Origin of the sequence: Paraburkholderia sp. IMGN_8 (assembly GCF_038050405.1) — a bacterium.
Lineage (GTDB): Bacteria > Pseudomonadota > Gammaproteobacteria > Burkholderiales > Burkholderiaceae > Paraburkholderia.
Map to the genome: position 1 here is coordinate 1,841,545 of NZ_CP150901.1, position 115,343 is coordinate 1,956,887.

Genomic DNA, 115,343 nt, shown 5'->3' on the forward strand with positions numbered 1-115,343 from the left:
CCGTCTGACGCGTTGACCGTGCTGGCAGGCGTGTTCGACGGCAATCCGGCAGGCAGCGATGTTGGCGATCCGCAGCAGCTGAATAATCACGGGACGAACTTCAATCTGCACAACGGCGCGCTATTCATCGGCGAGGTGCAGTATGCGATCAACCAGCCGCCGGCCGATGCATCGGCCGCGCAACCGGCCGGTCTGCCCGGAACCTACAAGCTGGGCTTCTGGTACAACACGCAGCGTTTTGCGGACCCGCGGTTCGATACCGCCGGGCAATCGCTTGCGAGTCCGGCGAGCACAGGCGTGGCGGCGAGCCACCGGGGCAACTATAGCTTTTATGCCGTTGCCGACCAGATGGTCTGGCGGCCGAGCGCGGACAGCCCGCAATCGGTGGGCGTCTTCGCACGGATCATGGGCGCACCGGGCGATCGCAATCTGGTCGACCTGGGTGTGAATGCGGGCGTCACGCTAAAAGCGCCTTTCAAAGGACGCGACAACGATGTGGTTGGGCTTGCCGTGGGCTACGCGAAGATCGGCTCTCACGCGCAAGGGCTCGCCGGCGATACGGCGTCGCTGACGACGCCGGGCTATCCGTCGCGCAGTTCCGAAACCATTGTCGAGGCGACCTATCAGTATCAGGTCACCCCGTGGTGGCAGTTGCAAGCGGACTTCCAGTACGCGTTCCGGCCGGCAGGCGGCATTCCGAATCCGGAGAATCCGTCGCAACGGGTCGGCAATGAATTGGTGCTGGGTGTGCGCACCAACATCGTGTTCTGATTCGTGTTCTGATTCGTGGTTTGATTCGTGGTTTGATTCGCGTTCTGACAGGCCGCGCTCGGGGCCTGCACCCGCGCCAGCGATGGACAGAATTGCACCATCGCTGGCGCCGTAGCGTCAGAGGTTAATCTGACCACCCATCTCCACAACGCGATTCGCAGGCAGGCTGTAATACTCCGCCGCCTGCGCTGCGTTCCGCGCAAGAAATGCGAACAGCTTCTCGCGCCATAGCGGCATTGCCTTGCTTGCACCCGTGGCTACGATCGTATCGCGCGCGAGGAAAAACGACGTGTCCGCCGGCTCATACTGCCAGTTCGGCATCTGTTTTTGCGCCAGTTCAAGAATGGCGGGGACGTTGGGAATCTCCATGAAACCATGGTGGACCGTGACGGCATAACATCCGTGCCCCAGGTCGGTCACGGCGACTTTTTTGTCGTCCGGCACATGAGGAACGTTGTCCGTCGTACCGGCCAGGAAGATGTTGGTCTGATGCATGACCCCGTTGTGCTTCAGGTTGTGCAGAAAAGCGCTCGGCGCCATGTCGACCACACCGCCGGGAAACACCGCCGTGCCGTTGACGCGAGGCGGCGGGTGTCCGCCATCGCACAGGGAGTGAATCAGTCCAACCAGGGGCAGGTTGTCGCTTTTCATACGATCGACCACCGTTCTGCGCCCCTGATGCCAGGTGGTCATCACGGTGAAAAGCACGCCGCCTGCGAGCAGCGGAAACCATCCGCCTTCAAGAACCTTGCTGATATTGCTCGAGACGAACACCGCGTCGACCAGCGCCAGCGGCCCGATCACAGCTGCCGTAACAAGCGGGTGCCATTTCCACAGGCTGTGGGTGATGAAGTACATCAGTAAAGTCGTCAGCAGCATCGTCGATGCGACTGCGATGCCGTATGCGGCTGCCAGATTGTCGGATGATTTGAAGAACACGACGAGAAACACCACCGCCGCGTAAAGCGAAACGTTGATGAACGGTACGTAGACCTGTCCTATTTCATGCGTCGACGTATGGACCACGGGGATGCGCGGCAGAAAGCCGAGCTGGACAGCTTGCTTGGTCATCGAGAAGGCGCCGGAAATCACCGCTTGCGACGCGATGATGGTGGCTGCCGTCGCGAGCAGCACGAGGGGAATGAGCGCCCAGTCTGGCGCCGACTGAAAAAACGGCTGCGCCACTGCGGAAGGTTTCTCGAGTACGAGCGCCGCCTGACCGAAGTAATTCAAAACAAGACTGGGCAGCACGAGCAACAGCCACGCGAGCCGGATTGGTTTTTTCCCAAAGTGGCCCATGTCCGCATAAAGCGCTTCGCCGCCAGTCAGCGCAAGAAACACGGAGCCGAGCACGACAAACGCCGTCACCGGCGCTTTCGCCACAAAGGCCATTGCGTAGAACGGCGACGCGGCTCGCACGATACCGGTATGCGTTGCAATATGCGATATGCCGAGCGCTGCCAACGTCACAAACCATACGATCATCACCGGCCCGAACACTTGTCCGACTGCACCGGTGCCGCGTTTCTGCAGCTTGAACAGACACGTGAGAATGACCAGCGAGATGGGAACGATCCATTCGGTGAGGTGGGGGTCGACTAGTGTCACGCCTTCAACCGCGGAGATGACCGAAATGGCGGGTGTAATCATTGAATCGCCATAAAACATGGCCGCACCGAATACGCCGAGAACCAGGAGCAACTCGCGCAATCGTGCAGGTGCGACGCCGGATGCGAGGGCAGTGAGCGCCAGTATGCCGCCTTCTCCATCATTGCCCGCGCGCATGACAAAACTGACGTACTTCAATGTAACGACGATGATGATGGACCAGAGTATCAGCGACACGATGCCGAACACATTGGTCTGGCTGACACCGCCGGCAGCCTTCAGACATTCCCGTAGCGTATAGAGCGGACTTGTACCGATGTCCCCAAATACGACGCCGATCGCGCCCAGCACAAGTCCTGGCGCTGCTTTGGTCGTTTGGGAAACGGTGCTAACGGCAGTAGAGGACATAGGGTTTCGTAAGTCGAATGTATGTTGGGCCGCCACCTGTTCGAGAGGTTTGCCAACGTCCATGCTGAGTGCGGGCATCGTGCAAATGGCGGACCTGCGCACTTGCTCGAATACCCGATGAAAAACTGGATGGAGCGCCGGCTTGCTAATCGACGCTCGTCCAGACTTGGGGATTTCTTAACATACGGCCTGGCACTTGCGTGTGACGCGATGTCGGAAGGCAGGGTAGGGTTTTCCCCGCGAGATGGCAGGCGATCAGTGTTCGTCTGCCACGCCTGCTTGCGAACTGGTTGAATGCGGACATCTGTTGAGCCAGCACGCTTGCCGCAGCTTCGCAATGACCGGCCGTTGAGGTTACCTCAAGCGCCAGATGCCCCAGATGGCGATGAGTAAAGCCACACCGAAGCCGCCGCCCAGAAGGATATAGGTACTCATTCGAACGAAACCTCGGAAATGCGCGATTGAGCGAGAGTGCACAAGATGCAGCAACTTTGTGCCTGAATGAGGCAGGGGGTGCGATGACAGATGCCGTCTCCGGCTGTGCCGCACTCGCCGCCTTCGCACGTATGCTACCTCGCCTTCCTTTCAGAACGCCTGGTGAATTCACAGCAGCGTGTGGGCATGGGGTCGACGGCGCGCGGTATGACGCGCTGCCCGGCGTCGACCCAGGCGATACCGGGATTGCTCGCTCGTCATTTGCGGATAGTCAGGCGCACTGGTCAACGACTGCTTTGTCGGCAATTTCCGCGTAGGCTGATCGAACGCCGGATTGTTGTTCGCACGCAACCTGATCGCTGCCGCGCCATCGTCCGAGGGTGCCGAAAGCGCCGCGTAAAAGCGTGCCGCATCTCGATTGCTGCACATTGATGAACGATTGTTCTCCGATCTATAAAGGACTGCTCCAAATGCCGGATACCCGTTCTTGGGGGCCGCGTTTTTATACTCCCGTCGCTGTTCAACACCAAACTTCAGCTACGCAGGAGCGTTCACGTGAAAAAGATTTCCGCCGCAGTCGCGGCGTTTGCAGGACTTGCCGCTACGGTGGCGCATGCACAAACTTCGGTCACGCTGTATGGCCTCATCGACGCAGGCATTGCATACACCAACAACGTCAAGAAAGGAGGCTCGCAAGGCGCGCTGGTACAGGCGACGAGCGGCAACATCAACGGCAGCCGCTTCGGCTTGCGCGGCAACGAGGATCTGGGCGGTGGCCTCAAGGCGTTGTTCGTACTCGAAAATGGCTACAACGTGCAGAACGGCAAGCTCGGCCAGAACGGCCGGATGTTCGGCCGTCAGGCCTTCGTCGGCTTGAGCAGCAACCAGTTCGGCACGTTGACGCTCGGACGTCAATACGACTCGCTCGTCGACTTCGTCGCGCCGCTGTCCGGCACGGCCGGCACCTTCGGCGATACCGGCTTCGCCCATCCGTTCGACAACGACAATCTGAATCACTCGGTGCGGATGAGCAACGCCGTCAAATACACGAGCGCCAACTATGGCGGTCTGAAGTTCGGCGGCCTCTACGCGTTTTCGAACAGCACGGATTTCGCTGTCAACCGCGCGTACAGCGCGGGCGTGAGTTATAGCATGGGTTCGTTGAAAGCGGCCGCGGGGTATCTGCAGATCAACGGTTCGAACTCGACCTCGAACACCGGCGGTTCGGTCGATCTCGCCGAATCGACGGCGAACGGCACGGGCGGCTTCCAGCTCGGCGCCGATGTTCAGCGCACTGCCGGCGCCGCGTTGAGCTACGGTTTCGGCCCGGTGACGGCGGGGTTCGTCTACACCCATAGCCAGTTTCAGAACACCGCTTCGTTCGGCGCGACGCACGGTTCGATGCGTTTCGACAACTACGAAGTGAACGGCAAGTACGCGATGACGCCTGCGCTGAGCCTTGGCGCGGCCTATACGTACACGAACGCGCACGTGAACGGCACGTCGAGTTTCGGCGCCGATCCGAAATGGAATCAGGTCAACCTGCAGGCTGTCTACGCGCTGTCGCTGCGCACGGACGTGTACGCCGAAGCGATGTACCAGCACGTCAGCGGCCACGGCTACGTGGCGTTCATCAATACGGCGGGCGGTGCGTCTTCGACTGGCAATCAGGTGGTCGGCACCGTGGGCCTGCGCACGCGCTTCTGACCGGGGCACTGGCAGCGCGCCGCGCACTGCCGACCCGGCGCGGTGCGCGGCGAAGCGATTTCCCCAGATCCAACAACAATCCCTTCGATGCGCGCCCGTTATTCCGCGAGGAGAGGACGCCTAGACTAGGTTCAGCGGTCGCGGACAGAGTCGTCGACGCGCCGCACCACACCAGTCATTGGAGGTCGTCTTACCATGAAGTCTTTGATTCAGGCCGTTGTTATTGCTGCTTCGCTTGCCGCTTCGGCCACTGCTTTCGCACAATCGAATTCACCGATCACGCGCGCACAGGTGCGTGCGGAACTGATTCAACTTGAGAAGGCAGGCTATCACGTCGGCGACGGTGACCAGGCGCATTATCCCGACGCGATTCAGGCTGCGCAAGCCCGCGTTGCTGCGCAGAACGGCAACACGAGCGGTTACGGCGGCAGCGCCGCGGGCTCATCGCAAACCGGCCGGCCCGCGGTGTCCACCGCCGACTGGAACGCGATGTACAGCCGTTGAAGCGGCGTTGCGCGTGGCCGCGAGTAATGGAAAGGACTCTTCCAGCGCGGCATATATATCCGCACAATCGACGCAGGTACAGTACTTATGCACGCACGGTACTTGGTGTGCGAGCGAGAGAGTTGGCCCCGACCGGAAACGGTCGGGGTTTTTTTCGCGTGGGACGAAAGAAGAACGACAACCAGCAACAGTTTCGGAAGTACCGCTGCGGCGCGCGCAGCGCCGCCGGAAGAATGACTGCCTTGTCAGAAGCGCGGAGTGTGCGAGAGCACCGATTCCAGATGCACCACTACCGCGATTGCGCGAGGGACCCGCTTAGCATTAGCGGTGTAAAGCCGCTTTCTTTTGCCTACTTTTCTTTGCGGCCGGCGCCCCGAAGGAAGTCCACTTGGTGGACAAAGAAAAGTAGGTGCCGCCCCGCACAGGGGCAACGCTAATAAACCAATAACAAATCAAGGAAAGGCCAACGCCGTAGGCATACAGAACAGAAACCCAACCCCTCCAATCCGCACTAGACTAGAAGCCCCAACCGCACAACCCACCCCATGCCCCCGCACACATTCACGCACCGAGGCTACGAGATCACAATCCACCCGGAGCAAAACAAATTCGGCGCGTGGCGCGCAAAAGTAACCGTGCGCCAGGCCGCGGAAAGAATCGCCGAATTCCGCCCCGAAACGGTCCAGCCAGAATGGCTGACACAGGAAGAAGCGGTGCGTGATGGATTGGAGTGGGCCACACGCCTGATCGACCACAAGCTTGCGGCCCCGCCTGACGAGGCATAGATGATTTTCGACAAGTGCATGACATTGGGGGAGCGCCATGCCATCGGCTTCGGCTTCGGATTCGGGCCCAAAAACACGCGCACAAGTGCGAGCGGAGATAACGCGTGCCCGCACGGACGGCAGCCTTCCACGGTTTGGCAACCCGGATCCTGCCGGGCCGGGTGGCGCACCGAGTCTCACGGCTGCTCCCCGGCCTTGAGGTTGGTCCACGGGCGGTGGCACACGCACAACGACCTATCGCCGCTCAGTGCCCGAACGACTCCGTCTTCGAGGCTGGCACCGCCGGCGTGTGCGGCCGTGCAGCCTGCTTGAGCAGCAAGGCGATGCAAGAAATGACACCCGCCGCCGCTACCGTCGCGAAGATCCCGGCGAACGTGAAGTGGCGCCGCGTCAGTTCGGCGACCAGGAACGACCCCGCGATGCCGCCAAAGCGTCCAATCCCCAGCATCCACGCGACGCCCGTGCCGCGCCCTTGCGTCGGATAAAACGCAGCGGCCAGCGCCGGCATCGACGACTGCGCGGTATTCATCAGCACACCCGCGACGAACACGATGAACACCAGCGCCCCCACGTTGCCGACCGCCTGGCCGATAAAGTAGACGCTCACGGCGGTCAGCGCATAGCAGGCCGCGATGATGCGGTTCGCGTTGAAGCGGTCCATCAGCACGCCGCACAGCACCGCGCCCACGCCGCCGAGCGGGAACAAAGCCGAGATCAGCGTTGCGCGCTGCGGCGTGAGGCCGGCGTCCTTCAGCAGGATCGGCATCCAGTTGATCGACGCGTAGAAAATCACGAGGCCCATGAAGTACGCGATCCACAGCATCACGGAGCCAATGATGTACGAGCGCGACAGCACCACGCCGAGGCCCTTGCCGCCGGTTTGCGGCGTACTTTCGGTCATCACGAAGGTAACGGCCTGAGACGCTTCGGCGGAAATCCGCGTCAGCGCCGCGCGAATCCGCTCGACTGGCTTGTTGTTCGCGACCATGTAGCGCACGGATTCCGGCATTTTCAGCAGCAGCACGACCAACAGCAGCAGCGGCGTAGTCCCGCCGAGCACCAGCACGCTGCGCCAGCCGAAATGCGGAATCATCCATGCGGCAAGAAAGCCGCCGAACGCCGCGCCCAGCGGAAAGCCGCAGAACATCAGATTGATCACCGTGGCGCGGCGGCGGTCCGGGCAGTACTCGCCCATCATCGTGACGGCGTTGGGCATGGCGGCGCCGAGACCGACGCCGGTGATGAAGCGCAGCGTCGTCAGTTGCCCGATGCTGGTGGAGAACGCCGAGCCGAGGCATGCCACGCCAAACAGCAGGACCGAACCGAGCAGCAACGAGCGCCGGCCGAGCCGGTCGGACAGCGGCCCCGAGCCAAGCGCACCGCACGCCAGACCGAACAGCGCCGCGCTGAGCACGGGGGCGAGCGCCGGTTTGGTGATGCCCCATTCCGCGATCAGCGACGGCGCAATGAAGCCAATCGCGGCCGTGTCAAAACCGTCCAGCAGGACGACGATGAAACACATGAAAAAAACGAGCCACTGGAACGGCGAAAAAGGGTGCTCGTTGATGAAGGTTTGAACGTTGACGGCAGCGTTGCGGCTCATGAATTGTCTCCTGGACTGCAGGCGGCTCGTCGTAACGAGCCGCTTTTTCTACGATCTTCGCCGGTTAGAACCGGTGCACGATGCCGACACCTGCCGCGAACTGGCTACGCGACGATGACGGCGCGCTCTGGAAGCCGTCGCCGATCGTTGCGGTGGCGGTGATGATATGCCCCGAGCCTGCCGTGCCAAGCGTGTTGCCGTTCGTGCGCTGGAACGCCTGCAACGCGTAGAGCCCGGTGCGCTTCGACAATGCATAGTACTCGGACAGGTTGACCTGCTGGTACTGCGCCGAGCTCGTGATGCCGTTCGCTTTCGTGGCGCGCGTGTAGCTGTAGCCGGTTGCGAAGTCCCATGCGACCGACGGCTTCCAGTGCAGCACGACGCCGCCCGTGTTGAAGATCGCCGTATCGTGGAAGCTCGAGCCTACCCCCGGAATGTACTGCACATTCGAGTACGCAGCCGACACGTCCCAGCCGTTACCGAAGTTGTAGCCGCCGGTGACCGCGAAGCGCTGCTGCGCCTGGGCCGTCTGGTAGCCGTTGGTGACGGCCGAGACGCCCGCTTGCGCGCCGTTGTTCGATACGGTCGAGTCTGCGCCGAAGGCGCCGCCGCCTACCGTCGAATTGTTGATCCGCATGAAGCCGACCGCTACGCCGACCGGGCCGTTGAGGTACTGGACCGCGCCGCTCCACGTCGAGCCGCGGTTCAGGCTGCCCGGCACGCCGCCGAGCGAGTACGAGCCGCTGAACGTGAAGCCGTACAGCTTCGGCGAGGTATAGACCAGCGAATTGTTTGCGCGGTAGATCGTGTCGAGCGCATCGACGTCACCCGCGTGCGCGCCGTAGAAGCCGGTGAGCCAGGTGGTCGGGCTATACGGCGAGAGCAGCGAGTAGTACGCGGTGTATTGACGGCCGGCGGTGAACGTACCGTAGGTCGGGTTCGTCAAGCCGACGAACGCCAGACGGCCGAACATCGCGTTCGTGTACTGCTGTGCGCCGGTCGCCGAATTGAAGCCGGATTCCAACTGGAAGATCGTCTTGGTGCCGCCGCCGAGATCTTCCGCTCCCTTCAGGCCGAAACGGCTGCCTGCCCACACACCCTGAGCCATCTTGAAGTTCGATTTACCACCCGTTGTCGAGCCGAGCGACGTCTGGCTGCTCTGATACGCGAAACCCGTATCGACGATGCCGTACAGCGTGACGCTGCTTTGCGCGAATGCGGGCGCACCGGCGAGTGCGGCGATCGCGCAGGCGACCCGAGTCAAGGTGGTGGTGTGCTTCATATCGGTGGTTTCTCCCGTGTCGAGCTGTGACGAAAGTCTGGTGATTCGGTCGTCGTATTTATTGTCCGGATTGTTCGCATATAGAACTACGATTCAATATGCGAACAGGCGGAACTGTAAATACTTTGTTATGGAAACGTCAACGCGGGATAACCCGCTCCTGCGCGTGGCTTGAATTTCAGGCGCGAGTGTGCGGTTGGGGCGTATGGACGCGTGCCACCGGCAGGCAAATGTCCAATTTGTCTATTCAAGACTGATTTCTCGACGGTTTGCACCGCCCGCGCAGCGCCACGTCCGCTTTGCCCTGCACACGCTGGAGCGTTTCAGGAGGGATGCGAGCTACCGCCTGTACGGCTTCTCTCCTGATGCGATTACGGCGCTTCACAACTATGAGTGGCCCGGCAATGTGCGGGAGTTGATCAACCGGGTTCGACGCGCCATCGTCATGTCGGAAGGGCGCACTAGCAGCGCTGGTGATCTCGAGCTTTCGCAGCATGTCGCGGTTGTTCCCGTGACGCTCGCGCAGGCACGCGAAACAGCCGAGCGGCAGGCACTCGAACTTGCTCTGCTGCGTCATCGCGGACGCGCCGGCGACGCCGCGCGGGACCTCAGTATTTCCCGTACGACGCTGTACCGCTTGCTCAGCACCCATGGCATGCGGTACGGCGATGACAGCAATCCTGACGGCTAGGACGCATATCGGTTTCGAAGCGACGAGCTTCGGTCTCGATCAGGCCAACGATGTGGGTATTCCTGAGGGCTTGGACGGGATAGTGGAGCATCTGGAATCGGTGCCCTCGCACATTCGGCGTGAGTGACAAAGCAGTCATACTTCCGGCGGCGCTGCGCGCGCCGTAGCGGTACTTCATCAAACCGCCTGCCATGTTTGGCGCCCTGCGGTACTGCATGGAACCGTTAGCCATCTCTAGCGTGCTGGCGGCACTTCCAAACCATAAGGCATTCGGCGCCTAGCCGAGGCGAAGCCGATGGCACCCACCGCGCGCAAACGAAGCCCATGGTTCCCCTTGCAGACCGTTCCGGCGAGCACGCAGTGCGAGGCGGGAAGGATGACAGCCTTGTCACTCACGCGGAGTGTGCGAGGGCACCGATTCCAGATGCTCAACTACCTCCTCCAAGCCAGGGGACCCGCTTCAAAGCTAGCGGTTTGAGCCGCTTTCTTTTGCCTACTTGTATATTCCCTCCTGTGGCGCCGATCCGATCAGTTGTCGCCACATGGACAGTCAGCTCGTCTGCCTAAAGTGCTTCGAGCCCGCAGAAAAGCCTGAGCGACTGTCCTTTTCATCCTCTTAACCCGAACAGTTGACTGAGCCCCGAGCTCGTATTTTCCTGCAAGTATGGGTACCGTGATGAACCAGCCTTCTTCTTCCGTTTATATCGGCATCGACGTCAGCGGCAGCACCCTCGATGTCGCCATCCACGACACCACCGAACATTTCAGTGTCGACAATGAAACCGTCGCCATCGACCAGCTGGTCCAGCGCCTTGGCGCGCTCAATCCCACACTGATCGTCATGGAGGCCACCGGCAAGCTCGAGCTCGCCGTACTCAGGGCGCTCTGTCAGGCCGGACTGCCCGCTGTCGCGGTCAATCCCCGACAGGTGCGCGACTTCGCCAGGGCCACCGGCACGCGCGCCAAGACCGATCGCATCGACGCGTTTGTCATTGCTCAATTCGCCGCTGCCATCAAGCCCGTCGTGCGCCCCCTGAACGATGTACAGACCGAGCAGTTGCAGGCCCTGCTGCTGCGCCGGGCCCAGCTCATGGACATGCTGGTCGCCGAGAAAGCACGCCTGGAGCGCGCCCATGCCGCAGCCCGCGGGAGCCTGAACGATCACATCAAGTGGCTCAAACAGCAGCTCAGGCTCGCGGATCATGACATCGATTCGTTCCTGCGTTCTTCACCTGCCTGGCGCCAGAAGGAAGACCTGCTGCGCTCCGTGCCCGGCATCGGCCCCGGCGCTGCCGCGACGCTGATCGCCTTCATGCCCCAGCTCGGCTCGCTGAACCGCCGCGAGATCGCCGCACTCACCGGCGTCGCACCTTTCAATTGCGACAGCGGCAAGCATGTCGGCAAGCGTCGCATCCAGGGCGGCCGCGCCATCGTGCGGCGCGCGCTGTACATGGCCTGCGTGCCTGCGCTGCGCTTTAACCCCACCATCAGGGCGTTCTATGACCGTCTGCGCAACGCCGGCAAGCCGTTCAAGGTTGCCATGACGGCCTGCATCCGCAAACTCATCGTCACGCTCAACGCCATGGTCCACAACTCGACACCCTGGAGACCATCGGCTGACTGACTTCCGGCAGGGTTGCGTCCGGCTGTTGCGCTTTTAACGCAAGCATTCACGCCGCCCATGCCCACCTTCTGCAGGTTGCTCAATCGTGCGGGTCGCGAGGATTACGCGCGCCCACAAAATGCTCTCCACGACCGACAATTCGCACCTTGAGGGACAGCTCGCCGCTTGACTTCCAATACGGTTGCTTTTCTTTGCGGCTGCAAAGAAAAGTAGGTGCCCCCCGCACAGGGGGAACGCTAATAAACCGAAAACAAAGCAAGGAAAGGCCAACGTCGCAGGCACACAGAAAAAAGCGCCGTGCAGACAATGGGGAATAAGCAAACCAGTCCGAAGGTTTACCTATGCAGAGCGTCACGACTGCAAAGTCAAGCCGACTTCGAACATCGCGTGCTCGCTCTCCATGGAGATGAGACATGAAACTCAATTCGCTGAATCAGCTTATCGGAAAGTCCGTACCAGGTACGCTAATCATGAGCGTGGCGCTATTGACGACCTCAACCGGTACATACGCGCAAACTGCGCCGGAATCCGGCGCGCATCAACTCACCCGTGCGGAAGTCATGCATGAACTCGAAGAGTTGGAGGCGGCCGGTTATAACCCGTCCCAGGGCGACGACGGTGCCTACCCCGACGACATTCAGGCAGCGCAACAAAGGGTTGCCGCCAAGCATCTGGCGCAAAAGAACGAACTGATGGGGGCAAGTCCGGCAACACCGGCGAAGTCCATTCCTTGAGTCTGCAATCGTTCGCGACACGGCGACGCCAGATGACGGCAGCAGAAAGACATTCATGAAATCCGCATCCCTGCATGCACCCGCTGCGCGTCGTCACGTCGCCACCCTTCTATGAGCAGTAAGTTGTCAAGGCCTCTCGACGGACTGACTCACAAAGCATCGATCAGCGCCTTCTGCTCAGTGCCCGTAATCAGGGTCAAGGGCAGGCGAAGCCTGGCGCCAGCGGACCCTTGACCCAGGAAGGGATCGATATGCTGACGTACGCCTGGCGAGCGCACGCTCGCCGGGCATACAGGCGCATTGTGCATCAATATTTGCTGTGATCCGATGTACGTCGCTCCTACTGGTCTGAAGCCGATCATTGCGCGCGTCAGACGTGACGTCCGACCACCTTCTATCCGCTGGCGACTCGCCAGCCTTATCCTGCATGCGCATTGCGTCGTGGGACTAGTGTCCGAAACATGCCCCATCTAACAGATCGGTTGCGCTAGCAACCCGGGTGGCGAACGGGCATGTTCACTTCAGACGTTGTATATATCGGGCTCACTCTTTGGGTGCTCGCCATCCTTTCGCCTCAGGCCGCCTTCATCTGTGCCCCTTCCGGAATGGTGCCGTCCTTCAGATAGCGCCACAGCGCAATCGCGAGGCGACGTGCGACCGCGACGATCGCGATCCGTCGCGCCCGGCGGTTCGGCCCCGTGCCCTGCGTGCGCCGGTTGAACCACTGCGTCAACGCGCTGCCGGGCTGGTAGCGCAGCCAGGTCCACGCCATCTCGACCAGTAATGCGCGCACCCGCCGGTCGCCCTGTTTGCTGATGCCCTGATCGACCTGGCTCTCGCCGCTGTCGTACGGCTGCGGCACCAGCCCGACGCACGCACCCACCTGGCGCCGGTTGCTGAACTCCCGCCAGAACAGCTCGAGCGCGAGGCGCGACGCACCGACTTCGCCAATCCCCTTCAGACGCGTCAGGTCGTGGCTTCGCTTGCGCGCGGGTGCCGGCACGTTTGCCTGCCGCGTCTTCTCCAGCGCCACGAGTTGCTGCTCGGCGAGCGCCAGCCGTTCGCACTCGCGCAGCAGCCGCTCACGCAGCTCGGGTGGCAGCGGCGCACCGTCGTGGCATTTCACCTCGTTACGCGCGAGCCGGCCAGCGAAGGCCTTGCAGTTGACGTCGTCCCAGCAGCCCAGCGTGGCCAGCAGTTTGCGCGTCCGGTCGTGGTGCTGCCGCACTTCCTTTTGCAGTTGCCCACGATCGCGCATCAGCTGGCGGGACGCTTCATCCTGCGGCGATGGCACATGCACCACGTGCATGCGGTCGCGCTCGCCGCGCAGCCATGCACGCAGGTTAATCACCAGCTTGATGACATCGAGCCGGTCGGTCTTGGCGCGTCGCTTGTGGCGTTCGACCGGAATGCTCGCCGGATCGACGACATGGCACTCGATGCCGCGCGCCTGCAGCGCACGACAGATCCAGAAGGCGTCCTGACCGGCCTCGTAGCTCACGACGACCCGCACGCCCGCGGGCAGCAACCACTTCTCTTTGTGCCGTTCGATCAGGTCCAGCACTGCCTGCACGCGGGCGGCGGCCTGTGGCTGCGCGACCGCGTGCACGGCGGGCGTCTCGCGCCGGCCGTCGTGCAGCGCGACCTTCCACTTCGCCGCAGCCAGCTCGAGCGACACGGTAAGTACTGCTTCTTCACCATGGGTGGTGAACGTCTGATCCGTGCGCATGATGTTCTCCTTTGAACAAGACTCGACACGCTGATTCTACGTATCAGTTCGTCGACGCCTCCTGCTCATAGGATCTAACGGTTGCGGCCATGAAACTGGCGCACGCCCACTCCTATCCGGACTGTCAGGTGCCTGCCTCTGGATCCACCGTGTCGACCTCGCAACAGGAGGTTGCGTTCGATTCCAGCGAGCCGTGAGCGACGCGGCACTCAAGTGTGTTGGCAACCCGGTCGGCTGCGAGATGTTCGACGCATCGCCCGGAATCAGACATTGACTGACGTTTTGCGCGACCTTCGACGCTCCAGCCAACTGCGCAACTGACCAGCCAGGAAGGCGCTGACAAGCAGCGAAAGATACAGGGTGACGAGATCGTGACGCCACGCGCCGAGCGCGAGTTGATGCGTGACCAGTTTCGGATCGGGCGCGGGAAGGATCGCATGCATTGCCACGACGGCCCGCTTCATCCGGACAAAGCCCGCTGCGGATAGCAGCGGCAGGAGTACGAGCAGAACAAGCAGCGCGGGCTTCACGCGACGCACGATCGCGTGGTGGCGCAGACGAAGCCACAAGCCGAGGCAGCCGTGCAGCCAGCCTGGCGCGAGCAGTGCAAGTTGCAAACCCTGCGTGCCGCTCGTGATCAGCGATATCACGATCCGCTCGTAGTTCGGTTCGAAGCCATAGAGCGAGGTCGCGAGGCGCGTCGCTACCGCATGGCGGATGAGCAGCAGAGGCAGGCTGAGCCCTGCCCAAAGCCGTATCCATTCGGTGGCAGGCAGCGCCCAATGATTACGTCCGTAGATCGTGCGCAAGGCCAGCGCAAAATGCAGTAGAGCCGAACCGTACAGCAAGATCGTTCCGGGCACGCTATGCCAGACGCGCAAAGCCAAAGCGAGACCGTGTCCGGCGAGATCGAGCGACCAGACTCCGAGCGCATGATTGATCAGGTGGAGAAAGAGATAGATCAGCAGTACCACGCCCGATCCGAGTTGCAAGCGGCGCCAAACGGGTCGCACTTCAACCTCCGTTGATGTTGTCCATGCAAACAAGCCTGTTTAACGCTGTGGCCGAAGGGCCAGGAACGGCATGTGGTCCTTTCCGCTTGCACACAAATCCTGGCGTGGCTTCGGCAGACGCGCCGGCGGCGCGAAACATTCAGTTGGCGGTGTTAGCCGATGCGCCGCTTGCGGCGGCGTTGTGGGCCGCATTTTGTTGGGCGAGGTGTGCCTGTTTCATGCGGTCAACTTGTGCGGCGAAAATCGGATTGACTTCGGGGTATGAGGTGTCGGTGACATAGTTCAGGCCGTTTTGCTGCGCTTCGATCAGTTCCTGATAGACCTCGGCGCGCGTCTTGGCTTGCGCGAATGCGCCCGACGACGTGAGAACGGCCAGCGAAATAGCTGCCATGGCGAGCTTTTTCATTTCAGACTCCTATGAGTGTTGCACGGTGTGCGATTAGTAGACGCCGCTTCATCCCCGGATATTCCCGGGCCTTGAGCAAAGTGGGCGGGCCTGACTGTTCACGCCGGCTTGCCGTCGGCGATGAATCTCGGACGGCGCTGGGCAATGACGTACCGCATCGGCAAATCGCTGCAACGCTGAGAGCGAACCGCATACGCTCTGGTATTCCTCGCGGCCGATTCTGCCGTCGAGGATGACTGTCATGCCCGAGACACGGGCCATGTCGATGATGTCCATTTTGACTACTCCTTTCGTGTTCTCTGATCTGCATGACCGTCGGCTCGGTGCGCCTATTCCCACGTTCACGCCGAGTGCGGGGAGCCAGTCGCGCGGCCGGATTAAAAAAACGCGGCAGATTGGTCGAAGCGGGAATAAAACGGATGGCGCGGCAGTCTTCATTCACGAACCGAGTCGAGAGGCCCGCCGGACGATCCCGCGGTCTACCTCCGAATCTTTATCGTGAGGTCAATATGTCGTCAGATCATTCGTTCGATCCGTCGCGTCGCGGCGCGCTGAAATGTCTCGCGTTCGGCGGCGTGGGCACGGTGTTTATGCTGGCCGGCGGTATTTTCACGCCGGTGGAACTGGCGCTTGCCGCCGGCGCGAAGGATTCCTCGGCGGCCGGAGGTGTCCCCCTTTTCCTGCAGATCAGCGACTCGCACATCGGTTTCAATAAGGAAGCCAATCCGGATGTCGCGGGCACGCTCAAGCAAACGATCGACTTAGTCAATGCCATGCCGGTCAAACCGGCGCTGACAATCCATACGGGCGATATCACGCACCTTTCCAAGCCGGCCGAGTTCGACCTCGCATCCCAGCTGCTGTCGCGTCTGAATATCACGGAGTTGCACACCGTGCCGGGCGAACACGATGTGACGGATGGGCCCGGGGCTGAATACTTCAGCCGTTTCGGTCAAGCCTCGGACAATAAGGGTTACTACAGCTTTGACCACAACGGGGTGCACTTTGTCGGTCTCGTCAACGTCATGCATTTCAAGCCGAACGGTTTGGGGGGCTTGGGCGACGAGCAGCTCGCCTGGCTCGAAAGCGACCTGAAGGGCCGCTCGGCCAGCACACCGATCGTTGTGTTCGCGCACATGCCGATGTGGACGATCTACGAACCGTGGGGGTGGGGCACTGGCGATGCCGGTCAGGCAATGAGCTATCTGAAGCGCTTCGGTTCGGTGACCGTTCTGAACGGCCATATTCACCAGATCGTCACGAAGGTCGAGGGCAATATCACGTTCCATACAGCGCGCTCGACAGCTTATCCGCAACCGACTGCGGGTAACGGCCCTGGTCCCGGGCCGCTGACGGTGGCGAGCGATCAGCTTCCCAAGATGCTTGGCTTGACCAGCATCAAGATCGTGCGTCATCCGCTCAAGGCGACGCTCGCCGATACGACGCTTGTTTGATTGCCTGACACCATTCAGCTACAGGAGATAAGTTATGCCAACGATTCGCATTCGGCGCGGTGTTTTTGCGTTTCTCGGGAGTGGGGTGGTTGTGGCGGCATTGGCCGGGTTCTCTGTCGCGCAAGCTGAAGGCCCGAATGCCTCTAACGCGGTTGTTATCAAGAACTTCATGTTCTCGCCGATGGCGCTCACGGTCAAAGCCGGCTCGACGGTGACCTGGAAGAATCTCGATGGCGAACCGCATACGGTTGTTAATGATGCTGGCATGTTTCGTTCTGCGGCGCTTGATCAGAATGATACGTATCAGTTCAAGTTTGATAAGCCGGGGGTCTATAAGGTGTTTTGCGGTATACATCCGAATATGAGGGAGACGATTACTGTTCAATAAGTACCTCCGGTAGGGTTGTTTCTTTGCCTTTGCAGTTTTTTTCTGTGTGCCTGCGGCGTTGGCCTTTCCTTGCTTTGTTTTTGGTTTATTAGCGTTCCCCCGCACAGGGGGAACGCTAATAAACCAACAAGAGAAAACCACCACCGCAAGCACACAGACAGAAAGCGCCGCGTAGGCAAAAAAGCAAGAAAAACCGCTATGACCTCACAACACTCCCACTTCCAGCCGGATTCGCCTCAGCAGACCCCATCGACGCCTCGAGCGCAGTATCATGATTTAACAAAAGCACAGCCGCTACGCCGATAAGCCCCGCCCCCGCGAGACACAGCAGCCCCGCACCAAACCCACCGGTGTTGTCCTTGATCCAGCCCATCGCATAGGGCCCAAAGAACCCCGCCAGATTGCCGAGCGAATTGATGGCCGCAATACCGCCCGCCGCCGCCGCGCCGGACAGAAACGAGGCGGGCAACGTCCAGATCACCGGCAAGCAGCCGAATATGCCAAACCCGGCAATCGAAAGGGCAATCATCTTCATGACCGGATTGTCGAGGCCAGCTGATGCGGCAATGCCGCCAGCCGCGACCAGCAACGCAATGGCAATGTGCCATTTGCGCTCGAGCTTGCGGTCCGAATGACGTCCCCAGAGCACCATGCTGATGACGCCGACGACGTAGGGCAACGAGGTAACGAAACCAGTCTGCACGTTGCTGAGGCCGAAAGCCTTGACGATCTGCGGCAGGAAAAAACTCAGGCCATAGTTGGTTGCGTTCGCACCGAAGTAAATGAGCGCAATCGCGAGGACTCGCGGATTGAACAGTGCTTCTTTCACACTGAACTTATGCACAGCCTCACGCTGCTCGCGTTCCTGCGCCTGGCGAGCGATCAGCCAGTCGCGTTCGTCGGCCGCAAGCCAGGTGGCGTCCGCCGGCTTGTCCGTCAGGTAAAAAAGCACGGCAAAGGACAGCAGCAGCGCGGGCAACGCTTCGATCAGATACAGCCACTGCCAGCCGGCTAGCCCCGCGATTCCGTCCATCTGCAACAGTGAGCCGGAGATGGGGCCACCTATCACGGTGGAAAGCGGAATGGCCGCCATGAAATACCCGACCACACGGGCGCGATAGGCGGTGGGAAACCAGAGCGTCAGCAAGAAGATGATGCCGGGGAAGAAACCCGCCTCGGCAACGCCCAGCAAAATTCGCAGACCGTAAAAAACATGAGCAGCAGACATGCCGGTATATCGGGCGATGTCGGGGATGTACGCCATCGCGCCGGCCAGAACGCCCCACGTGAACATAATTCGCGCGATCCATCGTCGTGCGCCAAATCTCTCGAGCAGGAGATTGGACGGGACTTCAAAGAAGAAGTACGCAATGAAGAAGATCCCTGCACCGAAGCCGAATGCGCTGGCAGAAAACCCGAGCGCCTTGTTCATCTGCAGCGCGGCAAAGCCGACGTTGACGCGGTCGAGATAAGCGACGAAATAGCAGACAATCAGGAATGGAATGAGCCGAACCGTGACGCGCGCCATGGTGCGTGTTTCGATCTTCATCGATGTCTCCTCCGGCTCAGCGTCCGGTCAGTTTGATAGGTGCCTAAAGACTACTCGCTGGAAGACGATTCTGAAAGAGTGTTTTGCTGGATTTCATTGCCGTAAGACGCGCCATGCGGAGCGTGCCAAATAGCGGGATTTGCGGTTTCTTTCCGTATCTTCGTTGCCGTCTGTTCCGATTCCTAATCTAGCTTCTTATCCTGCTGCAAGCTCGCACAGCGCAGGAAATCGAAATCGACGCCCTGATCGGCCTGCGTCACTGTTTGCAGAAAGAGCTTGCGATAGCCGCGCTCGGCAGTCGGCCGTTTCACGGGATTGTCGAGTGCGCGTTTGTGCAACTCTTCGTCGGAAATCAGCAACGCTATCTCGCGCCGCGCTACGCTCAGCCGAATGCGGTCCCCATTGCGCACATGCGCAAGCGGTCCGCCGATCGCGGACTCAGGCGTTACATGCAGGACGATCGTGCCGAACGCCGTACCGCTCATCCGTCCATCGGAAATCCGCACCATATCCTTGACGCCCGCACGTGCGAGCTTGCGAGGAATCGGGATGTAGCCAGCTTCGGGCATGCCGGGCGCACCAAGCGGCCCGATGTTCTTGAGCACCAGAATGTCCTGCGCGGTGACGTCGAGTGCGTCGTCGTCAATCCGTTTGACCAGGTCTTCGAGGTTTTCGAACACCACTGCACGGCCTTCGTGCTCCATCAGCGCCGGGTCAGCCGCGGACTGCTTGATAATCGCGCCGCCCGGCGCGAGGTTGCCCCGCAGAACTGCAAGACCACCCTGCGGATAAACTGGATTGCTGAACGGACGCACGACGTCCTGTGCAAAACCTGGACCACTCGCGTCGATCTCTTCGCCGAGCGTGCGGCCGGTCACGGTGAGCGCATCCAGATGCAGCAGCGGCCTGAGTTCTCGCAGCAAAGTTGCTACGCCACCAGCCTGATGAAAGTCTTCCATGTAGTGCTGCCCCGTGGGCTTCAAATCGAGCAGCACCGGCGTTTCCTTGCCCATGCGATCCAGCATGTCGAGATCGATCTCATGGCCGAGCCGTCCTGCGATCGCACTTAGATGCACGATTGCGTTGGTCGATCCACCAATCGAGAGCAGCACGCGCATTGCGTTCTCGAAAGCCTTTGGCGTGAGAACCCTGTCGATGGTTAAGCCTTCGAGGGCCATCTTGACGCTAATGTGCCAGTATCTTCCGCGACACGGATCCGGTCGGCGGTGACGGCCGGCGGTGCTGCGCCACCTGGGACGGTCATCCCGAGCGCTTCGGCGAGGCAAGCCATCGTACTCGCCGTACCCATGACGGAGCACGTGCCGACGCTTGCCACCAGTTGATTGTTGACGTCGGCGACTTCGGTTTCGTCGATATCGTTGGCGCGAAACCTTGCCCAGTAGCGTCGGCAGTCGGTGCAGGCGCCAACTCGCTCGCCGCGGTGCGAGCCGGTCAGCATCGAGCCGGTGATGAGCTGAATAGCCGGCATTCCGGCAGATGCCGCGCCCATCAATTGCGCGGGGACGGTCTTGTCGCATCCGCCGATCAGAACAACCGCGTCCATTGGCTGAGCCCGGATCATCTCCTCTGTGTCCATCGACATGAGATTGCGCAGATACATCGATGTCGGCGCGGCAAAACTCTCGTGAATCGAGATCGTCGGAAAATCCATTGGCAATCCGCCCGCGAGCATCACGCCGCGCTTCACGGCCTCGATGAGTTGAGGCATGTTGCCGTGACACGGGTTGTAGGCGCTGCCGGTATTTACGATGCCAATGACGGGCCGCTCGAGTGCCTGATCCGTGTATCCAGTGCCCTTGATAAATGCCTTGCGAAGAAAGAGCGAAAACGCCTGATCTCCGTAAGACGTCAATCCCCGTTTCATGCCGGTCGCGGCGACAGCGGGTTTTTGAGCATCTGATTTGTCGGCCATGGCGATTTCCCGTTCGGTAGTGACTGGTGATTTGTGAGGTGAAAACGAGCGTAGATGCCCTATATCTTTGAAGCAGTATCGCGCGATTTCGAGCCAGATCGCTCGTTCCGGCAGAGGCAGAAAAGGCGTCGGATCGGAAGCTGTTAGACAGGGACCTTAGTATTGCAGGGTGCCAGCCCCGCGAAAAGCGCGTGCTTCTCCGTGCACCACGCAACGATTTGCGCTTCTGTGCGGCGAACACGACCGACCCTGGAAGCGACCTCGACTATTGCCGGTCTGTTCTCCGCGGACCTCCCAGTGAACCTCTCAGTGGGCCTGTTTGTTGCATGACGGATAGCCGTAGCGCATGTTGTCATCAATCACGCCCGCGTCGACGGGAAGAGGCGGGCTACCCGGTTTCGCTGCCTGCACATCGCTACGCACTGCGTGGAATTTATTACCTGTTCGGATCAATGCAGATCCAGTTCGCAATTTGACCGTTCCGGCGCTGTGGCGAATGTTGTCGCTGACCGGTGAGCGGGGTACATTCTTCCAGCGGCTTTGCATCGGCCAAATGCAAGTCGTGGGAACACAGTCTGTCGATAAGTCAGACGTAAGAGTTCGGAGAGTGTTGCGATGTTCAACGATACCGACTTGCCCAAAGAGGCTGTAGACGGCCCGGATACCGGTTTCAATCCTGACTTTGAGTCGATGCCAGCCGCGCCGCCGGGGCGCTTCGGACGTCTTGCGCTTTGCGTGGCGACGGCCAGTGCGTTGGCCCTCGGAGTAGTGGGTACGGTTGCGTATGGCGTCTGGTTCAACCACGATCAGCGCGCCTACGTCGAAGCAATGACGGGCGCGCGAGAGGCGCTGGGCATTACCGCTTCGACGGCATCGGTGAGGCCGACAACCCCGGTGTTATCGACAGCATCGGCGCGGCCGACGGCACCGGTAGAATCGATGGCATCGGCAGCATCGGCGAAACCGACAACACCGTCAGAATCGACAGCGTTGGAAACAGAAGACGATCCTCCATCGGGACATGCGGTTTGGGCCGGTCAGGTGACGCGACCTTCGTCGCCACCTTCGCGGGAAACAGCCGTTGCCGCCGCGGATCCCGTCGCGCCCACGCCGCCCGTCCGGCCCGCTCGCCGCGCAGCTCCTTCCCCAGATTCCGCTGCGCCGCAGCTGGCCGACGCGCGCTCTGGGCGGGAAAGCCGGATCGCTCCGCAGGACCGGCGCACGCAAGTATCGGCCCGGAAGGCCAAACCGAGCATCTTCGCGCGCGTGAAGCAGTTTTTTCGCCGTGTGAGTTACCGTCAGCATGGCACCGGAAGCAAACAAGACAACTACTCCCATCCCTGAGCGGTTTCGTTCGAGGCGGGCCGACGGCTGGCGCGTCCTCGCGATGCGTTTCAGGCTGGGCCCGGCTACGATGGCCGGCGCTTCGTTGCTTTGTCTGCTGATCGGCGTTTTATATCTTGCCCTGCAAATCAGGACGATCTTTTCGGACCAGTTGAGGCAGGAATATATCGGGCTCGTTATCGAAGCGGTCGAACGCGCGGAAAGCGCCCGCAACGTGGTCGGCGTCTGGCAACACCTGCCCGAAGCTAACGGCGCCCGATCGGAAGGCTATCGACATGCGCGTCAAGAGCTCGCAGGCCGCCTCGCGTCACTCGCGGCGCTGGTGAATGCGAGCCCATCCGAGGCGCCGCAAGTGCCTCCGTCCACGCTATCGCCTGACGCAAATCTCGACAGTACGGACGCGTTGCTCGGCTCGGCGTCGGCGTATTGGCATGCACAGCGCGATCTCGACAGCGCCGACGTGCGCGTGCGCATTTCCCATGTCGCCGATACGCTGATTGCTTTGGGGGCGATTCTTTTCGGCATGCTGATTATTGCGCTGGCGATGTACACAAGGCGTGCTCGCCAACTCGCAGGCCGGTCGCGCAAGTTCGAACACGCGGCGCTGCACGATCCTATGACCGGGCTGCCAAACAGACGGAAACTGTTTGCCTCGCTCCAGGAGACCGCAACAAGGCCGTCTGCCGGCTCGACGCGCCAAAGAATTGCTGTCCTTTATATCGATCTGGACGGGTTCAAGCGAGTCAATGACTCGCTGGGCCATCGAATCGGCGATGAATTTCTGATCGCTGTTTCCAGACGCTTTCGTGAGTCTGTGCGTCAAGCGGACGTCGTTGCCCGGATCGGCGGCGACGAGTTCGCGGTGCTGGTTCGCGACTTTTCGACGGATGCGGAACTAGGCGAAATTGCCCAGCGCCTCATCAGCTGTGTGATCCAGACAGACGCACTGATGGGAACCGGCCTTGTCCGTGCCAGCATTGGTATTGCCAGCTTTCCCGATTCCGTCAAGGACTACCGTCGTCTCGTCGCCGCGGCCGACGAAACGATGTATCAGGTAAAGCGCAACGGCAAGAACGGTTACGCGTTCGCGGCGCGGGCGGATTGATCGGGGCGGGCTCGATACGTGTGCAGTTTCTGATCGAGAAGCCAAGATGGCAAGCTTGAAACGGTCCACGGACGACGTTCGTGAAATTACAGTCGCCAATGAGCTCTCCGCTTTCGAATCGGTACACCAGCAGATGGAGGGCGCTTCCCGCGGCATTGTGCCGTTCCATCAAGCGAAGTCGATGGGCTATCGCGTCTAGTTCGAAGAACCCGTCGGGTCGCAACGGTTCCCACTGTTGAAGATGCGCGCGATTTTCGCTGTAATAGATCTGCAGGTCGCCGGCATGGCGCTCGCTCGCAGGCCGCAGCACCAGGCGCGAGGTCCGGATTTCGCCGACCGGGATGTCTGGCATCGGAACTGTCATGCGTTCAGGTATCAAGAGCGTTTTCGGGCCGCAGTATAGCTGGAGATAATCACCGCCTCCACCAGCGCGGCTAGAACCCGCTCATTCCAGCAAACAACGGGCAGCTTCAGACTCGTTGAGGAGGCATCAATCGTCCCCGTTGCGCCAGTCAGTGAGCCGCTCTCGTGCATTCACCTCGACGAACGACGGCAAAGCGCGCAGCCGGTGGATGTAGCGCGCGAGATGCGGCCAACCGGTCGCCGGGCGAGGCATATTGCGCGTCCAGCGCATCAGTATCACCGCGAGGAAATCAGCCGTACTGAGCTTGCCGCCGACGAGGTACTCGTGTCCGCCGGCGAGGTGGGCGTCGAGCCGGTCCCAGGCTTCTTCGATGCGGCGCCGCGCGAGTGCACGCACCGCTTCGGCGCCGAGCGGATCGCCATCGACGTCGGCGTAAAACCAGTCGCGCATGGCGGGCAGAAGCGTGTTGGCGAGATAGATCATCAGTTCCAGCCATGTGGCGCGATCGGCGGAGCCCGGCTTCGGCGCGAGGGCGGCTTCGGGATGCCGTTCGGCGAGCAGCATGAGCAACGCGGCCGACTCGCCGCGCGGCATACCGTCGACCACTAGCGTGGGAACACGGCCTGCGGGATTCAGCCGTAGATATTCAGGGTTTCGCTGGTCGCCGACATCGATGTCGACGAGACGGGCCTCAATGCAATGCCCATTTCAATCAACATCCAGTGAACCGCCATGCTTGCCGCGCCCGGCGAATAGTAAAGAAGATAAGTCATTCATCCGCTCCGCATACTCGTTCGTTCAAATTCAATCGCTTTCGATCTGGGCGTAGTCTATCGTCATTCATGATGACCACGCCCATAGCAGGCTCGGGCCAGTCGTATGGCTAGCGGGCATTTCCCCGCGACAGGCGAGGCCATAAAAAAGACCGATCATCCCGTCACTTTGTGAAGGTGAGACAACCCCATGTGCGCACTCGACCGGCGGACTTTGCTCAAAGGAGCGCTTGCCGCTCCATTACTGGACTCAGTGTTGCGAACACCGATGCTCGCGGAAGGGGCATCGACCGCGCTCGCGGAGCCGTCGACGCCGACGCTGCGCCGTTCGCGGCCGGGCGACCCGTCATGGCCTTCGGCGCAAGCCTGGCAGGACCTGAACCGCGCGGTGGGCGGCCGCATGAGTCCGGTCACGTCGCCGTTGGCAACCTGCGCCGAGTCGCCCGCGAGTGCCGCCTGCCTCGACGTCTTCAAGCATTTGAAGAACCCGTATTACATCGGCGACACGCCCGCGCTGACGCAGACATCCGGATGGCTCGACGCCTGGACATCGGCCGCGAGTGCCTACGTCGTCGCTGCGGCCAATGCGCAAGACGTGGCGCGGACCGTCGACTTCGCTCGCGAACATCGCCTGCGCCTGGTGGTGAAGGGCGGCGGCCACAGCTACCAGGGCACGTCAAACGCGCCGGACTCGCTGATGATCTGGACGAGGCCCATGCGCGAGATCACGGTGCACGAGGCCTTTGTGCCTGACGGCTGCGCAGGACGGCTGACGCCGCAACCGGCGGTGACGGTAGGCGCCGGCGCGCTGTGGGCGCATGTGTACGATGCCGTCAGCGCGCGGGCCGACCGCTATGTGCAAGGCGGCGGCTGCCTGACTGTGGGCGTGGCCGGCCTGGTGCAGAGCGGAGGCTTCGGCAACTTTTCAAAAAAGTTCGGCACGGCCGCTGCGGGATTGCTGCAAGCCGAAGTCGTAACGGCCGATGGCGTGGTGCGAATTGCGAATGCGTGTACCCATCCCGATCTTTTCTGGGGATTGAAAGGCGGAGGCGGCGGCAGTCTGGGCGTCGTCACACGAGTGACGCTGCGGACTCACGAACTGCCTGACCAGTTCGGCACAATGCATGCGACGGTCAAGGCATCGTCGAGTGCGGCGTTCAAGGCATTGATCGGCGAATTCATCGCGTTCTACGCCGACAATCTGCTCAACGAGCATTGGGGCGAAACGGTGGCCTTCCATGCTGACAACACGCTAAAGATCTCGATGCTGTACCAGGGGCTGAATCGGGACGACGCTATACGAATCTGGCAACCATTCTTCGATTGGATCATGGACACCGTCAACGGCTGCACGACGTCCGAGCCGCAAGTGCTCGCCGTCCCGGCGCGGCGCTTCTGGGATGCCACATTCGTGATGCAGCACGCGCCCGGCGTGCTTATCGCCGACGACCGCCCAGGCGCGTCTGCGGCAGACGTCTTCTGGGCCGACAATGTCGGTGAAGCAGGCCAGTTTCTTTACGGATATAGCTCGACATGGCTGCCTGCTGCGCTGCTGAAGCGAGCGCAGCGGGGGCGCCTTGTCGATGCGCTATTCGAGAGCAGCCGACAATGGGCGGTGTCGTTGCACTTCAACAAAGGACTGGCGGGCGCACCCGCCGACGCCTTGAGCGCGACGCGGGACACGGCGACGAATCCAGCGGTACTCGACGCTTTTGCGCTGGCGATCATCGCGGGCGAGGGCCCGCCTGCGTTTCCCGGTATGACAGGTCACGAACCGGACCAACCGAAGGCGCGGCGTGCCGCATCGAGAATTGCGCAGGCCATGGAGACGCTACGCACGATCGTACCCAAGCCGGGCGCATACGTATCGGAGAGCAATTACTTCGAGAGCGACTGGCAACAGGCGTACTGGGGCTCCAACTATGCACGGCTGCTCGCCGTGAAGCGCAAGTACGATCCAGATGGATTGTTCTTCGTGCACCACGGCGTGGACTCTGAAGAGTGGAGCGCAGACGGCTTCACGAGGATGGGGAAAGGGGCAGGGTGAAGACTCTGCCTGCGCGGCGCTTTTTGGTTGTTTGCCTACGGCGTTGCCTTTCCTTGCTTTCTTTTTGGTTTATTAGCGTTCCCCCTGTGCGGGGGGAACGCTAATAAACCAATATCAAATCAAGGAAAGGCCACCGCCGCAGGCACACAGAAGAATGCCGCCGCCAAAGGCAAAAGCAAAAGCAAAAACAAAAACCCACCGCCGCAGGCAACCAGCTATTGCACAGCCGCAGGCGTCCGCTCCACCACATTCGACTGCGTCACCGCACTAACAACCGCAAAAACAATCACATTAACGGTCAACGCAAGGAACCCAACATTCACGTCCTTCAAAGCATCAGGCAAAAACGGCATCAACTGCGCGACGCTAAGGTGCATGGTGGTCGTCACGGCCACCACCATCACGCCAGCGAGAATGCCGCAAAACGCCCCCTGTTTAGTCGCCCGATTGCGCGGCGCCAAGCTGCAAATCACAGCAGGAAACAGCTGCGTCACAAAGCTATAACCCATCAGCAGCAACGCCACGATCGTCTCCCCGCCATGCAGCGTAAAACCCACCGCCACCAGCGCAACGACGGGCACCAGAAAGCGAGCCAGATTCGCCACCTTCGCGTCCGAAGCGCCGCGGTTCACCATACCGCGGTAAACATCGTTGGCAAGCAGCGTCGATGCGGACGTCAAAATCATCGAGCCCGGCACCAGCGCGGTCAGCACGCCCGCCGCGCCGATCACGCCGATGAACCACGGGTCGAACGTCTGCAACGACAAACGAAACAACGACAGGTCGATGTCGCCGCCCTTCAGCCCCGGCACCTTCAGCGTCGCCGCAAAACCGACGAAGAACACGAACAGCAGGATCAACTGGTACAGCGGCAACACCATCGCGTTGCGCCGGAAAATGCGCGCGTCTTTTGCCGTGAATACCGAGCCGAACGTGTGCGGCCACATAAAGAATCCCAGCGCAGTGAGCAGCACGGTCGACTGGAACCATGTCACGCTCGAACCCTTGGCCGGGAATGTCAGGAAGCCGGGGCGGGCGGCATCGATCGCGCGGAACATGTCGCCGAGACCGCCGTAGTAATGAAGCGGCAGATAAATGCCGAGGAACAGCACGATCGCCAGAATCAGCAGATCCTTTACCACCGAATTCCAGGCCGAGCCGCGCACGCCGGAGGCGATCACGTAAGACGTCACCACCGCGGCGCCGATCCATACGGCCGCCGTCGACGAAATCGCGCCGTACGACGCGGTCGCCACAATGATGCCAAGCCCCTTCAGTTGCAACACCAGATACGGAATCAACGCGGCCACGCCGACCAGCGCCACCAGCGTGCCGAGGGCCGGGCTGTCGTATTTGCGCGCAAAGAAGTGCGGCTGCGAGACGAGATGGTGGTTTTTCGCGTAACGCCAGATCGGCGGCAGCATCCAGTACGAAAGGATGTACGCGAGCGTGCCGTACGCGAGGATGTAGTAGACCGGTGCGCCCTTGCCGTAAGCAAAGCCGCTGCCGCCAAGGAAGGTGAAGGTCGTGTAGATCTCACCGGCCATCAGCAGGAACACGAACGCGGTGCCGAAGCTGCGGCCGCCTACGGTCCATTGTTCGAGACTCATGTCGTGGCCGCGCCGCGCGCGCACACCGAGGTACAGCGCAAACAGCGTAATGCCCGCGATGATGACGAGTGCGCTCATGAGCGGGCCTCCTCGCCCTCGACGGCGATCTCACGATTGCTGGAATCCAGACGGTAGACGACCGCCATGATGATCGAACTCAACACCACCCACATGACGATCCAGGCCAGCACGAACGGCATGCCGAGCACCAGCGGCTCGACACGATTGACAAACGCGATGCCGAGCAGCATGCCGATGAATGGCAACGCGGCGAGTACACGAAGCAACATGGGGCAACTCCTCGAACCGGTGAGTACGTCTCGTTGAAAGTCTGGCTTCGCTGGCGACTTTATGCCTGATGCTTCAGCTACGTAAAGCAAGTCAAAAAAGTGTAGGCTTTTCGAAAGTTGTGCAAACATCCTTCGGCGCGAACTTGCTGCGTTGCAAGGTCAGTCGCGCGGGGCGGCGGCACGGTTCGCTGCGGTTTACGTGCGGCGCCGCGATATCATCTGGCCAGGCAACCCGAGCAATCGAAGCTGGATGGTAGAAGTGCGTCCAGCCCCCTCAACACAGCGCGGCGTCCCCGGTGCGGAGTCAGTCCGCCCGAACCGCTGCCCGATACGGATCGCACATGGTCGAAAGTCTGATCTCGGACATTCTGTTTGGCTTTACCGGGCTGATCAGCATCATCAACCCAATCGGCATTGCTTTCATCTTCCTTGACCGGACTGCCTCGTTGACCACTGAGGAGCGCACCGCGCTCGCCAGGAAGATCGCCATCAACGTACTGTGCGTGCTGCTGGTGGCGCTTTTCCTCGGTACGCCGATCCTGCACTTCTTCGGTATTTCGATGCAGGCGCTGCGCATCGGCGGCGGCCTCGCGGTGGCGGTGGGCGGCTGGCAGATGCTCAATGCGCCCGACACGCAACCCGCCGAACAGCCCGTCAAGCGCGTCGATGCGGATAACGCGATGTCGAAGGCGTTCTTCCCGTTGACCATTCCGCTGACCACCGGGCCCGGCTCGATCGCCACCGCCATCGCGCTGACCGCGAACCGCACGCATAAGCTGTCTGCCTTCGTGTTGTCGAGTATCGCGTCCGTAGTGATCTCGATCGTCGTGGCCGCCACCGTCTATCTGATCTATAGCCGCGCGGCGATTTTCGCCAGGTATCTCGGCGTGGAAGGCACCAAGGTCGCGATGCGTGTATCGTCGTTCCTGCTGTTGTGCATCGGCGTGCAGATCATGCTGACCGGCTTCTCCGAATTCCTGATTCCGATTGCGCAGATGCAGCCCGTCGTCAAATAGAGAGCAGTACACGCCAGGCCGCGCGAAGTCCGTCGAGCGTGGCGAGACAGGAGAGAAACTCATGTGCCGCTGGCTCGCTTATACCGGCAACCCGATTTACCTCGAAACGGTGCTGTTCCGTGCCAAACACTCGCTGATCGACCAGAGCATGCATTCGCGGCTCGGTCACACGACCACTAACGGCGACGGCTTCGGCATCGGCTGGTACGGTCATCCGGGCGATATTCCGTTTCGCTACCGCTGCATTCAACCGGCATGGAGCGACCGCAATCTGCGCGAGGCGGCGCGCGCAATCCGGGCGCCGCTGTTCGTCGCGCATGTGCGCGCGGCGACCGACACACCGTCGCAGGAAACCAACTGTCATCCGTTCCGCCACGGCCGCTGGCTGTTCGCGCACAACGGCCTGGTGCGCGACTATCCCGCGGTGCGCCGCGATCTGATGCTGGCGGTCGCCCCCGATCTGTTCCCGTCGATCGAAGGTTCGACCGATTCCGAAGTGATGTTTTACCTGGCGCTGACTTTCGGTCTGGAACTGACGCCTGTCACCGCGATCGAGCGCATGGTGGGTTTCGTCGAGGAAACCGGGCGCAAACATGGCGTCGAGCAGCCGTTGAACATGACGGTCTGCGCGACCGACGGCGAGCAGATCGTCGCGGTGCGTTATTCGAGCGAAGGGCAGTCGCGTTCGCTCTTTCACAGCGCGTCGTTTCGCCATCTGCACGATCTGTATCCGGACGATCCGCGCATCATGGCGGCCGGCGAGGATTCGTTTCTCGTGCTGTCGGAGCCGCTGGTGGACCTGCCGGGCTGGTGGGAAGAGATTCCTGAAAGCACGGCGGTGGTCGCGCGCGGGGGCGTGATCGAGCAATACCCGTTCAAGCCTCACGTGGCGTAGCCCGGTTGGGCGAGTGCTTCTTTCAGCACGGCCAGCGCCTGTCTGGTCAGCGCGTCAGCAGCATCGTGCTCAATACCGAGAACACCGTCGCCGGCAATTCGGCGAGGCGGCTCACCACCACGTTGTGCGGATAGAAATCCTCGACTGCATCGGTCAGCACACCGATCCCCACCAGTTCGATACCGCGCTTCTGGATCGCCGCGACGCGTTCACGCAGATCGTGGCGCAATACTTGCGGATTACCGTCGCCGGTCGACGGATAGCCATCGGAGAACACGATCAGGATGCGCCGCCCGGCTTGATGATCGGCGAGCCGTGTCGCCGCCCAGGCCAGTGCCTCGCCATCGGGATTCTCGTGGCCGCAATCGATCTGGGCGATGCCGCTCAGATCGGTCGCGCCAAAGCGTTTGTAGACTTTCAGATCGAGCCGCTCGACGAAGCGGTTATAGCGCCGCAAATCGGCACCGCCCGATAACTGCCGCTCATACAGTTGCTTCATCGGCGCCGATTCGAGCGAGCAATAGCCGAGCACCTCACAGTCGAACGACAACTGCGTGAGCGCATCGCACAGCGCGGTTGCGCAGAGGCGCGCGAGTTCGATCTTGCGTCCGGCCATCGAACCGCTGCGGTCGATCAGCAGGGTCACGGCCACATCGCGCCCTTTGGCCGCCCGTTGCGTGCGAAACGGCGTGCGGTAACCCGGGGAAGTTGCCAGTTTGGCGAGCGACGTGCGGTCGATTTCACCGCGCTCCTGTTCGCGACGCCAACGCGTGCGTTCGTCGGCGCTCAGCGCGCGTTCGAGTTTCTCCTTGAGCGGCGCGGTTTCCGCCCGGGCTTGTGCGCGCAGTTCGCGCCACGCTGCGCTGTCGCCCTGGCCGGTGACATCGGTGATTTCGTCGAATTCGGTGGCGAGCGGGATCGACAGCCGTGCGCGGGCGGCGTCTGCCGGCGTGCCTGCTTCGCCGTCGGAATGTGTCGACGGCTGCTGCGCATCGGCCAACGACTGCCCCATGCCGACCGCGTTTTCCGTCCGCGCGCCACCGCTCTGATCGGATGGCGGCGCGGCGGCCTTGTCCTGATCGGGCAGGGCGGCGGCGTCGTTGAATGGCTCTGACGATGACGCGGCGGTTTCCGTGTCGATGTCTTCAACCGGATCCGCGGTGAACATCATGCTGTTGAGCTCGCCCGCGGACAGCGCTCGCACACGCGCCACGAAGTCTTGCGCCGCCGCGATGCTATGCGCAGTTGAACGGCTCGCGCGCGCCTGTTCGATCAGGTCCTGCGCGGCATGCAGCGCGGCCATCAGCGAATGGGTCGCCTCGGTCAGGCTCGGCGTTTCGTCCCACAGCGCGCGTTCCACCAGCCAGACCAGCCGGTCGCGCCAATGCAGTTTTGGCCAACGCTGCCGCGCCTGCTCCGCGGCATGCGCGCGCAACTTGCCGATGAACCAGTGCGCGCCAGGATATTCGTCGAGCAGTTGCGCGCACACACGGCGGTCTTCGATCACCTGCGCGAGATTCGCCGCGACGCCGGACGGCAGCGCATCGAGTTGCGCAAGCGCCGAATGCCTGGCGCGCGCCACCAGCAGATCCAGATAACCGATCAACACGTCGCGCTCGACACCGCCGCTCAATTCATAGTCGGGAATCACGATGCGGCCGGGTTCGACACGCGGCCCATCCGGACTGAACGCGACCGTCACGCCGTATTGGCCGGTGAGCACGCGCGCCACTTTGCTGAGCGTCGATTCGAACGCGAAGCCCCGCGTGTCGCACGTTGCGTGCATTGCGCTCACGGTCAGGCGGCCGGCGCGATGTGATGGCGAACGATGCCGCGAATCAGCGCGGCATCTTCCGGGCTGACCTTCGCATAGATCGCTGGGCCGGCGGCGCGCTCGGGGTCGCCGGTGCGCAGCATCAACTCGGCCCAGTCGAGCAGGCGGCGCGTCGAGAACGCACTCGACAGATCCTCGCGGGCGAACGCCGCGCGGCAATCGGCGGCAATCGCCGCAAGCGTGGTGGCGAGCGCGCGTGTCATGTGCGGCGCGAGCGTGCGCATCAGCACATCGGCTTCTTCGGCGGGCGTCAGGTAGTCGAGCAGATAGACGCGCCAGCGATCGAGAAACGCCTCGTTCATCAGATTCGCGCCCTGGTACAGATGACGGAACTGGCTCATCGCACCGATCGCATTCGCCGTGGCGAACAGCCGGAAGGCCGGATGCGGCGCGACGATCTCGTTGCCTTTCTCTTTCAGCACAAGCCGCCCATGCGGTTCGAGCACGGCGGTGAGCGCCGCCAGAATCGACGGCTCGGCGAAATCGATTTCGTCGACGATCAGCCAGAGCCCTTCGCGCATCGCCGCGGGCAGCACGCCGTCGACCCAGATCGTTTCGCCGCCCTTGACCGTCCAGAAGCCGACGAAATCGCCGACCGTAGTCTGGCCGTTCATGTTCGAGCGCAACACGCCATGATGCGAGCGCGCCGCGACCTGCTCAATCAGGCTGGTCTTGCCGGCGCCGGTATGGCCGATCAGCATCACGCGCCGGTTCTCGGCAATATCTTCGACGATGTCGTTAAAGCGCTCGGAGAACAGATAGGCGGGATTGATGCGCGGTACGAGCGGGTTGTCGACACCGCACGGCACCTCGACATGGCCGATGCGCACGGTTTCTTCCGGGCCCGCCGCGTGCCGGTGTTTGGCCGCCGACGCCAGCGCTGCCACCCGCTCCAATTCCGGCATGAAGGCCACACGTTCGAGTGCGGTCTGGTCATTAGCTGTATCGGGTGAATCGATCGCAAACCCTTCGCGTCGCCATTTCTTCAGCTTCGCGCGCAGATTCTCCGCGTCGACCACCAGATCGATATCGACCGCCGCGGTGCCGTTACCGGCATCGACGCCGTGTTCCAGCCGATAGTTTTCCGGCCGGTCCGCGACGCTGACGCGCCACCATTCCGCGCCGTGTTCGGTCGCGCGTTGATAGAGGCCAAGGTTTTCGTCTTCGGTCAATTCAGGCGCGTTCATGGCAAATGGCGAATGTTGAAATAACGAATAACGGCAAATTGCGCGTTTTGATTTGGCCGGTGGCCATGGAGCGCCTATCTTATCGTGAGTACCTTTCGATCCGCCGAGGTCGCCATGGATTGCCAATGTCGAGCACATAGCGCGCAAAAGTTTATTGCGTCAAACGAGTAGGCTATGAAGTGCGTATCACCTATAGTGCGAACGCCAGACCTGTAGTTTTACAACACCGCTATTTGCAAACTGGCTAGGATTTGCTCCATTTCGGCGTAGTCCGGTATGCGCAACAGGTCATTGCCAATACCGTTGAACTGCCTGCAACCAGCCCCCGCCGGCGGGCTTTGCGTCAAGATCCGCAGACCGCGCAGTATTGAATCGTGGCACGATGCGTCGAGTAGTTTTGTTTCATCGCGGTCCGCTTTGCCCAACGTCGCGACAGAAAAAATTCACGGCAAAACAATGAAACTGCGTACAAAATTAATGGCCGCCCTGGCGGTGGCAAGTCCGCTGGCTTATGGTCAAACCAGCGTGACGTTATATGGCCGCCTCGACGGTGGCGTTGAATACCTGAATCACATCAACAATGGCGCGGGCGGCAGTTCGAGCCGTTGGAGCGCTGAAGGCGGAGATTGGGGCACCAGCATGCTCGGCCTCAAAGGCTCGGAAGACCTCGGTGGCGGATTGAATGCGATCTTCAACCTGGAAACCGGTTTGCAGGTGATGAACGGCACCACCAGCGGCGGACGGCTCTGGTCGCGGCGCGCGTTCGCGGGTCTCTCCAGCAAGGAGTGGGGCACGTTGCAGGCCGGGCGCAATCTGTTCATCGATAGCGACGGCGTGTGGGAATTCGACCCGTTCGTGCAGCAGGCGTTTGCATCGGCCTCGCTGGTGCGCGGGCGCAACTGGCAGCAAACCAGCAACAACGTTGAATACCACAGCCCGGTGTTCTGGGGCTTCGACGTGCAGGCGCAGTACGCGTTGGGCAATCAGCCGGGCGCGTTCAACAGCGGTGCGGCCGGCGAATTCGGCCGCTCGGACGGCATTATGCTCACGTATCATTCGCCGCTTTTCGACGTGCGCGGCATTTACGACGAACTGCGCGACAGCAACGGCCGGTTCAGCAACATCTTCCAAAGTTCGCGAGAGTATTTTGTCGGGGCTAACGTGCATTTCGATTCGGTGAAGATCCAGGGTGCCTATACGCATTACGCGGCGCCGGACTCGCCGGTGGGCGTGGCCGACAGTGCGAATTACTACTGGCTCGGCGCCACCTATAACTTCCACCCGCGCTGGGCTGTCACAGGCGGCGGCTACTATGTCAAGGTCGGCGACGGCGCTGGCGATGCCGCGCACGATCCGTCCGGCCACGCGATGATGTACGTGCTCGGCACCACCTACAACCTGTCGAAGCGTACCTTCCTGTATGGCACGGTGGCTTACGTGCGTAACAGCGGCAACGCGAGTTTCTCGCTGGAAGCATCGCCGCGCGATGCATCCAACAACACGAGTCCGCTCGCGGGCGAATCGCAAACCGGCGCTTACATCGGCATGCTGCATCAGTTTTAAAGCACGTTCAGCGAGAGATCCGGCAACACGAAAAGCAGCACAGATCACACTGCAGTACGCATTAAACGCCTCACAAGGGATAAACAACAATTGACTCCACAAGACTCTCACGGTGAGTCCTCCAAGGGGACTTCCTTCGGGGCGAGCGGTGAAGCGTCGGGCATGACGCGCCGCCGCTGGCTCCAGGGTGCGCTCGCGTTGGCGGCGGCCGGCCTCACCGGCTCGCTCGCGCTCAAAGCGCTCGCCGACGACACGACGGCCGTGCCGCTCGATTCCTTCATGACCTTGTCGCAATCGCTGACGGCAAAGTCCGGTCTCGATCGCGACGTCGGCACGCGCCTTCTGGCCGCGTTGCGGAAGTCCACGCCCGATCTCGCGCAACAACTGCCGAAGCTGGCCGGCGCGTTGGCCGCCGGTTCCGCCGATGCCGCGCAACAGGCGCTCGCACTGAAGATCATGGAAGCCTGGTATCTCGGCACGGTCGACAACGTCGTCGTGACCTACGAACAGGCGCTGATGTTCGGGGTGGTCTCCGACACGCTGATCATCCGCTCGTACTGCCCCAACAAGCCCGGTTTCTGGGCGGCAAAACCCATCGAAAGGCAAGCTTAAGCAATGGCCGACACACAACAAGCCGATATCGTCGTCGTCGGGTCGGGCGTCGCGGGCGCGATCGTCGCGCATCAAATGGCACTCGCGGGCAAGTCCGTGATCCTGCTCGAAGCAGGGCCACGCATGCCGCGCTGGGAAATCGTCGAACGCTTCCGCAATCAGACGGACAAGATGGATTTCATGGCGCCGTATCCGTCGAGCGCATGGGCGCCGCATCCGGAATACGGCCCGCCGAACAACTATCTGATCCTGAAGGGCGAGCACAAATTCAACTCGCAATACATCCGCGCGGTGGGTGGCACGACGTGGCACTGGGCGGCGTCCGCGTGGCGTTTCATGCCGAACGACTTCAAGATGAAGACGGTGTACGGCGTGGGCCGCGACTGGCCGATGCAATACGAGGAGCTCGAGCCGTACTATCAGCGTGCCGAAGAAGAACTCGGCGTGTGGGGTCCGACTGACGAAGAGCTCGGTTCGCCGCGCAGCCAGCCGTACCCGATGGCGCCGCTGCCGCTGTCGTATAACGAGCAGACCATCAAGGGCAAGCTGAACGCGTTCGACTCGCGTTATCACGTCGTGACCGAGCCGGTCGCGCGTAACAGCCGTCCGTACGACGGCCGGCCAACCTGCTGCGGCAACAACAACTGCATGCCGATCTGCCCGATCGGCGCGATGTACAACGGCATCGTGCACGTCGAAAAGGCGGAGCAGGCCGGCGCGAAGCTGATCGACAACGCGGTGGTCCACAAGCTCGAAGTCGGTCCGCAAAAGCGCATCACCGCGGCTTTGTATAAAGACCCGCAGGGCAACGAGCATCGCGTGGAAGGCAAGTACTTCGTGCTGGCCGCGAACGGTATCGAAACCCCGAAGATCATGCTGATGTCCACCAGCCACGATTTTCCGAACGGCGTGGGCAACAGCTCCGACATGGTGGGCCGCAACCTGATGGATCACCCCGGCACGGGCGTCACGTTCTACGCGGACGAAAAACTGTGGCCGGGCCGCGGCCCGCAGGAAATGACCTCGCTGATCGGCTTTCGCGACGGCGCATTCCGTTCGACCGAAGCGGCCAAGAAGATCCATCTGTCGAATCTGTCGCGCGTCGATCAGGAAACCCAGAAGATTTTCGCGCAAGGCAAGCTGATCAAGCCCGCTGAACTGGACGCGCAGATTCGCGACCGCTCCGCGCGCTTCGTCGAGTTCGACTGCTTCCACGAAATCCTGCCGCAGCCGGAGAACCGCATCGTGCCGAGCAAGACGGAAACCGATGCGATCGGCATTGCGCGCCCCGAGATCACCTATCGCATCGACGACTATGTGAAGCGCGGCGCCGTGCATACCCGCGAGGTCTATGCGAACGCGGCGAAAGTGCTGGGCGGCACGGACATCCAGTATCAGGACGAGTTCGCGCCGAACAACCACATCACGGGCGCGACCATCATGGGCAGCGACCCGCGCGATTCGGTGGTCGACAAGCATTGCCGCACCTTCGATCACCCGAACCTGTTCATTTCCAGCAGCGCGACGATGCCGACCGTCGGCACCGTCAACGTCACGCTGACCATTGCCGCACTTGCACTTCGCATGGCAGACCAGTTGAAGAAGGAAGTTTGAACGTGCTGAAAAAGACTTTTTTCTGGCTGCTGGCCACCGCGCTGACGCTGCCCGCACTGGCGCAAGCCGATGCGAGCGTCAGCAGCAACGACACCGCGTTGATCAAGCGAGGTGAATATCTCGCGACGGCGGGCGATTGCATGGCCTGCCATAGCACCGTCAAGGGCAAGCCGTTCGCCGGCGGCCTGCCGCTGAAAGTGCCGATGCTCGGTACGATCTATTCGAGCAACATCACACCGGATCCGCAAACGGGCATCGGCAGCTGGACGCTCGCCGATTTCGATCGCGCGGTGCGCAAGGGCGTATCGAAGGACGGTCACAACCTGTATCCGGCCATGCCCTATGTGTCGTACGCGAAGGTCAGCGATGACGACGTGAAGGCGCTCTACGCTTACTTCAGGTATGGCGTCGCGCCGGTGAACCAGGCCACGCGCGAAAGCGACATCCCGTGGCCGCTCAACATGCGTTGGCCGTTGATGGTGTGGAACTGGGTGTTCCTGAAAAACGGCCCGTACGAAGCCAGGCCGAACCAGAGCGCCGCATGGAATCGCGGCGCGTACCTCGTGCAAGGCCTCGCGCATTGCAGCACCTGCCATACGCCACGCGGTTTTGCGTTGCAGGAGAAGGCGCTCGACGAAACCGGCAGCGGCTTCCTCGGCGGTTCGGTGCTGGCGGGTTGGGAGGGCTACAACATCACGTCGGCGACCCATAGCGGGATCGGCGGCTGGACGCACGCGCAGTTGGTGCAGTACCTGAAAACCGGCAGCGTGCCGGGCCTCGCACAAGCGGCCGGGCCGATGGGCGAAGCGGTCGAGCATAGCTTCTCGAAGATGACCGACGCTGATATCGACGCGATCGCCACTTACGTCCGCACGGTGCCCGCGGTGAGCGACGGCATTTCGCAATCCCGCAGCACGTGGGGTCATCCTTCGACGGACGTCGTGCGTTTGCGCGGCGTGGCGATGAATGACGGCACGCTCGATCCGGCCCGGCTGTATCTCGGCAACTGCGCGACCTGCCACCAGGCGCAAGGCAAGGGCACGCCCGACGGCTACTATCCGTCGCTGCTGCATAACTCGACGGTAGGTGCGTTTAATCCGGACAACCTGGTGCAGGTGATCCTGCATGGCGTGCAACGCAAGACCGCGGGCAACGACGTCGGTATGCCGGCGTTCGCCACGCAGTTGAGCGATGCGCAGATTGCCGCACTCGCTAACTATGTGACGACGCAGTTCGGCAATCCGGCCGCGACACGTGTGAGCGATAAGGACGTCGCGAAGCTGCGCTAAGCACGCAATAAGCGTGCAATAAGCGGCACGTCGTTCTTTACGACGTATTGGCAGGACCACAAGGCGCGCCGGGGCAACCCGGCGCGCCTTGTTCGTTCTGGCCAGACCGAATGCGTGTATCGCATGGCGGTCATTCGGCCCGCTTTTGTGCGCTGCCAAAACCGCAAGCCGTCTGAAAGTTCACCTTCCGATTACCGATACTGCACGGCGCCTGTATGTAACGCGCCGTGCAGATTTGCGCGCATCGGCGCATCATCGACGAGGTTGGCAGCGGTTCCCCATGAGTTCTTCCCTATGAGCACGGTTCGCCGGGCATGCCGAATGCAGTGCGTCCCGGCGATGTTCTCAACCGCCGAACAAGGAGTGTCCCCATGCAAAACGATCCCGCCCTCGATCAGCTGTGCATCAATACGATTCGCACGCTATCGATGGACGCTGTGCAAAAGGCGAATTCCGGCCACCCCGGCACGCCGATGGCATTGGCGCCGGTTGCCTATCATCTGTGGCAACACCATTTGCGCTACGACCCGCACGAACCGCTGTGGCCGAACCGCGACCGCTTCGTGCTGTCGGTGGGGCATGCGTCGATGCTGCTGTACTCGCTGCTGCATCTGGCCAACGTGAAGGAGGTGGACCACCACGACGGCCAGCTGACCGGTGCGCTCGCCGTCTCGCTCGACGATATCGAGCGTTTCCGCCAGATCGGCAGCAAGACGCCGGGCCACCCTGAGTTTCGCTTGACGGGCGGGGTGGAAACCACCACTGGGCCGCTCGGCCAGGGGCTCGGCAACAGTGTCGGCATGGCCATGGCGGCGCGTTGGTATGAAACCCATTTCAATCAGCCGGATTTACCATTGTTCGATTACCGTATCTATGCGCTATGCGGCGACGGCGACATGATGGAAGGCATTTCGCACGAGGCCGCATCGCTCGCGGGACATTTGCAGCTCTCGAACCTGATCTGGATTTACGACAGCAATCGCGTGACGATCGAAGGCCACACCGACCTCGCGTATAGCGACGACGTGGAAAGCCGCTTTCGTGGCTACAACTGGCACACGCTGCACGTGAGGGATGCGAACGACACCGAGGCGTTCGAAGCCGCCCTTGTCGAAGCTAAAAGCGTCACCGGCAAGCCGACGCTGATCGTGGTCAACAGCATCATCGGCTGGGGCGCGCCGCATAAGCAGGACACGTCGTCTGCGCACGGCGAGCCGCTCGGCGTGGAGGAGGTGGTGCTCGCCAAGCGCGCGTACGGCTGGCCGGAAGACAAATTCTTCTACGTGCCGGACGGCGTGCATGAACGTTTCGCGCAAGGCATCGGCGCGCGCGGCAAGGCGGCGCGCGAGGAATGGCAAGCGAAGTTCAACGCCTACACGAGGAAGTACCCGGAACTGTCGCGCGAATTCGCGCAGATCGAATCGCACGAATTGCCGTCGGATTGGGATAGCGACATTCCGACTTTCGATGCCGACCCGAAAGGCATGGCGTCGCGCGACTCGTCGGGCAAGGTGCTCAACGCGATTGCCGCGCGCGTGCCATGGATGATCGGCGGCGCGGCCGATCTGGCGCCGTCCACCAAGACCAACCTGAAATTCGAAGGCGCCGGCAGCTTCGAGTACGACAACTACGGCGGCCGCAACCTGCACTTCGGGATTCGCGAACATGGAATGGGTGCGGTGGTGAACGGCCTCGCGTTGTCGAATCTGCGGCCGTTCGGCTCGACCTTCCTGATTTTCAGCGACTACATGAAGCCGCCGATCCGCCTCTCCTCGATCATGGAAGTCCCGGCCATCTATGTGTTCACGCACGATTCGATCGGCGTCGGCGAGGACGGTCCGACCCATCAGCCGATCGAGCAACTGGCATCGCTGCGCGCCGTGCCGGGCCTGACCGTGCTGCGTCCGGGCGATGCGAACGAAGTCGCGGAGGCGTGGCGTGTGGCGCTGTCGCATCCACGGCGGCCGTCGTGCATCGTCGTGACACGCCAGGCGTTGCCGACTTTCGACCGCAACCGCTATGCGTCGGCAGAGGGCGTGCAGCAGGGCGCCTATGTACTGGCCGATGCGCCTGACGGGCAGAGACCTCAGGTGCTACTGCTGGCGACCGGCAGTGAAGTGTCGCTGTGCGTCGACGTCTATGAGAAGCTCAAGAGCGAAGGGATTGCGGCGCGCGTGGTGTCGATGCCGTCGTGGGATATCTTCGAACGTCAGGATGACGAGTATCGGGAGTCGGTGCTGCCGCCGGACATCGATGCGCGGGTGGCCGTCGAACAGGCGGCCTCGCTTGGGTGGGATCGTTACGTCGGGCGCCTGGGCGCGCAGGTGGTGATGCATACGTTCGGCGCGTCCGCGCCGTTGAGCGATCTGAAGAAGAAATTCGGCTTCACGCCCGAGCATGTATATGAAGTGGCGAAACAGCAGATCGCGCGGGTTCAGGCGAAGCGGGATCTGGAGTAAGGCAGCCAGGAGACTGAACGCGGCGGTTGAGCTGAGTGCGGTGAAGGAGCCGGCGGCATGATGGCGCCGGCTCCTTTAATTTGCCGATATCACGGCTGTGTCACCGGCTGCGCGAGAACGCCGGCCGCACCATCCAGCGTGCTGCGATAGCCGCGCGACTGCATTTCGGCGAGCCGGCTCAGCGTTCTCGACAGGTCATGCGCACCTTCGAGACCGCTGAGCGCTGCTTCGATCGGGTGATCGGAGGCGATGAACAGCGCGCGCTTGCGATCGTAGAAAATATCGACCAGCCAGATGAGCCGCTGCAACGTATGCGACTTCGCGAGCCATTCGGTGTGCAGATTGTCGAGGATCAGACCTTGCCACTGCTCGGCGAGGTCCAGGTAATCGAGATGCGAGCGGCTCGCCACGCACAGGCCGTCGAAGTCCGCCCACATCAGCGCCGCGCCCGCTGCGCGCGCCGCGAGCGGGCGGCCCGCGGCTGAGAGCGTGACTGGCTCCAGCGTTTCGTCTCCTTCATAGCGCACGAAGATTTGCAGCAGTGCGTCGCGGGTCGGCGCGTCGAGCGGCGCAAAGAAATGCGGCAGTAGCGCTTCTTCGCCATCGAACCGGTAGTCGCGTGCGCCACCGAAGCGAATCACCGTGAAGCAGCGTTTGATCTGCTCGATGGTCGGCATGAAGCGCTCGTGAAACTCCGGGTCCGATAGCAGGGCATCCGGCGCGTAGTTCGAGGTCAGCACGATGCGCGTGCCTAAGGTAATCGCGGTATCGAGAAAACGGCCCATCAGGAAGGCGTCGGCGATATCGTGCACGTGGAATTCGTCGAAGCACAGCAGTTCGACGCCGTTCAGCCATTGTTTCGAAACCGACCCCAGCCGATCGCCGCCGCGCGGCTCGCTCACCAGACGCCGGTTCATCTCGCGCAGAAATTCGTGGAAATGCAGGCGCCGCTTCTGGCAGCTTGCAAGCTCGAACACCGTGTCGACTACGAGGCTCTTGCCGCGTCCGGGCAGACCATGACAATAGACGCCTTGGCGAGCAGGCGCCGCGCCGGACAGGCTGCGCCGGCCGTTGGACGCGAGCAGTTTGACGAGCGCGGCGATCGCTTCACGCTGGCTTGCGTCGGGCACGATGTTGCGCGTGGCAAGGGCGTGCACCACCTGGGCTTCGTCAAGCATGGGCCGGCGATTCCACGCATGCCACGAACGTGTCGCGTGGCGCGGACCCGTCGTTCAGCAAAGAGATGTTCGACGTGACGGATGAGCAGGTTATTGGCGTGAGTGCAGGCATGGGAAGTTGGAAATCTATACGCGTTGGCTTTGGCTCAACACCCGCTGCAATTCGCGTGGATCGACGGGCTTGGTGAAGTGATGGTCGAAGCCGGCCGCCTCGGCGGTTTGCTTGTCCTGCTGCTGGCCCCAGCCGGTGACGGCGATCAGCAGAATGCCGGCGTCACGATGATCGCTGCGAACGCGCCGCGCCACTTCATAACCGTTCAAACGCGGCAAGCCGATATCGAGAATCACCACCTGTGGCACGAATTTGCCGATCAACTCCAGACCGGCAACGCCGTCGCTTGCCGTCGCCACCTGGTGGCCTTCGAGTTCGAGCACCATCGCGAGGCTGTCGGCGGCGTCCGCATTGTCGTCGACGATCGCTATGCGCAGGCCTGCCACGTGCGGTGTCTCGGGCAGCGCATTGTCCGTCGATGCCGTCGCTCTCATGGAGAGCGGCAAGCGGATGACGAACTCGCTGCCATTGCCCGGGCCGCCGCTAAAAGCAGCGACCGTGCCGCCATGCAGTTCGGCGAGGCCGCGCACCAGCGCGAGACCGATGCCGAGGCCGCCTTGCGAGCGCTCCAGCGCCGGGGCGAGTTGCGAGAACATCTCGAACACGCTCGTCAGATGTTCGCTGGGGATGCCGATGCCGGAATCGCGCACGGTGATCACCGCTTCGTCGCCGTCGCGCTCTGCGGCGAGCGAGATGTCGCCGCCTGGCGGCGTGTACTTCGCGGCGTTGTTCAGCAGGTTCAGGATCATCTGCGCGAGGCGCGTGGGATCGGCGTCGAGATAGAGCGGCTCGCGCGGCAGCGTCACACTCAAATGATGCGACGATGCCTGCACGGTGGGCCGCGCCGCTTCCATCGCCGCTTGCATCGCACGCGCCAGTTCGAGCCGCTGCTTGCGCAGTTCGAGCTTGCCCTGCGTGATGCGCGACACCTCCAGCAGATCGTCGACCAGATGCGTCATATGCTGCAATTGCCGGTCGAACACGTCGCGCGACCAGCTCAGCTGCGGATCGGCGAAATCCTTCAAGCGCAGAATCTCGAGCACGTTGCGCATCGGCGCGAGCGGATTGCGCAGCTCGTGCGCGAGCGTGGCGAGGAATTCGTCCTTGCGGCGATCGGCCTTCGAGAGTTCCAGATTCAGATGCTGCAGTTGCTGCTCGGCGCGCCTGCGCTCAGTAATGTCGCGATTCACGCTGACCGCGCCGTAGATATCGCCGCGCGCGTTCGCCAGTGGTTTGACGACCGTTTCGCAGACACCGCGCGTGCCGTCGCGCCGCACGAAGGTCAGTTCGCTGCGCCACGTGCCGTCGGTGGCCAGTGCGGCGAGCGCTTCGCGGCGGATGCGCAGCGCGTCTTCCGGCGGATGGAACATCGCGACCGGGCGGCCGAGAATTTCGTGCGTGCGATAACCGAGCATGCGCTCGCCGCCGACGTTGAAATCGGTGATGTTGCCTTTGAGGTCGGTGATGACGATCGCGTCGCTCAGGTGCTCGAAAATCGCCGCCTGCCGCAGCAGGACAGTTTGCGCTTCCTTGCGCTCGGTGACGTCGATGCCTAGACCGTAGATCATCAGCGGCTCGCCATGGCGGTCGTAGGTGGCGCGACCGCGGCCTTCCATCCAGCACCAGTCGCCGCTCGCGTGCCGGAAGCGGAATTCCGCCACATAGTCGTCGCCGCTTTCCACCGCACGATCGACTGCTTCATTGAGTGCGATCAGGTCGCCCGGATGAATCAGTTCGAAGAAACCGCCGGGCGCGTGAGCAAAGCGACCCTCTGCATAGCCTGCGAGTGCTTCCAGTTCACGGCTCCACCACATCTTGCCCGTCTTCGGCTCATGCGACCACGCGCCCATACGCGCGCCGCGCATCGCGAGGCTGAGCACGTCACGGCTTTCCTGCAACTCCTTTTGCGCGAACTGATGCGCGGCGACCGACGCTTCCGCATTGCGGCGCGCGAGCAGCAGTTCCTGCTCGTACTTGTGGCGATCCGCGACGATCAGTACGGCCACTTCAAGGTAGCTCGCTTCGCCGTGATGGCGGCGCACGGCGTTGAGCAGCATCGGCACCGTGCGGCCGTCGCGATGCATCATGTTCAGCTTGACCTCGGCCACCGAGCCCTGCATTTGCACGAGGGGCGCCCAATGCGTCTGGTAGAACACTTTGCCGCCAGCGGTCAGCAGATCCTGGATGCGTTTTGCGTCGACGAGGTCCGTTGCGTTATAGCCGAGCCAGCCGCAGAAGGTGGCGTTCACGCGCAGGATCTGGCCGTCGGCGTCGGTCACGAGCAGGCCGCAGGCTGCGTGCTCGAACAATGTATCGGAAGACGGCAACGGGCGGTCCACGCTTCGCATTGGTTTTTTACGGGCTCGTCGGCCCGGTTTTGCAGATGGTGGGCGCTGCCGTGATGGCGGAAATTTTTATGTTGTTGCTCATTTTTTGTCCTGATGCTTGCGGGACTTGACGCGATGTACGCGGTTGGTTCGGCGTCTTGCCGGAATGTTACCGTAGTCTTGGTGGGGGACTGGGATGTTGTTATGTTTTTTTGCCTTCGCGGCGCTTTGGTTGTTCGCTTACGGTGTTGGCCTTTCCTTGATTTCTTAGTGGTTTATTGGCGTCGCCCCTGTGCTGTTTGTCTGCTCGGCGCTTTGGTTGTTCGCTTACGGCGTTGGCCTTTCCTTGATTTGATATTGGTCTATTAGCGTCGCCCCTGTGCGGGGCAGGCACTTACTTTCTTTGCCGCCGCAAAGAAAGTAAGCAAAGAAAGCGGCTTCACACCGCTAATTCTTAAGCGGGTCCCCTGGCTTGGAGGAGGTAGTGGAGCATCTGGAATCGGTGTTCTCGCACATTTTGCGTGAGCGACAAGGCAGTCATCCTTCCGGCGGCGCTGCGCGCGCCGTCGCGGTACTTCTCAAAACCGATTGGGCGTGCGCGCCTTCGGCGTCATCCTTCCCGCCTCGCACTGCGTGCTTGGCGGGACGGTCTGCCAGGGAAACCAGTGACTTCGTTCTGGTTTGGTGGGAGCGATCGGCTGCGCCTCGGCGAGGTGCCTAAGTTTGGGTGTGCGACCTACCATGCTGGGCGAGACGTCGGCGCTGACACTAGCGGGGGCGGTATTGCGAAGTAACGCCGAACACCGAAACTGGCGGGCGATATTGTGAAGTAACGCCGAGCGCCGAAACCAACGGGCAGTTTGATGAAGTACCGCCACGGCGCGCGCAGCGCCGCCGGAAGTATGACTGCCTTGTCACCAGCGCGAAATGTGCGAGAACACAGATTCCAGATGCTCCACTGCCTCCTCCAAGCCAGGGGACCCGCTTAAGCGTTAGCGGTGTGAAGCCGCTTTCTTTGCTTACTTTCTTTGCGGCGGCGCCCCGAAGGAAGTCCACTTGGTGGGCAAAGAAAGTAAGTGCCTGCCCCGCACAGGGGCGACGCTAATCGACCACTAAGAAATCAAGGAAAGGCCAACGCCGCAGGCACACAGACAAAAAGCGCCGCGCAGGCAAAAAACGAAACCAAAACCCACCACTGCAGGCAACAGCAATTCACATGCCCGACTTCAAACAACAACCCACAGGTGTTTTCCATATCGTGCCAGGCTAGGGATAACGCCAGAAGTGCGGTAAATTCCAGAAAAAGGGAATAAGCGCACGAACAACCGCCGAAACACCGTGCAGTGCCAACCTTGCCCCGTTTTTTCATGGAGATCATGACCGTGCAACGTGCGGAACGCGCCGCAGTCGATTTCCCGATGCCATCGCGTAACTTCTCGATAGCACGGCGCGTGCTGTTGACCGTGCTTGCCGTTTCGATAGCGTTTCCGCTGGCCTGCCTGGCGGGCTACGGCTATTTCGATTACGAGCGCCGCATCGCCGATTCGAATGACATGATCGACAGGCTCGCGCGCGTGGCCGAAGAACAGGCCGTCAAGGTGCTGGACCTCAATCAGCAGATGGCCTCGCGTATCGTCGAGCTAGTGGGCGACGAGGACGACACGCGCATTCGCGCGCACGAAGCCGCGTTGCATGATCGCTTGCGCGAGATCGGCGGCGATTTTCCACAGGTCGCGTCGATCGCGGTGCTCGGCGCGGCCGGTGATCTGCTTGTGTCGAGCCGCGCCTATCCTGCGCCTGTGCTGTCGGTCGCTCAGCGCGAAGACTTCACCGCAGCCAAAGCAATGCGCCCGAAGCCGTATTTTTCACTGCCGATGTTCGGGCAGCTGTCGCGAACCGATGTGTTCAACACGGCAATCGGCCGCTCGGGGGAAAGCGGGCAATTCCTCGGTGTCGTGTCGGTAGCGCTGCGCAACGAATATTTCTCGCGTTTCTACCGTGATCTGACGAATGGCGATGAGTCGCTGTCGCTAGGCTTATATCGCCAGGACGGTAATCTGCTAGTCCGTTATCCAGTGTGGCCGGCGGGTGCTCAGCCAAAAGCGCAGAGTGCGTTTGCCACTGCGCTGCGTGACAAACAGCTGTTCGGCCACATCCGCCTGACCTCGACGGTGGACGGCGTCGAGCGCTTGCTGGCATTTCGCCGCGTCGGCGACTATCCGCTTTACGTAATGAGCGCTTACGCTACCGCGTCGATCGCCGACGCGTGGCGCCGTCATTTCATGCTGATCGCGGCGATCACGGCCATACCGTGCCTGGCAATCTGGCTGCTGGTGTTTTTCTCGCTGCGTCAGCTAGAAGGGGAACGCCGCGCATGGGAGCGCTGGCAGGGCGAAGTGGCGATGCGTCTTTCCGCCGAGGCGTCGAGCCGGCAGTTGCTGCGCATGGGGGCACTCGGCAATCTGGTCGCCAATGTCGCGCACGATTTCAACAATCTGTTGATGGTGGTGTCGGCGAATATCGAGCTTGCGCGACTGAAGCGCTTCAACAACCTCGAAAAAGAAGTACTCGCGGTGGAGCGTGCAACCGCCACCGCTGAGTCGCTGACGCGGCGTCTATTGAGCGTCGCGAAAAAGCAGCCGCTCAAACAGGAACCCATCGACCTCGCCAGGTGGCTGCCGGCAGCCGTGCCGCTGATCGATGCGGCGCTCGGCGACAACGTGGAAATAGCGTTGAACATGGTCGACAACGTTTGGCAGGTGCTGGCCGATCCGACCGACCTCGAATTTGCGCTCGTGAATCTGGCCGTCAACGCGCGCGATGCGATGCCGCGTGGCGGCCGTTTCGTCATCCGCTGCCAGAACAATCGGCTGGTAGGCAGCGATACGGTGTTGCCGGATGGCGAATACGTGCTGATCGCCTGTTCGGACGACGGCGAGGGCATGCCCGAGACGGTCGCGCGCCGCGCGTTCGAACCGCTGTTCACCACCAAGCTGCGCGGTTCGGGCTCGGGACTCGGCCTCGCCCAGGTTCTCGCGATGTGCGAACAGGCGGGCGGCACGGCTAGGATCGACAGTGTGCCGGGCAGCGGTACCACAGTCAGGCTGTATCTGCCGCGCTATCGCGAGCGTCATAAGGCGGTGGTGTCCGACGCCGAAACGGTGCGTCAGCCGGCCCCTTCGTCGCTCGGCATGGTCTTGCTGGTCGAGGACAACGAGGACGTGGCGGCGGGCGTGGCCGCGGTGCTGGAAACCTTCGGCTGTGAAGTGCGGCATGAACCCACCGCCGACCTTGCACTCGACGTGTTAAGCGGCGGCGCAAAGTTCGAGCTCGTGCTATCCGACATCCAGATGCCGGGCAGGCTCAACGGCATCGACCTCGCGGAAAAAGTGCGCACTGCGTGGCCAGCGCAGAAGATCGCGCTAATGACCGGCTACGCCGACGAACTCGAACGGGCTCGCCGTCTCGGCGTGGCGATTCTCGCCAAGCCATTCAATATTGACGAACTGCACGCATTGGTTGCTTGCGAACCGTAAGCCCGTCAATGTACCGCGTCCCGGCACCTGAAGACCCGCGGCACACTGTTTGCTGATCTCCGCAACTCGCCGGAGACACGGCCCGCCACGACTTCATGTTTTCCGGCATGGCGGACCGTTTGATGCCCCGGCTACTCCTTTTCCTGCGCTGCGTCGTACTGGCCGAGCGCCGCCGCGCTGTTCAGACGCGCGCGCTTGAGCAAGGCCTTTTGCGCTTCTTCGACGTTGCTTGCCTCGCCCTTCCAGGCTTGCAGCGGCGGTTCCTGCAATGCGCGTCCATACGAAAAACTCAGATTCCACGGCAGTGGCCCGAAGCGATTCATTGCGTCGAGATTGGCCGTTGCGTCTTCCGGCGTCTGCCCGCCGGACAGGAACACGATGCCCGGCACCGCCGACGGCACCGTGCGTTTGAGCACCCGCAAGGTTTGCGCGGCGATCTCCGCGACGGTGGATTGTTGAGCGTGATCCGCGCCGGCCAGCACCATGCTCGGCTTCAGCAGGATGTGTTCGAGTACGACACGATGCCGATGGAGCGCATGAAAGACCTCATGCAACACCGCCTCGGTCACTTCGGCGCTGCGCTCGATGGTGTGATCGCCGTCCATCAGCACTTCCGGTTCGACGATCGGCACGATGCCCGCTTCCTGAGAAATTGCCGCGTAACGCGCTAACGAATCGGCATTTGCTTCGATCGCGAGTCGGCTCGGCAGGCTTGCTGTGATGTTGTAGACCGCGCGCCATTTCGCAAAGCGCGCGCCTTGCCGCTTGTAGTCGACGTAGCGCCTGGCGAGGCCGTCGAGGCCCTCGGTGATTTCGTCGCCGGGCGCGAGCGCGAGCGGGACCTTGCCGAGGTCTACCTTGATGCCCGGCACGATGCCGTTTTTGGCGGCGAGTTGGGGAAACGACGTACCGTCGTCTGCTTTCTGACCGAGCGTTTCTTCGTAGAGGATCACGCCGCTGACGAACTCGCCCAGACCGGGCGTGGTCAGCAGCAGATTGCGGTACGCGCGGCGGTTTTCCTCACTGGATTCGAGGCCGATTGTCTTGAAGCGTTTGGCGATGGTCGGGCCGCTTTCGTCGGCGGCGAGAAGACCTTTGCCGGATTGAACCATCGCATCGACGGTGGCCTGCAGTTCGCTATGGGTGCCCATGAGATGTTGCTCCCTCTAAACCGGTTGGCGGATAAAGCAGTGCAGCAAACGCGTTTGCCGACACATGCTGCCGGTGCTTGCTGCCGTAGTTCGACAGTGCCGGCAGCACATCATTCGCCGATCAGGTGCAGCACGATATCGCGCGGCTGCGTGTGACGGCGATGTTCGAACAGATAAAGACCTTGCCACGTGCCGAGCACCATCTGTCCGTGCTCGACGGGTACCGACAATTGCACCTGCGTCAAGGCCGTGCGAAGGTGGGCCGGCATATCGTCCGGTCCTTCCGCATCGTGTTCGTAACGCCCGGCGTCTTCGGGCGCGAGGCTCGCGAAATAGCGTTCCAGATCGCGTTGTACGGAAGGATCGGCGTTTTCCTGGATCAATAACGAGGCCGATGTGTGACGGCAGAACAGCGTTAGCAAGCCGGTGCCGATTGCCTGTTCGGCGACAAAGCGGCGCGCCTCGTCGGTGAACTCGACGAGTCCGCGGGTGCGGGCCTTGATGCTCAAGTGGTGGATGGCTTGTCGCATAACATGTGCTCGGGTTTGCTCGCTTGTGCGGTGTGGTGTTTTGCTTGCGTGCGGGTTAGAGCGATGCGAAGGCTTCGGCGATCTCGGTCGCGCTGGTGGGGCGCACTACGCGTGAGATTTCGGCGCCGTCGCGCATGAAGATCAGCGTTGGCCATAGTTTGACCTTGAAGGAGCGGCCTAGCGGCCGGCCGGGGCCATCTTCGATTTTTAGATGCCGGATGTTGGTGTGTGGCTCCAAGGCCTTGGTGATGGACGCTTGCGCGCCCTGGCAGTAGCCGCACCAGTCAGTGCCGAACTCTAATACCGTGGCGCCAGGGAGGGTGTTTACCTCGGCGCGCGAGGGGGCTTTCTGTGAATATGCTGTTTGTGTGGGCATCGTTACTCTCGATGTTTTTTTGCCTGTACAGGCAGGGGGTTTGTTGCTGATCGCGGTTTTTTTTCGCTGATCGCGGATTTGGTAAGAGTAGCAGTTATGGGTTGGGGCGTCAGTGAGGGTGGCAATTGGGTTTTTTTGCCCTTCCGGCGGGTTTGTCTGTTTGCTTACGGCGTTGGCCTTTCCTTGATTTCTTAGTGGTTTATTAGCGTCGCCCCTGTGCGGGGCAGGCACTTACTTTCTTTGCCCACCAAGTGGACTTCCTTCGGGGCGCCGCCGCAAAGAAAGTAAGCAAAGAAAGCGGCTTCACACCGCTAACCCTTAAGCGGGTCCCCTGGCTTGGAGGAGGCAGTGGAGCATCTGGAGTCTGTGTTCTCGCACATTCGGCGCTGGTGACAAGGCAGTCATACTTCCGGCGGCGCTGCGCGCGCCGACGCGGTACTTCATCAAACAGCCTGGCGGTTTTAGCGCCTGCGCCTGGTTCGGCGCGGTGGCTCGCCCTTGTGTCCCCAATGCCTGGCTAAGGCAATAGCGTCTCACTCGGAGTGGTGAGCGCACTCACACAGCCAGGCACTTCGCCTCGGCGAGGCGCCGAAGTGATTTGCAGCTTGCGGAAAAGTAATGCCCGGCGATTGGTTCGGCGGGACGTAGAATGTTGTTACGGCTTGAAGGGTACCGGGGGCGGTTGCCTTAACGTGGCGCGGAACCGGCCAGATGGTTTTGTGAAGTACCGCTACGGCGCGCGCAGCGCCGCCGGAAGTATGACTGCCTTGTCACTCACGTCGAATGCGCGAGGGCACCGACTCCAGATGCTCCACTACCTCCTCCAAGCCAGGGGACCCGCTTAAGAGCTGGCGGTTTGAGCCGCTTTCTTTTGCCTACTTTTCTTTGCGGCAGGCAAAAAAAAGTAGGTGCCCCCCCGCACAGGGGGAACGCTAATAAACCAATATCAATTCAAGGAAAGGCCAACGCCGCAGGCAAACAGCCAAGAAGCGCCGAGCAGGCAGCAAACCATTGACCTGCCATCGCATTCAGGAAAGAAAATGGGAAAGAGGATCTACCTGCATTACCCCGGCAAGGACGAAACCGTCGCGGTCGCCACCGGCTTCAGCTGGGGCGCATTCCTGCTAGGTTTCGTGTGGGCTTTGTCGAAAAGAATGTGGTTTGCCGCCTTCATCATGTTGTCGGTCAATATCATGTTTTTCTTTACGGACATCTGGGGCAGTGTGGGCGATCTGATCGGACTGGTGCTGTCGATCCTGTTCGGCATCGCTTGCGGCGTCTATGGCAATCTATGGCACCTCCGGACGCTCGAAAAACGCGGTTACGTCGTTGTGCGCTGATGTAAAGGCGAGAGCGGCAAAGCGGGAGCGGATATTGCCAGGTCGTTGCTCATGCCACGCCCGCCGGAGCACGCCCCTTAGCGTTCCCATGCCGTCACGGAGGCATCCAATGCCGATAGCATTCGCTACACCTGCCGCTGCATTCACCGCGCTCCCCGCACTTATCCGACGCAGTCTGCCTGGCGCAGCGCTAATCTCGTCGCTATGCGCTGCGCCGCTTGCCTACAGCGCCGACCCCGCCGCGGCGCCACCACCAGCCGGGGCTGCCGCAATACCTGCCGCGGCGTCAGCAGCGACCGCCGGCGACGACACGTTCCTCCTCACCGTCTTCCTGCGTCACGACGAATCCAGGCCGCTGCCGAAAATCAACGACCAGTTGCGCGCGCAAGGATTCTTCAAGACCTTTCCGCCGCCGGGTATCGAAGTCGTATCGTGGTACGTGATGATGGGCATCGGCCAGGTGGTCACGTTGCGGGTGCCGGCGAGCCGTCTGCGCGAGGTCAACCGGGCGATCGAGACGACCGCGTGGGGCGGCTATCGCACCGAGTTTTATCCGACCTACGATTACAAGGCACAAGCGCAGCAAATGCGTGCAATGGACGGTAAGTAGTCTTCACCGCGTCGTCAGTTCAACAGCAACGGCGTGCATCGCGAATGTGGGACGCGGGGTGTGCGGGTTTACGCACAAGCAAGGTAAGCCGATAATGCCCCGTCGATCCGGCCACGAATTCTTTGGCGCCCATAGCGCCTGGCAGCGGCTCGCTTTCCCTGACCACCGCCACCCGTGTTGAAGACCTCACGTTTTTTCGACCTGCTGCGAATCCCTGGCTTCAAGCCGCTGGCTGCCGCCACACTCATGCTCGGTGTGGCGATGTCGTTTACCGCGCCGTATCTGTCGCTGTTCGGCGTCGAACGCGCCGGCATGACGCCATTCAGGCTCGGCGTATTCATGACGCTGATCGCCGCCAGCGGCGTGCTCGCGAGTACCTTCGCCGGCCGCTGGAGCGACACGAGCGGCCGACATCGGCCATTGTTGCTGGCGTCGTTGGCAGCCGCCGCGCTCGGCTATCTATGTTTATGCGTCGTGCGTGACTACCGGTTGTTGCTGGTGGTCGGCATTGCCTTTATCGGCGCGGGCGGCTCGGCCATCTCGCTGGTGTTCTCGTTCAGCCGCGCCGCGCTGCCGGTGCCGGACCAGGCGCAGCGCGCGTTCGCCAGCGCGACCTTGCGAACCATTTTGTCGGCGGCATGGGTGTTTGGTCCGTCGGTGGGCGCATTGGTGCTCGCGGCGAGTGGTTTCTATGGGCTCTTTCTGTTCGCCGCGGCAAGTTTCGCGGCCTGCGCGACGATCGTCTGGCGCATGCAGGAGCCGCAAGGTCATCTGGGCGATCACACGGTGGAGGACACGGCGTCGGAGCCGTCAGCGTCGATCACGGTGCCGCCGTTGACCGCGCCCGGCGAAGATGCGCACGAAGACTTGCCGGGCGTCGCGTCGCCGAGCGACATCCGTCGCGCGGTGGCCGCGCTCACGCTGCTCGGCCTCGCTGCCAACGCGACCATGATCGTGCTGCCGCTCTACATCGTCCATGGCCTGAACGGCACGCATCTGGACGTGTCGATCATGCTCGGTCTCGGCGCGTTGACGGAAATCCCGATGATGCTCGCGCTCGGCGCGAAATCGTCGACGCTGCACAAGCCGAACTGGCTGGCCGCCTGCGCGGCGGTGCATGCGGTCTATTTCGTCGCAATGTCGCTGGCGGGGCACGTCGACGTGCTGATCCCAATGCAGATGCTCAACGCGTTCGTGGTCGCGGTGACGTCTTGCCTTGGCATGACCTATGTACAAGACCTGATGCCGGACTCGCCTGGCCGCGCCACCGCGCTGTTCTTCAACGCCGCGCGGCTTGGATCGATTCTGTCCGGCATATTGTCGGGGTTGCTGGTGCAGGCGCTCAGCTATCGCGGCACGTTCCTGTTCTGCGGTCTGCTGGCGCTCTCCGCGCTGATGCTGTTCGCGGTGCCGGGCTACCGCTATCCATTGATGTGGCGGGCGGCGCAGCGCTTTGTGCGGTCGCAATATGGGAAGCTTCGGGAGAGGCAGGAGTAGGGGGAGCTGTTGAACTGTATCCCGCCTTTTCTTACATGAATTACATGCTGATGAGCCACGTCAACGTCGTCGCCGCGTACGCGCATCTGATGAGCCGCGATCCGGTGCGCGCCGCCGAACAAGCGACTGTGCCTGCTGAAATTCCGGCCGCCGATCGCGGGATGGAAACTGCTAAATCTGTCCCTCGCACCTGAAGAGCCATGCAGCATTGCGTGATCTGCGTGCTGGCGGGTGCGCGTTTGAAAGCGGCGTTGACGGTGTAAGGCGACAGTCAGCCAATTCGATGCATCCGGCAGAGCGAGGCGCTGGGCATGCGCGCAGCCGGAACGTTGCGCTGCGCAAAGGCTCTTCAACGCGGCGTATCGTCGGTTTGGCGTCGCGAGCGGTGCCGGTTTCGCTGCGCAGACGATCGGAGGCTGATACCGTTTGGCTGGCACAGGCATATAAAGGCATCTACAGTTACCGGAGTGACGGGCAGTCGCTCAGACACATCACGGCCGCAGTGCAACGAACGAAATCAATCAGCGCAACGATGCGCTTCCTGGAGCGGGATATGCAACTAGGCATGATTGGATTGGGACGTATGGGCGCCGACATGGTGCGGCGTCTGACGAAGGGCGGTCAGCAATGTATCGCGTACGACGTGCAGCCGGCAACGGTGGAAAAGCTGAAGCAGGACGGCATCGCGGGTGCTACGTCGCTCGAGGAGCTGGTCGCGCAACTCGCGAGGCCTCGCGCGGTGTGGCTGATGGTGCCCGCGGCGGTGGTCGACGCGACGCTCTCGAAGCTGGTGCCGCTGCTCGAACCCGGCGACATCGTGATCGACGGCGGCAATTCCTATTACCACGACGACATCCGCCGCGGCGCCGAGCTGGCCGGACGCCAGCTTCACTATGTGGACGTCGGCACCAGCGGCGGCGTGGCGGGCCGCGAGCGCGGCTACTGTCTGATGATCGGCGGCGAGACCGCGATCGTGAAACAGCTCGAGCCGATTTTTTCGACGCTCGCGCCGGGCGCGGGCGCCGCGCCTGCCACGCCGGGTCGTACCCCAGGCGACAGCACCGCGGACCAGGGCTTTCTGCATTGCGGTCCGCAGGGCGCGGGGCATTTCGTGAAGATGGTCCACAACGGAATCGAATACGGAATGATGGCCGCGTACGCCGAGGGACTGAACATTCTGCGTCATGCCGACGCCGGCAAGCACGCGCGCGATGTCGACGCCGAAACTTCGCCGCTGCGCCGGCCCGAGTTGTACCAGTACGACCTGAATCTCGCCGATGTGACCGAAGTGTGGCGGCGCGGCAGCGTGATCGGCTCGTGGTTGCTCGATCTGATTGCCGGATCGCTTGTCAGCGATGCGGATCTGGCGAACTACGCAGGACGCGTATCGGATTCGGGCGAGGGCCGCTGGACAGTCGCGGCTGCCATCGACGAAGGCGTGCCTACGCCGGTGCTGAGCGCGGCGCTCTTTGCCCGCTTCAGCTCGCGCGGCGACGCGGATTTTGCGAACCGGGTGTTGTCGGCGATGCGGCATGACTTTGGCGGCCACGTCGAGAAAGTCGCTGCGCCGGCTGACGGGCAGTAGAGCTAATTCAAGGAGCCGGCATGGATGCCACGAAAGCTACGCCGCACGACGTCGTGTTTCTGTTCGATTGCGACAACACTTTGCTGGACAACGATCATGTGCTGGCGGATTTGCGCGCGCACATGATGCGGGAATTCGGCGAGGAGAACAGCACGCGATATTGGGAAATTTTTGAGGAATTGAGAAGGGAGCTTGGCTACGCCGATTATTTGGGGGCATTGCAGCGGTATCGGCGGGAGCATCCGCGGGATACGCGATTGCTGTTGATGTCGTCGTTTCTGATTGAGTATCCGTTTGCGAATCGGCTGTATCCGGGGGCGTTGGATGCGATTCGGCATCTGGCGACGCGCGGGCCTACTGTGATTTTGTCCGACGGGGACGTCGTGTTCCAACCTCGGAAGATTGCCCGTTCGGGGTTATGGGAGGAGGTTGAAGGGCGGGTTCTGATTTATATCCATAAGGAGTTGATGCTCGATCAGGTGATGGAGTGTTATCCGGCTCGACACTATGTGATGGTCGATGACAAGTTGCGGATTCTTACTGCTATGAAGAAGAGCTGGGGGGAGAGGTTGACCACTGTTTTTCCTCGCCAGGGGCATTATGCTTTTGATCCTAAAGAGGTGGCGGGGAATCCGCCCGCGGATGTGACTGTTGAGAGGGTTGGCGAGCTCGCCGGTGTTGATGTTGATATGTTGATGATCAGTGGGACTGTAGGAGGTGCTTAGGGTTTTCTTTTTGCCTTTGGCGGCGGCATTGTCTGTTTGCCTACGGCGTTGCCTTTCCTTGTTTTGTTTTTGGTTTATTAGCGTTCCCCCTGTGCGGGGGCACACCTACTTTTCTTTGCCGGCCGCAAAGAAAAGTAGGCAAAAGAAAGCGGCTCAAACCGCTAGCTTTGAAGCGGGTCCCCTGGCTTGGAGGAGGCAGTGGAGCATCTGGAATCGGTGTTCTCGCGCACTCCGCGCTGGTGACAAGGCAGTCATACTTCCGGCGGCGCTGCGCGCGCCGTGGCGGTACTTCATCAAACCGCCAGGCGGTTTGGGCGCCCGCGGCTGGTTCGGTGCGGTGGCTCGCACTCGCGTCCCCAACGCCTCGCCGCGGCGCTAGCGTCTCACTCGAAATGGTGGCTCAATCTCGCACACTTCGGCGCCTCGCCGAGGCGAAGCCGATGGCTCCCGCCGTGCGGAGAATTACCCATTGGTTTCCCAGGCAGACCCGTCCGCGACGCACGCAATGCGGCGCGGGATAAATGATGCCGGAAGCGCGTGCGCCCAATCGGTTTTGAGAAGTACCGCCACGGCGCGCGTAGCGCCGCCGGAAGTATGACTGCCTTGTCACAAGCGCGGAATGTGCGACAGCACAGATTCCAGATGCTCCACTGCCTCCTCCAAGCCAGGGGACCCGCTTAAAAGCTAGCGGTGTGAAGCCGCTTTCTTTGCTTACTTTCTTTGCGGCGGCAAAGAAAGTAAGTGCCTGCCCCGCACAGGGGCGACGCTAATAAACCAATATCAAATCAAGGAAAGGCCAACGCCGTAAGCGAACAACCAAAGCGCCGCGCAGGCAAAAAAACCTTAATAACCGATGTCCTTCAACCGCGCTTGCGCATCAGCAGCCCCCATCTTGCGAGCCGCTTCAACCGGCGTAACCCCACCCGCATCGCGGGCTCCCGGATCCGCTCCATGCGCGATCAGCAGATCAACAATCGCCGTGCGATTAAACATAGCAGCAATCATAAGCGCCGTGCGTCCATCCGGCGACGCACCCTCAACATCCGCGCCGTGCGCAAGCAAAACCTCAATCACGGCGTCAAAGCCCTTAAAAGCAGCCCCAGCAATGGGCGTCTGCCCATTATCATTGCGCAGGTTCGGATCGGCGCCGCGCTCCAGCAGCACCCGCACCGCATCCACGTGTCCGTGATAACTCGCCAGCATCACAAGACTGTCGCCCTTGTCGTTGCGCAAATTCGGCGGTACGCCTTTCTCGATCACCGAAGCGAGCATCGCAGCATCACCACGTCGTGCGAGTTCAAAGACTTCATGCGCCAACTCGATCAATTCCTGATCGAGCTGCGGCTTGGAAGGAGGGGAAGAATCAGCGTGGTCCGTCAATGGAATCTCCTTGCAGTGCATCAGGCCGCCTCGGCGGCACTCGGAACATCAGTCAGAATACACATGTCGCGCTGCCAACGCCCGCGCAGCGGCACGCTACAGCTTGCCGAGCAGCAACACCAGCAACCCGAACACGCCGATCGTAACGGCGACACCCGCGCACAACACAACGAGCGAGAGAACCAGAATCAAGGGTGTTTTGAGGCGGCTGGGTGTCGACATGATGGCCGTTCAGGTAGAGGGCGAGCAGTTCAGGGCGCGCCAGATGCGGATCGTCGTCGCGCACATAGCCCAGACAGCTTAAACGTATTCAGGTTAATGTGCGCTCGAAGTCATGCGCGAAACTAGCCCCCAGGTGCCCACTGTCCAACAACATACAGACACGCGGCCCAATTGAGCGCATGATCCTTGCACGGTGCCCGGTGTTATCCGCATTCATACGCGCCGATCGAAGCCTGGTTGCCCGCCAGCAATTGCCCGCATCACGTCGTCAGCGATGCACCGCTGCACGCCCGTCACGCGATCCAGCTTTATACGATTGCGTCGAACCATGGCGTTCGCTTCCTGTCACATCCCCTGACGATTGGCGGCCAGATCCCGTCAAGCCTTACGCAACGGACCTTTGCCGCTACACCTTCGCGATGTCAAGCGCGTGACAAGCCGGTCGGCTTCTATCGTTTTTCCCCCGCCGGCCAGGGCGCGAACCATCGCAGCAGCACCCGCTAACCTGCCTGACAGTCCTTTTCGAGGAGTGGCGCCATGGCTGAAGCAATCCCCCGTCCGACCCCGCCCAAAACATTAGAGCCCGACACCTTGCGCAAAATGGATCGCTACTGGCGCGCCTGCAATTACCTGTCGGCCGGCATGATCTATCTGCGCGACAATCCGCTCCTGCGCGAGCCGCTCAAACCCGAACACATCAAGAACCGTCTGCTGGGCCATTGGGGTTCGGATCCGGGGCAGAGCTTCCTGCTGGTGCATCTGAACCGGTTGATCAAGAAGCTCGAGCTGAACGTGATCTACATTGCCGGCCCCGGGCACGGCGCGCCGGCCACGCTGGCCCATTGCTATCTCGAAGGCCATTACTCGGAAATCTATCCGGACCGCAGCGAGGACGAGGCCGGCATGCGGCGCTTCTTCCGCCAGTTCTCGTTTCCCGGCGGTATCGGCTCGCATTGCACGCCCGAAACGCCCGGCTCGATCCATGAGGGCGGCGAACTCGGCTACAGCCTGTCGCACGGCTACGGCGCGGCGTTCGACAACCCCGATCTGATCGTCGCGGTCATGATCGGCGACGGCGAGGCGGAAACCGGGCCGCTGGCCACCTCGTGGCATTCGAACAAATTCCTCAATCCGATTCGCGACGGCGCGGTGCTGCCGGTCCTGCATCTGAACGGCTACAAGATCGCCAATCCGACTATCCTCGCGCGCATTCCCCACGAAGAACTCGAAGCTCTGCTGACCGGCTACGGCCACAAGCCGTATTTCGTCGAAGGGGACGATCCCGACACGATGCATCAGCAAATGGCCGCGACGCTCGAACAATGCGTCGGCGAAATCCGCGCGATCCAGCAGCAGGCGCGCGAATCCGGCGATGCCTCGCGGCCGCGCTGGCCGATGATCGTGCTGCGTTCGCCGAAAGGCTGGACTGGTCCGAGGGAAGTCGACGGTCACAAGGTGGAGGGCTCGTGGCGCGCGCACCAGGTGCCGGTGCTCGACCCCGTCGCCAATAGCAACAGCCTGAAGCTGGTCGAAGGCTGGCTGCGCAGTTATGAGCCGGAGTCGTTATTCGACGAAACAGGGCGTCTGGTCGAAGAACTGCGCGAACTTGCACCGCAAGGCACGCGCCGCATCAGCGCGAATCCGCACGCGAACGGCGGCTTGCTGTGCAAGACGCTCGACATGCCGCCGTTTCGCGACTACGCGGTAACGGTGAAAAAGCCCGGCCGCCCGTACACGTCGCCGACCGAGGTGCTCGGCAAGTTCTTGCGCGATGTCATGCGCAACAACATGACGAACTTCCGCGTGTTCGGCCCCGACGAGACCGCCAGCAACAAACTGACGGCGATCTATGAGGCGTCGGAGAAAACCTGGCTGGCCGGCACGGAGGCGAGCGACGCTGACGGCGGCGAACTCGCTGTAGATGGCCGCGTGATGGAAATGCTGAGCGAGCACACCTTGGAAGGCTGGTTCGAAGGCTATGTGCTGACCGGCCGGCACGGACTGTTCGCGACCTACGAAGCGTTCGTCCACGTGATTGATTCGATGTTCAACCAGCATGCCAAATGGCTGGAAAAGGCCAAGCGCGATCTCGGCTGGCGGCAACCGGTGCCGTCGATCAACCTGCTGATTACGTCGCTGGTGTGGCGCCAGGATCATAACGGCTTCACGCATCAGGACCCGGGCTTTCTCGACGTCGTGACCAACAAGAGCCCGGACGTGGTGCGCATTTATATGCCGCCGGACGCGAACTGTCTGCTCAGCGTCGCCGATCATTGTTTGCGCTCGCGCGATTACGTCAACGTGATCGTCGCCGACAAGCAGCCGCATCTGCAATATCTGGACATGGAGGCGGCCGTCACGCATTGCACCAAGGGCATCGGCATCTGGGATTGGGCGTCGACGGATCAGGGCGCCGAGCCGGATGTGGTGATCGCTTGTGCCGGCGACATCGCGACAATGGAAGCACTTGCCGCCGTGCAGATTCTGAAAGAGCGCTTTCCTGAGCTGAAGATGCGCTTCGTCAACGTGGTCGATCTATTCCGCCTGATGCCTGAGCACGGACATCCGCACGGCCTGTCGGATCGCGACTTCGATTCGTTGTTCACCACCAGCAAGCCGGTGATTTTCAATTTCCATTCTTATGCGTCGCTCGTGCATAAGCTGACGTACAACCGTACCAATCACGGCAACCTGCATGTGCACGGCTATCACGAGAAGGGCAATATCAACACGCCGCTCGAACTGGCGATCATCAACCAGGTCGATCGCTTCTCGCTCGCCATCGACGTGATCGATCGCGTGCCGGCTTTGCGCGGCGTCGGCGATCATGCGAAGGAGTGGCTGCGCGGGCAGGTCATCGAGCATCTTGCGTATGCGCATGCCGAGGGTATCGATAAAGAAGAAATCCGCAACTGGACGTGGAAAGGCTGAGCGAGGCTTCGTATGCAGACCGATGAGCGCACTCAGGAACCGACGATTCTGGTGTTGAACAGCGGTTCATCGTCGCTGAAGTTCGGGTTGTTTACGCACTCGAGCGATGACGAATCATTGTTGCTGGAGGGCAGCGCGGAAGGCATCGGCCGCAACGATGGCCGTTTGCGGATCAAGTCGCCGGATGGTCGCGTGCTGGTGGAGCAGGAGCACATGCTGGAGTCGCAAACCGACGCGTTGCAAAAGCTCTCCAGCGTGCTTGCGGAGCACAAGCATGCCCGGCCCGCGGCAGTGGGACATCGTGTGGTGCACGGCGGGCCGCATCTGCGGGCGCATCAACGTTTGACGCCCGAGGTTCGGCAGCGCCTGCAGGACGCGGTGCATTTCGCGCCATTGCATATTCCGCCGGCGCTGGCCTTGATCGACGAGGCGTCGGCGATTTTCGGCGACGCGCAGCATTTTGCGTGCTTCGATACCGCGTTTCACGCCACGCTGCCGCCGCGCGCGGCGCAGCTTGCGTTGCCGCGCCACTATGTGGACGCCGGGGTGATTCGCTACGGTTTTCATGGGCTATCGTATGAATCGCTGGTGACGCGGCTCGGTGCCGATTTGCCGCCGCGCGCGGTGTTTGCGCATCTGGGGAATGGTTCGAGTTTGTGCGCGTTACAGGACGGTAAATCCGTGGACACGTCGATGGGTTTGACGCCGACCGGCGGCGTGCCGATGGGCACTCGCTGTGGCGATCTCGATCCGGGCGTGCTGCTGTATCTGATGCGCGTGGAGAAGCTCGACGCGGATGCGCTCGAAACGCTGCTGAATCGCCAGAGCGGCCTGGCCGGCTTCGCGGATGGCGAGAGCGATATGCAGGCGCTCGAGCAGCGCTGTGCGGCGCGCGACGTTAATGCGTTGCTGGCGATCGATGCGTTTGCCACCGCTGTGCGGAAAACTATTGGCGCTTATGCGGCTTTGCTGGGAGGGGTTGATTTGCTGGTGTTTACTGGCGGGATCGGCGAACACAGTACAGAGATTCGCAAGCGAGTGTGCGAGGGGCTTTCGTTTCTCGGGCTATCGGAGGGTGACCCTGCGGGGAAAGTGCGTGCGATTCACACTGAGGAGGAAAAGCAGATTGCCAGGCATTGCCGGAGGCTGTTGCAGGCGGGTTGACGCTATTTTGCTTTGATCGTAGTTCGGTCGGAGACGCCAGGGAGAAACTCATCCCTCACTGATCCAGCTCTTTGGCTTCGCTTCCCCGACTACCTGTCAGATCAAGTCCAGGCTAACACAGATGAAGTACCGCCACGGCGCGCGCAGCGCCGCCGGAAGTATGACTGCCTTGTCACCAGCGCCGAATGTGCGAGAACACTGATTCCAGATGCTCCACTGCCTCCTCCAAGCCAGGGGACCCGCTTAAGAATTAGCGGTGTGAAGCCGCTTTCTTTGCTTACTTTCTTTGCGGCGGCAAAGAAAGTAAGTGCCTGCCCCGCACAGGGGCGACGCTAATAAACCACTAAGAAATCAAGGAAAGGCCACCGCCGTAGGCAACCAACCAATGCCGCCGCAAAAGGCAAAAAGACCTCTAGTCAACAACACTAGCAACCGATTGCGCCGTAACCGCGGACAACGTCCACCCAAGATGCCCATGCCCGGTATTATAAAAAACCCCACGCCGCTTCCCGCGGCCCACCTTGGGCAACATGCCAGGCAGCATAGGCCGCAACCCAGCCCATGGAATGACCCGTGAGGTCGAAACCTCAGGAAAATACCGTCGAGTCCACTCGACCAGCGGCGCAATCCGATCCGCCCGAATATCCCGATTGAACCCGTTAATCTCCGCCGTCCCGGCAACTCGAAACCTCTCCGCCCCAAGCCGGCTGGTAACGATCTTCGCGCTATCGTCGAGCAAACTAACCCACGGCGCCCGCTGCTGACTCACTGCATCATCGAGACAAACAGTGATCGAATACCCCTTCACCGGGTACACATTAACGTGATCCCCCAGCATCGCGGCAAAATCCCGGCTCTTCACGCCGGCACACACCACAATCCGCTCAAAAGCAAACCGCTGCTGCTCACCAGCAAGATTGACCAGGAGCGTAAACCGCCCATCGGCCGGCTGCTCGATCGCGGTAATCTCCGCATCGTAATGAAATTCAACCCCATGCCGTACGCAAGCCTGAGCAAGCCCACGAGTGAACTTGTGAATATCGCCGGTGGAATCAGACGGCGTAAAAAACCCGCCGTAAAATTCGCCCTGCAGCGTCGGCTCAATCGCATGCAACTCGCTCGCCGTCACAGGGTTGCGGTCAAGCCCGCCCTCGCGCAGCAGTTCGTTCACCTTGCCGGCGGCATCGAACTCCTTGCGGGTCTTGTAGATGTGCAAAATGCCACGCCGCTCCAGATCGAAGTCGATCCCTTCGCTCTCGGCAATGGCAAACAGATGCTCCCGCGCCGCGATCGCAAGCCGCACGGTTTCGACGGTGTTGGCGCGGTAGTGCGGAATCTGCCGCAGGAATTCGCCCATCCACGAATACTTGTGCCAGGTGGGCATCGGATTGAGCAGCAACGGGGCGTCGCGGGTGAGCATCCAGCGCAAGCCCTTGAGCACAGTGGCCGCGCTGTTCCAGACTTCGGCATTGCTGGCGGACAACTGCCCGCCGTTGGCGAACGACGTTTCCATCGCCGCATAGCGATGGCGTTCGAACACAGTGACGTGATGGCCGCGCTGCGCCAGAGCGTGAGCAGTCGTGACGCCGGTAATCCCGGCGCCGATGATGGCGATTCGTGACATGACATGGTCCAGAGTAAATTGAGCATCACCGGTGTCGATTTCCTGTCGAAACCGGCGTTGATGCCCCATCTGTCCATGTACCTGAGAGTTTCATCCCGTCAGCACGCATGCAGGTTGCAAGCGGTGTGCAGGATTCCCCTTCGGTGGGCGCGCACGGCGCCGCTCTCCAGATGTTCCAGCTGCGCGGTCCTTTTTGCCTGAGAGTTTCCGGGGCGGTTGCTCCGTCGGCGTCGTCACAAACGTCTGACGATCTCTCCCGCGCTGCATTGCAGAACGACACGACAATACCGCCCAAAAATTATCGCCGCAAGTGTTTCCTGCGATGCACCGCGCAATCGGTGTTCTGAAGATTCGTGCTTAAGGCCGTTCTTTGGCGGCCAGCGCTCGTCGCTCGTCGCTCGTCTATCGCGACACGACGCAAACGGAGACCCACGCGTTCGGCGATATGAATGGCATTCAACTGCCGATGCGGATTATTCAAGCCCGGGTCCAAGCGTGGGTCCGTGGCATAAGTTATATTTGGCCGCATTGCCTTCGTACATTTTCCCTGAGGAGTTTGCCGTGCCCGCTGCCACAACGCTGCTTGCCTTCGCCCTGGTTTCGCTCGGCATGGTGCTCACGCCTGGGCCGAACATGATCTATCTGATCTCGCGTTCGCTCTGCCAGGGGCGGCGTGCGGGGCTTGTATCGCTTGGTGGTGTCGCGCTCGGCTTCGTGTTCTACATGTTCTGCGCCGCCTTCGGCATTACCGCGCTGCTGCTGACGGTGCCTTATGCGTATGACGCGTTGCGTTTCTGCGGTGCGCTCTACCTGCTGTATCTGGCGTGGCAGGCGGTCAAACCCGGCGGACGCTCGCCGTTCCAGGTGCGCGATCTGCCGCACGACAGCCGCCGCAAACTGTTCACGATGGGACTCGTGACGAACCTCGCGAATCCGAAGATCGCGGTGATGTATCTGTCGCTGCTGCCGCAATTCATTTCGCCGGGGCACGGCAGCGTGCTGGCGCAGTCGATCGCGCTCGGCTGCGTGCAGATCGTGGTGAGCGTCACCGTCAATGCGTTGATTGCCAGCATGGCCGGTTCGATTGCCGGGTTTCTCGCCGGACGGCCGGTCTGGCTGCTGGTGCAACGCTGGTTGATGGGCACCGTGCTCGCCGGATTGGCGGTACGGATCGCGCTCGATTCGCGCCGTTGAATGCCTAACGGCGATCAGCTGGGAAGGTAAGCCGCGCCCGGCATTCGTCGCATTGAAAAGCAGGGCTTGAACATGTCCGGCTTTCCTATCGACAACCCTTTTCTCGAGATCGCCAGTGCGGAAGGCACTTTCAAATATTCGAAAACGGCCTGAAAGCAAACCGCTGGTGCTTTCTCAAAGCGCTTTGTACATGATCGTGGCCGAATCGAGCCGCTCTTTGATTGTGTCGCGGCAAAAGCCCGGAATCACGCCGACCGTCTGATAACCCAGCGATGCATATAAAGGCTCGGCCTTGTCGCCGGTGCGCGTATCGAGCGTGAGCAGACTGCGCTTCAACTGGCTTGCGCGGGTTTCGAGTTCCGTCAGCAGCGCCTTCGCGATCCCCTGGCGGCGGAACTCGGGATGGACCAGCAGCTTGCGCACTTCGGCACGATGGCGCTGATTCGGCATCGTGTCGTAGTCGAGTTGCACTGTGCCGGCGATGCGGTCTTTGCAGCGTGCCACCAGCAGCACGAGCGAACCGGCTCGCAGCGATGGCAGCACCTTGCCGGTCCAGAACGCCTCGCTTTCCTCGACCGTGCACGGCAGCACGAAACCGATGCTGGCCCCGTCATGAACACAGGCATGCAGTAGTGCGCCGAGTTCGTGGTGATGGCGAACCAGATCGTCGGCGGAGAAGGTCGTTAGGGTGGTTGCAGTCATGCTGGCTCACACGATGAAAAGGATGTAGCGGGCGGCGCTGTGCGCGGGAGTCACGAAAGCGCTGGGGCCGAACAGCTGGTAACGCAGGCAGTCGCCGGCTTGCAGGTCGTGGCTTTGCCCATCGACGGTGATCTGCAATTGCCCTTCGAGCAGGATCAGGTGATGTTCGAGGCCCGGTCTCGGCGACGCGTCGTAGGTGATGCGCGCACCCGCGTCGAGTTCGCACTCGAGCGCTTCGCCGCTTAGCGCTTGCGCCGGCGGCGACACCGAGCGCCGCCGGAAGCCGACGCTGGCGTCGGTCCAAACCGGCTGCGCGTTGCGCGGCACCAACGGCGCGAAATCCTCTTCGACCATGTGCATCAGGCGCGACATGGGCAATCCGTACGCGACGCAGAGCTTGCCCAGCACGCTTGCGGTGGGGCTCACGGCGGCGTTTTCGAGGCGCGATAAGGTTGCGCGGCTGACGTTGCTGAGTTTCGCCAGATCGTCGAGCGACCAGTTGCGCTCGGCACGCAGCGCTCGCAGACGCTGGGCGATGCGACGGTCGATAGCGTTGTCATCGGGGATCGGATTTTCCATATTCGGGAAATTATCTCGAATATGGAAATTCGTCAATGAGACAAAATTCACGGACTCGCGGTCGGAGGGTTGCTCAGGCCGACGGGTTTCTCGGGCCCGGGCACACAGGCATGCCGCTTGTGCCGACAGGCCTCAGCGTACGCGTTGAGCAGATAAGCGCCTCGTCCACAAGGGAGATGGCGCTCGAGCGCGGGGACTGACTGACGGCGGAAACGCCATGGAGAGCGGGTCGCTGTGGTGGTCCGCGTCGTGTCATTCGCAGCGGGCTGCTGCGGAGATTCGTACACAGCGGGCGGCTGGGCCGTTTATCATAGAGCTCACAAACTAAAAACGCCGCCCGGCCATGCGACGGTATGCAAGTCGACCCACGCGAGCCGGCGGCACCTGCCGCGACATCATCTATGAACTCCACGCCTGACGCTTTTTCCCGCCCGTCCATCCGCGCTCTAACGCAACTCGAAGGGCGCGTGCTTGGCGTGCTGGTCGAGAAACAGCACACCGTGCCGGACAGTTATCCGCTTTCGCTCAACGCGCTGACCTTGGGCTGCAACCAGAAAACCGGCCGCGCGCCGGTGATGAGTGCTACTGAAGCTGAAGTGTTGACGGCCATCGACGGCTTGAAACGTCTGAGCCTGGTGCTGGAGGGCAGCAGTAGCCGCGTGCCGCGGTTCGAGCACAACATGAATCGTGTGTTTGGGTTGCCGGGCCAGTCGGCTGCTTTGCTTACCACTTTGCTGTTGCGCGGCCCTCAGACTGCGGCCGAGTTGCGGTTGAATAGCGCGCGCTTGCATGGTTTTGCGGACATCTCATCGGTTGAGGCGTTTCTCGACGAACTCGCTGTCGGTGAACCACCGCGAGTGGTGAAGCTTGCCCGTACGCCGGGCGAGCGGGAGAACCGCTGGATGCATTTGTTGTGCGGCGAGGTCAGCGCTGGTGATCTTGCCCAACCGGGCGGGGATGACGATCTTGTGCCGTTGTCGGCGTTCGAAGCTGTTAGAGCCGAGCAGAAGAGGCTCGCAGAGGAGGTGAGTCGACTTCAGGTAGTGGTTCGGCGGATGGCCGCCGAATTGGGGATTCGGATTGATGATATCGAGGGGTTGGTGTAAATCGCTTGCGGCGGTGGGCTTTGTTTGATTTTTTTTGCCTACGCGGCGCTTATGTCTGTTTGCCCGCGGCGTTGGCCTTTCCTTGATTTGATATTGGTTTATTAGCGTCGCCCCTGTGCGGGGCAGGCACTTACTTTCTTTGCCGCCGCAAAGAAAGTAAGCAAAGAAAGCGGCTTCACACCGCTAATTCTTAAGCGGGTCCCCTGGCTTGGAGGAGATAGTGGAGCATCTGGAATCGGTGTTCTCGCACACTCCGCGCTAGTGACAAGGCAGTCATACTTCCGGCGGCGCAGCGCGCGCCGTAGCGGTACTTCTCAACACCAACTGGGGGGGAGCGCCTCTGGCATCATCCTTCCCGCCCCGCACTGCGTGTTCGCCGGGACGGTCTGCCAGGGAGACCAGGCGCTTCGTTTTCGTTTGTTGGGAGCCATCGGCTGCGCCTCGGCGAGGTGACTAAGTTTGGGTGTGCGGCCTACCATGCTGGGCGAAACGTCGGCGCTGACACTAGGGGGGCGGTGTTTCGACGTAACACCGAACACTGAAACTGGCAGGCGGTATTGTGAAGTAACGCCGAACACCGAAACTGGCGGGCGATATTGTGAAGTAACGCCGAACACCGAAACTGGTGGGCGATATTGTGAAGTAACGCCGGGTGCCGAAACCAACGGGCAGTTTGATGAAGCACCGCCACGGCGCGCGCAGCGCCGCCGGAAGTATGACTGCCTTGTCACTCACGCGGAGTGCGCGAGAACACCGATTCCAGATGCTCCACTACCTCCTCCAAGCCAGGGGACCCGCTTAAGAGTTAGCGGTGTGAAGCCGCTTTCTTTGCTTACTTTCTTTGCGGCGGCAAAGAAAGTAAGTGCCTGCCCCGCACAGGGGCGACGCTAATAGACCACTAACAAATCAAGGAAAGGCCAACGCCGTAAGCGAACAACCAAAGCGCCGAGCAGGCAAACAGCACGGGGGGAAACGCTAATAAACCAATAAGAAAAGGCCACTGCCGTAAGGCAAACAACCATAGCGCCGCGCAGGCAAAAAAATCAAATAAAAACCCAACACCGCAGGTATAAAACCGACCCCGCCGGGAGGCCTAAAACCGATAATTAACTGAAGCGAGCGTATTGAGCTCAAACTTCCGTTCAGTAATAGGACTATTAGCGGCGTTATGCTCCAAACGCCCAAACGTCGCCGACACCGACCCAACCCAATGTTTGGAAATATCGTAAGTAACGGCCGCATTCATGTGAATATCCCGCACGCCGGCACTGGTGTTATACACCGGCAGCCCCGAAGCGGCGCTTTGCTGACTCGACACGCCAAAGAACGTCCGCGTATAGGTCCCATTCGCCCACGTAAACCCAGGCCCAACCGAGAACAACCACCCACCGACCGGCGCGGAAGCGACCACATCGGTGCTCACTGTCGTGCCCTGATGATGCCCGGCAATATCCTGATACAACGCGACCGAACCAGTAAACGCCCACACGGTGTAGTCGGCGAATAGCTTGAGCTTGGGGCCGCCGTGCACATCGCCGAGACCGTGCAAACGAGGATCGTCCGATTCCTTGCGACTCTGGAAGTCGAAACTGAGCGCAGCGCCCAGGTGATAAGCCGGACCGCGCAACACGTTGACGCCAAGCACGTCAGGACCTTGCGAGAAGATCCGGTCGTCGTAGGAGATATCGAGTGCGGGGAAAGGGAACACGGTCAACTGCCGCGAGCCCGGATACTTGGGCGTCACCACCACGCCGGGTCCGAGGGCGATCTTCCATTTGCTGTCGGTGCTCGCGTTGGCGTTGGTGTTCGCGCCAGTCGTCGCATCCGCGTTCTGCTCGTCCGCATGCGCAGCGTGTGTCGCAAGGAGACCGAGAGCAGCAAGCAGCAACGACACCCGAGCCGGTTTGCCAAGCGCGCGCGTCATGCCCGCTCCTTGCCGAGCGCCGCGAGCTGCCTCAAACGCCGCGCCAATGCCTTCGACACGACCTGCGTCTTCGCGCCGTCGCTATCGCTGTGGGCCACCTCGCTTTCGCGCAAAAACAGCGCGGTTTCGCGCGCGACGATCTCTCGCTCGTTGTCCGATGTGATCATGTGATACGAGTCATCCAGCCAGATAGTGCGTAAAAAGGCGGCGCCGATATTCCCGGCGACAAAGCGGGCGTTGCGTGGGCTCGAGGTTTCATCGTCGATGGCGTGGACGATCAGGCAATCAGTCTTGATATCGCGCACCAACGTGCGCACGTTCGCGGCCAGGCGGCTCGCTTCGTGCAATGCCGGCAACGAGATCGTCGACGGCCCGACTTCGCTGAAATCGCTGCGCTGCATCGCGCGCGCGATTTTCGCCCTGAGTGCTTCGTTGCGCAAACCGAACGGCGCTTCCTCGCGATAGCGCCAGCGTTTGCGCATCGGCGTGAAGTACGCCCAGTTCAGCAGAAAGCGATACCAGGGGATCGCCCAGCCGTCGTAAGAGAGCGTCAGCGACAGCAGCACCACTGCCTGGGCTTGCGGGCGGCGGTGTGCCAGCGCGAGCGCGAGCGCCGCGCCTATCGAAAGGCCGCAGATCGAGACACGGGCAAAGCGCGCGGCCAGTGCGTCGTACTCGCGCACGGCGGCGTCGAGCCAGACTTCCATCGCCGCTTCTTCGGAACCGGCGCTGTAGCCGCTCAGGAGCGGCGCGCTGGTCGTGAAGCCTTCGGCGTTCAGATAGCGCGCAAGGAAACGCAATTCGAGCGGCGAACTGGACAGGCCGTGCAGCATCAGCACCGCATGGTCGTCGCCGGGATAAAACAGGCTGCTCGGTTGACTCACGGCTCAGGCTCCGATCCGCAACACGAGGAAGTCGCCGGCATGCGTGGTGAACCGTTCGCACACGCACTCGGTCAGTTTCGCCAGGCTGTCGCCGCTCTTCAGCCGCACACGATGGCTGCCCGGCCACAGTGCCTTGCTGAGCCGCTGGATATCTTCGGGGTGGACGTCGGCAAAGCGCGGGCCGGGCGCGATCTCGTTGGGCAGACGCGGCAGCACGCCTTGTGGTTTGACGTCGTCCGCCTGTTGCAGCGCGTTGCGCTCGAGCGCCTGGATGAGGATGAAGGTCCTGTGATGATGCGAGAGGTGCCGCAGCAGCCGGTGCGTTTCGTCGACGCCGCGGCGCGCGAGCATGCGCTCGTTGTCGTGACGCAGCAGCATTTCATAGCGCGATTGCGCGACCGATGCGATCAGCTCCGCGCGAAATTGCGCGCGCCGCAAGCGTTCGATCAGCGCGATGACTAGCAGCGTGACCAGCGGATAGGAGGCGAGCAGGATCAAGTCGGCTCGATCGAAGACGGCAATGGTGGCGTACGGCGGCACAAACAGATAGTCGGCGATACCCAGGCCGAGCAGCATGACTGTCAATGCCGGCGCGAGGCCGAAATAATATTCGACGAGTGACGCGGCGATGCAGAACGCGGTGCCCGGCATGACCGGGCCGACGAGCGGGTGAAGCAGCAGGCGCACGCCGCTGGCGATCGCCAATGCGGCGGCTGCGGCAAGCCAGGCTTGCGGTCCCCGTGGTGCCCAGCGGCGGGCGTTTTGGACTTCCATAATATTTCTTAAGGGAGCGATCGCGCTTCCCAATTAGGCGTGGCGGTGCACTTTAAAGCGTAGGGCGGACAATACCATAATCGGGCCGAGGACAATGGCTGTGAAAAATGTAAATGCCGGACGGCGAACGGTCATTTCGTGCTTGAGAATGTGGCGCGGAAAATCATGCCGATTGGGGGGCGTATCAGATGCGGGGCCGATTGTGCTGGCGCCGAGCTTAAGTGATGCTTAAGCACCGTGGCCGGAACCTCGGGCACGCGCTCGCGCCAAAGCGGGAATATTTTCAAACCCAAGCTCAAGCGCACTGCGTTGTGCGCTCAATCATCGCGGTTCTTTTCCGTGTCGCCGGACAGGGTGCGTTGCGTACGATAAAAAACCGCCGGCGGTACGTTCGGTGAATCTTCCGCCAGCCGGTCCAGTTCGTCGCGAATCGCCGTGAGGTAGTGACCGTCGCGCGCATCGGCGTCGCCGGCAAAGATCGCTTCCAGCCTACGCCGCACGGCGCCGTACCTGGCGCCGGCGGCGCGATGCTTTTCCGCGCGCTCGGCAAAGCGGAAGAAGGTTTGCAGCGCGGCAGAGACCGCGGCCGTCACGCTCACCAGACCCACGATGATCCTGAGCGCTGGTGACACGGCCGCCGCATTCAAGGACGCAAACACCGCGGTGCCGACAAAGGCCGTCAGCGCGGTCACCAGCCAGCCGACGCGGCGGTCCCGCGCGGACAACAGGTCGGCCATGTCGTAATGGCTCATCTGGGATTCACGCGCGCGCCGGATCCACTTCAGCAGAAGCGCGTCTTCGTCGACCGGGGGTTCGTACGCAGTCAGGTTCTTCATGTGGCTGTGATAGTTGTCCAGTTCCGCAAGCGTAGCGCATGCGCTTGACGATACTGTGCCACATGCCGTTGATGAGATGTACCCCGCTCCGGTGGTTGAAATCAGGCGAGCAGTCTTCGCACGCGCGGAATCACCTGTTCGGCAAAGCCGCGCATATCGGTCTCGAACGGCCGGAATTGCAGCCTGAACAACTCGATCCCCGCGCGATGAAACTCGGCGATACGCTGGGCGACGGTGTCATAGCTGCCGACCAGTCCAGCCGCGGTGCCGCTGCCACGCGTTCCAATTTCTGCCCATATCGATCGATGAAATCGGTCTTTGGCGATGCGTCGATTCTTTATATATTGAGCGATTCCGCATACCCTCATGGACCTCGATCGATGCACCTCGCTTTCTCCGGCTCCCGAAGCCGGCGGTACCTTTGCGTGTGCCTGATGTTGATTGGCGGCGTGCTTTCCGCCGGCTTTGCGCAGGCCAACGAAACGGTGTCGATCAGCTATCAGCGTTCGTCGACCCTGTTCATTCTGCTGAAACGAACCGGCGCGCTGGAGAAGAAGCTCAACGCGCTCGGCTACGACGTGAGCTGGCACGAGTTTTCGACAGGCCTGCTGCAGTCGCTGAACGCCGGCAGCGTCGATCTCCACGCGGATGTGGCCGATGCCTTCGCGCTTTTTACGCAAGCCGCCAATGCGCCGTTGACGTACTACGCCGAAGAAACATCTGCGCCTAACGCCCAGGCGATCATCGTGCCGCCGGATTCGCCGATTCATACGATGGCCGATCTGAAGGGCAAACGGGTCGCGGTTTCCAAAGGTTCGGGCTGCAATTTCCTGCTGCTGTCCGCGTTGGCCAAAGCGGGTCTGACAATCAACGACATCCAGGTGCGCTATCTGGAAGCACCTGACGCGCTTGCTGCATTCCGCGGCGGCAACGTCGATGCGTGGGCCATCTGGGATCCGTTCCTCGCAGCGCAGCAGCGCGAAGCGCATGTCCGCGTGGTCGCGGACGGCGGTGGCGGCGTCGCGCAATACAACCGTTTCTATACGGCAACGACCGCGTTCGCCGACAAACATCCGGACGTGCTGCGAGTCGTATTCGACGAACTGCAAACGACCGGCAAGTGGGTCAAGACGCATCCGCGCGACGCCGCGCAGATTCTCGGCCCGGTGTGGGGCAACATTCCCGCGCCCACCGTCGAGCTGGCCAACGGCCGCCGCAGCTACGACATCGTGCCGGTCAGGCGCGATCAGTTGGCGGAGCAGCAGCGCATCGCCGACACGTATCGCGCGGCCGGACTGATTCCCGCCGCGTTGAAAGCGGCGGACATCCGTATCTGGACGCCGCCGGCGAAGTAATCGCCGCCCTAGTGCAGCAGACGCTCGCGCTGTTTCACCTGTTCAATCACCGGGACTGCCCATGACTTCTGCCGAGACCCGTTCGCCGCTTCGGCAACTGCATCTGAACGTCAACATTCTGCACTCGGGCTTCCTGCCGTCGGCGTGGCGTGTTGCCGAAGCGGACCCCAACGCCTTCGTCGATGTCGCGCACTACGTGCGAGTTGCGCAGATTGCCGAAGCCGCGAAGTTCGACGCGGTGTTTCTCGCCGACAATGCGTCAATCGCCGATCAGATCGGCTTTCGCCCGATCACCGCGCTCGAGCCCACCGTGCTGCTCGCGTGCGTCGCGGCGGCCACCACGCATATTGGCGTGATCGGCACCGCGTCGACGAGTTATAACGAGCCGTACAACATTGCCCGGCGTTTCTCGACACTCGACCACGTCAGTGCGGGCCGCGCCGGCTGGAACGTCGTGACGACCGCCGACCTCGGGTCGGCGCGCAATTTCGGCTATACGGCTGTGCCCGATCATGCTGAACGCTATGCGCGGGCCGCCGAATTCACCGAGTTGGTCAAGGCGCTGTGGGATAGCTGGGAAGACGGTGCGCTGCTTGGCAACAAACTCGATGGCCGCTTTGTCGATACCGAGCGTGTTCATCCCGTCGCGCATCGCGGCAAATACTTCAACGTGGAAGGACCGCTGAACCTGCCGCGCTCGCCGCAGGGACATCCGGTGCTGGTGCAGGCCGGCGGCTCGGCTGACGGTCGCGAACTTGCCGCACGGCATGCCGAGGCGGTGTTTTCCGCATCGCAGTCGTTCGACGAATCGCTGGCGTACGCACGCGATTTGAAGGCGCGCGCCGCGGCGTATGGACGTGCACCGGTCAAGATCTTGCCTGGACTGACGACGATCGTCGGTGCAACCGAAGCCGATGCGCTGCGACGTCGCGACGAACTCGTCGATCTGATTCCGTGGACGTATAGCCTGAACCGGCTCGCGGGCACGCTCGGCATCGGCGTGGAGCGGCTGCACCTGGACGAGCCGCTGCCGCAGGATCTTGCGTTGCCGGGTGGCGGCAGCGGCAACCACACCTTCTTTCACGCGATGCTCGCGCAGGCGCGGCGCCACGGTTACACGGTGCGCGAACTGATCCGCTCGATGGCGGGCGGCACGGGGCATCGCGTGATTGTCGGCACGCCCGAGCAGATCGCGGACGATATCGAACATTGGTTCAGGGAGGGCGCCGCCGATGGCTTCAATCTGATGCCCGATGTTCTGCCGGGCGGCTTGCAGGATTTCGTCGACGGTGTTGTGCCGATCTTGCGTCAGCGCGGCATTTTCCGCAGCGAGTATGAAGGCCGTACCCTGCGCGAGCATCTTGGGCTGACGCGGCCGGATAATGGAAGGTTGTGGCTGAAGACGGCGTAGGGCAGCAATTGCAACGTGACCGACGGGCCGTTGATACATGAATCTTCGCGCAGAAATCTGATTGATACCGTCGAACCAGCTGCTTCCGGGGCGACAAGTCCTAAGGCCGCGAAAGCGGCCTTAGTGATTTTAGCTTGCGTGATCGGTCTATTGACTTGACGCCGTCTGTCGCGCTACGCCGAAGCGCTCGTTATGCGCGGTCCCATTCAGATAGAAGTTGCCGATCGCGGCCTCGCGAATGATGGCCGGATTGTGCGACGCCAGCACGCGTGCATTACGCCAGTAGCGATCGAAGCGACGCGTCTCGCTGGTCGCCGATGCGCCGCCCACTTCGAACAGCAATGTAGCGGCTTCCAGCGTTTGCTCGATGACGATCTGCTGTGCCTGGAAGGTCTGGATATCCAGGCGGATATAGGTTTGCTCATCGGCGCGGCCTGCCTGTCGCGCGACCGAGACATCATCGATTGCGCGCGCGAGCGACGTGCTGATGCTCTGCGTCGAATAGGCGAGGCTGGCGAGGCGGCCGACTACACGATGCACCAGAGGATTGTCGCGCGGGCTGGATTCACCTGGGATGCCGAAGGTTCTGGTTTTCCCTTGTGTGAATGCGACAGCATCGCGCAGCGCGGCACGGCTGATACCGGCGAGGTTTGCGACATGCAGCGCCTGATAGTAAGCGGTGAGCAGGCTATTGCGGCGCGGCTCGGACGCGTTATAACGCCGGTACAGGTTCTCGGGCGAGACCGGCACATGTTCGAAACGCGCCGTGCCGCTACCGGTGAGACGTTGCCCGAAACCGTCCCAATCGTCGATGCGGGCGAGGCCGGGCGTATCGGTTTTGACCAGCACGCGAACGTCGCTCTGACCGTCGTGGGCGGTGACGTCGACCCAGTCCGCGTAGAGTGTGCCGGTTGTGTAGTACTTCTCGCCGTCGAGATGCCATGCGCCATCGGTTTGGCTCAGACGTACGCTGTTGTTGGTGACGCCGGTACGTTCGGAAACGGCGCCGCCGACGATTTGACCTTGCGCGATGCGTGTCAGCCACCGGTCGCGAAGCGGTTCATCGTCATTTTCCAGAAGCGATTCGATGAAGCCACCATGTACTCGCAGGATCTGCGGGAGATTCGAGTCCGCTTCGCCGAGCCGCGTGACTAACGCAAAGAATTCTGTGAGTGTGATGCCGTCGCCGCCATATTGTTTCGGCACACGCAGCTTTGTGTAGCCCGCTTCGCGCAGCCATTCCACTGGTGCGTAGGCTAGTTCGCGATTTTGCTCACGATGGATTGCGCCTTCGGCGATTTTGTTGAAGATTGGCGCGAAGCGGCGGGTTAGGGGGTCTTCGCCGAAGAGGCGGGTTGTATCAGCGATGGGGGTGGTCTGGCCTTCCGCACCAGATGGGGAGGCGCCCGGCGCGGCTTGAGCGAAGGCGCGGGATTCGATTGCTGTCATGGAGTCTCCGAAACGGAATATGAGCAATGCGGGATGCTCAACCCGCTAACGGTAAGGGAGGCATGGGGTGGGGGGCAAATAAGGGTTTGCCGGATTCTTAGCAGGGTTTGAGAAATGGGGGTTTTGCCTGCTCGGCGCTTTTTGGCTGTGTGCCTACGGTGTTGGCCTTTCCTTGATTTGATATTGGTCTATTAGCGTCGCCCCTGTGCGGGGCAGGCACTTACTTTCTTTGCCCACCAAGTGGACTTCCTTCGGGGCGCCGCCGCAAAGAAAGTAAGCAAAGAAAGCTTCACACCGCTAATTCTTAAGCGGGTCCTCTGGCTTGGAGGAGGTAGTGGAGCATCTGGAATCTGTGCTCTCGCACATTCCGCGCTTGTGACAAGGCAGTCATACTTCCCGCCTCGCACTGCGTGCTCGCCGGAAGGGTCTGCCAGGCAAACCAGTGGCTTCGCTTTGGTTCGGTGGGAGCCATCGGCCGCACCTCGGCGAGGGGCTGAAATGTGAATGTGCGGGCCACTTCTCTGAACGAAACGCAGCTGCGAGTTACGCCGACGGAGCAAAGGCAAGCCGTTACGCTTGAACAACCGCAGGCGCCGGAAGCACCCGAAGGGCTCTACAGTTTTATGAAGTGCTGCTTCGGTGCGCGTAGCGCCGCCGGTCGCGTCAAGCGAAACGTTGACGCGAAAACGGAGGGCGGTTTTGTGAAGTACCGCATCGGCGCGCGCAGCGCCGCCGGAAGTATGACTGCCTTGTCACCAGCGCCGAATGTGCGAGAACACTGATTCCAGATGCTCCACTACCTCCTCCAAGCCAGGGGACCCTCTTAAGAGCTAGCGGTGTGAAGCCGCTTTCTTTGCTTACTTTCTTTGCGGCGGCAAAGAAAGTAAGTGCCTGCCCCGCACAGGGGCGACGCTAATAAACCAATATCAATTCAAGGAAAGGCCACCGCCGCAGGCACACAGCTAAAAAGCGCCGCGAAGGCAAAAAAACCTACCTTATTCCACTAACCACCCGCCTCCGAGCCAACCCCCGCACTGCGAGTAAACAAACAACCATCACGGTAAGTGACAAAACCGTAGTCACAGTCCCAAGAGCATAAATCACAGGCGTAGTCACCGAAGTGGTGAGCCCCTGCAACTCAAGTGGCAAAGTATTCTGATCACCAATAGCCTGCGAGGTACGAGCAATCTCATCCCATGAAAGAGTGAACCCGAACATGGCGACGCCAACCACCGAAGGTCCGATGATAGGCAGAACAACATGCCGAAAGCTCTGCCACGGCGTGGCGCCCAGGTCCCTTGAAGCTTCCTCATAAGCCGGATTAAACCGGTTAAAAACAGCGAACATCACCAACAAACCGAAAGGCAACGTCCAGGTGAGATGCGCGCCAAGCGCGGAGGTAAACAGGCCCATCGAAGTGGTATAGCCATCGGCGAAAGACTGATACCCCCACGCGGCAGCGAGATACTTGACACCGTTATCGAGCAACCGGAACGTCAACCCAATCCCAAGCGAAACAATGATCGAGGGCATGATGAGGCTGGCGACAGACACATAAAACACCGCCGTATCGCCCCGAAAGCGCCTGCGAAAAGCCAACCCCGCAGCAACAGAAAACAGAACAGTGAGAACAGTGACAGCCAAAGCGAGCCGCACGGATCGCCCAAACGCGGCCCAGATATCGACGTCGCCGACACCGTCGCGCAACACGGCAAACCAGTGCAGAGAAACACCACGCATCGGAAACGTAAGCCCGCCCTCAGGTCCCTGAAAGGACAGAATAAAAATCGTGATGACCGGTCCATACAAAAACAGCACGAACAACCCGAACAGCAATGCAAGCCAGTAAAAACTCGCCGGGCGATGCTCGCGATGTTTGAGGCGAGTAGCCTGCATATCAAAGCTCCTTCCGGATGTCGACCACCCGCGTCAAGCCCCACACAATCATCAACACGACTGCAAGAAGAATGATCGCGTTAGCCGCCGCAGCGGGAAATTGCAGGTAACCGGTCTGAACCTGAATGATCTTGCCGACCGAAGCAATCTGCTGACCGCCCATCACGCCAACGGTCAAAAAGTCGCCCATCACGATCGTGATCACGAAGATCGAGCCGATCACAATGCCGGTCTTCGATAACGGCAACACCACGTTACGAATCACCTGCCAGCCACTCGCGCCGGCATCGCGCGCGGCTTCGAGCAATGAGCGGTCGATGCGCATCATCGCGTTGAAAATCGGCACAATCATGAAAAAGGTGTAGAGGTGGACGAATGCCAGCACCACCGAAAAATTCGAATACAGCAGCCATTCAAGCGGCTGGTCGATCAGATGCGTGCCCAGCAACGCCTGATTGACGAGCCCGTTGCGGCCGAGCAGCGGCATCCACGAGATCATCCGGATCACGTTCGAGGTCCAGAACGGAATTGTGCAGATGAGGAACAGTACCGTCTGCATACTCGTCGTGCGCACGTGGAACGACAGGAAGTACGCGATCGAAAAACCCAGCAGCAACGTGACGGCCCACACGATCGCGCAGAACTTGAGCGTGGACCAATACGTCTTGAACGTCACGCAGACATCCGTCATCGACGAGCAGCCGTTGAAAATCGCCGCGTAATTCTTGAGCGTGAAGGCCGGAATGATCTGGTATTCGTTGAAGTCCCAGAAACTGACGATCAGCGTGATGACGAGCGGTACGATGAAGAACAGCACAAACGTCAAAGTGAGAGGGGTGGCCTGCAGCCATGCCGGCGCGCGTCGGTGCTTGACGGGTTCGTCCTGCGCATGGGAGGGAAGGTCGATCGTTGCCATGGGCGGTATTTAAGGATTGACTGCGACGGATTGACTGCGGTGGAATTAATGGGCCGTCGGAAATGCTGCGGGTGCCGGCGCGCGAGGCGCCGGCAGCGTGTCAACCCGCTCCGGCTATCAAGCCGCGATGAATTCGTTCCACTTCTGCACCATATAAATGTTCTCGTCCATCACCGCATTCCAGCAGGCAATCGCGCCCATCCGCTGGTTGTACGAGCCGCCGTCGCGCACGGTGCCGGTCTTTTCGAGCAACTGGCCGTCCGGCGCCTTGATGTCCTGCGTGGCCGGCTTGCCCTCGATCCAGTAATCCCACTCGTAAGGTTGCATGTGGGCTTTCGCGGTTTCGAGCACGCCCGAGTAGTAGCCCTGGCGCATCAGGTAAGCGCCGGCCCAGCCGTTCTGGAACCAGTTGACGAACTCGTACGCGGCATCGAGTTTCTTGCCTTGCAGCGAGCGCGGAAAGCCGAAGCCCGATGCCCACGAGCGGTAGCCTTCCTTGAGCGGCTGGAACGCGCAGGCGACGCCCATGGTACGCACCTTCGTCACCGCGGGCGACCACATCGACTGGATCACCACTTCACCGGAGGCCATCAGGTTCACGCTTTCGTTAAAGTCCTTCCAGAACGCGCGGAACTGGCCGGCGCGCTTGGCTTCGATCAGAATCCTGATGGTCTGGTCGATCTCGGCCTTCGTCATATTGCCCTTGTCGCCGTACTTGACGTGACCCATCGCCTCGATCGCCATCGCCGAATCCATGATGCCGATCGCGGGAATGTTGAGCAACGCCGCCTTGCCCTTGAACTGCGGATTGAGCAGTTCGGCCCAGCTGTTGATCGGGCGCTTGATCAGGTCGGGGCGAATGCCAAGCGTATCGGCGTTATACGTGGTGGGAATCAGCGTCATCCATTCGGTCGGCGTCGCGGAGAATTCGGTGGAGCGCGGACCGGTCAGGAACATGACCTTCTTCGGCGCGGTACCTTGATCGCCGATCTTCTTGCCGTTCACTTCGCCACGCGTGAGTACCGGCGTGATCTTGTCGGCGAGCTTGATTCGCTTCGCGTCGAGGCCAGCGAGCGTGCCGGCCGGAATCAGCTTCTTGAGCGCGAAATATTCGGTGTCGACAATGTCGAACGAGTTCGGTTGCGTGATGATGCGCTTGGCGACGTCGTCGGTGGTCACCGGCACGTATTGAATCTCAATGCCGGTGTCTTCCTTGAATTTCTTCGCGATGTCGGCGCTCTGGTTGACCGCCGTGCCGAGATAGCGCAACGTGATCTTCTCTTGCGCATGCACGTACGGAAAGCCGGCAATACCGGCCGCCGCCACCGCGCCCTTGATGAACGTGCGGCGCGACAGGCCTTTTTCCGTCAGGTCGGATGAGGCCGCTGCCGGGCTCTCGTTCGCTTCACTCATTGCTTTCTCCTCAATTGATGCTCAGTTGACGTTCCGGTTCATCAGACGTTCTCTTCACAGCCATATAGCGCAATACCGTGCAAACGCTCAGGCTGCCAGCGGGTGTGCGTCCTGTTCGTTCCACCAGACCACCACGCGTGCTTCGGGACCAAGCCGCGCCGGATCGTAATCGCCATCGCTCACGAGCGAGATCAGTTCAGGTGAGCCGTCGAGCGGGTCGAGTGTCATGCGCAAATGGGTGCCCTGGTACTCGGCTTCGCGCACCGTGCACGGCACGCCGCCAATCCGCGTGAGACCGCTTTCGCCGCCCGCCGTCTGGACCGGCGTCACGCCGTGCGGCACCACGCGCAAATGGTCGGCGCGCACGGTAAACAAGCGGCCGTTCGTGTTGAATACGTTGTGGCCGCCAAGAAAGCGTGCGACGAACTCAGTGCGCGGACGATTGAAGACTTCGTGCGGCGGGCCGCTTTGTTCGACGCGGCCATGGCTCATCACGACCACCAGATCGGCAAGCGCCATCGCTTCTTCCTGCGAGTGCGTGACGTGCACGAAGGTGATGCCGAGTTCTTTCTGCCAGCGCTTGAGTTCGGCGCGCATCTGAACGCGCAGGAATGGATCGAGCGCGGACAGCGGTTCGTCGAGCAACAGGCAGCCGGGCTGATTCAGCAACGCACGCGCGAGTGCTACGCGCTGCTGCTGGCCGCCAGATAGCTGCGCCGGTTTGCGTTCGGCATACGCCGACATCGCGACGAGCTCCAGCAGTTCGCCGGCACGTTTGCGGCGCACGTCCTTCGCGACGCCGCGCATCTTCAGGCTGAATGCGACGTTATCGAGCGCGCTCAGATGCGGGAACAGCGCATAGTTCTGGAACACCATGGCGGTGCCGCGGGCGGCGGGCTCTTCGCGTGTGACGTTGCGGCCCGCGATCAGGATGTCGCCTTCGGTGACCGATTCATGCCCGGCGATCATGCGCAAGGTCGACGTCTTGCCGCATCCGGATGGCCCGAGCAGACAGCAGTACTGGCCGCCCGCAATGCGCAGATCGATCGCGTCGACGGCGAGCGCGTCGCCGTATTGCTTCGACACGTGCACCAGTTCGATATCGGCGGCTTTGGTTTCGAGCACCGTTGAAGCAGGCTGAATCATGAAGTAGGTGTCCTCGTGAACGGCGAAGGCTGGCCGCAAGCGCGACGGCAAGCCGCAGCGTGTGCGAAACCATGCAAATGCAAGACATGTGCCATCCGCTGCATCGGCATGCTTGTTAATTGCAAACGCGCTGCGGTGCTTAACGTCTACAAGTTGGCTCACATATTGCAAACGATCCGAAGCATCGATCGTCGGCGATCAAACGGGCTTATTTGCGCGATCGCGGTGCGTCTTCGATCCGTCACGGGGCATGATCCGGCCAACGCGGTTCATCCGGCGCGCTACCCGTCGCTTATCGTCACCGATGGCTTCTTTAAATGAACGACTCACGGAACATGCCCACAGTGCAGAACCGCGCTCGCCAGTTGCTCGCCACGCATGGCCGCTTCGCCTATCGCCCGATCACCGACAGCGACGCGTTCCGCTGGCCCGGCGATACCGGACTCGCGGTCTATCTAGGCTTTAACATCGAACACTTTGCCTTCGGCGAAGGACTCGGCGCCGCACTCGGGCCGATCTCGCCGCAACCGGATGTGCTGAATTACAGTTGGCGCGAGTATGGCAACCGGGTAGGGGCCTGGCGTTGCATCGAACTGTTCGATCAGATCGACTTGCCGGTCGGCACGCTCATCAATACCGCGCTCTACGACCATTGCCCGGAACTGATTGTGGCGTGCGTGGCGCGTGGCGACGAATTGATCGGCCACGGTCACACGAATGCGCATCGGCAGAGCGATCTCGACGAAAACGGCGAACATGCGCTGCTTCTGCATTGCCGCGAGCGCATCGCCGAAGAATCCGGCACGCCGCCGGACGGCTGGCTCTCGCCGTGGATCTCGGAGTCGCATCTGACGCCCGATCTGCTGGCCGAAACCGGCTATCGCTACACGCTGAACTGGTGCCACGACGACCGCCCCGTGCGAATGAACACGCGTGGCGCGCCGGTGTGGTCGATTCCGTATCCGCAGGAACTCAACGATTTGCCGATGATGGTGGGCCGTCATATGGATGGCCGCGCTTTCGCCGACATGATCGTCGATCAGTTCGACGAGATGCTCGAACAGGCCAACCGCGGAACGAGGCCGCAGGCGCTCGTGATGGGCATCGCGCTACATCCCTATCTGGTGGGGCAACCGTATCGGCTGAGGCATCTGCGCCGCGCGCTTGAACACATTGCCGCTGCGCGAGCGAAGGGCGATGTGTGGATCACGACGCCAGGCGCGATCGCGCGTCATATGGATGAACTGGAGCGGGAAGGCATGCTGCGCCCGACACTCGCATGAACGCTGAAGCCGGCGCGGCCACCGCAAAAAAAATGCGAAAGGACGACGCGGACGTCGACGCGCGCATCTATCAGTCGATCTTCGACGGCGTGCTGAACCACCGTCTGACTCCCGGCACGAAGCTCCCGGAACCCGAGTTGTGCCAGCTGTTCGGCGTGGGACGCGCCGTCGTGCGACGGGTGCTGGAAAAGCTCGCCTACGACGGCATCGTCGTGCTGCGTCCGAACAAGGGCGCGGTGATCGCTGAACCGACGCCGGAAGAGACGCGCGAGATATTCGAAGCGCGGCGCTCCGTCGAACGCATGCTGGTCGAGTTGGCGGTTCAGCGCGCGAGCAGCAAGGACATCGAGGTGTTGCGTCAACAACTGGCCGACGAGCACGAAGCGATGCATCGCTTCGACCAGCCGTCGTGGGCCACGCTCGCCAGCGGTTTTCATATGCGCATCGCCGCGCTGGCGGGTAATTCGATCCTGCAAAACTATCTGAAGGAACTGGTGTCACGCTGCTCGCTGATCGTCGGCGTGTACGAACCGCCGGGCCACGCGCCATGTGAGCATGCGGAACACGCGGCAATCGTCGATTGCATCGAGGCGCGCGATGCAACCGGCGCGATGGCCCATATGGAAGCCCATCTTCGCGACCTCGAAGAGCGCATTGAAACGTCGCGGATGCGGGGCGAAAAAAGTCTCGGCCAGTTGCTCGGCATCACTGAATACGCTATTCGACCCTAGGCGGCCAACCATGGAAATCGACTTCGAAGCGATCACCGAATATCAGCGCTACAAGCTGATGGCAAGCCTGATCGTGCCGCGCCCGATCGCGCTCGTCACCACGCTCGGTGCGGACGGCACGATCAACGCCGCGCCGTTCTCGATGTTCAACATGCTCGGTGAAGAGCCGCCGATCGTGATGATCAGCATTAACCGCGTCGCCGACGGCACGCTCAAGGATACGGCGGTGAACATCGTGCGGACCGGCGAGTTCGTCGTGCATCTTGCTGACGAGGCGATCGCGGACAAGATGCATCGCTGTGGCGAGCGCTTGCCGCCCGATGTGAGCGAACTCGCCGAGGTCGGCCTGACGCCGGTGGCAAGCACGCGGGTCGCGCCGCCGCGCATCGCCGAAGCGCCCGTGGCGTTCGAATGTACCTTATGGGAGACGCTGGAGACGACCAGCCGACAGATTTTCATCGGTCAGGTACGCAGGCTGCATGCGCGCGATGAGCTGATCGACACCGAGACCTGGCGCGTGCGGCTGCAACATTATTTTCCAGTGGGCCGCTTCGGCGCGAGCGATTACATCACGACGCGCGACCGGTTTACGCTCGGTTGATTCAAACGTCCTCATCGACGCCGAGCGCACGGCCGTCGCTGCGCGGATCGTGCGCGCCGCAGGCCGCGCCGTTTGGGTCGATGCGGATCACGCCGGGGTGACCCGCGAGCGGACTTTGCGCTGGAATGGCGCTCACTTCGTGACCACGCGCGGCTAGCTCCGCGAACACGTCGGCACCCGCGTCGTCCTCGAGCTTCAACGCATCGCGCGTATCGGAGAAAGTCTTGCCGAGCAGAAAACGTGGGCGGGCGACGGCGGTGAACGGATCCATTCCGTAATCGATCAGGCGCGTGAGAATCGCGGCTAGGGTCTGAGGCTGACCGTCTGCGCCTTGCGTGCCGAACAGCAGATGTGGACGTCCGTGCTTCAGGTACATGCCGGGATTGAGCGTGTGGAAGGGCCGCTTGCCAGGCTGCGCGGCGTTGTGATGCGCGGGATTCGTGCTGAACGACGCGCCGCGGTTGTGCCACAGAATCCCCGTATCGCCCGCCACCACCCCGCTACCCCAATCGAAGTAGACCGTTTGCAGCACGCTTACGCTGCGGCCCTGACTATCCGTCGCGCCGATGAACACTGTATCGCCCGGACGGAAAACATGCGGCCATGCGCGGGCCGCGCGCATGTCGATCGAGCGCGCGTGCGCGTCGAGCGTGGCGGGCGACAGCATGTCGTCGACCGGCACGTGGTTGAACTCGGGGTCCGATACGAACCGGTCGCGATCCACGAACGCGCATTTCACCGCTTCGACCAGCAGGTGGTAGTAATCGGTGCTGCCTTCGGCGATCGACCCAAGGTCGAAGCGATCGAGCGTGCCCATGATCTGCAAGGTTGTCACGCCCTGAGTCGGCGGGCGCATGCTCACCAGTTCGCCGCCGCGGTAGGTGATGCGCAATGGCGCTTCATCGCGTGCCAGCGTTCTCGCGAGGTCGTTTAAAGTCAACGGCGAGCCTGCCTCCTGCAAACCACGCGCGATCCGCTCCGCCAGGTCGCCTTCATAAAACTCGTGCGCGCCGAAGCGGGCAATCCGCTCGATGCTGCGTGCAAGCGCCGGCTGCACAAAGCGCTCGGAGATCGCGGGAATCCGGCCGTGCGGTGTGAAGGTCGCCGCAAAGCCTGGCTGAGCGTGCAGTTCATCAGCGCGCAAGCTTTGCCAGAAGTGCTGCGACGGCGTAACTGGAAATCCGTCCGATGCATACTCAAGTGCACGGTCGAATAGCGAGGCCCACGACTGTTGGCCGCCCCATGAGGTTTTGCTGATCGCGTAAGCCTGATGCCACGTATCGACGGTCGCTGCAGTGGTGAGGGCAGATGCAGCGCCGCGCAAAGGAATAGCGCCGTCGAACGCGGGAAGTGTCGCCGCAGCCTGGCCGATACCCGACACCGTACGCAACATCCCGTGCCGGTCGCCGATCACCCAGAAGGCGTCGCCGCCAAGACCCGTGAAATGCGGATACGTCACGCACAGCGCCGCACCGATCGCAATCGCAGCTTCGATCGCATTGCCTCCCGCGCGCAATACGTCGAGTCCGGCGGTACTCGCGAGCGCATGAGGGCTGGTGACCATGCCGGCGTTCGAGCGGGCGAGATTCAGGTTATGCATCACTACTCCGCTATGGGTGGAGATGAGCTATCCGGAGTAGCGAGTATAGTTCGCGCGACGCTGAAAGAAATCGGCTTGCACGTGGGGGCAAGCCACGGTCGGCTAGTTGTTCAATTACAAGCGGGATGGAGTTGGCATATCTCGTGCTCTTTTCAGTCCAGACTTGTCTTCAAGATCGAACTCATGGAAAAACACGTACTGACCAACAGGGATCAATTTGCCGCTGGTTTCGCCGAACCGGGCACCCGGACTCAGTCGCCACTCGCCGCAAGCGAAGCCGCGCCGGTAAGCATCGACTCATTGCCGTTGCAGGAACTAACCGTCGCGCTCGCGGTGGTCGGCGCGCATCTGCGCGGACAACCGCTGAACTGGCAATTGCAGGAGGCCGGCGCGCGCTTTATCGAGGCCACGCACACCGCGCCCTGTTATCGGCTTTACGCGCTTGCCGGCACGCAGCCGCCGAAGCCCGGACTGGTCCGCATGACCAGCCAGCCAGGTGCGCCAATCGCCGTCGAAGTGTGGGAAGTGCCGCTGCGCACCTTCGGCAAGTTCGTGATGGACGTGCCCGCGCCGCTCGGCATCGGCACGCTGCAACTCACCAGCGGCCTCGCCGTGAAAGGTTTCATTTGCGAGCCGTCCGCGGTCAGCGACGACAGTGGTGCGACGGAGATTACTTCGTTCGGCGGCTGGCTCGCCTATCTCGACAGCGTGAAGGCTAACGGGCGTTAGCCTTCACGCTGAGTCTCAATCTGAGCCTCAACCTGGCCGACCCGCGTTTCGCAAGCGTCATTCGTACGAGAACGCTCCGCCGAATTTATCCATGCGCTCGAGCGCCATGCCCGAGCCGCGCACCACGCACGTGAGCGGCGCTTCGGCGACGAACACCGGCAGGCCGGTCTCTTCGGCCAGCAGCCGGTCGAGATCGCGCAGCAATGCGCCGCCGCCCGCCAGCATGATGCCGCGCTCGGCGATGTCGGCGCCGAGTTCCGGCGGCGTCTGTTCAAGCGCGATCTTGACCGCAGAGACAATCTGATTCAACGGATCGGTGAGCGCTTCGAGAATCTCGTTGCTGGAAACCGTGAAGCTGCGCGGGATGCCTTCCGACATGTTGCGGCCCTTGACCTCCATCTCCTTGACTTCGGAGCCCGGAAATGCGGAGCCGATTTCCTTCTTGATCGCCTCAGCCGTCTGCTCGCCGATCAGCATCCCGTAGTTGCGGCGGATGTAGTTGACGATGGCATCGTCGAACTTGTCGCCGCCCACGCGCACCGAGCCTTTGTAGACGACACCGCCCAGCGAGATCACGCCCACCTCGGTCGTGCCTCCGCCGATATCCACCACCATCGAGCCGGTCGCCTCCGACACGGGCAGGCCGGCGCCGGTTGCCGCGGCCATCGGCTCCTCGATCAGATAGACCTGCGAGGCACCCGCGCTATGCGCGGCTTCCTTGATCGCGCGTCGTTCGACCTGGGTGGATCCGCACGGCACGCAGATGATGATGCGCGGCGACGGCGCGAACATCCGCGATTCGTGCGCCATCTGGATGAAGCGCTTGATCATCTGCTGGGTGATGTTGAAGTCGGCGATCACGCCGTCTTTCATCGGGCGAATCGCCTCGATGTTGCCCGGCACTTTGCCGAGCATCTGTTTCGCTTCCTTGCCGACAGCCAGAATGATCTTCTTGCCGTTCGGGCCGCCTTCCTGGCGGATCGACACGACCGATGGTTCGTCCAGCACGATGCCCTTGCCGCGCATGTAGATCAGGGTGTTCGACGTGCCGAGATCGATCGCCAGGTCGTTGGAAAAATAGCCGCGCAGAAAACCGAACATGCAAATTCCTGTCTCGCTTGATGCCAGGGCGCGTGAGCGCGCCGCTTGGGAACGCCGCTCGAGGGCGGCGGCAGGCGACCGGATGACGGTCGGGAGAGGGAAGAATAACAGCAACGCCCCGGCGAACCTACTTTCCGGTCATGTCCGAGGCAAGCCGAGGCGCGCTCGTCTCAGTAAGCTTGCCGTTGGGAATGCGGCGCACCGCACTGAAGATGTAAGGGTTACCTGGGCGGGCGCGCTCGCAACGAGTTTTCGGCCTGCCGTTGCAGAACGCGGCATAAACCCCGGGCGCCGCAAGGAAACACGCGCGAATCGGGCGCATGTTTCCTTTTCACACCGCTACTTACGGCGCATTGGCCAACGTCGGGTCGATATAGGCGCTCACATTCTGCGATTGCTTGTACACGGCGTTGCGCACGTTGAACTTGTCGGCGTTCACGCTCGAACCGTACACCGAGTCCAGCCCCTCACCCTTGACGAATGCTTTCTTCGCCGCCGCGGCGTCTAGCAGGTGCGTCCCCTTGAGCAACGGCAGATATTGGGCCGGCGTCAGACCGACGCGCGCGGACATGATCTTCACCGCATCCGGTTGCGTCTTCGGATCGTTGATGTAGGCGACGCAGCGATACCAGACCTTGATCACCTTTTCCCAGTCGGCCTTGCGCGACGACAGGCTGACAGGATTGACCGTGATGGCGTCGTAGATCAGGCCCGGCGCATCGGCCGAGGTGAAGATCGGGCGCGAGCCCGGCACACGCTTGAGCGCTTCGCCCGCGTTCGGCTGCCATGCGCCGACCGCAGCGACGTCGTTGGACGAGGCGAGCACCTGCGGCAATTCATTGGTCTTCGCGTTGACAAGCGTGAGGTCCGATTCCTTGAGTGCGTGTTTCTCGAGCGCCGTGTCGAGCAGCAGGTGATCGACCAGACCGACTTCGACGCCGACCTTCTTGCCCTTGAGCCCCTCGACGGAGCGGATGGGCGGCTTCGCCACGATCATGTCGTTGCCGCTCGAGTAGTCGGTCAGCAGCACCATTACGTTCTTCGCGCCGCTTGCGCCGGTCACGAGGGCATCGCCATTGGTGGCGCCGACCGCGTCGAGCTTACCCGCCGCGAACGCATCCAGAGAGGCGGAGTAATCGAACCATTGGAAATTGACGTCCACACCTGCCTGTTTGAACCAGCCTTTGTCGATCGCGATCTGGAAGGCGACGAAGCCGGGCCAGTCGCTATAGCCGATGGCGAGCGGCGCGCCCGCATAGGCAGGCGCGGCGGCGAGGCTGAACGCAAGCGCCGCGGCAGCTCCGGCAATGACGCCACGCAGGCGCACTGAGGAAGACAGACGGTTCAGCGAGGGAAGCAGGGTGGGGGCGGATTTGAATCGTTGCATCGTTTTCTCCAGGAGACCGGTCAATCGCGATTGTTGAGTTGGACCGCGCGGCGACTGCGCGATAAAACAACATGACCGGTTCCTGCGAGCGTGCAAATTGCGCGGAAACTGCGGGAGACAAACGCCGGCCACGGAGAGGCACGATAGCCATCGCTATCGCCAATCTCCCGGGCTTTTGTCCCGCCGTGTAGTGCCGCCGGCCGATCGCCTCAAAGTCGAACCTCGAGTCGATCGAACCGGTGCACCGGGCTGCTCTCGGACCAGACGTTCTTGCGAACCGGAACCCTAGCATCCCTAAGATGCGACGCCGCCGCACCTCTCGGCTTCCAGTCAAGCGAGAAATATGCCAGCGGGATCAAGTTATCGCTTTGAGGCGCGTGTTCCGCGAATGCTTCGGCAGAACCACGTGTAGGCATCAGTCCAGCGCGGCGAAACGTTGAAGCACGTAGGCAAGGAACTGCTCCAGCCGGTCCTCGATCGACGCTGCCAGGCTGATCTGCTTGATGCGGCGATCCTGCTCGGAATTCGTCTCCAGCAGCCAGCCTGCGTCGATCAGCTCCTGCACATAGCGGACCGCGGTGCGGCGGCTTACGCCGGGCATGAAGTCGTACAGCGCGGTCTTCGCGAAGTAAGCCTCCTTGTCCACCCACATCCGGCAAAACAGGTCGCTGTAGTTGAGATCGTTCAGCCCCAGATCGCCGAAATGCGCTGACCACTGCCAGTCCATGTCGAGGATGGCGCGCGCGACGGCTTGCCCCTTGTTACGCGCAATTTTTTTCTTCATCGATTCACCACGAGGAGGAAGGGTGCACAGTTTAAGTGCCAATTAAGCCGGAAATCGGGCGTGCCGGAATTATGCACGCCACTGGGCGGATAGTTTATTGACGGGTCCGGATTCGAATGTACTATTGCATGCAATTTTGCATATATAGGAGGGGCGATGAAATTCGAATTGTTCAAGACGTTCTGGGGATTCGACGGCGGGCCACGGGACGCCGCACCGCTGGTGCGGGCCGCGGGCTTCGACGGTATCGAGGCGCCGGTGCCGCCTGGCGCCGCCGATCGCGAAGCATTTGCGAACGCCATTGCCGACGAACGGCTCGCGTTCATCGCGGAGATCACGACGGCCGGCAGTTACGTGCCGGAGCGTTCGGCCACGCCCGCCGATCATCTGCGCGATTTCGAAGAAAAGATCGTTTGGGGCAAGCCGCTCCAGCCGCGCTTTTTCAATGTGATGGCAGGCTGCGATGCATGGCCGGCCGCCACGCAAGTCGATTTCTTTGCGCGCGCGGTGGAGATCGCCGCGAAGCACGACGTGGTCTGCAGCTTCGAGACGCACCGCGGCCGCTCGTTCTACAACCCGTGGATCACACGCGATGTCGCGCGTGCCGTGCCTGAACTCAAGCTGACCTGCGACTTCAGTCATTGGGTGTCGGTGTGCGAGCGTCTGCTCGATGGCGAATGGGACACGATTCTGGAGCTCGCACCTCACGCGCACCATTTGCATGGCCGCGTCGGCTATCCGCAAGGTCCGCAGGTTCCGCATCCAGCCGCGCCCGAATACGCCGACTGCCTTGCTTCGCACCAGCGGATCTGGGAGGTGTTATGGAACGCACAGATCGAGAAAGGCTATACAACTACCACGATGACGCCCGAGTTCGGCCCCGATGGTTATTTGCACACCTTGCCTTTCACGAACGCGCCGGTGGCCGATCTGTGGGAGATCAACACGTGGATGGGGCGCGAAGAGCGGCGCCATCTCGCGGCGTTTCTCGCTGGGCGCGAGGCGCGGGCCGCTCTGCAACCCGAGCCGCGAATCGAATCGCACATTGAACCTCAGCATGCATAGGCAACCCTCATGAGCCAAACCCATACCGGTTTCGACCGTTTGCCCGTCGTCGACGTCAGCGGACTCTTTAGCGATAACGAAGACCAGCGCCTTGCAACCGCGCGCGAACTCGATCGCGCGGCGCGCGATGCCGGCTTCTTCTACGTTACCGGCCATCAGATCGCGCGCGAGCGGCAAGCCGCGCTCGTCGAGCATGCAAAACGTTTCTTTGCCGCGCCCGACGACTGGAAAATGCGCTACTACATCGGCAAATCGACCGCGCATCGAGGCTATGTGCCCGAAGGCGAGGAAGTGTTCGCAGGCGGCAAGCGCGACAGGAAGGAGGCGTTCGACACGGGCAGGGAACTGTCTGCCGACGATCCCGACGTGAAGGCCGGCACGCCGATGCTCGGGCCGAACCAGTGGCCGGATCAGCCGGGATTTCGCGAGGCGGTCGGCGGCTACTACGAAGCGGCCTTCGCGCTCGGCCGGGCCTTGTTCCGGGGCTTCTCGCTCGCGCTCGGCCTACCGGAATCGCATTTCGACACTTACTTGCACAAGCCGCCGAGCCAGTTGAGGCTCATCCACTATCCCGTCGATCCGTCCGCCGAAGACCGGCCGGGCATCGGCGCACATACCGACTACGAGTGCTTCACGATCCTGCTGCCGACAGCGCCCGGCCTCGAAGTAATGAACGGCGACGGCGAGTGGATCGATGCGCCGCCGCTCGACAACGCGTTCGTCGTGAACATCGGCGACATGCTGGAGGTCTGGACCGGCGGTGCCTACGTCGCAACTTCGCATCGCGTGCGCAAGGTGAGGGAGGAGCGGTACTCGTTTCCGCTCTTCTTCGCGTGCGACTACCGCACGGTGGTCGCGCCGCTGCCGCAATTCGCGACACCTGAAGCAGTGGCGAAATACCCACCGGTATCCGCGGGCGACCACCTGTTCGCGCAGACTGCACAGAGCTTTACTTATCTGAAGCAGCGCCTCGAACGCGGCGAACTGGCGTTACCCGACGGCTCGAAGGCTTTGGCTAGCTTCGGGCAACAGGCGCGCTATGCGGCCGCCTGAGCGCTGCGGAGATGGATCGATGTCGCGTCAGTCGCGTCAGTGAGCCATCCCCACAAGCAAACCCTCTCAGCAGGTTTGCCACAGCGGCGCCGCCCAGCTCATAGGCGGCGCCGCTGTTTTTGCAGTTCGATGAAACGTACCGACAGCAGTGCATAGAGCGTGCGGCGAATGGTGGCAAGCATGGACATGGTCGGATGAGCAGGTTGGTTGGAGCAGCGCTGTATTAAGCAACCACCATGCCGTTATGTGCAGCCATACGCCGCGTGGAACAAGCGAGGCGTTCAGCCCAATCGTGGTGCCCGAAGCATTCAAGTGGTGCGCAATCGCGCTGCGCCAGGGTGCGTGCGCCACTTGCCGATACCTGCCGCGTAGAACCGCTAACAACATCCAATCCCTTGCCGGCGATACGTTTGAGCGTCGACAACGCCGCGCTGGCACGCAACTCGCTTAACAACGCAGCGAGAGGTGCGAAGTAATTTGCATCATCTTCAGGATCGCTAGGGTTCCGGTCGTACCGCTTCAATGCGCGCACGATGCCTGGTCCGAGAGCAATCCGGTCTTGCCGTTCACCTTCTTTCAAGGCGCCGGCGAGGCTCCACGGAGGGATAAAAGCCCGGGAGGTCGCGATGTCGGTCAATCGCCCTCTCATGCTTTTTCCCAACCGATACCTGGAGCCTCCATGTCGACGCAATCCCCAGTCGATCTCGCACCAATCCCGCACGTGTTGTGGGAAACGGTGATTCCTGCCGGCACCCACTGGTCCGGCGTGCTGCGCCGTGGCATCGCATTGCGCATCGTCGATCCCGAAGGTGGCGCGAATCTGGCCGCGCTCTTCTACCGGCACGACGATCTCCTCGAACGCTACAACATGGCCGATACGCTCAAGGCGCAGCACACCGCGCATCTGACGCGAGGCCACGTGCTGTATTCGGACATGGGCCGCGTCATGGCGTCGATCACCGCCGACACGCTCGGCTGGCACGATCCGCTCGGCGGCGTGGGCGACGCGGCGCTGTTCGCGAGCAAGTACGGCGTGACCCGCTATCAGGACGAGCGCAACGCGATGGTTCGCAACGGCCGCGACAGCCTGCTGCTCGAACTCGCCAAGCACGGACTCGGCACGCGCGATCTGGTGGCCAACATCAACTTCTTCAGCAAGCTCGCCTCTGACGAGGACGGCTCGCTTACGTTCGTACCGCATCACTCGCCGGCCGGCGCGGCGTTCGATCTGCGCTTCGAAATGAACACGCTCGCTGCGTTTTCGAGCGCACCGCATCCGTTCGACCCTTCATCCGAATACGAACCGAGGCCCGTCAAGCTGATCGCGTACCGCGCGTATGCAACTGACGCCGCCGTACCGGCCGACGACCCATGCCGCGCAGCGTGTCCCGAGAATGAGCGCGGCTTCGTCAACACCGATCGTCTGTTCGTTTAAGGAGACCCGCGATGCCTATCATCGAAAGCAAGCTCGATATCCGTCATGCGGTCTACGACCTCACGCTGCCGTCCGGCGAACCGTGGCTGCACGAAGTGCGGCGCGGACAGTTCTTCCGCATTCTCGATCTGGACGGCAACCAGGCCGTCGACACGTTGTTCTACAACACCGCCGATCCGCTCGAACGTTATAGCGGACAGGACACGATTCGCGCGCAACGCAATCTGTACCTGTCGGCAGGCAGCGTGCTGATGTCGAACCTCGGCAAGCCGATGCTGACCATCGTTGCAGACACCTGCGGGCGGCACGACACGCTCGGCGGCGCCTGCGCGGCCGAGAGCAACACAGTCCGCTATGCGCTCGACAAGCGCCACATGCATAGCTGCCGCGACAGTTTTCTGCATGCGATCACGCATTGCACCTGCGGCGTGGGCACGCAACTGACCAAGCGCGACATCGTCAGCAACATCAACTTTTTCATGAACGTGCCGGTGACGCCGCTTGGCAAGCTGACCTTCGAGGACGGTATTTCGGCGCCGGGCAAATACGTCGAGATGCGCGCCGACATGGACGTGACCGTGCTGATCTCGAACTGTCCGCAGTTGAACAATCCATGCAACGGCTACAACCCGACGCCCGTGCGACTGACCATCTGGGATGCCCAATGAGATTCCACAAAGTCCTGATTGCCAATCGCGGTGAAATTGCCTGCCGCGTGATTCGCACGCTCAAGCGTCTCGGCATCGCATCGGTCGCGGTCTATTCGGAAGCCGATCGCCACGCGATGCATGTGATGCTCGCCGACGAAGCGGTCTGCATCGGCCCGGCAGTCGCGGCCGGCAGCTATCTGAACAGCGCCGCGATACTCGACGCGGCGCGTGCGACCGGCGCGAGCGCGGTGCATCCTGGTTATGGGTTCCTGTCCGAAAACGCCGCATTCGCGCAGGCTTGCGAAGACGCGGGCATTCGCTTCATCGGCCCGCGCCCCGCACAGATGCGCGAATTCGGCCTCAAGCACACCGCACGGGCGTTGGCGCAGGCAAACGATGTCGCGCTGCTGCCCGGCACCGGTTTGCTGCCCGACGTGGCCGCCGCGCTGCATGAAGCCGCCGCGATCGGCTATCCGGTGATGCTGAAAAGCACGGCGGGCGGCGGGGGCATCGGCATGTCGCTGTGTCGCGACGCGGCGCAACTGGAGGCGGTGTTCGCATCGGTCGCGCGGCTCGGCGAAGCGAACTTTGCGAATGCCGGTGTCTACCTCGAGAAGTTCGTCGAGAACGCGCGCCACATCGAAGTGCAGATTTTCGGCGACGGCCGTGGCGGCGTGCTTGCGCTCGGCGAACGCGATTGCTCGGTGCAGCGGCGCAATCAGAAAGTGATCGAGGAAACGCCCGCACCGGGTTTGACCGATGCGGAGCGCGCGGAGCTGCATGCAAACGCCGTGCGTTTGGCTCAAGCGGTGAAGTATGAATCCGCCGGTACCGTCGAGTTCGTATTCGATGCCGATACGCGCCGCTTTTATTTCCTCGAAGTGAACACGCGGTTGCAGGTCGAGCATTGCGTGACAGAAGAAGTGACCGGTATCGATCTGGTCGAGTGGATGATTCGCCAGGCTGAAGGCGAACTTGCACCGCTCGACACGCTTGCACCCGCGCAGAGCGGCGCGAGTATTCAGGTGCGTTTATATGCGGAAGACCCGCATAAACAGTTCCAACCCAGCGCCGGTGTGCTGACGCACGTGGCGTTCGCCGGCCATGCACGGGTCGACACATGGGTCGACGCCGGCACCGAAGTCAGCGCGTTCTACGATCCGTTGCTCGCGAAGATCATCGTCAAGGGTGCAACACGCGATGCCGCGCTTGCCGCGTTGCGCAGCGCTTTGGACAAGACGCAGCTCTACGGGATCGAAACGAACCTCGACTATCTGCGTGCGATCGCCGGTTCGGATACGTTCGCGCGCGGAGTACAGACAACCGCATTCCTGTCACGCTTCATGTTCGCGCCGCACACCATCGACGTGCTCGACGGCGGCGTGCAAACCACGGTGCAGCAAACACCGGGGCGCACCGGCTACTGGGACATCGGCGTGCCGCCGTCCGGCCCGATGGACGATCTGTCATTCCGGCTCGCCAACGAACTGCTCGGCAATCCGGCCGACGCGGCGGGGCTTGAATGCGCGATGGTCGGCGCGACACTGCGCTTCAACACGGCGACGCTGTTCGTGCTCGGCGGCGCGCCGCTCGCCGCTACCCTGGACGGCGAGCCGGTCGTGCTGTGGCGAGTCACGCGGGCGCCGGCCGGTTCGGTGCTGAAGCTCGGCGGCGTGACCGGCGCCGGCATGCGTGCATGCCTCGCGCTCAAAGGCGGCTTGCAGGTGCCGGACTACCTCGGCAGCAAGGCGACGTTCACGCTCGGCCAGTTCGGCGGCCACGCCGGGCGCGCATTGCGCAAAGGCGACGTACTGCATCTTGCCGCCGATGCAGGCCGTGGCGAAGCGGGCGCGCAACTCGATCCCGCGCGCGTGCCGGTGCTGACGCACGACTGGCTGCTAGGCGTGCTCGACGGTCCGCACGGCGCGCCGGATTTCTTCACGCCGGACGACATCGCGATGCTGTACGGCACGCGCTGGACGGTCCACTACAACTCGAGCCGCACGGGCGTCCGCCTGATCGGCCCGAAACCGCAGTGGGCCCGCACGGATGGCGGCGAAGCGGGGCTGCATCCGTCGAATATTCACGACAACGCGTATGCGGTCGGCGCGGTCGATTTCACCGGCGACATGCCGGTGATCCTCGGCCCGGACGGTCCGAGCCTCGGCGGTTTCGTGTGTCCAGTGACCGTGGTTGGTGACGAGTTGTGGAAGCTCGGACAGTTGCGGCCAGGCGATACGGTGCGGTTCGAGCCGGTGCGTGTGCAGAAGACGCTGTCCGCGCCGAAGCTTGTCGCCAACGAACACGATTGCATCCTCTACCGCGATCCCGCAGCAGGCGAGGGCACAGGCGTGGTCTACCGACGCTCCGGCGATCAGAACGTGCTGGTCGAATACGGCCCACTCGTGCTGGATCTGAATCTGCGATTTCGCGTGCATGCGCTGATGAACTGGCTCGATGCACACCGGCTGCCGGGGATCGTCGATCTGACGCCGGGCATCCGTTCGCTGCAAGTGCATTTCGATCGCCGCATTCTGTCGTGCGACACCTTGCTCGCGCATCTTCAGCAAGCCGAGCGCGAATTGCCTGCCGTCGCCGATATGCGCGTGCCGAATCGCATCGTGCACCTGCCGCTGTCGTGGGACGACCCGTCCACGCGTATCGCGATCGAGCGCTACATGCAATCGGTGCGGCCGGACGCGCCGTGGTGCCCGAGCAATATCGAGTTCATTCGCCGTATCAACGGGCTTGACAGCATCGACGACGTGAAGCGCATCGTGTTCGATGCGCGCTATCTGGTGATGGGCCTCGGCGACGTCTATCTCGGTGCGCCGGTGGCAACGCCGCTCGATCCGCGTCACCGGCTCGTCACGACCAAATACAACCCGGCGCGCACATGGACGCCGGAGAACGCGGTGGGGATCGGCGGCGCGTATCTGTGCGTGTACGGCATGGAAGGGCCGGGCGGCTATCAGTTCGTCGGCCGCACCGTGCAGATGTGGAACCGCTATCGCACCACACGTGAGTTCGAAGCGGGCAAGCCGTGGCTGCTGCGGTTTTTCGACGAGATCCGCTTCTACGAAGTCAGCGAGGCCGAGCTTGCCGAACTGCGCGCCGATTTCATCGCGGGCCGCGCGAGCCTGAGGATCGAGGAATCGATGTTCGACCTCGGCGCGTACAACCGCTTCCTGCAAGACGAGGCCGAGTCGATTGCGGCGTTCAAGACCTCGCAGCAGGCGGCGTTCGACGAAGAGCGCGAGCGCTGGCATGCCGCGGGGCAAGCCGAGTACGTCGGCGAGCCCGGCAGCGACGCGCGCTCGCCGGTGGGCGGCACGCCGGAAGACGTGCTGACGGCCGGCCAGCACAGCATCGTCGCCGACGTGTCCGGCAGCGTGTGGAAGCTGCTCGTCAGCGAGGGCGAGCGCGTGATTGAAGGACAGGTGGTCGCGATCGTCGAATCGATGAAGATGGAAGTGTCCGTTGCCGTCACTGAAGACGGCGTGATCGAAACGATCGATTGTGCGCCGGGCGCGGCTGTTGTCGCGGGTCAGCGGTTGATGACGATGCGTGCGGGCGTTGCGGCCGGCGCCACAGAGGAGGTGACGTGCAAATGAAACCATATGACGATCTATTCGAGTCGATGTCGATTACGTCGCTGCAGGCGCGTTACCGCGCTGGCAGTCTCACCCCGGCGCAACTGGTCGAGGCGATCGCCGCGCGCACGTCGGGAGACGATCCGCATCACGCATGGATTCGCCCGTTGACCCGCGACGAGATGATGCGCTACGCCGACGCGCTCGAAGGCCGCGAGATGGACACGTTGCCGCTCTATGGCATTCCGTTCGCGATCAAGGACAACATCGATCTGGCCGGCGTGCCGACCACAGCCGCTTGCCCGGCGTATGCGTATCGGCCCGAGCAAAGCGCAGCGGTGGTCGAGCGGCTGATTGCGGCCGGCGCGATTCCGATCGGCAAGACCAACCTCGATCAGTTCGCGACCGGTTTGTCCGGGCAGCGCTCGCCGCACGGCGCGTGCCGCAACGCGCTCGATCCGCGTTACGCGTCGGGGGGCTCCAGTTCCGGGTCGGCTGTAACGGTTGCGCTCGGTCTCGCGGCGTTTTCGCTGGGCACCGACACGGCCGGCTCGGGACGTGTGCCCGCCGCGTTTCACGGCTTGCTCGGACTGAAGCCGACCAAGGGCGTGCTGAGTACGCTGGGTGTGGTGCCGGCGTGCAAGTCACTCGATTGCGTGTCGATCTTCGCGCGCTCGGCGGACGACGCGCAACGTGTGTTCGACGTTGCACGCGGCGTGGCGCAAGGCGACCCGTATGCGCGTGAATGGCAGCCTCTGCAGAAGCCGCGCGAGTCGGCGTCGCGGGAATCTCAGCCGTCTCTGCGCGGCGTGCGCTTCGGCGTGCCGCGCGCAAGCCAGCTCGAATTCTTCGGCGACACCTCATACGCGAAGGCGTTCGACGCCGCCCTGACACGCTTGCGTTCAGCCGGCGCGGAACTGATCGAAATCGACTTCGAGCCGTTCCTTGCGACCGCACGCCTGCTGTACGAGGGACCGTGGGTGGCCGAGCGGCTCGCCGCGATTCGCGAGTTCGCCGACGCGCAGCCGCACGCGTTGCATCCTGTGATACGCGAGATCATTGGCGGCGCGGCACGCTGGAGCGCGGCGGATGCGTTCGCCGCCTTCGACCGGCTGGCCGTCTTGCGCATGCAGACCGGTGAAGTCTGGCAAACCATCGATGCGATCGTCACGCCGACTTCGGCGACGACCGCGACCGTCGACGAACTGGAGGCGGACCCGATTCGCGTCAACTCGCGCTTCGGCTACTACACGAACTTTGTCAATCTGCTCGATCTGTCCGCGCTTGCCGTGCCGGCGGGCGTCTGCGCGGACGGCCGGCATGCCGGGCTGCCGTTCGGCATAACGTTCGTTGGGCGCGCGCATCAGGATGCCGTGCTGCTCGATCTGGCCCGTGCCTGGCTCGGCGAGGCGGCGCAGGATCGGACGCATGCGCATGCCACTCGATCACCCGCAACCAGCGCAACCGAACGATGCCTCGGAGAATCCCATGACAGTGATTAACAGGACCGAATGGTTCGCGGTGCGCCGTGAACTTTCCCTGCGGGGCAAGTGGTTATTGGGCGCCGGCTCGTTCTTGCTGCCGTTGTTCGTGTGGTGCATTGTCAGCTACGTGCCGTTCGTCTGGCATCCTCAGGTGCTGATCGAGCGGCCGGGCAGCGTCGACTATTTCCAGCCCGGCATGCGGGTCGACAAGGAAGTGTTTGCCGACGAGCTAGCTCATGCGCGTGACGCTCATACCGCATTACCGACGGGCGAGCCGGTCAACCCGGTGTATCTGCCTGCTCCGCACGAGGTGTTGCGCGCGTTCTACACGGCGTTCACGACGCCGCCCGCCTCGCGCGACGGCGTGTGGCTGCACCAAAGCCTGTGGCACAGCATCCAGATCATCTTCTGGGGCTTTGTGGTGTCGTCGGTGGTCGGCGTGCCGATCGGCATTGTTTGCGGCACTTACAGCGCGATCGCGCGCTTGCAGGAGCCTTTTTTCGAGTTCTTCCGCTACTTGCCGGCGCCCGCGTTCGGCGCGCTGATGGTCGCGATACTCGGCATTTACGATGCGCCCAAGATCGCCATCATTGTGATCGGCACGTTGTTCCAGCAGGTGCTGATCGTCGCGAACACGACGCGCAAGCTCGAATACGGCCTGTTCGAGGCGGCGATGACGCTCGGCACGAAGAAACTCAAGCTGCTCACGCATGTGGTGATTCCTGGCATCCTGCCGGACCTGTACCGTGACCAGCGCATTCTGCTCGGCTGGGCGTGGACTTATCTGATCGTCGCGGAACTGGTCGGCACCAGTTCGGGCATCACCTGGTACATCACCCAGCAGGCCCGCTACGAGCACTTCGAGAACGTGTACGCGGCGATCATGATGATCGGCATCATCGGACTCGGCACCGATCTCGTGCTGGCGTTCGCCGGCCGCAAGCTGTTTCCGTGGGACCGCACGCTGAAGGCGTAGCGCGCACGCTTGTGCTCCCTGGCTTATTGCACCGTATTCAAAGGACTTGATCATGTTAAATCCGCAACCGATTCCGTCATACCTTCTCCAGTCCGACGCGGTGCGCGAGCGTTTTGAGCGCCTGAAGGCACGCGAGGTGATCCTCGAGGTCCGCGACCTCGGCAAGCGCTTCGAGACGCCGCAAGGCGAATGCACGGCACTCGACGGCATCAGCTTCAAGACTCACCGGCGCGAGTTCGTCTGCGTGATTGGGCCGTCGGGCTGCGGCAAGTCGACCTTGATCCGCATTCTCGCGGGGCTCGAGATGCAGACGAGCGGCAGCGTGCTGCTCGACGGCACGCCGGTGCAGGGACCGGGCGCCGATCGCGGGATGGTGTTTCAGGGCTATACGTTGTTTCCGTGGCTGACGGTCAAGAAAAACGTCATGTTCGGTCTGAAGATGAACGGACACAGCACGATGCACGCCGAGCGCGAGGCGCTGCAATGGCTGGAACTGGTCGGCCTGACGAAGTTTGCCGATGCTTATCCGCATCAGTTGTCCGGCGGGATGAAGCAGCGCGTGGCGATTGCGCGCGCGCTCGCGAACCGGCCGCGTATTTTACTGATGGACGAGCCGTTTGGTGCGCTGGATGCGCAGACGCGTGCGAAGATGCAGACGCATTTGCTCGATATCTGGCGCAATATCGATGTGACTGTGCTGTTTATCACGCACGATCTGGATGAGGCGATTTTTCTGGCCGATCGTATTCTGGTGCTGAAGGCGAATCCTGGGGAGGTGCAGGAGTTGATCGAGGTGCCGGTGCCCCGTCCACGGGATTATTCTCAGGCTGTTTCTGCTGAGTTTGTGGCCACTAAGGCTCGGTTGGAGGCGTTGATTCATCCGGCTATTGGTGTCGTCGACGACGATGATGATGATAGTGTTAAGCCGCATATGGTTCGGATGACTGATGTGGCGGATAATGTTGAATGAAGGTGTTTTTTTGCCTTCGCGGCGCTTTATGTCTGTGTGCCTGCGGTGCTGGCCTTTCCTTGATTTCTTAGTGGTCTATTAGCGTCGCCCCTGTGCGGGGCAGGCACTTACTTTCTTTGCCGCCGCAAAGAAAGTAAGCAAAGAAAGCGGCTTCACCCCGCTAATTCTTAAGCGGGTCCCCTGGCTTGGAGGAGGCAGTGGAGCATCTGGAATCTGTGTTCTCGCACATTCAACGCTGGTGACAAGGCAGTCATACTTCCGGCGGCGCTGCGCGCGCCGCAGCGGTACTTCTCAAAACCGGTGGGGCGTGTGCGCTTGCGCATCATTCTGCCCGCTTCGCACTGCGTGCTCGCCGGAACGGTCCACAAGGAAAACCAGGGGGTTCGTTTGTGCGGGGTTGGGGCCATCGGCTTCGCCTCGGCGAGGCGCTGAATTGTGGCAGTGCGGGCCATTTCGCCGAACGAAACGCAGCCGCGAGTGACGCCAGCGGAGGAAAGGAACGCAGCCGCGAGTTAGCTAGCGCAACACAGGCAAGCCGTTACGCTTGAACAACTGCAGGCGCCGGAAGCGCCCGACGGACCCGACGGTTTTGTGAAGTACCGCTACTGCGCGCGCAGCGCCGCCGGAAGTATGACTGCCTTGTCACAAGCGCGGAATGCGCGAGAACACAGATTCCAGATGCTCCACTGCCTCCTCCAAGCCAGGGGACCCGCTTAAGGATTAGCGGTGTGAAGCCGCTTTCTTTGCTTACTTTCTTTGCGGCGGCAAAGAAAGTAAGTGCCTGCCCCGCACAGGGGCGACGCTAATAAACCACTAAGAAAACAAGGAAAGGCCAACACTGCAGGCACACAGCCAAAAAGCGCCGAGCAGGCAAACAGCACAGGGAGAACGTTAATAAACCAATAACAAAGCAGGGAAAGGCAACACCGCAGGCAAACAACCAATGCCGCCGCCAAAGGCAAAAAAACATTACCAGATCGTAATCCCCCTCCCCACCGCTTACCGGTATGATTAAAAAGTCAAGCAAAGCGGAGTCAACCCCATGCGAATCCTGGTCATCGAGGACGAGCTGAAAACAGCGGCCTATCTGAAGAAAGGCCTGGAGGAATCCGGCTACGCAGTCGACGTAGCGAACGACGGCCCGCAAGGCCTCATCCTCGCGCAGGAAGAGGAGTACGACGTGATCGTGCTCGACGTGATGCTGCCGGGCATGGACGGCTGGACCATCGTCAAAACCCTGCGCAGCACGCGCACAACCCCGGTGCTGTTCCTGACCGCCCGCGACGACGTCGACGACCGCGTCCGCGGTCTGGAGCTCGGGGCAGACGACTATCTGGTCAAACCCTTCGCATTCGTCGAATTGCTGGCGCGCGTGCGCACGCTTGCGCGCCGTGGACCGCCGCGCGAGAGCGAGCTGATCAAGGTAGGCGACCTGGAAATGGACGTCAATCGCCGGCGTGTGAAACGCGGTGGCATACGCATCGATCTCACGCCGCGCGAGTTCTCACTGCTGCAATTGCTCGCGCGCCGTCAAGGCGAAGTGCTGAGCCGCACGCAAATTGCCTCCTATGTCTGGGATATGAATTTCGACAGCGACACCAATGTCGTCGAAGTCGCGATCCGCCGGCTGCGCACCAAGATCGACGACAATTTTCCCGTCAAGCTGATCCACACGGTGCGCGGCGTCGGCTATGTGCTCGAACTGAAGGCCACCGCTTGATGCGCAGCCGCTCGCTCGCCGCGACGCTCGCGTTTGCATTCGGCGCCACCACGCTCGCCGTCTTCGTTCTGGTCGGCAGTTTTCTGTATCTCGCGCTGGAACGGCAGATCAAGGCGCAAGACGATCTCGACATCGTGCTCGCCGCCCGTCATGCACGACGGCTTGCACAGGAACTCGACACGTCGAAGGGGATTCGCAAGCACAGCGACCGTCTGACCAGCATCGTGTTCGGCAATGAAGCGATGTCGATGGAAGTCTTCGATCCCGACGGACGCCAGGTGCTCGGACACAACCTCGCCAACACCTTCGCCGCGCCGGCCGGCGCCAATGATGCCCGTAACGCAAGTGCAGCCGGCGCAGCCAGTGAGGCGCATGAGGCCGCAGCCAGCGACCCCAATGAAGCCAGCGAGGCCAGTGAAGCAAGTGAAGCCAGCGGCGTCGCGACCACCGCCGCCTTGCCGCAGTTGACGCGCATTCCCGCTTCAGCGCGCATCACCGAGACCGCCATCGCCGACTGGAGCGGCCGCAACGGCGCGCCGATCCGCGGCATCCTGACTGACGCGAGGTTGCGCGACGGCGAAGTGGCCAGCGTGCTGGTGGCGCGCAACATGAGCGACCGCTGGCTGATGCTCGATCGCTATCGCGACAAGCTGCACATGGCAGGCGCCGCTGGCGCGATTCTCGCGATGCTATTGAGCTATCTGCTGATTCGCGCAGCATTGCGGCCGGTGCGCGATATCGCGGCGAGCGCAAGCCGCGTCACGGTCAATCGTCTGAATACGCGGATTGCCGTAGCGCGCGTGCCGCGTGAACTCGAAGCGCTGGTGGTGTCCTTGAATGCAATGCTCGAGCGCGTGGAGCAGGGCTTTCAACGTCTGTCGCGTTTCACCGCCGACCTCGCACACGATATGCGCACGCCGCTCAGCAACATGCGCGGCACCGCCGAAGTGGCGCTCGCCCGGCCTCGTTCCTCGGACGAATACGAGGCGCTACTGGCGTCGAATCTGGAGGAATGCGACCGGCTGTCGCGAATGATCGAAAACGTGCTGTTCCTCGCGCGCGCGGAGCATCCGCAGTTCGTCAAACACATGCGCGAGTTCGACGCCGGACAGGAATTGACGCACATTGCCGAGTACTTCGAAGGTATCGCCGAAGATGCGAGCGTCAGCTTGCGCGTCACCGGCGCCGCCATGCTGACGGCCGACCTGGAGCTGTTTCGCCGCGCCGTCAGCAATCTGCTCGCCAACGCAATTCGTTACACACCGCATGGCGGCGAGATCGTGCTCGACGCCACTGCGTCCGGCGACGAGGTGCGCGTGACCGTGTCCAACCAGGGGCAGCCGATCGCTCACGAGCATCTTGAACGGATTTTCGACCGTTTTTATCGTATCGACCCGTCGCGCAGTTCACTGCCGTCTTCCGGCTTATCGCAAGGGTCCACGGGCTCCACGGGCCTCGGCCTCGCCATCGTGCGCACGATCATGGAGCTGCATGGCGGCTCGGTGCATGCCGAAAGCGACACGCAGAGCACGCGTTTCATTCTCACGTTCCGGCGGGTTGAGTGACTGCCTGAGTGGCGGATTTTGCAGCAAACGTGGTGATGGGTTCGGCAGCGGAAGTGCTGGCAGGTCCAGTAACGGATGCCGCAGCGGCGACTTCCGGCGCTGACGCGCTATCGCCCTGGCCGTGCCACGTGCCGCCCAACGCCTTCAGCAACAACACACTCGACTCCAACTGGCGCGCGGCAATCTGATCCGCGGTGCGCTGGTTCGTCAACGCGATCGTCTGCGCGGTGACCACGTCGAGATAGCTGACCGCGCCGGCTTTGAAGCGGTTGGTCGTCAGTCGCAATGACAGGTCTGCGGCCGTCGTCGCGCGCTGCTGGCTGGCGGCTTCGTCGGCGAGCGAATGCAACGCGGACAGATTGTCTTCAACCTGCTGGAACGCCACCAGTACCGTTTGCCGGTAGTCGGCGACCGTACCGTCGTATTGTGCCGTCGCGCCATGCAGGGCGGCGGTACGCTTGCCGCCGTCGAATATCGTGCCGACGAGTTGCGACCCAAGCGACCAGAACAGACTCGGCGCGGTTAGCCACGGCGCGAAGAACGTGCTCTCCAGCCCGGTGCTGGCCGACAGCACCAGGTCCGGGAAAAACGCCGCGTGCGCCACGCCGATCTGCGCGTTCGCCGACGCCACGCGCCGCTCGGCGGCGGCGATGTCGGGCCGCCGTTCGAGCAGTTGCGACGGCAATCCGACCGGAATCGGCGGCGCGGTCAGCGAGGAGCCGTTCGGCGGCAGCGTGAAGCTCGACGCGGGCTCGCCGATCAAGGTCGCGATCGCATGCTGCATTTGCGCGCGCGTCACGTCGATGTCCGTGTCCTGGGTGCGCGTCGCTTCGAGTTGCGTGGTGGCCTGGGCGACCGCTGATGCATCGATCGCACCGTTTTTCAGTTGCTGCTGCAGCAGTTGCAGCGCGGTGGCGTACGCGGTCACGCTATCGTCGAGCAACTTCTTCTGCGTGTCGAGCGAGCGTAGCGCGAAATAGTCGACGGCCAGATCGGCGCTCATCGACAGCCGCACGGCTTCGAGGTCCGCTTCGCTTGCCTGGGCGTCGGCCTGCGCGCCGACCACGCTGTCGTGCACCCGGCCGAACAGATCGGGCTCCCAGCTCGCCGACACGCCGGCCGAATAGTCGGGGATGGTCTTGCCCGCGAGCGCACGGTCCACGAGGTTCTGCGAGGTTCTTGAGCGATTTTGCGCGAGACCGGCAGTGACGGTCGGGAACAATCCGGAGCGCTGATAGTCGACCATCGAACGCGCTTGCTGGACCTGCGCGACCGCTTTACGCACGGTCTGATTCGAGACGTCGATACGCGCTTCGAGTTGATTGAGCACAGGGTCGTTGAAAATAGTCCACCATGGGCCGCGTGGCGCCGCGTCGGCGGGCGCGGCCTGCGTCCAGCCGGCTGCGGCGCCTGCGTATTGCGCGGGAATCTCGGTTGTGGGCCGCCGGTAAGGCGGCAGCGTCGAGCACGCGCTCAGTAATGCACCGATCAGCGTGACGGCAAGCGCACGGCGAGATAGCAGGCACCAACGCAGGCGCAAGCGCAGCAGCATGCGCAAGCTCAATCGCGGCCGCAAGCGCAGGCCCAAGCGCGGACTCGATAAACGGCGAATCGACGTGCGTGGCAATTTCATCTGAAACATCGGCAGATCCTTTCGAAGACGGGCGCTCAGCTATGCGTTGCCGGGATGATCTGGACGGCTTGTCCGGCGCTCAGCGAATCGCCCGGGTTGTCGATTACCCGGTCGGTTGCCGCGAGACCCGTGGTGATTTCCACATGCGTGCCGAAATCGCGGCCGATGTGAACCGTCTTCAGCGCCGCCTTGCCGTTCCTGTCGACCACGGCGACCGTCACGCCGTCGGCGCGGAACAGCAGCGCACTGACCGGCAAATCGAGCGCGGGCGACGACGATTGCAACTGCAGATGCACCTGCGCGTAAGCGCCGGGCATCAACGCGCCATCCTTGTTATCGACGTCGACTTCGACCCGCAACGTGCGGCTCGCGGGGTCGATCGCGCCAGTGCTGCGCGCCACCTTCGCGGCGATATGCCGGCCCGGATACTGCTGGGCCGTCAGATACACGCCGGTGTCGGGCGTGACGTAGGGCGCGTCGTTTTGCGGCACATCGACAAAAACGCGCAGCACGCCGGTCTGCTGGATGTGAAACAGCTCGCCCGACATGCCGGCCGTGCCGGGCGTGCCGCCCGCCGTCACCAGTGCGCCGACGTCGACGTTGCGGGCGGTGATGACACCGTCGAACGGCGCGGTGATCTTCTCGTACGAAACCAGTTCGGCCAGATGCGCGACGTTGGCCTGTGCCGACGCCAGCATCGCGCGCCGTGCTTCCATATCGCTGACCTTGGTATCTGCGTCCTGCTGCGCGACCGATTGTGTTTTCAGCATCTCCTGCCAGCGCTGTGCGGTGGTCTTTGCGAAGTCGTAGTTGGCCTGCGCGGTCGCTTCGTCGGCGCGGGCCTGGCGTAGCTGCGCGTCGAGTTCGGGGGCTTCGATGGTGGCGAGCGTCTGCCCGCTTTTAACCTGGGCGCCGATATCGGTGTTCCAGTGAGCCAGATAGCCGCTCGTGCGTGCGTAGATCGACGCTTCCGCGAACGGCGTCACCGCGCCGGGCAGCAGCAGTTCGTGGACCGACGGCGCGGCGCGCGGCGTGATCACCGCAACGTTGACGACGCTTTGCGCTGCCGTCTGCTGCGTCAGCGCGGCGCTCGCGTGCAAACGCGGCACAATGCCGACGATCAGCAAGGCAGCGGCAAGTCCGCCCAACGCGAGCGGCCACAGACGGCGGCGCGGTTTTGGGCCTGCCTCTGCGGCGGGCGTGGACGCGGATGCAGCAGTGTCGGCGTGCGTGGTTGTTGCAGCATCGCTCATTGGCCGATCGGACTGAGCCGACCGATCGGACCGTACGGGCGGAAGGGATGAATCGTTCATGGGAAGGGTCTCGTCGGAATCAATGTGTGCGGGTGGGTACGCCGGATTCTTGCGTGTCTTGTCGAGCCGCGCGGCGTTTGTCGAGCCACGCATGCACCGTCCCGTAGATGACCGGCACGAACAGCAAGGTCGAGACCGTGCCGAGCGCGAGGCCGCCGATCACCGCCCGCCCGAGCGGGGCGTTCTGTTCGCCGCCGTCGCCGAGGCCGAGCGCCATCGGCAGCATGCCGATCAGCATCGCGAGTGCGGTCATCAGCACCGGACGGAAGCGGCTGAAGCCGGCTTCGAGCGCCGCCTGCAACGGCGGCTTGCCGCCGTGATGCAGTTCGCGCGCGGTGTTGATCACGAGAATGCTGTTGGCCGTCGCGATGCCGATACACAGAATGGTGCCGGTCAGCGCTGGTACGCTCAGGCGTGTGCCGGTGCTGAACAGCATCCACGCGATGCCCGCGAGCGAGCCCGGCAAGCCGCTGATGATGATGAACGGATCGAGCCACGACTGGAAGTTGACGACCATCAGCAGGTAGACGAGGGCGATCGCGAACACGAGGCCGCTCGCGAGGCCTGTGAATGAGTCGTGCATCGCCTGCACCTGGCCGCGTACGACGATCGATGCACCCGGTGGCAACTGCGGCCGGATCTGATCGACGAGCCGGGTCACGTCGGCCGCTACGCCGCCGAGGTCGCGCCCCTGAGCCGACGCGAAAATGTCCAGCACAGGCTGCACGTTGTAGTGCGACACGACCGCCTGCTGGGTGCCGCGCGACAGCGAACTCAGCGCGCCGAGCAGGTTCTGCGGGGCAGGGCCGTTGGGATTGGCCGCTGCCGTCGCGATGCCGCCGGCCGTGCCCGCGCCGCCGGTCTGCGCGACCGGAATGTTGGCCAGTGCCTGAAGCGAGTTGATATCGTACTGAGGCATCATCGACATCAGCGGATAGCTGACGCCGTTCTTCGGGTCGAGCCAGAAATTCGGCGACGTCTGCGAACTGCCGGACAACGCGATCAGCAGATTTTGCGACACATCGCGTTGCAGCAACCCGGCCTGAATCGCTCTCGTGCGGTCGACGTTCACGTTGATCGCCGGTGCGTCGCCCGGTTGCTGGATGCGCGCGTCCACAAGGCCGCGCACGCCGCGCAATTGCGTGAGCAAACGGTTCGCGACGACGCGGTTGGCATCGAGCTTGTTGCCGACGATCTGGATATCGATCGGCGCGGGGAGGCCGAAGTTGAGAATCTGGCTGACGATGTCGGCCGGCAGGAACGCAAAGGTGACACCGGGGAACGCCTGGGCGAGCGTCGTACGCAGCGTTGCCACGTATTGCGCGGTGGGTTTGTGGTTGGCCGCGAGCGTGATCATCACATCCGCATCTTCGGGGCCGATCGGGTCCGACGAGTCGTAGGTCAGATTGATGCCGCTCACCGGCACGCCGATGTTGTCCAGCATCGCCGCCAGCTCCTGCTTCGGGATCACGCTGCGCACGCGGGCTTCGACTTCATCGGTGATACGTGCCGTGTCTTCGATACGTGTGCCGGTCGGCGCGCGCAGATGCAGGCGGATTTCGCCGGTATCGACGGCCGGGAAAAAGTCGCTGCCGGCAAACGGCACCAGCGCGAGCGAGCCGATGCACAGAAGCAGGAAGATCACGATGAAACGGCGCGGCCTCGCGATCGCCGAGCCCAGCACGCCGCGATACCGTTCGCGCAACCGTTCGAAGCGATGCTCGAAACCCGCCTGGAAGCGGATCAGGCGGGCAAGCGGACCGTTGCCCGTGACCGGTGCCTTGCTGCGCGCGCGCATCAGGTACATCGCGAGCGTCGGGACCAGCGTGCGCGAGAAGAAGTACGACGCGCACATCGCGAACACCACGGCCTCCGCGAGCGGCACGAACAGATAGCGCGCGACGCCGGACAGCAGGAACATCGGCACGAACACGATGCAGATCGACAGCGTCGACACGAAAGTCGGCACCGCGATTTCGCCGGAGCCGATCAGAATCGCATCCTGCAGCGACTCGCCGTTCTCCAGATGGTGCGTGATGTTTTCGATCGCGACGGTGGCGTCGTCGACGAGAATGCCCACGGCGAGCGCAAGCCCGCCGAGCGTCATGATGTTGATGGTCTGGCCCAGCGCCGCGAGTGCGATCAGCGAGGTCAGCACCGCGAGCGGAATCGATACCGCGATGATCAGCGTAGCGCGCCAGCTGCCGAGAAACAGCAGGATCATCAAGGCGGTCAGGCAAGCGGCGATCAGCGCTTCGCGCGCCACGCCCACGACCGCGGACTTCACGAACACGGATTGATCGGACAACGCAGTGATGTGCAGCGCGCTGGGCAAGCCGGCGGCGATATGCGGCAGCATCGCCTTGACCTGCTGGATGATGGTCAGCGTCGACGTGCTGCCGGATTTCTCGACGGTCAGGAGCGCCGCGCGCTTGCCGTCGCTGCGCACGATATTGGTTTGCGGCGCGTAGCCGTCGCGTACATGGGCGACATCGCGCACATACACCACGCCGCCGGCCACGGTCTTGATCGGCAGATCGTTCAGCGCGGCGACGGTGTCCGTGCTGCCGTTCATCTGCACGTTGTATTCCTTCGTGCCGATTTTCGCGGTGCCGCCCGGCAGAATCAGGTTCTGTGCGTTGACGGCATTGACCACGTCGAGCGGGGAGAGGCCCTTTGCCTGCAACGCACGCGGATCGATGTCGACCATGATCTGCCGCACCTTGCCGCCGAACGGCAACGGCACTGACGCGCCCTGGACCGTCGCCAGTTGCGTGCGGATCTGGCTGTTGCCGAGGTCGTAGAGCTGCTGCTCGGACAGCGTGTCGCTCGAGAGTCCCAGTTGCAGGATCGGCACTGTCGACGCGTTGTACGTAATGATGTTCGGCGGCAGCGTGCCGGGCGGCAACACGCGCAGAATCGACGCCGAATTGGAGGCCGCCTCGGCAATCGCGCGGTTGATGTCCGCGCCCGGGTGGAAAAAGATCTTCACGACCGACACGCCGTTCAGCGATTGCGATTCGATGTGCTCGATATCGTCGACATCGGAGGTGAGCGCGCGCTCGTAATTCGACGTGATGCGATTGGCCATGTCCTGCGCGGAGAAGCCGTTATACGACCAGACGATGCTGACCACCGGAATGTCGATGTTCGGAAAGATATCGGTCGGCGTACGCAGTATCGCGAGCGGGCCGACGATAAAGATCAGCACCGCGAGAACCACGAACGTATACGGGCGGCGCAGCGCGAGCTTGACAATCCACATGACGGATTCCTGAAAAGATGCAGAGAGAAGTGGCCGTCTTCGACGTAATGAGCGGCGCGTGATACGAGCTTCGTTAGGGTAGGAGTGTGGGTGATGGGGCCTTACCGGCTACGGTCTGCTAGATTACAAGTCTGTTATCTGCGCGAGGATTGAAGCGCAGCGCGCGGGTGGATGTGTAGATAACAAAACGGTAATGTGCGGGTCAGTGCGCAGACAGCTGAAATGACAAGAATGGGAGGCGTGGTTCAAGCCACTTACTTCTAGTCAAATCGGAGAGACGTCATGAAATTGCTTACTGCCTTTGTTGTTGCTGCTCTTAGCTTGTCGTTCGGCGCGAATGCTTTCGCACAAAGTGCTTCGTCAGGACTGACCCGCGCTGAGGTTCGTGCGCAACTGGCGCAAGCGCAGGCGGAAGGCTATGTGCCGACGTCGGAAAATAACTATCCGCCGACGGATGCGGCTATTGCGCGAAATCGCGAGATTTATGCTATTCAGCATGGTGTTGATGGTCATGGAGGTGTGAAAACTGCGGGGGCGCCCGCGGTGCGTCCGGAGTCGGCTTCGAATTGATGTTGGTTTTGTTGCCTATGCGGCGTTTGGGTTGTTCGCCTGCGGCGGTGGCCCTTTCTTGGTTTTTTTTTGCCTGCGCGGCGCTTGTTGTCTGTGTGCCTGCGGGGTTGGCCTTTCCTTGATTTGTTATTGGTTTATTAGCGTCGCCCCTGTGCGGGGCAGGCACTTTCTTTGCCGCCGCAAAGAAAGTAAGCAAAGAAAGCGGCTTCACACCGCTAATTCTTAAGCGGGTCCCCTGGCTTGGAGGAGGTAGTGGAGCATCTGGAATCGGTGCTCTCGCACACTCCGCGTGAGTGACAAGGCAGTCATACTTCCGGCGGCGCTTCGCGCGCCGACGCGGTACTTCTCAACACCAACTGGCGGTATGCGCTTCCGGCATCATTCTTCCCGCCTCGCACTGCGTGCTCGCCGGAACGGTCTGCCAGGGAAACCAGGGGCTTCGTTCTTTCTCCGTGGGAGTCATCGGCTTCGCCTCGGCGAGGCGCCGGCCGATTGCCACATATGCGTGCGCGTGCGGCCACCGTGCCGGGAGAAACTCAAGCTCCAAAACCTCCGGGCGGTGTTGTGAAGTACCGCGTCGGCGCGCGCAGCGCCGCCGGAAGTATGATTGCCTTGTCACTAGCGCGGAGTGCGCGGGAGCACAGATTCCAGATGCTCCACTACCTCCTCCAAGCCGAGGGACCCGCTTAAGAATTAGCGGTTTGAGCCGCTTTCTTTTGCCTACTTTTCTTTGCGGCCGGCAAAGAAAAGTAGGTGCCCCCCCGCACAGGGGGAACGCTAATAAACCAATATCAAATCAAGGAAAGGCCAACGCCGTAGGCACACAGACAACAAGCGCCGCGCAGGCACAAAAATCAGGAAAAGACCAACACCATAGACAACCAGCCAACCCCGCCCGGAGGGCAACCAGAACATGAACAACCCAAACGATTTCACCGTGCGAACCATGTCGACCGCCGAGGTCGAATTATCGGTTGAGTGGGCTGCCTCGGAGGGCTGGAACCCCGGCCTCCACGATGCACCGTGCTTTCGGTCAGCAGACCCGGACGGTTTCTTCATCGGCGAATGGCAAGGCGAACCGATCGCCTGCATTTCAGCGGTTGCCTACGACGAGCACTTCGGCTTCATCGGTCTGTATATCGTGAAACCCGCCTTCCGTGGCAAAGGTTTCGGCATCCGCATCTGGCAGCACGGGATGGACTACCTGCAAAACCGCAACGTAGGCCTCGACGGCGTCCTCGCCCAGCAGGCGAACTACAGAAAGTCCGGCTTTGCACTCGCGCATCGCAACATCCGCTTTCAGGGCGTCGCGCAAGGCGCAGAGTACTCGAACCTTTCGAATGCGTCGGATCTGCCGTTCGAGCAGCTCGTCGACTACGACCGTCAGTGCTTTCCTGCCGCGCGTGCACGCTTCCTCGCCGCATGGATCGGGCAACCGGATGCCGTCGCGCTGGCGGCAGTCCGCGCTGGCCGTGTCGCGGGATACGGCGTGCTGCGCCGTTGCAGGACAGGTTGCAAGATCGGCCCGCTCTTCGCGGATAGCGAGGGGATTGCGAGCGATCTGTTCGACGGCCTGGCCGCGCGTATGCCGGGCGAGGTCATCGTTCTCGATGTGCCTGAGACTAACCCGGCCGCCGTCGCGCTGGCCGAACGGCACGGCATGACAAGTGTCTTTGAAACCGCGCGGATGTACACGCGGGAGCCACCCACGCTTGCGCTCGAACGTGTGTTCGGCGTGACCTCGTTCGAACTCGGGTGAGATCGGGCGAGTTCAAGCCGGCTTAGCCGCATGCGCGCCTTTGCTTGCGTTACCAGGCAAAGGCGCGGGCAAAACCGCTTGCGGGTTAGCCAGGCGTTTCCGTCGCCGGCACTATTTCCATTTCGATCCGAGATTCTCCAACCCGGCTTTTCTGAGGTCCTCCGCCACCATCGCGATGCGAAACTCGCAGTCGGCGTTGAATTTCAGAAACCAGGGTTCCGCGAGTGCGGGAATTCCCGACGGATCGTCGAGGTTGACGACGAGTACTGCTCCGCGTGCCCCATTTTGCTCGGTAAAGTACGCGGCCTCCGGTTTCGTCTCTTCGAGAATCCTCGCCATCACTTCCCCGACCGTGCCTTCGCGCACAAAAGTGTTGAACGGTTCGTGGGGTATTCGTATGTTGAGAAGCATACGCATGGTCATCCTCCTTCCTGGTTGACGCCCAATGGGGCATCTTAAGAGTAGGTGGTTTCCGGCGCGGGGCATCAGCATTCGTCAACAGGATGTCTACTACTGGGCGACACTGACCGAAGGCAAGACATCCGGCGTGTTTTCGCAACTCGCCCGGCACCTGGCCGATCCGGGCGAGAAGTATGCGTTTTTGCGTACAGGCTTTGGCTGGAACCATATGCCGGTTGCAATGGTGCAGAGCGATATCGAGTCGGGCGATCCCGCGCCGCTGCGAATCGAGAACTTTCAGCCACAGACGCTGCCGATCGCCTTGTTGGCGATCTACCGTACGGTTCAAAGAGTCAGATCGGGATTGCATTGCGCGAGCTCGGCGACCCACTCGCTGAAGATGCGGACCCGCGTGCTGAGCCGGCTATGTGGATAGACCACGGACAAGGGGATTGACGGGCAGGGGTAACCGCCCAGAACTTCCAGCAAAGCTTCCGAATCGATCGCCTTCGCCACCATGAATCTCGGCACCTGTATAAGTCCGAGTCCCTCGGTGGCGGCGGTGACGTACACCTGTCCGTCATTGACAGCGAGTATGCCCTCGACATTTTTCTCGACGCGGGACCCCTCAATGTCGAACGCGAATGGGTAGATGCGTCCCGTACGTGCGGAAAAGTAATTCACGGCTCTATGATGAGCCAGGTCGTCAGGCGTGTTCGGCGTGCCCATCCGTTCCAGGTAAGAGGGGGCCGCGCACGTTGTCATTCTCACCTTCCCGATAGCGCGTGCAATCAGGCTCGAGTCGTCGAGCACGCCGATCCGCAGTACGCAGTCGACGCCGTCCTGAATCAGGTCGATATTTCGGTCGGCTAGTCCAAGCCTGACCTTGATCTCAGGATATTGAGCATGGAACCCGCCGAGGGCGGGTATCAGAACATTGCCAGCGAAGATCGCCGAGGTATCGACCCGGATCGTTCCTCGCGCGCTCCGCCGTTTGTTGGAGAGCGCGGATTCGGCATCCGAGACTTCGGACAATATGCGCACGCAGTACTCGTAGTAGAGCGCGCCGTCTTCCGTGACTTGCACGCGTCGGGTCGTTCGATTGAGAAGGCGCACGCCAAGATGCGTTTCCATCGCTTGCACGATCATCGAGACCGAGGCGCGCGGCATTTCCAGCAGATCAGCGGCCTTCGAAAAACTGGACGTATCGACGATGCGTGTGAATACGGTCATGCCTTGCAGTATGTCCATGCCGTCTGTCTTCCAGGAAGTTGTCCAGGGAGTTGTTCAGATATTCAAGGCGCACCGTCAGGATCATCATGCCTTGACCGGCGGACGCTTCCTTGCGATCGCGCCACTATCGAAGAACCCGGTGTCGCCTTCGAGCGCCACCGATATTCTGGCCTTCAGCAGATCGAGCCACGCGCGCGTTTTCGCCTCCAGAAAGCGCCGCGACGGAATCAGCATGAACACGCCTATTTCACGCGAGCGCCAGCGCGGCAGCACATGCACGAGCGTACCCTCGCGCAACGCGTCGACTACCGCATAGCACGGCAGCATCGCAATGCCGAGCGCACTCAACACACTGTGCAGCACGACTTCCGGGTTGTCTCCGACAACCGGACCGGTCGGGTCGAGCGTGCAGACATTCTTGCCGTCGACCAGCTCCCAATGAGGCGTGATCGACGGGTTGACGAGGCGCAAGCACGCATGTTCGGCCAACTCGCGTGGATGCTTTGGCGCGCCGTGCAGCGCCAGGTACCCGGGCGCGGCGCACATCACCGCGAACGTCGTGCCGAGCTGCTGCGCCACGAGCCCGGAGTCCGGCAGCCGCTGCGCAAGGTACACGCTGACGTCGACGCCCTCGGCAAGCAGGTCCGGCACGTATTGAGACGTGCTGTACTCCACGGTCACTTGTGGGTAGCGCGCGCAGTATTCGGAGACGAGCGGCACGACATAGCGGTTTCCGAAGCTGGCCATGCACAACACGCGCAACCGGCCCGAAGGTTGCGCGGCGGCGCCGGCAGCGTTGCTTTCGGCTTGCGCGACGAGTTCGAGGATGCTCCTGCATTCGTTCACGTAACGCTCGCCCACACTCGTCAGCGCAAGGCGCCGCGTTGTCCGTTGCAGCAGTTTCGTCTGTAATCGATTCTCCAGTTCCGACACGAGCCGCGATATCTGGGCCGTGGTCAGTTCCATCTGCGATGCCGCCGCCGTAAAGCTGCCTGAGTCGACCACGCGCACAAACGCGTTCATGGCGTGCAGCAGACCGTAGTCGAGATTCTTGCGCATGACGTAACAAAGATTCTATTTGGACAGTATTTTTGCATGTTACCCCCGTCAGTACGATCCAGCATGGATTGCCGTCTGGTGCCCTTTACACCTCTTATATCGAAGGTTTGGGCGCTGCGGCAGAGCGGATTGTGATTTGACTGAGCAGAGGTAATGGCTATGAACGGCGCTGAAAGTCTGTTGCGCTCGCTGATTGCGAGCGGCGTAGAGGTTTGTTTCGGGAATCCGGGAACATCGGAAATGCACTTCGTCGCGGCACTCGATTCGGTAGAGGGCATGCGGCCGGTTCTGGGACTGTTCGAAGGTGTCGTCACCGGCGCCGCAGACGGCTACGCGAGAATGGCCGGCAAACCGGCCAGTACGCTGCTGCATCTCGGGCCCGGGCTCGCCAATGGCCTCGCCAACCTGCACAATGCCCGCCGGGCGTCGAGCCCGATCGTCAACATCGTGGGCGATCATGCGGCCTCGCACGCCCGCTACGATGCACCGCTTTCGTCGGACATCGAGGGATTCGCCCGGCCTGTCTCTGACTGGATCCGCGCATCGACCAGCGCACGCACGGTCGGCGCAGACGCGGCGCGCGCAGTGCAAGCGTCAATGGAAGCGCCGGGCAGGATCGCAACGCTGATCCTGCCTGCCGACACTGCGTGGGAACAAGCGGACGGCTTCGCCGCGCCGCTGCCAAAACCTGTGCCGGCGCCCGTCACGGGCGAGACCGTCGAACACATCGCCCGTCTGATGCGCAGTGGCGTCAAAACTGCCGTGCTGATGCGCGGCGAGGTCCTCCAGGAGAAAGGGTTGCGCGCCGCCGGCAAGATTGCCGCGAGAACCGGCGCACGCCTGATGTGCGACACGTTCGCGCCGCGGCTGCAAAGGGGAGCAGGGC

Annotated in this window: 93 protein-coding genes, 5 pseudogenes and 3 riboswitches (2 of these 101 only partly in view); of the genes and pseudogenes, 50 read left to right on the top strand and 48 right to left on the bottom strand. The window is 61.9% G+C overall.

The genetic code is table 11. The features are described 5' to 3' along the window. On the top strand, nucleotides 1-771 hold the 3' portion of the coding sequence (locus WN982_RS29470; RefSeq protein WP_341319090.1) for a carbohydrate porin. It extends 738 nt beyond the left edge of the window; the window shows 771 of its 1,509 coding nt (coding positions 739-1,509); its start codon lies off the left edge, out of view; its stop codon occupies nucleotides 769-771. Nucleotides 772-888: 117 nt separating this feature from the next. On the opposite strand, the gene WN982_RS29475 is transcribed toward WN982_RS29470, so the two are convergent. Next, nucleotides 889-2,787, bottom strand: a complete 1,899-nt coding sequence (locus WN982_RS29475; protein WP_341319091.1) for a potassium transporter Kup — start codon at nucleotides 2,785-2,787, stop codon at nucleotides 889-891. 990 nt (nucleotides 2,788-3,777) lie between these two features. Here WN982_RS29475 and WN982_RS29480 point away from each other — a divergent pair. The 4 genes from WN982_RS29480 to WN982_RS29495 all read left to right on the top strand — a co-directional run bounded on the left by WN982_RS29480 (nucleotide 3,778) and on the right by WN982_RS29495 (nucleotide 6,417). Beyond that, nucleotides 3,778-4,929 (top strand): porin, encoded by a 1,152-nt coding sequence (locus tag WN982_RS29480; protein ID WP_341319092.1) that lies wholly within the window; start codon nucleotides 3,778-3,780, stop codon nucleotides 4,927-4,929. A 195-nt stretch (nucleotides 4,930-5,124) separates the two neighbouring features. Then, nucleotides 5,125-5,433, top strand: a complete 309-nt coding sequence (locus WN982_RS29485) for a DUF4148 domain-containing protein (RefSeq protein WP_341319093.1) — start codon at nucleotides 5,125-5,127, stop codon at nucleotides 5,431-5,433. Nucleotides 5,434-5,978: 545 nt separating this feature from the next. Further along, entirely contained in the window at nucleotides 5,979-6,218 is a 240-nt protein-coding gene (locus WN982_RS29490) for a DUF6566 family protein (protein ID WP_341319094.1), read from the top strand. Nucleotides 6,219-6,255: 37 nt separating this feature from the next. After that, entirely contained in the window at nucleotides 6,256-6,417 is a 162-nt protein-coding gene (locus tag WN982_RS29495) for a DUF4148 domain-containing protein (RefSeq protein WP_341319095.1), read from the top strand. 45 nt (nucleotides 6,418-6,462) lie between these two features. Here the strand turns inward: WN982_RS29495 and WN982_RS29500 are convergent, their stop codons facing one another. Together WN982_RS29500 and WN982_RS29505 are read right to left on the bottom strand one after the other, a co-directional pair. Continuing rightward, the gene (locus WN982_RS29500) at nucleotides 6,463-7,821 is read right to left on the bottom strand and encodes an MFS transporter (protein ID WP_341319096.1); all 1,359 of its coding nucleotides are present in this window, start codon (nucleotides 7,819-7,821) and stop codon (nucleotides 6,463-6,465) included. A gap of 64 nt (nucleotides 7,822-7,885) precedes the next feature. Beyond that, nucleotides 7,886-9,103, bottom strand: coding sequence for a porin (locus WN982_RS29505; RefSeq protein WP_341319097.1), 1,218 nt, complete (start codon nucleotides 9,101-9,103; stop codon nucleotides 7,886-7,888). 313 nt (nucleotides 9,104-9,416) lie between these two features. Between WN982_RS29505 and WN982_RS29510 the strand changes: the two are divergent. The 3 genes and pseudogenes from WN982_RS29510 to WN982_RS29520 form a co-directional block, all read left to right on the top strand. Then, nucleotides 9,417-9,794, top strand: a pseudogene (locus WN982_RS29510) (helix-turn-helix domain-containing protein); the annotation flags it as partial. Between the two features lie 676 nt (nucleotides 9,795-10,470). Next, a complete protein-coding gene (locus tag WN982_RS29515; RefSeq protein ID WP_341312542.1) occupies nucleotides 10,471-11,418 on the top strand; it encodes an IS110 family transposase in 948 nt (315 codons plus the stop codon). A 413-nt stretch (nucleotides 11,419-11,831) separates the two neighbouring features. Continuing rightward, nucleotides 11,832-12,152 carry a DUF4148 domain-containing protein gene (locus WN982_RS29520; RefSeq protein ID WP_341319098.1) on the top strand — a complete coding sequence of 107 codons (321 nt, stop codon included), beginning with the start codon at nucleotides 11,832-11,834 and terminating at the stop codon, nucleotides 12,150-12,152. Nucleotides 12,153-12,726: 574 nt separating this feature from the next. On the opposite strand, the gene WN982_RS29525 is transcribed toward WN982_RS29520, so the two are convergent. The 4 genes from WN982_RS29525 to WN982_RS29540 form a co-directional block, all read right to left on the bottom strand. Next, the gene (locus WN982_RS29525) at nucleotides 12,727-13,881 is read right to left on the bottom strand and encodes an IS110 family transposase (RefSeq protein WP_341317256.1); all 1,155 of its coding nucleotides are present in this window, start codon (nucleotides 13,879-13,881) and stop codon (nucleotides 12,727-12,729) included. Nucleotides 13,882-14,144: 263 nt separating this feature from the next. Continuing rightward, on the bottom strand, nucleotides 14,145-14,894 hold the full coding sequence (locus tag WN982_RS29530; protein WP_341319099.1) for a hypothetical protein: 750 nt from the start codon (nucleotides 14,892-14,894) through the stop codon (nucleotides 14,145-14,147). A gap of 139 nt (nucleotides 14,895-15,033) precedes the next feature. Beyond that, the gene (locus tag WN982_RS29535; RefSeq protein WP_341319100.1) at nucleotides 15,034-15,300 is read right to left on the bottom strand and encodes a DUF4148 domain-containing protein; all 267 of its coding nucleotides are present in this window, start codon (nucleotides 15,298-15,300) and stop codon (nucleotides 15,034-15,036) included. A gap of 48 nt (nucleotides 15,301-15,348) precedes the next feature. After that, nucleotides 15,349-15,576: a hypothetical protein gene (locus WN982_RS29540; RefSeq protein ID WP_341319101.1), complete on the bottom strand. Its 228-nt coding sequence runs from the start codon at nucleotides 15,574-15,576 to the stop codon at nucleotides 15,349-15,351. A gap of 233 nt (nucleotides 15,577-15,809) precedes the next feature. Between WN982_RS29540 and WN982_RS29545 the strand changes: the two genes are divergently transcribed. Together WN982_RS29545 and WN982_RS29550 are read left to right on the top strand one after the other, a co-directional pair. Next, nucleotides 15,810-16,754: a metallophosphoesterase gene (locus WN982_RS29545; protein ID WP_341319102.1), complete on the top strand. Its 945-nt coding sequence runs from the start codon at nucleotides 15,810-15,812 to the stop codon at nucleotides 16,752-16,754. A gap of 34 nt (nucleotides 16,755-16,788) precedes the next feature. Then, nucleotides 16,789-17,142, top strand: coding sequence for a cupredoxin domain-containing protein (locus tag WN982_RS29550; protein ID WP_341319103.1), 354 nt, complete (start codon nucleotides 16,789-16,791; stop codon nucleotides 17,140-17,142). 196 nt (nucleotides 17,143-17,338) lie between these two features. Here WN982_RS29550 and WN982_RS29555 read toward each other — a convergent pair whose 3' ends face one another. The 4 genes and pseudogenes from WN982_RS29555 to WN982_RS29570 all read right to left on the bottom strand — a co-directional run bounded on the left by WN982_RS29555 (nucleotide 17,339) and on the right by WN982_RS29570 (nucleotide 21,639). Further along, nucleotides 17,339-18,691 (bottom strand): MFS transporter, encoded by a 1,353-nt coding sequence (locus tag WN982_RS29555; protein ID WP_341319104.1) that lies wholly within the window; start codon nucleotides 18,689-18,691, stop codon nucleotides 17,339-17,341. A 182-nt stretch (nucleotides 18,692-18,873) separates the two neighbouring features. Further along, nucleotides 18,874-20,624: pseudogene (locus WN982_RS29560) on the bottom strand (dihydroxy-acid dehydratase). Nucleotides 20,625-20,930: 306 nt separating this feature from the next. Continuing rightward, complete coding sequence (locus tag WN982_RS29565) at nucleotides 20,931-21,170, bottom strand: hypothetical protein (protein ID WP_341319105.1); 240 nt, start codon at nucleotides 21,168-21,170, stop codon at nucleotides 20,931-20,933. Between the two features lie 310 nt (nucleotides 21,171-21,480). Continuing rightward, the gene (locus tag WN982_RS29570) at nucleotides 21,481-21,639 is read right to left on the bottom strand and encodes a hypothetical protein (RefSeq protein ID WP_341319106.1); all 159 of its coding nucleotides are present in this window, start codon (nucleotides 21,637-21,639) and stop codon (nucleotides 21,481-21,483) included. A gap of 288 nt (nucleotides 21,640-21,927) precedes the next feature. On the opposite strand from WN982_RS29570, the gene WN982_RS29575 reads away from it, so the two are divergent. Then, nucleotides 21,928-23,073, top strand: a complete 1,146-nt coding sequence (locus tag WN982_RS29575) for a GGDEF domain-containing protein (RefSeq protein ID WP_341319107.1) — start codon at nucleotides 21,928-21,930, stop codon at nucleotides 23,071-23,073. A 46-nt stretch (nucleotides 23,074-23,119) separates the two neighbouring features. Further along, complete coding sequence (locus tag WN982_RS29580) at nucleotides 23,120-23,272, top strand: hypothetical protein (RefSeq protein ID WP_341319108.1); 153 nt, start codon at nucleotides 23,120-23,122, stop codon at nucleotides 23,270-23,272. 291 nt (nucleotides 23,273-23,563) lie between these two features. On the opposite strand, the gene WN982_RS29585 is transcribed toward WN982_RS29580, so the two are convergent. Then, a complete protein-coding gene (locus WN982_RS29585; protein ID WP_341319109.1) occupies nucleotides 23,564-24,001 on the bottom strand; it encodes a glutathione binding-like protein in 438 nt (145 codons plus the stop codon). Between the two features lie 68 nt (nucleotides 24,002-24,069). Beyond that, complete coding sequence (locus WN982_RS29590; RefSeq protein ID WP_341319110.1) at nucleotides 24,070-24,210, bottom strand: hypothetical protein; 141 nt, start codon at nucleotides 24,208-24,210, stop codon at nucleotides 24,070-24,072. Between the two features lie 253 nt (nucleotides 24,211-24,463). Here WN982_RS29590 and WN982_RS29595 point away from each other — a divergent pair, with 253 nt between their 5' ends. After that, nucleotides 24,464-26,257, top strand: a complete 1,794-nt coding sequence (locus WN982_RS29595) for an FAD-binding protein (protein WP_341319462.1) — start codon at nucleotides 24,464-24,466, stop codon at nucleotides 26,255-26,257. 215 nt (nucleotides 26,258-26,472) lie between these two features. Here the strand turns inward: WN982_RS29595 and WN982_RS29600 are convergent, their stop codons facing one another. Then, nucleotides 26,473-27,945, bottom strand: a complete 1,473-nt coding sequence (locus WN982_RS29600; protein WP_341319111.1) for a sodium:solute symporter — start codon at nucleotides 27,943-27,945, stop codon at nucleotides 26,473-26,475. After that, nucleotides 27,942-28,157: a DUF3311 domain-containing protein gene (locus WN982_RS29605; RefSeq protein WP_341319112.1), complete on the bottom strand. Its 216-nt coding sequence runs from the start codon at nucleotides 28,155-28,157 to the stop codon at nucleotides 27,942-27,944. Before WN982_RS29605 ends, WN982_RS29600 begins: the two co-directional genes overlap by 4 nt. A 341-nt stretch (nucleotides 28,158-28,498) precedes the next feature. Between WN982_RS29605 and WN982_RS29610 the strand changes: the two genes are divergently transcribed. Both WN982_RS29610 and WN982_RS29615 read left to right on the top strand, forming a co-directional pair. Continuing rightward, nucleotides 28,499-29,173 carry a MarC family protein gene (locus WN982_RS29610; RefSeq protein WP_341319113.1) on the top strand — a complete coding sequence of 225 codons (675 nt, stop codon included), beginning with the start codon at nucleotides 28,499-28,501 and terminating at the stop codon, nucleotides 29,171-29,173. Nucleotides 29,174-29,234: 61 nt separating this feature from the next. Beyond that, nucleotides 29,235-30,068, top strand: a complete 834-nt coding sequence (locus WN982_RS29615; RefSeq protein WP_341319114.1) for a class II glutamine amidotransferase — start codon at nucleotides 29,235-29,237, stop codon at nucleotides 30,066-30,068. Nucleotides 30,069-30,114: 46 nt separating this feature from the next. Here the strand turns inward: WN982_RS29615 and WN982_RS29620 are convergent, their stop codons facing one another. Further along, entirely contained in the window at nucleotides 30,115-31,854 is a 1,740-nt protein-coding gene (locus WN982_RS29620; protein WP_341319115.1) for a cobalamin biosynthesis protein CobT, read from the bottom strand. A gap of 11 nt (nucleotides 31,855-31,865) precedes the next feature. Continuing rightward, complete coding sequence (locus WN982_RS29625) at nucleotides 31,866-33,089, bottom strand: AAA family ATPase (protein WP_341319116.1); 1,224 nt, start codon at nucleotides 33,087-33,089, stop codon at nucleotides 31,866-31,868. A 456-nt stretch (nucleotides 33,090-33,545) separates the two neighbouring features. Here WN982_RS29625 and WN982_RS29630 point away from each other — a divergent pair, with 456 nt between their 5' ends. The 5 genes from WN982_RS29630 (at nucleotide 33,546) to tkt (ending at nucleotide 40,626) form a co-directional block, all read left to right on the top strand. Further along, nucleotides 33,546-34,652, top strand: a complete 1,107-nt coding sequence (locus WN982_RS29630; RefSeq protein ID WP_341319117.1) for a porin — start codon at nucleotides 33,546-33,548, stop codon at nucleotides 34,650-34,652. A gap of 162 nt (nucleotides 34,653-34,814) precedes the next feature. After that, entirely contained in the window at nucleotides 34,815-35,264 is a 450-nt protein-coding gene (locus WN982_RS29635; protein WP_341319118.1) for a sugar dehydrogenase complex small subunit, read from the top strand. 3 nt (nucleotides 35,265-35,267) lie between these two features. After that, nucleotides 35,268-36,878 (top strand): GMC family oxidoreductase, encoded by a 1,611-nt coding sequence (locus WN982_RS29640; protein WP_341319119.1) that lies wholly within the window; start codon nucleotides 35,268-35,270, stop codon nucleotides 36,876-36,878. 2 nt (nucleotides 36,879-36,880) lie between these two features. After that, nucleotides 36,881-38,167: a cytochrome c gene (locus tag WN982_RS29645; RefSeq protein ID WP_341319120.1), complete on the top strand. Its 1,287-nt coding sequence runs from the start codon at nucleotides 36,881-36,883 to the stop codon at nucleotides 38,165-38,167. A 371-nt stretch (nucleotides 38,168-38,538) separates the two neighbouring features. Then, nucleotides 38,539-40,626, top strand: a complete 2,088-nt coding sequence (gene tkt / locus WN982_RS29650; protein ID WP_341319121.1) for a transketolase — start codon at nucleotides 38,539-38,541, stop codon at nucleotides 40,624-40,626. Between the two features lie 89 nt (nucleotides 40,627-40,715). Here the strand turns inward: tkt and zapE are convergent, their stop codons facing one another. The 3 genes from zapE to WN982_RS29665 form a co-directional block, all read right to left on the bottom strand. Next, a complete protein-coding gene (zapE, locus tag WN982_RS29655; RefSeq protein WP_341319122.1) occupies nucleotides 40,716-41,804 on the bottom strand; it encodes a cell division protein ZapE in 1,089 nt (362 codons plus the stop codon). A 126-nt stretch (nucleotides 41,805-41,930) separates the two neighbouring features. Continuing rightward, on the bottom strand, nucleotides 41,931-44,243 hold the full coding sequence (locus WN982_RS29660) for a PAS domain S-box protein (RefSeq protein WP_341319123.1): 2,313 nt from the start codon (nucleotides 44,241-44,243) through the stop codon (nucleotides 41,931-41,933). A 1,120-nt stretch (nucleotides 44,244-45,363) separates the two neighbouring features. Continuing rightward, nucleotides 45,364-45,621: a hypothetical protein gene (locus WN982_RS29665; protein WP_341319124.1), complete on the bottom strand. Its 258-nt coding sequence runs from the start codon at nucleotides 45,619-45,621 to the stop codon at nucleotides 45,364-45,366. Nucleotides 45,622-45,625: 4 nt separating this feature from the next. On the opposite strand from WN982_RS29665, the gene WN982_RS29670 reads away from it, so the two are divergent. Beyond that, nucleotides 45,626-47,779 (top strand): ATP-binding protein, encoded by a 2,154-nt coding sequence (locus tag WN982_RS29670; protein ID WP_341319463.1) that lies wholly within the window; start codon nucleotides 45,626-45,628, stop codon nucleotides 47,777-47,779. A 131-nt stretch (nucleotides 47,780-47,910) separates the two neighbouring features. Here WN982_RS29670 and WN982_RS29675 read toward each other — a convergent pair whose 3' ends face one another. The 3 genes from WN982_RS29675 to WN982_RS29685 all read right to left on the bottom strand — a co-directional run bounded on the left by WN982_RS29675 (nucleotide 47,911) and on the right by WN982_RS29685 (nucleotide 49,836). Beyond that, complete coding sequence (locus WN982_RS29675; RefSeq protein WP_341319125.1) at nucleotides 47,911-48,930, bottom strand: class I fructose-bisphosphate aldolase; 1,020 nt, start codon at nucleotides 48,928-48,930, stop codon at nucleotides 47,911-47,913. 110 nt (nucleotides 48,931-49,040) lie between these two features. Further along, nucleotides 49,041-49,460 carry a secondary thiamine-phosphate synthase enzyme YjbQ gene (locus WN982_RS29680; protein WP_341319126.1) on the bottom strand — a complete coding sequence of 140 codons (420 nt, stop codon included), beginning with the start codon at nucleotides 49,458-49,460 and terminating at the stop codon, nucleotides 49,041-49,043. Nucleotides 49,461-49,515: 55 nt separating this feature from the next. Beyond that, nucleotides 49,516-49,836, bottom strand: a complete 321-nt coding sequence (locus WN982_RS29685) for a thioredoxin family protein (RefSeq protein ID WP_341319127.1) — start codon at nucleotides 49,834-49,836, stop codon at nucleotides 49,516-49,518. 1,040 nt (nucleotides 49,837-50,876) lie between these two features. On the opposite strand from WN982_RS29685, the gene WN982_RS29690 reads away from it, so the two are divergent. The 6 genes from WN982_RS29690 (at nucleotide 50,877) to WN982_RS29715 (ending at nucleotide 55,593) form a co-directional block, all read left to right on the top strand. Beyond that, nucleotides 50,877-51,176, top strand: coding sequence for a DUF2628 domain-containing protein (locus WN982_RS29690; protein ID WP_341319128.1), 300 nt, complete (start codon nucleotides 50,877-50,879; stop codon nucleotides 51,174-51,176). A 109-nt stretch (nucleotides 51,177-51,285) separates the two neighbouring features. Further along, nucleotides 51,286-51,786, top strand: coding sequence for a hypothetical protein (locus tag WN982_RS29695; RefSeq protein WP_341319129.1), 501 nt, complete (start codon nucleotides 51,286-51,288; stop codon nucleotides 51,784-51,786). Nucleotides 51,787-51,960: 174 nt separating this feature from the next. Next, entirely contained in the window at nucleotides 51,961-53,283 is a 1,323-nt protein-coding gene (locus WN982_RS29700) for a sugar efflux transporter (protein ID WP_341319130.1), read from the top strand. Between the two features lie 44 nt (nucleotides 53,284-53,327). Next, nucleotides 53,328-53,477, top strand: coding sequence for a hypothetical protein (locus tag WN982_RS29705; protein ID WP_341319131.1), 150 nt, complete (start codon nucleotides 53,328-53,330; stop codon nucleotides 53,475-53,477). A gap of 359 nt (nucleotides 53,478-53,836) precedes the next feature. Continuing rightward, nucleotides 53,837-54,868 (top strand): phosphogluconate dehydrogenase (NAD(+)-dependent, decarboxylating), encoded by a 1,032-nt coding sequence (gnd, locus tag WN982_RS29710; RefSeq protein ID WP_341319132.1) that lies wholly within the window; start codon nucleotides 53,837-53,839, stop codon nucleotides 54,866-54,868. 20 nt (nucleotides 54,869-54,888) lie between these two features. After that, the gene (locus tag WN982_RS29715) at nucleotides 54,889-55,593 is read left to right on the top strand and encodes an HAD family hydrolase (protein WP_341319133.1); all 705 of its coding nucleotides are present in this window, start codon (nucleotides 54,889-54,891) and stop codon (nucleotides 55,591-55,593) included. 843 nt (nucleotides 55,594-56,436) lie between these two features. Here WN982_RS29715 and WN982_RS29720 read toward each other — a convergent pair. Together WN982_RS29720 and WN982_RS29725 are read right to left on the bottom strand one after the other, a co-directional pair. Then, on the bottom strand, nucleotides 56,437-56,973 hold the full coding sequence (locus WN982_RS29720) for an ankyrin repeat domain-containing protein (protein WP_341319134.1): 537 nt from the start codon (nucleotides 56,971-56,973) through the stop codon (nucleotides 56,437-56,439). Nucleotides 56,974-57,069: 96 nt separating this feature from the next. Further along, a complete protein-coding gene (locus tag WN982_RS29725) occupies nucleotides 57,070-57,195 on the bottom strand; it encodes a hypothetical protein (protein ID WP_341319135.1) in 126 nt (41 codons plus the stop codon). Nucleotides 57,196-57,732: 537 nt separating this feature from the next. Between WN982_RS29725 and WN982_RS29730 the strand changes: the two genes are divergently transcribed. Both WN982_RS29730 and WN982_RS29735 read left to right on the top strand, forming a co-directional pair. Continuing rightward, the gene (locus WN982_RS29730) at nucleotides 57,733-60,126 is read left to right on the top strand and encodes a phosphoketolase family protein (protein ID WP_341319136.1); all 2,394 of its coding nucleotides are present in this window, start codon (nucleotides 57,733-57,735) and stop codon (nucleotides 60,124-60,126) included. A 12-nt stretch (nucleotides 60,127-60,138) separates the two neighbouring features. Continuing rightward, complete coding sequence (locus WN982_RS29735) at nucleotides 60,139-61,290, top strand: acetate/propionate family kinase (RefSeq protein ID WP_341319137.1); 1,152 nt, start codon at nucleotides 60,139-60,141, stop codon at nucleotides 61,288-61,290. A 412-nt stretch (nucleotides 61,291-61,702) separates the two neighbouring features. Here WN982_RS29735 and WN982_RS29740 read toward each other — a convergent pair whose 3' ends face one another. Beyond that, nucleotides 61,703-62,914 (bottom strand): D-amino acid dehydrogenase, encoded by a 1,212-nt coding sequence (locus WN982_RS29740; protein WP_341319138.1) that lies wholly within the window; start codon nucleotides 62,912-62,914, stop codon nucleotides 61,703-61,705. Nucleotides 62,915-63,088: 174 nt separating this feature from the next. Beyond that, a riboswitch (glycine riboswitch) is annotated at nucleotides 63,089-63,183 on the bottom strand. A 292-nt stretch (nucleotides 63,184-63,475) separates the two neighbouring features. Between WN982_RS29740 and WN982_RS29745 the strand changes: the two genes are divergently transcribed. Continuing rightward, on the top strand, nucleotides 63,476-64,108 hold the full coding sequence (locus WN982_RS29745; protein ID WP_341319139.1) for a LysE family translocator: 633 nt from the start codon (nucleotides 63,476-63,478) through the stop codon (nucleotides 64,106-64,108). Nucleotides 64,109-64,282: 174 nt separating this feature from the next. Here WN982_RS29745 and WN982_RS29750 read toward each other — a convergent pair whose 3' ends face one another. Then, nucleotides 64,283-64,810 carry a GNAT family N-acetyltransferase gene (locus tag WN982_RS29750; RefSeq protein ID WP_341319140.1) on the bottom strand — a complete coding sequence of 176 codons (528 nt, stop codon included), beginning with the start codon at nucleotides 64,808-64,810 and terminating at the stop codon, nucleotides 64,283-64,285. 6 nt (nucleotides 64,811-64,816) lie between these two features. After that, nucleotides 64,817-65,389: a helix-turn-helix domain-containing protein gene (locus WN982_RS29755; protein WP_341319141.1), complete on the bottom strand. Its 573-nt coding sequence runs from the start codon at nucleotides 65,387-65,389 to the stop codon at nucleotides 64,817-64,819. A gap of 401 nt (nucleotides 65,390-65,790) precedes the next feature. Here WN982_RS29755 and WN982_RS29760 point away from each other — a divergent pair, with 401 nt between their 5' ends. Then, nucleotides 65,791-66,495 carry a YceH family protein gene (locus tag WN982_RS29760; RefSeq protein WP_341319142.1) on the top strand — a complete coding sequence of 235 codons (705 nt, stop codon included), beginning with the start codon at nucleotides 65,791-65,793 and terminating at the stop codon, nucleotides 66,493-66,495. 1,093 nt (nucleotides 66,496-67,588) lie between these two features. On the opposite strand, the gene WN982_RS29765 is transcribed toward WN982_RS29760, so the two are convergent. From WN982_RS29765 to WN982_RS29785, 5 genes and pseudogenes are all read right to left on the bottom strand, one after another. Next, complete coding sequence (locus tag WN982_RS29765; protein WP_341319143.1) at nucleotides 67,589-68,419, bottom strand: MipA/OmpV family protein; 831 nt, start codon at nucleotides 68,417-68,419, stop codon at nucleotides 67,589-67,591. Continuing rightward, nucleotides 68,416-69,252: an alpha/beta fold hydrolase gene (locus tag WN982_RS29770; protein ID WP_341319464.1), complete on the bottom strand. Its 837-nt coding sequence runs from the start codon at nucleotides 69,250-69,252 to the stop codon at nucleotides 68,416-68,418. Before WN982_RS29770 ends, WN982_RS29765 begins: the two co-directional genes overlap by 4 nt. A gap of 54 nt (nucleotides 69,253-69,306) precedes the next feature. Beyond that, nucleotides 69,307-70,077: a DUF4118 domain-containing protein gene (locus WN982_RS29775; protein ID WP_341319144.1), complete on the bottom strand. Its 771-nt coding sequence runs from the start codon at nucleotides 70,075-70,077 to the stop codon at nucleotides 69,307-69,309. A gap of 317 nt (nucleotides 70,078-70,394) precedes the next feature. After that, on the bottom strand, nucleotides 70,395-70,913 hold the full coding sequence (locus WN982_RS29780; protein ID WP_341319145.1) for an SLATT domain-containing protein: 519 nt from the start codon (nucleotides 70,911-70,913) through the stop codon (nucleotides 70,395-70,397). Between the two features lie 101 nt (nucleotides 70,914-71,014). After that, nucleotides 71,015-71,200 (bottom strand): annotated as a pseudogene (locus WN982_RS29785) (alkanesulfonate monooxygenase); the annotation flags it as partial. A gap of 147 nt (nucleotides 71,201-71,347) precedes the next feature. Between WN982_RS29785 and WN982_RS29790 the strand changes: the two are divergent. Both WN982_RS29790 and WN982_RS29795 read left to right on the top strand, forming a co-directional pair. Next, nucleotides 71,348-72,268: an aliphatic sulfonate ABC transporter substrate-binding protein gene (locus WN982_RS29790; protein ID WP_341319146.1), complete on the top strand. Its 921-nt coding sequence runs from the start codon at nucleotides 71,348-71,350 to the stop codon at nucleotides 72,266-72,268. 61 nt (nucleotides 72,269-72,329) lie between these two features. Continuing rightward, entirely contained in the window at nucleotides 72,330-73,679 is a 1,350-nt protein-coding gene (locus WN982_RS29795) for an LLM class flavin-dependent oxidoreductase (protein WP_341319147.1), read from the top strand. Nucleotides 73,680-73,826: 147 nt separating this feature from the next. On the opposite strand, the gene WN982_RS29800 is transcribed toward WN982_RS29795, so the two are convergent. From WN982_RS29800 to WN982_RS29820, 5 genes are all read right to left on the bottom strand, one after another. Beyond that, on the bottom strand, nucleotides 73,827-75,128 hold the full coding sequence (locus WN982_RS29800; protein ID WP_341319148.1) for an acyl-CoA dehydrogenase family protein: 1,302 nt from the start codon (nucleotides 75,126-75,128) through the stop codon (nucleotides 73,827-73,829). A 990-nt stretch (nucleotides 75,129-76,118) separates the two neighbouring features. Continuing rightward, complete coding sequence (locus WN982_RS29805) at nucleotides 76,119-77,024, bottom strand: ABC transporter permease (protein ID WP_341319149.1); 906 nt, start codon at nucleotides 77,022-77,024, stop codon at nucleotides 76,119-76,121. Between the two features lies 1 nt (nucleotide 77,025). Next, nucleotides 77,026-77,940: an ABC transporter permease gene (locus WN982_RS29810; RefSeq protein WP_341319150.1), complete on the bottom strand. Its 915-nt coding sequence runs from the start codon at nucleotides 77,938-77,940 to the stop codon at nucleotides 77,026-77,028. Between the two features lie 117 nt (nucleotides 77,941-78,057). Then, nucleotides 78,058-79,353, bottom strand: a complete 1,296-nt coding sequence (locus WN982_RS29815; protein WP_341319151.1) for a PotD/PotF family extracellular solute-binding protein — start codon at nucleotides 79,351-79,353, stop codon at nucleotides 78,058-78,060. Nucleotides 79,354-79,440: 87 nt separating this feature from the next. Then, nucleotides 79,441-80,499, bottom strand: coding sequence for an ABC transporter ATP-binding protein (locus tag WN982_RS29820; protein ID WP_341319152.1), 1,059 nt, complete (start codon nucleotides 80,497-80,499; stop codon nucleotides 79,441-79,443). A 317-nt stretch (nucleotides 80,500-80,816) separates the two neighbouring features. Here WN982_RS29820 and WN982_RS29825 point away from each other — a divergent pair, with 317 nt between their 5' ends. From WN982_RS29825 to WN982_RS29835, 3 genes are read left to right on the top strand one after another with little or no spacing between them, the layout of a single operon-like run. Beyond that, nucleotides 80,817-81,782, top strand: a complete 966-nt coding sequence (locus WN982_RS29825; protein WP_341319153.1) for a polysaccharide deacetylase family protein — start codon at nucleotides 80,817-80,819, stop codon at nucleotides 81,780-81,782. After that, nucleotides 81,779-82,513, top strand: coding sequence for a GntR family transcriptional regulator (locus WN982_RS29830; protein ID WP_341319154.1), 735 nt, complete (start codon nucleotides 81,779-81,781; stop codon nucleotides 82,511-82,513). Before WN982_RS29825 ends, WN982_RS29830 begins: the two co-directional genes overlap by 4 nt. A gap of 10 nt (nucleotides 82,514-82,523) precedes the next feature. Further along, on the top strand, nucleotides 82,524-83,114 hold the full coding sequence (locus WN982_RS29835; protein WP_341319155.1) for a flavin reductase family protein: 591 nt from the start codon (nucleotides 82,524-82,526) through the stop codon (nucleotides 83,112-83,114). 1 nt (nucleotide 83,115) lies between these two features. On the opposite strand, the gene WN982_RS29840 is transcribed toward WN982_RS29835, so the two are convergent. Next, nucleotides 83,116-84,714, bottom strand: a complete 1,599-nt coding sequence (locus WN982_RS29840; RefSeq protein WP_341319156.1) for a gamma-glutamyltransferase family protein — start codon at nucleotides 84,712-84,714, stop codon at nucleotides 83,116-83,118. A 267-nt stretch (nucleotides 84,715-84,981) separates the two neighbouring features. Here WN982_RS29840 and WN982_RS29845 point away from each other — a divergent pair. Beyond that, nucleotides 84,982-85,443: pseudogene (locus tag WN982_RS29845) on the top strand (allophanate hydrolase); the annotation flags it as partial. 57 nt (nucleotides 85,444-85,500) lie between these two features. Here the strand turns inward: WN982_RS29845 and WN982_RS29850 are convergent. The 3 genes from WN982_RS29850 to WN982_RS29860 form a co-directional block, all read right to left on the bottom strand. Further along, nucleotides 85,501-86,544: a rod shape-determining protein gene (locus tag WN982_RS29850; protein WP_028194510.1), complete on the bottom strand. Its 1,044-nt coding sequence runs from the start codon at nucleotides 86,542-86,544 to the stop codon at nucleotides 85,501-85,503. Between the two features lie 343 nt (nucleotides 86,545-86,887). Next, nucleotides 86,888-87,931: an ABC transporter substrate-binding protein gene (locus WN982_RS29855; RefSeq protein WP_341319157.1), complete on the bottom strand. Its 1,044-nt coding sequence runs from the start codon at nucleotides 87,929-87,931 to the stop codon at nucleotides 86,888-86,890. Nucleotides 87,932-88,093: 162 nt separating this feature from the next. Next, nucleotides 88,094-88,231: riboswitch (guanidine-I (ykkC/yxkD leader) on the bottom strand. A gap of 115 nt (nucleotides 88,232-88,346) precedes the next feature. Further along, on the bottom strand, nucleotides 88,347-88,757 hold the full coding sequence (locus WN982_RS29860; RefSeq protein ID WP_341319158.1) for a MarR family transcriptional regulator: 411 nt from the start codon (nucleotides 88,755-88,757) through the stop codon (nucleotides 88,347-88,349). 114 nt (nucleotides 88,758-88,871) lie between these two features. On the opposite strand from WN982_RS29860, the gene WN982_RS29865 reads away from it, so the two are divergent. From WN982_RS29865 to WN982_RS29910, 10 genes and pseudogenes are all read left to right on the top strand, one after another. After that, nucleotides 88,872-89,780 carry a TIM barrel protein gene (locus WN982_RS29865; RefSeq protein ID WP_341319159.1) on the top strand — a complete coding sequence of 303 codons (909 nt, stop codon included), beginning with the start codon at nucleotides 88,872-88,874 and terminating at the stop codon, nucleotides 89,778-89,780. Between the two features lie 9 nt (nucleotides 89,781-89,789). Further along, the gene (locus tag WN982_RS29870) at nucleotides 89,790-90,833 is read left to right on the top strand and encodes a 2-oxoglutarate and iron-dependent oxygenase domain-containing protein (RefSeq protein WP_341319160.1); all 1,044 of its coding nucleotides are present in this window, start codon (nucleotides 89,790-89,792) and stop codon (nucleotides 90,831-90,833) included. A 486-nt stretch (nucleotides 90,834-91,319) separates the two neighbouring features. Beyond that, nucleotides 91,320-91,455, top strand: a riboswitch (guanidine-I (ykkC/yxkD leader). 57 nt (nucleotides 91,456-91,512) lie between these two features. After that, the gene (locus tag WN982_RS29875) at nucleotides 91,513-92,268 is read left to right on the top strand and encodes an urea amidolyase associated protein UAAP1 (RefSeq protein ID WP_341319161.1); all 756 of its coding nucleotides are present in this window, start codon (nucleotides 91,513-91,515) and stop codon (nucleotides 92,266-92,268) included. Between the two features lie 11 nt (nucleotides 92,269-92,279). Then, nucleotides 92,280-92,936, top strand: a complete 657-nt coding sequence (locus WN982_RS29880) for an urea amidolyase associated protein UAAP2 (RefSeq protein WP_341319162.1) — start codon at nucleotides 92,280-92,282, stop codon at nucleotides 92,934-92,936. Continuing rightward, a complete protein-coding gene (uca, locus tag WN982_RS29885) occupies nucleotides 92,933-96,532 on the top strand; it encodes an urea carboxylase (RefSeq protein ID WP_341319163.1) in 3,600 nt (1,199 codons plus the stop codon). The genes WN982_RS29880 and uca overlap by 4 nt, the downstream gene beginning before the upstream one ends. Next, a pseudogene (gene atzF / locus WN982_RS29890) lies at nucleotides 96,529-97,932 on the top strand (allophanate hydrolase); the annotation flags it as partial. The gene uca and the pseudogene atzF, both read left to right, overlap by 4 nt. Before the next feature lie 67 nt (nucleotides 97,933-97,999). Further along, nucleotides 98,000-98,971, top strand: a complete 972-nt coding sequence (locus tag WN982_RS29895; protein ID WP_341319164.1) for an ABC transporter permease subunit — start codon at nucleotides 98,000-98,002, stop codon at nucleotides 98,969-98,971. 52 nt (nucleotides 98,972-99,023) lie between these two features. Continuing rightward, nucleotides 99,024-99,941: an ABC transporter ATP-binding protein gene (locus tag WN982_RS29900; protein ID WP_341319165.1), complete on the top strand. Its 918-nt coding sequence runs from the start codon at nucleotides 99,024-99,026 to the stop codon at nucleotides 99,939-99,941. A 1,042-nt stretch (nucleotides 99,942-100,983) separates the two neighbouring features. Then, on the top strand, nucleotides 100,984-101,661 hold the full coding sequence (locus WN982_RS29905; RefSeq protein WP_341319166.1) for a heavy metal response regulator transcription factor: 678 nt from the start codon (nucleotides 100,984-100,986) through the stop codon (nucleotides 101,659-101,661). After that, nucleotides 101,661-103,226 carry a heavy metal sensor histidine kinase gene (locus WN982_RS29910; RefSeq protein WP_341319167.1) on the top strand — a complete coding sequence of 522 codons (1,566 nt, stop codon included), beginning with the start codon at nucleotides 101,661-101,663 and terminating at the stop codon, nucleotides 103,224-103,226. Before WN982_RS29905 ends, WN982_RS29910 begins: the two co-directional genes overlap by 1 nt. Here WN982_RS29910 and WN982_RS29915 read toward each other — a convergent pair. The 3 genes from WN982_RS29915 to WN982_RS29925 form a co-directional block, all read right to left on the bottom strand. Next, nucleotides 103,204-104,778 carry an efflux transporter outer membrane subunit gene (locus tag WN982_RS29915; protein WP_341319465.1) on the bottom strand — a complete coding sequence of 525 codons (1,575 nt, stop codon included), beginning with the start codon at nucleotides 104,776-104,778 and terminating at the stop codon, nucleotides 103,204-103,206. The genes WN982_RS29910 and WN982_RS29915 overlap by 23 nt on opposite strands. A gap of 116 nt (nucleotides 104,779-104,894) precedes the next feature. After that, nucleotides 104,895-106,112, bottom strand: coding sequence for an efflux RND transporter periplasmic adaptor subunit (locus WN982_RS29920; RefSeq protein WP_341319168.1), 1,218 nt, complete (start codon nucleotides 106,110-106,112; stop codon nucleotides 104,895-104,897). A gap of 79 nt (nucleotides 106,113-106,191) precedes the next feature. Beyond that, a complete protein-coding gene (locus tag WN982_RS29925; RefSeq protein WP_341319169.1) occupies nucleotides 106,192-109,437 on the bottom strand; it encodes an efflux RND transporter permease subunit in 3,246 nt (1,081 codons plus the stop codon). 282 nt (nucleotides 109,438-109,719) lie between these two features. Between WN982_RS29925 and WN982_RS29930 the strand changes: the two genes are divergently transcribed. Continuing rightward, nucleotides 109,720-110,007 carry a DUF4148 domain-containing protein gene (locus WN982_RS29930; RefSeq protein WP_341319170.1) on the top strand — a complete coding sequence of 96 codons (288 nt, stop codon included), beginning with the start codon at nucleotides 109,720-109,722 and terminating at the stop codon, nucleotides 110,005-110,007. 913 nt (nucleotides 110,008-110,920) lie between these two features. Then, nucleotides 110,921-111,766, top strand: coding sequence for a GNAT family N-acetyltransferase (locus WN982_RS29935; RefSeq protein WP_341319171.1), 846 nt, complete (start codon nucleotides 110,921-110,923; stop codon nucleotides 111,764-111,766). Between the two features lie 111 nt (nucleotides 111,767-111,877). Here the strand turns inward: WN982_RS29935 and WN982_RS29940 are convergent, their stop codons facing one another. The 3 genes from WN982_RS29940 to WN982_RS29950 all read right to left on the bottom strand — a co-directional run bounded on the left by WN982_RS29940 (nucleotide 111,878) and on the right by WN982_RS29950 (nucleotide 114,457). Next, the gene (locus WN982_RS29940; protein WP_341319172.1) at nucleotides 111,878-112,183 is read right to left on the bottom strand and encodes a panthothenate synthetase; all 306 of its coding nucleotides are present in this window, start codon (nucleotides 112,181-112,183) and stop codon (nucleotides 111,878-111,880) included. Between the two features lie 327 nt (nucleotides 112,184-112,510). Then, a complete protein-coding gene (locus WN982_RS29945) occupies nucleotides 112,511-113,416 on the bottom strand; it encodes a LysR family transcriptional regulator (protein WP_341319173.1) in 906 nt (301 codons plus the stop codon). 66 nt (nucleotides 113,417-113,482) lie between these two features. Then, nucleotides 113,483-114,457, bottom strand: coding sequence for a LysR family transcriptional regulator (locus WN982_RS29950; RefSeq protein WP_341319174.1), 975 nt, complete (start codon nucleotides 114,455-114,457; stop codon nucleotides 113,483-113,485). A gap of 159 nt (nucleotides 114,458-114,616) precedes the next feature. Here WN982_RS29950 and WN982_RS29955 point away from each other — a divergent pair, with 159 nt between their 5' ends. Further along, nucleotides 114,617-115,343, top strand: the beginning of a protein-coding gene (locus WN982_RS29955; RefSeq protein WP_341319175.1) for an acetolactate synthase large subunit. It continues 821 nt past the right edge of the window; 727 of the gene's 1,548 nt are visible here — the first part of the coding sequence; it begins with the start codon at nucleotides 114,617-114,619; its stop codon lies beyond the right edge, outside the window.

Excerpts from the sequence above, each read along its gene's own strand:
- WN982_RS29475 (WP_341319091.1), bottom strand. The coding sequence starts at position 2,787 with ATGTCCTCTACTGCCGTTAGCACCGTTTCCCAAACGACCAAAGCAGCG.
- WN982_RS29485 (WP_341319093.1), top strand. The coding sequence starts at position 5,125 with ATGAAGTCTTTGATTCAGGCCGTTGTTATTGCTGCTTCGCTTGCCGCT.
- WN982_RS29490 (WP_341319094.1), top strand. The coding sequence starts at position 5,979 with ATGCCCCCGCACACATTCACGCACCGAGGCTACGAGATCACAATCCAC.
- WN982_RS29495 (WP_341319095.1), top strand. The coding sequence starts at position 6,256 with ATGCCATCGGCTTCGGCTTCGGATTCGGGCCCAAAAACACGCGCACAA.
- WN982_RS29500 (WP_341319096.1), bottom strand. The coding sequence starts at position 7,821 with ATGAGCCGCAACGCTGCCGTCAACGTTCAAACCTTCATCAACGAGCAC.
- WN982_RS29505 (WP_341319097.1), bottom strand. The coding sequence starts at position 9,103 with ATGAAGCACACCACCACCTTGACTCGGGTCGCCTGCGCGATCGCCGCA.
- WN982_RS29515 (WP_341312542.1), top strand. The coding sequence starts at position 10,471 with ATGAACCAGCCTTCTTCTTCCGTTTATATCGGCATCGACGTCAGCGGC.
- WN982_RS29520 (WP_341319098.1), top strand. The coding sequence starts at position 11,832 with ATGAAACTCAATTCGCTGAATCAGCTTATCGGAAAGTCCGTACCAGGT.
- WN982_RS29525 (WP_341317256.1), bottom strand. The coding sequence starts at position 13,881 with ATGCGCACGGATCAGACGTTCACCACCCATGGTGAAGAAGCAGTACTT.
- WN982_RS29535 (WP_341319100.1), bottom strand. The coding sequence starts at position 15,300 with ATGAAAAAGCTCGCCATGGCAGCTATTTCGCTGGCCGTTCTCACGTCG.
- WN982_RS29540 (WP_341319101.1), bottom strand. The coding sequence starts at position 15,576 with ATGGACATCATCGACATGGCCCGTGTCTCGGGCATGACAGTCATCCTC.
- WN982_RS29545 (WP_341319102.1), top strand. The coding sequence starts at position 15,810 with ATGTCGTCAGATCATTCGTTCGATCCGTCGCGTCGCGGCGCGCTGAAA.
- WN982_RS29550 (WP_341319103.1), top strand. The coding sequence starts at position 16,789 with ATGCCAACGATTCGCATTCGGCGCGGTGTTTTTGCGTTTCTCGGGAGT.
- WN982_RS29555 (WP_341319104.1), bottom strand. The coding sequence starts at position 18,691 with ATGAAGATCGAAACACGCACCATGGCGCGCGTCACGGTTCGGCTCATT.
- WN982_RS29565 (WP_341319105.1), bottom strand. The coding sequence starts at position 21,170 with ATGCAAAGCCGCTGGAAGAATGTACCCCGCTCACCGGTCAGCGACAAC.
- WN982_RS29570 (WP_341319106.1), bottom strand. The coding sequence starts at position 21,639 with ATGGAGGATCGTCTTCTGTTTCCAACGCTGTCGATTCTGACGGTGTTG.
- WN982_RS29575 (WP_341319107.1), top strand. The coding sequence starts at position 21,928 with ATGGCACCGGAAGCAAACAAGACAACTACTCCCATCCCTGAGCGGTTT.
- WN982_RS29580 (WP_341319108.1), top strand. The coding sequence starts at position 23,120 with ATGGCAAGCTTGAAACGGTCCACGGACGACGTTCGTGAAATTACAGTC.
- WN982_RS29585 (WP_341319109.1), bottom strand. The coding sequence starts at position 24,001 with ATGCTGCTCGCCGAACGGCATCCCGAAGCCGCCCTCGCGCCGAAGCCG.
- WN982_RS29590 (WP_341319110.1), bottom strand. The coding sequence starts at position 24,210 with ATGACTTATCTTCTTTACTATTCGCCGGGCGCGGCAAGCATGGCGGTT.
- WN982_RS29600 (WP_341319111.1), bottom strand. The coding sequence starts at position 27,945 with ATGAGCGCACTCGTCATCATCGCGGGCATTACGCTGTTTGCGCTGTAC.
- WN982_RS29605 (WP_341319112.1), bottom strand. The coding sequence starts at position 28,157 with ATGTTGCTTCGTGTACTCGCCGCGTTGCCATTCATCGGCATGCTGCTC.
- WN982_RS29610 (WP_341319113.1), top strand. The coding sequence starts at position 28,499 with ATGGTCGAAAGTCTGATCTCGGACATTCTGTTTGGCTTTACCGGGCTG.
- WN982_RS29615 (WP_341319114.1), top strand. The coding sequence starts at position 29,235 with ATGTGCCGCTGGCTCGCTTATACCGGCAACCCGATTTACCTCGAAACG.
- WN982_RS29620 (WP_341319115.1), bottom strand. The coding sequence starts at position 31,854 with ATGCACGCAACGTGCGACACGCGGGGCTTCGCGTTCGAATCGACGCTC.
- WN982_RS29625 (WP_341319116.1), bottom strand. The coding sequence starts at position 33,089 with ATGAACGCGCCTGAATTGACCGAAGACGAAAACCTTGGCCTCTATCAA.
- WN982_RS29630 (WP_341319117.1), top strand. The coding sequence starts at position 33,546 with ATGAAACTGCGTACAAAATTAATGGCCGCCCTGGCGGTGGCAAGTCCG.
- WN982_RS29635 (WP_341319118.1), top strand. The coding sequence starts at position 34,815 with ATGACGCGCCGCCGCTGGCTCCAGGGTGCGCTCGCGTTGGCGGCGGCC.
- WN982_RS29640 (WP_341319119.1), top strand. The coding sequence starts at position 35,268 with ATGGCCGACACACAACAAGCCGATATCGTCGTCGTCGGGTCGGGCGTC.
- tkt (WP_341319121.1), top strand. The coding sequence starts at position 38,539 with ATGCAAAACGATCCCGCCCTCGATCAGCTGTGCATCAATACGATTCGC.
- zapE (WP_341319122.1), bottom strand. The coding sequence starts at position 41,804 with ATGCTTGACGAAGCCCAGGTGGTGCACGCCCTTGCCACGCGCAACATC.
- WN982_RS29665 (WP_341319124.1), bottom strand. The coding sequence starts at position 45,621 with ATGATCTCCATGAAAAAACGGGGCAAGGTTGGCACTGCACGGTGTTTC.
- WN982_RS29675 (WP_341319125.1), bottom strand. The coding sequence starts at position 48,930 with ATGGGCACCCATAGCGAACTGCAGGCCACCGTCGATGCGATGGTTCAA.
- WN982_RS29680 (WP_341319126.1), bottom strand. The coding sequence starts at position 49,460 with ATGCGACAAGCCATCCACCACTTGAGCATCAAGGCCCGCACCCGCGGA.
- WN982_RS29685 (WP_341319127.1), bottom strand. The coding sequence starts at position 49,836 with ATGCCCACACAAACAGCATATTCACAGAAAGCCCCCTCGCGCGCCGAG.
- WN982_RS29690 (WP_341319128.1), top strand. The coding sequence starts at position 50,877 with ATGGGAAAGAGGATCTACCTGCATTACCCCGGCAAGGACGAAACCGTC.
- WN982_RS29695 (WP_341319129.1), top strand. The coding sequence starts at position 51,286 with ATGCCGATAGCATTCGCTACACCTGCCGCTGCATTCACCGCGCTCCCC.
- WN982_RS29705 (WP_341319131.1), top strand. The coding sequence starts at position 53,328 with ATGCTGATGAGCCACGTCAACGTCGTCGCCGCGTACGCGCATCTGATG.
- gnd (WP_341319132.1), top strand. The coding sequence starts at position 53,837 with ATGCAACTAGGCATGATTGGATTGGGACGTATGGGCGCCGACATGGTG.
- WN982_RS29715 (WP_341319133.1), top strand. The coding sequence starts at position 54,889 with ATGGATGCCACGAAAGCTACGCCGCACGACGTCGTGTTTCTGTTCGAT.
- WN982_RS29725 (WP_341319135.1), bottom strand. The coding sequence starts at position 57,195 with ATGTCGACACCCAGCCGCCTCAAAACACCCTTGATTCTGGTTCTCTCG.
- WN982_RS29730 (WP_341319136.1), top strand. The coding sequence starts at position 57,733 with ATGGCTGAAGCAATCCCCCGTCCGACCCCGCCCAAAACATTAGAGCCC.
- WN982_RS29735 (WP_341319137.1), top strand. The coding sequence starts at position 60,139 with ATGCAGACCGATGAGCGCACTCAGGAACCGACGATTCTGGTGTTGAAC.
- WN982_RS29740 (WP_341319138.1), bottom strand. The coding sequence starts at position 62,914 with ATGTCACGAATCGCCATCATCGGCGCCGGGATTACCGGCGTCACGACT.
- WN982_RS29750 (WP_341319140.1), bottom strand. The coding sequence starts at position 64,810 with ATGACTGCAACCACCCTAACGACCTTCTCCGCCGACGATCTGGTTCGC.
- WN982_RS29755 (WP_341319141.1), bottom strand. The coding sequence starts at position 65,389 with ATGGAAAATCCGATCCCCGATGACAACGCTATCGACCGTCGCATCGCC.
- WN982_RS29760 (WP_341319142.1), top strand. The coding sequence starts at position 65,791 with ATGAACTCCACGCCTGACGCTTTTTCCCGCCCGTCCATCCGCGCTCTA.
- WN982_RS29765 (WP_341319143.1), bottom strand. The coding sequence starts at position 68,419 with ATGACGCGCGCGCTTGGCAAACCGGCTCGGGTGTCGTTGCTGCTTGCT.
- WN982_RS29770 (WP_341319464.1), bottom strand. The coding sequence starts at position 69,252 with ATGCTGCACGGCCTGTCCAGTTCGCCGCTCGAATTGCGTTTCCTTGCG.
- WN982_RS29775 (WP_341319144.1), bottom strand. The coding sequence starts at position 70,077 with ATGGAAGTCCAAAACGCCCGCCGCTGGGCACCACGGGGACCGCAAGCC.
- WN982_RS29780 (WP_341319145.1), bottom strand. The coding sequence starts at position 70,913 with ATGAAGAACCTGACTGCGTACGAACCCCCGGTCGACGAAGACGCGCTT.
- WN982_RS29790 (WP_341319146.1), top strand. The coding sequence starts at position 71,348 with ATGTTGATTGGCGGCGTGCTTTCCGCCGGCTTTGCGCAGGCCAACGAA.
- WN982_RS29795 (WP_341319147.1), top strand. The coding sequence starts at position 72,330 with ATGACTTCTGCCGAGACCCGTTCGCCGCTTCGGCAACTGCATCTGAAC.
- WN982_RS29800 (WP_341319148.1), bottom strand. The coding sequence starts at position 75,128 with ATGACAGCAATCGAATCCCGCGCCTTCGCTCAAGCCGCGCCGGGCGCC.
- WN982_RS29805 (WP_341319149.1), bottom strand. The coding sequence starts at position 77,024 with ATGCAGGCTACTCGCCTCAAACATCGCGAGCATCGCCCGGCGAGTTTT.
- WN982_RS29810 (WP_341319150.1), bottom strand. The coding sequence starts at position 77,940 with ATGGCAACGATCGACCTTCCCTCCCATGCGCAGGACGAACCCGTCAAG.
- WN982_RS29815 (WP_341319151.1), bottom strand. The coding sequence starts at position 79,353 with ATGAGTGAAGCGAACGAGAGCCCGGCAGCGGCCTCATCCGACCTGACG.
- WN982_RS29820 (WP_341319152.1), bottom strand. The coding sequence starts at position 80,499 with ATGATTCAGCCTGCTTCAACGGTGCTCGAAACCAAAGCCGCCGATATC.
- WN982_RS29825 (WP_341319153.1), top strand. The coding sequence starts at position 80,817 with ATGAACGACTCACGGAACATGCCCACAGTGCAGAACCGCGCTCGCCAG.
- WN982_RS29830 (WP_341319154.1), top strand. The coding sequence starts at position 81,779 with ATGAACGCTGAAGCCGGCGCGGCCACCGCAAAAAAAATGCGAAAGGAC.
- WN982_RS29835 (WP_341319155.1), top strand. The coding sequence starts at position 82,524 with ATGGAAATCGACTTCGAAGCGATCACCGAATATCAGCGCTACAAGCTG.
- WN982_RS29840 (WP_341319156.1), bottom strand. The coding sequence starts at position 84,714 with ATGCATAACCTGAATCTCGCCCGCTCGAACGCCGGCATGGTCACCAGC.
- WN982_RS29850 (WP_028194510.1), bottom strand. The coding sequence starts at position 86,544 with ATGTTCGGTTTTCTGCGCGGCTATTTTTCCAACGACCTGGCGATCGAT.
- WN982_RS29855 (WP_341319157.1), bottom strand. The coding sequence starts at position 87,931 with ATGCAACGATTCAAATCCGCCCCCACCCTGCTTCCCTCGCTGAACCGT.
- WN982_RS29865 (WP_341319159.1), top strand. The coding sequence starts at position 88,872 with ATGAAATTCGAATTGTTCAAGACGTTCTGGGGATTCGACGGCGGGCCA.
- WN982_RS29870 (WP_341319160.1), top strand. The coding sequence starts at position 89,790 with ATGAGCCAAACCCATACCGGTTTCGACCGTTTGCCCGTCGTCGACGTC.
- WN982_RS29875 (WP_341319161.1), top strand. The coding sequence starts at position 91,513 with ATGTCGACGCAATCCCCAGTCGATCTCGCACCAATCCCGCACGTGTTG.
- WN982_RS29880 (WP_341319162.1), top strand. The coding sequence starts at position 92,280 with ATGCCTATCATCGAAAGCAAGCTCGATATCCGTCATGCGGTCTACGAC.
- uca (WP_341319163.1), top strand. The coding sequence starts at position 92,933 with ATGAGATTCCACAAAGTCCTGATTGCCAATCGCGGTGAAATTGCCTGC.
- WN982_RS29895 (WP_341319164.1), top strand. The coding sequence starts at position 98,000 with ATGACAGTGATTAACAGGACCGAATGGTTCGCGGTGCGCCGTGAACTT.
- WN982_RS29900 (WP_341319165.1), top strand. The coding sequence starts at position 99,024 with ATGTTAAATCCGCAACCGATTCCGTCATACCTTCTCCAGTCCGACGCG.
- WN982_RS29905 (WP_341319166.1), top strand. The coding sequence starts at position 100,984 with ATGCGAATCCTGGTCATCGAGGACGAGCTGAAAACAGCGGCCTATCTG.
- WN982_RS29910 (WP_341319167.1), top strand. The coding sequence starts at position 101,661 with ATGCGCAGCCGCTCGCTCGCCGCGACGCTCGCGTTTGCATTCGGCGCC.
- WN982_RS29915 (WP_341319465.1), bottom strand. The coding sequence starts at position 104,778 with ATGCTGCTGCGCTTGCGCCTGCGTTGGTGCCTGCTATCTCGCCGTGCG.
- WN982_RS29920 (WP_341319168.1), bottom strand. The coding sequence starts at position 106,112 with ATGAGCGATGCTGCAACAACCACGCACGCCGACACTGCTGCATCCGCG.
- WN982_RS29925 (WP_341319169.1), bottom strand. The coding sequence starts at position 109,437 with ATGTGGATTGTCAAGCTCGCGCTGCGCCGCCCGTATACGTTCGTGGTT.
- WN982_RS29930 (WP_341319170.1), top strand. The coding sequence starts at position 109,720 with ATGAAATTGCTTACTGCCTTTGTTGTTGCTGCTCTTAGCTTGTCGTTC.
- WN982_RS29935 (WP_341319171.1), top strand. The coding sequence starts at position 110,921 with ATGAACAACCCAAACGATTTCACCGTGCGAACCATGTCGACCGCCGAG.
- WN982_RS29940 (WP_341319172.1), bottom strand. The coding sequence starts at position 112,183 with ATGCGTATGCTTCTCAACATACGAATACCCCACGAACCGTTCAACACT.
- WN982_RS29945 (WP_341319173.1), bottom strand. The coding sequence starts at position 113,416 with ATGGACATACTGCAAGGCATGACCGTATTCACACGCATCGTCGATACG.
- WN982_RS29950 (WP_341319174.1), bottom strand. The coding sequence starts at position 114,457 with ATGCGCAAGAATCTCGACTACGGTCTGCTGCACGCCATGAACGCGTTT.